This is a genomic window from Citrobacter sp. Cpo074 (genome assembly GCF_030332745.1).
GTDB lineage: Bacteria > Pseudomonadota > Gammaproteobacteria > Enterobacterales > Enterobacteriaceae > Citrobacter > Citrobacter portucalensis.
The window spans coordinates 57672-172527 of sequence record NZ_JAOWHG010000026.1 but is presented as its reverse complement, the minus strand read 5'-3'; the positions used below and the strand labels follow the sequence as shown (position 1 = coordinate 172527).

The window sequence follows — 114856 nt, the reverse complement described above, 5'->3', positions numbered from 1 at the left end:
TGTCATACAGGTTATTAAAACGGTAGTTTTCAGCGATTTGTTGCGGTGGTAAATGGCAGTGGTAATCGAAGATCGGCTGGTCTTTGGCGTAATCATGGTACAGACGGCGGGCAAATTCGGTGTCCAGCAGGAAATCTTCAGTCATAAACGGGGTCATTATCGTCTTCCTCTCAACGAGTGCGTCAGATTGCTTATGTTTTGATGTTGACAAAGTTATCACACCAATTTCCATACACTGAAGATATTTTCGTGAGTTAGATCAACAAATGGTGACAAAAAAATTACTCTCAAAGAGGTAAATCACGCGTCAAGCCGCGCCAGTGCTGGCTTTGCTGAATCGAAATAATGACCACACGAAGATTCACACTTTTGTGATGGCACTCACCTTTTAAAGCTGTATGACAAGTTATCTTTTGGCCGTCGCGATACATAAGCCGACGGAATGCAAATTACCGATGTATAACCATCGGATTGACCGGTACGGAAACCGAATTAGCACAATTATTGACATGGCAAAGTTCGGGGAGTACCGGCTTTTTTTCGGTCCCCCCTCGTAAAAGAACATCCTCCGCCCTGAACTGGAAGATGACCGCTCGTTCGCGGACATAACAAAACGATGAGGTTTTACATGCGTAAAATTAAAGGGTTACGTTGGTACATGATTGCACTGGTGACGCTTGGCACCGTGCTGGGTTACCTGACACGTAACACTGTGGCGGCAGCTGCGCCAACTCTGATGGAAGAGTTACACATCTCCACTCAACAGTATTCCTATATCATCGCAGCGTATTCTGCTGCTTACACCGTAATGCAACCCGTTGCCGGCTACGTGCTTGATGTGCTCGGCACAAAAGTTGGTTACGCGATGTTCGCCGTTCTGTGGGCCGTCTTCTGTGGCGCGACCGCACTGGCTGGCAGTTGGGGTGGACTGGCGCTGGCGCGTGGCGCGGTAGGTGCCGCTGAAGCCGCAATGATCCCTGCGGGTTTGAAAGCCAGTTCTGAGTGGTTCCCGGCAAAAGAACGTTCAATTGCCGTTGGGTACTTTAACGTCGGCTCTTCTATCGGTGCGATGATTGCTCCGCCGCTGGTCGTCTGGGCAATCGTCATGCACAGCTGGCAGATGGCATTCATTATTTCCGGTGCGCTGAGCTTCATCTGGGCGATGTGCTGGCTTGTGTTCTACAGACACCCGCGCGACCAGAAAAAGCTGTCTGATGAAGAACGTGATTACATTCTGAATGGTCAGGAATCACAGCATAAAAACAACACCTCGAAAAAAATGTCGCTCGGTCAGATCCTGCGTAACCGTCAGTTCTGGGGCATCGCATTGCCGCGTTTCCTGGCAGAGCCGGCCTGGGGTACCTTCAACGCCTGGATCCCGCTGTTCATGTTTAAAGTCTACGGCTTTAACCTGAAAGAGATTGCGATGTTTGCCTGGATGCCGATGCTGTTTGCTGACCTGGGCTGTATCGTTGGGGGCTACTTACCGCCGCTGTTCCAGCGCTGGTTCGGCGTTAACCTGATCGTTTCACGTAAAATGGTCGTCACCATGGGCGCATTGCTGATGATTGGCCCAGGGATGATTGGTCTGTTCACCAGCCCGTACATTGCTATCGCCCTGCTGTGCGTCGGCGGCTTTGCTCACCAGGCGCTGTCCGGTGCGCTGATTACGCTTTCTTCTGACGTATTTGGTCGTAATGAAGTGGCAACGGCAAACGGCCTGACCGGTATGTCCGCCTGGCTTGCAAGTACGCTGTTTGCACTGGTTGTTGGCGCACTGGCTGACACTATCGGCTTTAGCCCGCTGTTCGCCGTACTGGCGGTATTCGACCTGCTCGGCGCACTCGTTATCTGGACGGTGTTGCAGAACAAATCGGCCAGCGAGGTCGATTCGGGATCACAGACTGGCGATCCCGCTCCGCAAAATTAACCCGCTGTTTTTCATCAAGGGTATATAATGCGAAGCCGCCAGTTATCTGGCGGCTTTTTTATCGCCGCGAGTGGAGCAGTAATCGCAAAAGTGGTATAACAAATATAGTCTGCCGTATCATGCCTGGAGCGCATATGGAAATCACCGAACCACGACGTTTGTACCAACAACTTGCAGCTGATCTGAAAGAACGCATTGAGCAAGGCGTCTATCTGGTGGGTGACAAACTCCCTGCCGAGCGCTTTATCGCCGATGAAAAAAATGTCAGCCGTACCGTGGTTCGTGAAGCAATTATCATGCTCGAGGTGGAGGGTTACGTTGAGGTGCGCAAAGGATCGGGGATCCACGTCATTTCCAACCAACCCAGACATTATGTTGCGCCAGATGAAAACCTGGAATTTGCCAGCTACGGTCCTTTCGAGCTGCTCCAGGCGCGTCAGCTCATTGAGAGTAACATTGCCGAGTTTGCCGCCACGCAGGTGACCAAACAGGACATCATGAAGCTGATGGAGATTCAGGAGAAATCACGTAACGAAAAAAGCTTTCGTGACTCCGAGTGGGACCTCCAGTTCCATGTGCAGGTTGCCCTGGCAACGCAGAACTCGGCTCTGGCCGCGATTGTTGAAAAAATGTGGACTCAGCGCATTCATAACCCCTACTGGAAGAAACTGCACGACCACATCGACCTGCGCACGGTTGATAACTGGTGTGATGACCATGACCAGATCCTTCGGGCGCTGATTCGCAAAGATCCTCATGCCGCCAAACTGGCGATGTGGCAGCATCTTGAGAACACGAAGCAGATGCTGTTTAACGAAACCAGCGATGATTTTGAGTTCAATGCGGACCGTTATCTATTTACCGAAAATCCAGTCGTTCACCTCGATACAGCGGCTAACAGCGCAAAATAAACAATCTTATCAATGCAGGCGCGACCACGCGCCTGTTTCTGACACTTGGTAAGCATTAGGTATAAAATGTCAGCCTGTGTAAATCCTCTCGCCACCCTCCATTGCGATAAGCAAAATCACAGTTCAACAACCGTAATTTCTATAACGGACTACGTTGACCTTTGTTACAATTAGATGCTGTTTGAATTTTTGTGTTTAAGAGCTTGCTAACTTCACAACTTTACAGGGAATAGTTCAGGCCGTGAATTTGTATCAAACCGCGAGTCATGTAAAAAATATTAATAAAATCGTGGTGTTACAAAAACCAGAAAACCGGCATGACGACAACCGATTCTCCAGGAATATTGAATGGAACTACTGACTCAATTACTAAATGCTTTATGGGCTCAGGATTTTGAAACGCTGGCCAATCCTTCCATGATTGGCATGCTCTATTTTGTACTCTTTACTATTTTGTTTCTGGAAAACGGACTGCTGCCAGCAGCCTTTTTACCTGGCGACAGCTTGCTGGTACTGGTCGGCGTACTTATTGCCAAAGGCGCAATGGGTTTTCCGCAAACGGTACTGCTGCTCACCACCGCAGCCAGCCTTGGTTGCTGGCTCAGCTATATACAAGGTCGATGGTTGGGTAATACCCGCACCGTGCAAAACTGGTTATCTCATCTTCCTGCACATTATCATCAGCGTGCGCATCATCTGTTCCATAAGCATGGCTTGTCTGCGCTGCTGGTCGGCCGCTTTATCGCGTTTGTCAGAACATTACTGCCGACCATCGCAGGATTGTCCGGCCTGAACAATGCGCGCTTTCAGTTCTTCAACTGGATGAGCGGACTGCTTTGGGTCCTTATTCTCACATCGTTGGGCTATCTGCTGGGCAAAACACCGGTGTTTCTCAAATATGAAGATCAGCTGATGTCTTGCCTGATGCTGCTTCCTGTGGTGTTACTGGTGTTTGGTCTGGCAGGTTCACTGGTTGTTCTTTGGAAAAAGAAATACGGGAACCGAGGGTAAATTATGCTGAAATCATGCATAACGCTCCGACGACTTGCCTGGTCCACCACTTTTATGTTGTTCATCGGCGCGTTGCTCCTGACCTGGTCGGTCATTCGCCAGCAGGAGTCAACGCTTGCCATTCGTGCCGTTAACCAGGGAGCCAGCATGCCTGATGGCTTCTCTATCTGGCATCACCTGGATGCCAACGGCATTCGTTTTAAAAGCATCACTCCGCAAAATGACGCCCTGCTGATTACCTTTGATTCCAGTGCACAGAGCGCAGCGGCGAAGGTCGTACTGGATCGAACGTTACCGCACGGTTTCGTTATCGCTCAGCAGGATGATAATAATCAGGCGGTTCAGTGGTTATCCCGCTTACGTGAGACCCCACACCGTTTTGGTTAATTTCCAGGAATCTGAATTAGATCACTCACTTTGGTGATTTCACCGTTTAGCGCCTATGATTAATAAACTGGGTTTATGACCCAACGCTTTATTATTCTGGAGCATCGACCCTAAACGACGAGGTCGAATCACAATGGAAGGTTCAAGAATGAAATACCGCATCGCTTTGGCAATTAGCCTTTTCGCTCTCAGTGCCGGCAGCTACGCCACCACCCTCTGTCAGGAAAAAGAACAAGACATTCAGCGGGAGATTAGCTATGCCGAAAAACACAACAATCAGAGCCGTATCAATGGGCTGAACAAAGCACTGAGCGAAGTCAGAGCAAACTGTACTGACAGCAAACTGCGCGCCAACCATCAGAAAAAAATCGCCGAGCAGAAAAATGAGATTGCCGAGCGTCAACGTGACTTAGCCGAAGCTAAGCAAAAAGGCGATGCGGATAAGGTAGCAAAGCGTGAACACAAGCTTGCTGAAGCCCAGCAAGAGCTAAAAGAACTCGAGACCCGCGATTACTAAGTACGGTAACTAGCCACTCAACTGGAGAAAACTATGTCGAAAGATAATGCTACGGAAAACCTGCGCGCTGAGCTGAAATCTCTTGCGGATACGCTTGAAGAAGTACTTAGCTCCTCTGGCGATAAGTCGAAGGAAGAGATGAGTAAAATTCGCAGCAAAGCCGAACATGCGCTGCGCGAGAGCCGCCATCGTCTGAGTGAAACCAGCGATGTAATTGCCAAACAGACCCGTGAGGCCGCGGCTAAAGCCGATAACTACGTGCGCGAAAACCCATGGACAGGCGTCGGCATTGGCGCTGCAGTCGGTGTGGTGCTTGGTGTACTGCTGTCGCGCCGTTAACAATGGCTGATTCTCAACACGCACAAGGTCCAGGCAAAGGCGTACTGGGTATTGGACAGCGCATCCTGACGATTCTCGTTGAGATCGTAGAAACACGGCTGCGGCTGGCCGTCGTTGAGCTGGAAGAGGAAAAAGCCAATCTCATCCAGATCCTGCTGATGCTTGGGCTGACTATGCTGTTCGCGGCGTTTGGCCTGATGAGCCTGATGGTGCTTATCATCTGGGCCATTGACCCTCAATACCGCCTGAACGCCATGATTGCTACCACCGTTGTGCTGTTGCTGTTAGCGCTGATTGGCGGGATATGGACGCTGCGTAAAGCACGTAAAACAACGCTGCTACGCCATACACGCCAGGAACTCGCTAATGACAGGCAAGCCCTGGAGGATGATGCATAATGAGCAGCAAAGTCGAACGTCAAAAGCGTAAGGCGCAACTGCTTGGACAGATCCAGCAGCAACGGCTGGATCTGTCTGCGACTCGCCGCGACTGGCTGGAAGCCACCGAGGTCTACGATCGTGGCTGGAAGACGCTACTGAACCTGCGTGGCTGGGTGTTGGTCGGGAGCAGTATTATGGCGGTTCGCACCATCCGCAACCCGAATCTGCTGGTACGCTGGGCTAAGCGCGGCTTTAGCGTCTGGAGTATCTGGCGTCTGGTCAAATCGACCATCAGACAGCAGCAACTGCGCGGCTAATCCTTTCCTTACCCCCAACCTCAAAATTTTTGAAAAATACTGACAGTTTTCCTTGCTAACAATTCTCATTAAGCACGTTTATGATTCTCTCCATCGACAGCAACGACGCGCTCTGCAGCGTCGATGCACAAAAAAACACAATAAGCCGCCTGAGTGGTTTCCTGGAGAGTATGATGAAGAAATTAGAAGATGTTGGTGTACTGGTAGCGCGCATTCTGATGCCAATCCTGTTTATTACCGCAGGTTGGGGAAAAATCACCGGATATGCGGGTACCCAACAGTACATGGAAGCCATGGGCGTCCCAGGATTTATGCTGCCGCTGGTGATTCTGCTTGAGTTTGGCGGCGGTCTGGCAATTCTGTTCGGTTTCCTGACCCGTACAACCGCGCTGTTCACCGCAGGCTTCACATTGCTGACGGCGTTCCTCTTCCACAGCAACTTTGCGGAAGGTGTGAACTCTCTGATGTTCATGAAAAACCTGACCATCGCAGGCGGTTTCCTGCTGCTGGCTATCACCGGTCCAGGCGCATTTAGTATTGACCGCGTACTGAATAAAAAGTGGTAAGCAAACTATACTGAACACATCAAAAAGCGAGGAGATATCTCCTCGCTTTTGCTATCTGAGGAGGCGAAAATCATGGGACAACTGATTGACGGCGTCTGGCATGACACCTGGTACGATACCAAATCAACCGGTGGAAAATTTCAACGTTCTGCATCGGCTTTCCGTAACTGGCTCACCGCGGATGGCGCGCCTGGCCCTACCGGTGAAGGTGGCTTTGCTGCCGAAAAAGACCGCTATCATCTGTACGTTTCTCTGGCCTGTCCGTGGGCGCATCGCACGCTGATTTTGCGCAAACTCAAAGGGCTGGAACCGTTTATTTCCGTTTCTGTTGTGCATCCGCTGATGCTGGAAAACGGCTGGACCTTTGACGATAACTTCCCGGCAGCAACCGGCGATACCCTGTATCAACACGAATTTCTTTATCAGCTCTATTTACACGCCGATCCGCACTACAGTGGTCGGGTCACCGTTCCGGTGCTGTGGGATAAAAAGAACCACACCATTGTCAGCAACGAATCTGCAGAAATCATCCGCATGTTTAACACCGCGTTTGATGCGCTGGGCGCGAAAGCCGGAGATTACTATCCCCCTGCCCTGCAAAGCAAAATCGACGAGCTGAACGGCTGGATTTATGACAACGTTAATAACGGCGTGTATAAAGCCGGATTTGCCACCAGTCAGGAAGCCTACGACGACGCCGTGGATAACGTCTTTCAATCTCTGGCACGACTGGAGCAGATCCTTGGGCAACATCGCTACCTGACCGGCGACCAGTTAACCGAGGCCGACATTCGCCTGTGGACCACGCTGGTACGCTTTGATCCCGTGTATGTCACCCACTTCAAGTGCGACAAACACCGGATTAGCGACTATCTGAACCTGTACGGTTTCCTGCGTGATATCTACCAGATGCCGGGTATTGCGGAAACCGTCAATTTCGATCACATCCGCAATCACTACTTCCGTAGCCACAAAACCATTAACCCGACCGGCATTATTTCTGTTGGGCCGTGGCAGGACCTCAACGAACCTCATGGGCGTGACGAGCGTTTCGCATGATATACACGGGTCCACTTTGGGGTTAGGCCGATTAGTTAAGCATGTATGGCGAACATGTGATTTTTGCTCAGGGTTCCGTTCACCTCAGCTGTGTCATTTCTCTGAAACGCCGTTACCCGTGAACGTGTAAAGGGCGTGGCGGAGAACGCCCTTTACACGTTCACATGAACCAATGCTTAAGAGAAGCGATGAACATAAGGTGAACGGAACCCTTTCTCTGAGAGCGCATATTCATTACTCCCGCCAACACAGGTTGATACTTTCTGAAACTGAGGCGTTCACTGATAAGTATTACCCATCAGAGGACCAAATAATTAACACTGCAAATATTTACCATCATTTCATTCACAGCTATTCTTAATTTGATTACTTTAAAAACAAGTAATTGAATGCAGAACGAGGCAAAAATGGATTGGTATTTAAACGTATTAAAGAATTACTTTGGTTTTGGTGGCCGCGCGCGTCGTAAAGAATACTGGATGTTTGTGCTGGTCAACATCATCTTCACATTCGTGCTGGGTATTCTGGACAGAATGTTTGGCTGGGAGCGCGCCGGTGGAGAAGGCATATTAACGACGATTTACGGGGTTCTGGTCTTTATTCCGTGGTGGGCGGTACAGTTCCGGCGTTTACATGACACCGATCGTTCAGCCTGGTGGCTACTGGTGCTGCTGATCCCGATCGTAGGCTGGCTGGTGATCATCATTTTCAACTGTCAAAACGGGACTCAGGGGAGTAACCGCTTCGGGCCCGATCCCAAACAGTTATCCTGACGTAGCATATGTAGATGCCTGATGGCGCTGCGCTTATCAGGCCTACAACATACTCCGTCTTCCAGGCCGGATAAGGTGCTTCGCACCGCATCCGGCGTAACAGTCAGGCTATTTACCCGCAAACAGCTTGGGGATTTCCCGCAGACACCAGGATTTCGCCTCGCCCATGCTGTCACGACGCCAGGCCATAATAATATCTATCTCGCTTGTCGATTCCGGACTAACGACCCGCAGCCGACCAGCCGCAATATCCTCTTCCACCAGCGGGTACGGCATCGTCGCCACGCCAAGTCCTGCCAACAGCGCCTGACGTTTATCTTCTATCGTACTCACCGTCAGACGCGGCTGCTTATCCAGCAGTTGAACCGTCAGCACCGGACGTTCACGGGCGGTATCCGCCACCGCGATCCCACGGTATTTAACGCGGGTGACTTCCGATAACGGTTCCGGCTCCTGATGGATGGGATGATCCGGGGCCGCTACATAGACGTTCATCAGCGAGTACAGCTTGCGCGAGTTGATTTCTGAGGATGAGCGAAAATGCATATCCGGCGCAATCACGATATCCGCCCGCCCCTGCTCAAGACGCTCCCACGCCCCGGCCAGAACTTCGGTAATAACGGAAAGCTGGGTATTGGCCTTCCCGGCAAGCCTGTCGATCAGCGGGAAAAACGCCGCCGTCGGCACCAGCGCTTCGGTAACGATAGTCAGATGCGTTTCCCAACCGCGAGCCAATGCTTCGGCATCGGTAGTCAGTTTATCCGCAGCTTCCAGTAGTACGCGCCCGCGCTCCAGCAACATACGCCCAACGTTAGTGAATTTTGTGCGGTGGCCTGAGCGGTCAAACAGCACCACGTCCAGCTCTTCCTCCAGCTTCTGCATGGTATAGCTAAGTGCGGAAGGAACGCGTCCCAGTTCGTCTGCCGCAGCAGCAAAACTACCGCGTCTGTCTATTGCGTCCATGACGCGTAACGCTTCAAGCGTTAAAGCCCTTTCTTTGGCCATCTCGTTCTCATTCAGGAAATTTGAACATACCGGGCAGAATATCTGGCTAACAATGCAGCGTCTAGCCATTTAACATAAAAGGAAGTAAAGAGAGGTCAAGAACTATGATTACTACCCGTACAGCCAAACAATGCGGGCAAGCAGACTACGGCTGGCTGCAGGCCCGTTATACCTTCTCCTTTGGACACTATTTTGATCCTAAACTGCTGGGTTATGCCTCACTGCGTGTTCTGAACCAGGAAGTTCTGGCACCGGGGGCCTCTTTCCAGCCACGGACCTATCCGAAGGTGGATATCGTCAATCTGATCCTCGAAGGGGAAGCGGAGTACCGAGACAGCGAAGGCAACCATATCAAGGCCAAAGCAGGTGAAGTTTTGCTGCTCGCGACACAGCCCGGGATTAGCTATAGCGAACACAATATCAGCAAAGACAAACCGTTAACCCGGATGCAGCTCTGGCTGGACGCCTGCCCGCAGCGTGAAAACGCCTGTGTACAGAAAGCCATGCTGAGCACCGGTAAGCATCAGTTGCTGGCCTCGCCGGACGGTGAACAAGGCAGCCTGCATCTGCGCCAACAGGTATGGGTGCACCACGTTGAGCTACAGCAAGGTGAATCGTTGAGTTTTCAGTTACATGGGCCACGTGCTTATTTACAGTCGATTCACGGCAGATTCCATGTGGTGACGTCTGGCGCCGAAAAAGAAGCGCTCACCTGTGGCGATGGGGCATTTATTCGTGACGAAACTAACATAACGTTAGTCGCCGATACCCCGCTGCGCGCTTTGCTGATAGATTTGCCCGTATAGTCAGGGAAAACAATGGAGTACGACTATTGAGCAAGAAATCATCAAAAAAACGCCAGCCTCAGGTTGAGCCGAAAAAACAAGAAACAGTTACCTTCGGCTATGAAGAAATGCTGACAGAGCTGGAAGCGATTGTGGCCGATGCCGAACTACGGCTGGAAGACGAAGAAGCCGCCTGAACAGGCGGCTTAGACTTATGCCGGGTGGCGCCAACGGCTTACCCGGCCTACAGATTAATGTGCCTTACTGGCCATGATCTCAATAATCTGCTTGTCGGTTTCCTGCATTGAACGACACGCCAGCGCGCACAGGTTAGCGATAGATTGTTCCACGTTATGCGCCACAATCCCTTCGTTGCCGGTTACAGCAGTATCATCCAGCGCCATCAGTACCGCTTTCCACGCCGCGGAAGCACTGGTTGAGACTTTCATCGCGCAGCTGTTTGAAGCGCCATCGCAAATCATTCCACTCACGTCGCCAATCATGCTGCTGATCGCCATCGCGATGGTGTTGTAGCGACCATCTACGATCCATGCCATCCCCGCTGCAGCCCCCATCGCCGCCGTAGTTGCCGCACACAGTGCAGACAAACGCGGAAGCTGATGATGGATGTAGATAGCGCTCAGATGAGACAACATTAGCGCACGTGCCAGTTTCTCCTCATCCGCGCCAAAGTGCTCGGCCACCACCATCACCGGAACAGTCGCGGTAATGCCCTGATTACCGGAGCCGGAGTTGCTCATGGCCGGCAGCGTCGCCCCGCCCATTCGCGCATCCGATGCCGCACTGGTGCGGATCAGAATAGAGGTGGAAAGATCGTTCGCCAGCAGGCCACGCGCACACTGCTTCTCAAGCGTGGTTCCGATGTGCAATCCCCAGTTACCGCGCAGCCCTTCCTGAGAAAGCGCACCGTTCAGTTTTGCCGCATCGAGAATGAAGCGGATTGACTCAAACTGTACCGCGTTCACGAACGCCAGAATCTCTTCCAGCGAGGTGTGAGACAACACCGCCAGCGGCGACTCCTGTTCCTCTTCCTGAGCATTCTGTTCTGTGGTGAACACTACGCCCTTATTGGTCTCGATGTGCACAATGTTGGTATGACCGCCCACAATCGTCACGCACGCCCATCCTTCAGCGCTGTAAACCTTCGCGCGGGAAAAGAGGATGTCCTCGCAAGGCTCCTGCAGCATCACCGCAACCTTGCCAGCGCTCAGCATCGCTTTCGCATCGGCGATCGCTTGTGGCGACGCATCTTTCAGTACCTCTAAACCGGCACGGGCATTTCCCCCCAGCGCACCCAGCGCCGCCGCGACAGGTAACCCGACCATTCCGGTACCCGGCACGGTAACGCCCATGCCGTTTTTCATCAGGTTCGGTGAGACCCACGCGTCAATGCGTTCAACCGCGCCGTCCAGCTCAGAGGATGCAACCGCCGCCGCCAGAGCCAGAGAGATAGGTTCTGTACAGCCCAACGCAGGCTTAACTTCTTCCTGCACCGCGCGGATAAAACTATCCCATAATGGATTCAATGTAGTCTCAAACATAACAACAACCTTTGCTCAAATATCTCAGGAAAATGCCAGGAACGGAGAAACGCACAACAGCAGGCCCGTGAAAATAATCAGATACAGGGAAGCGCCTTTGTATTTGTGCAGTGCAGGAACTTTGTAGACCAGCCAGGCCGGGATCAGACAACCCACCATGCCGAAGATAGGGCTACAAATAGAGGTGAAGCTCAGCACCGGCGCGTTGAGCACAATTGCGCTCCAGGCCAGCAGGATGGCAAAAATCATAATGCCGCGCTGAACAAAGGTTTCGTTGATTTTCTCAGCCGGCATATAGCGGCGCAGAATGTTCATCACGATCCCTTGAGTCGCTTCACGGAAACCTAAGTAGACACCGAAGAAAGCGGTCATAACGGCGAAAATGTTCAGAATAACGCTGACGATTTTCACCCAGCCAGCACCCGCACCATTGATAAATTGCGCGGCAATCGCCAGAGCGGAAATGTTCTGCTCATAAGCTTTAACCGCTTCGTCGTGGCCCATCGCCAACGTGAAGGAAACGGCGTAGAAAAAGACGGTAACAAACAGAATACCGAACGCGATGTTCATGGCACGCAGGGCTTTATGGCGCGCCACTTCGATGGATTTGTTGCGTGAACGGTATGAGATAACCATCGGGCTTAAGGTCTGAATAAACAGAATCGAGGTCAGCGTAAACGGCAGAGTGATGATCGCATTTTTGATCAGCAGCGCCATCGGCGGCAGTGAACCCGCGTTATGCAGATGCCACATCCCTACCATCGACACGCCAAGCGCTGCCACAACCAGCAGCTTGGTCATTACCATGCCGGTGGAGATTTTAAACAGCATTTGTTCCCCGCGTGACGAGATAGCCACCAGGATGCAAATCAGTACCAGGCCATAGAACGGGCTGTCGGACAGTAAACCTTCCGTCACACCAAACGTGTGCAGATAGGAGGCGCTGTCATTGGTGATGGCGGTGGAATAAACGAACATCCAGATAACCAGCATCACAAAATACAACGCACCTAACAGGATGCCCCAGTTCTTACCCAGATAGCCGCTGATCACGCTCGGGTAGTCTTTACACTCTGGGGACTCAGCCAGCGTGTTGATAAACAGACGCTGGAACAAATACATGGCTGGGTAGCCGATGATAGAGGAGAGCAAGAACACCCACAGCCCCATCAATCCAACCTGGACAGGAAGAAAAACAATCCCCGCGCCAATTGCCATACCGATACTCATAATGACCCAGCCGGTGTCCGTGCTGTCGAACTTAATGGCTTCACGCCATTCGCTTTCGGTCATTCCCGCCCGACGTGCCGGAGCAGATGCGTCGAGTATTACGCTACTATTCGTTGCCGTTTCCATAATTTCCCGCTCAATGTGTAGGTAGAGGTTTTTATATTTTTTTCGTACTGCATCAATGCGATACGCAGTACTTAGCGTGCAGGTGAGCTATTGGAGTAATGAAGAAATCATACGCGCAGGATCAGAGAAAAACTTCACAAACAAACCCCTGTAATTTCTAAAAGTTAAGAAATATTTTCTCTTTTATATGCATATATAGTATTTAAATTCTATTTTTGAAGCAGATCACAACAAAAAATGCGCGCTAAAGTGCTAATGCTGATCAGTTAACACCTCACCTTCTGCGTTTTTTGTTAAAACAGCAAAACAGATTTAACTGGAAGCCAGAGGGTTGAAGCGATGACCCCGGTCCGGCTGAAAATCGATGAGGCGTTGACGGCTGACCGGGACTGCCCGCAGGGATGCGGGCAGAGGGGACGGCCTGCATGGATGCAGGCTCGGCCCCGACCCGACAGGCAGACGGAATAAGACGAATAGCTCGCGCAGCGACGATTTTCCCGCCGGGAGCCTGGGATGCAAGGGAGCGGCGGCGCTTACGCCTTATCCGGCCTACAAACGCACCCTTTCATCTCAGGTACAGACCACTTTAATCGCCAGACCACCGCGTGACGTTTCGCGGTACTTGTCGTTCATATCTTTGCCCGTTTCATACATGGTCTCGATCACTTTATCGAGCGAAACGCGTGGCTCAGATGTGCGACGTAGCGCCATGCGTGCGGCGTTGACGGCTTTTACCGCGTTGATCGCATTACGTTCAATACACGGTATTTGCACCTGTCCAGCAACCGGATCGCAGGTCAGCCCCAGGTTATGCTCCATGGCGATTTCAGCCGCAATACAAACCTGCGACGGGCTACCGCCGAGCAACTCGGTCAGCCCGGCTGCCGCCATTGAACAGGCTACGCCAATTTCACCCTGGCAGCCGACTTCGGCACCAGAAATAGAGGCGTTCATCTTATACAGCGCCCCTATCGCCCCCGCGGCCAGCAAGTAACGGGCAATGGAGTTTGCATTCACCGGACGGCGGAACTTGTCGTAATAGGCCAATACGGCAGGGATAATTCCACATGCGCCGTTGGTCGGTGCCGTCACAACCCGGCATCCGGCGGCGTTTTCTTCGCTCACGGCCAGCGCAAACATGTTGATCCAGTCAATAACGTTCATCGGGTCGCTGGACAGGTTATCGCTGGAAACCAGCAACCGGCGTAATGCCACAGCGCGGCGCGGGACGTTAAGCGGGCCAGGCAGGACGCCTTCGGTGTTCATGCCGCGCTCAATTCCGGCATGCATGACGTCCCAGATGGCGGCAAAACCAGCATCGATTTCTTCTTTGCTACGCATCGCCAGTTCGTTCTGCATCATCAGACCGGAAACGGATAGCCCGTTGCGCTCGCACAGTTTCAGCAGTTCGCTGGCGGAATGAAAATTGTAGGGCACGTGTGCTTCAACATCATGCGCCTGACCAAATTGCTCCTCTTCAACGATAAAACCACCGCCGACGGAGTAATAGGTTTTGCTTAATAGCGTCTCGGTGCCGTTCCATGCGGTGATACGCATGCCATTTTCATGGCGCGGCAGCGTTTCGGCGTGAAAGAGGATATTTTTGTCTGGGGAGAAATCGACAATATGCGTGCCCTCTGCAACCGGTAAACGTCCGGTACGGGCCACTTCCTGAGTAAAACCAGCGATAGAATCTATATTAACGTTTTGCGGACTGTTACCGGCCAGTCCCATCATGATGGCGACATCTGTCGCATGACCTTTTCCGGTCAGGGAAAGTGATCCATAAAGATCGACCACAATATGCGTAGCCTTGGGGAGTTCCCCGCTGCTGACCAACAGATCGATAAAGCTTTTACCTGCGTTCATTGGCCCCACGGTATGGGAGCTGGAAGGTCCAATGCCAATCTTAAAAATATCGAATGCGCTAATCATATCCACACCCTCGGATTGCCGTTCAGTGAAGACCAGGTTTCACACTCATTAAGGATCGGGGCGATCCTGAGATCGCCCCGCAAGGGATTACAGCGTGTCGCCACGTACGGCGATGGCTTCAATCTCCAGTTTCACATCCTTTGGTAAGCGGGCGACCTGCACGCAACTGCGCGTGGGGTAGATTGCCTTATGCTCATCAAAGAACTGCTGGTACACCTGATTAATGGTGGCGAAGTCGTTCAGGTCAGAAACGAAAACGGTCGTCTTCACGATATCGCTCACTTTCAAACCTGCGGACTCGACGATCGCTTTCACGTTTTCCAGGCTTTGACGCGCCTGATCGGCCACGTTTTCAGCCACTTCACCGGTCTGTGGACTCACCGGGATTTGACCTGACGTCAACACCATGCTGCCCAGATCCACACCCTGTACGTAAGGCCCAATCGCCCCTGGCGCACATTCGGTTGCAATTACTTTTCTCATAGTCCCTCCGGCGTCAGAGCGCCTGGGTGAAAGTACGTGAAATAACATCCTGCTGCTGTTCGCGGGTCAGCGCGTTGAAGCGCACCGCATAACCAGACACGCGGATCGTCAGGTTCGGATAGTTTTCCGGGTGCTCAATGGCATCCATCAACATTTCACGGTTCATAACGTTAACGTTTAGATGCTGACCACCTTCCACATGTGCTTCATGGTGGAAGTAACCGTCCAGCAGACCGACCAGGTTGGTTTTACGCACTCCATCCTCTTTGCCCAGCGCTGCTGGCACAATGGAGAAGGTGTACGAGATACCGTCTTTGGCATAGGTGAACGGCAGTTTGGCAACCGAGGTTAACGACGCCACCGCACCTTTACGATCGCGGCCGTGCATCGGGTTCGCCCCTGGCGCAAACGGCGTACCTGCGCGACGTCCGTCCGGCGTGTTACCGGTTTTCTGTCCGTACACCACGTTGGAGGTGATGGTCAGAATGGACTGCGTCGGCACCGCGTTACGGTAAGTTGGCAACACCTTAATTTTCTTCATAAAGCGTTCGACCAGGTCGCAGGCAATGCTGTCTACGCGCTCGTCGTTGTTGCCGTATTGCGGATAGTCGCCTTCGATTTCGAAATCAACTGCCAGACCATTTTCATCACGAATCGGTTTCACGCGAGCGTATTTGATAGCCGACAGAGAATCCGCCGCCACGGACAGACCCGCCATACCACAGGCCATCGTGCGATAGACATCACGATCGTGCAGCGCCATCAGCGAAGCTTCGTAGCTGTACTTGTCGTGCATGTAGTGGATGATGTTCAGCGCACTGATGTACTGCACGGCCAGCCAGTCCATAAAGTGGTCCAGGCTCTCCATCACCGTGTCGTAGTCCAACACGTCATCCATCAGCGGTGCCGTTTTCGGCCCGACCTGGATTTTCAGCTTCTCATCCACGCCGCCGTTGATTGCATACAGCAACGTTTTGGCGAGGTTGGCACGCGCCCCGAAGAACTGCATTTGCTTGCCGATAACCATCGGGCTGACGCAGCAGGCAATGGCATAGTCATCGCTGTCAAAGTCGGCACGCATCAGATCGTCGTTTTCATACTGCAAAGACGAAGTGATGATAGACACCTGGGCGGCGTACTTTTTGAAGGCTATCGGTAGCTGCTCAGACCACAGCACCGTCAGGTTCGGCTCAGGTGCTGGGCCCATGGTGTGCAGCGTATGCAGGTAGCGGAACGAGTTTTTCGTCACCAGCGTGCGGCCATCCAGCCCCATACCGCCGATAACTTCGGTCGCCCAGATAGGGTCGCCTGAGAACAAAGTGTCGAATTCCGGCGTACGCAGGAAGCGCACCATACGGATCTTCATAATGAAGTGGTCGATCAGTTCCTGCGCCTGCTGCTCATTTAACACGCCCGCTTTGAAATCGCGCTCAATGTAGATGTCAAGGAACGATGCGGTACGGCCCAGCGACATAGCGCCACCGTTCTGAGATTTCACCGCAGCCAGGTAAGCAAAGTACACCCACTGCACCGCTTCCTGCGCATTACGCGCCGGACGGGAAATATCGCAGCCATATTTCGCCGCCATTTCCTGCATTTGCAGCAGGGCGCGACGGTGTTCAGACAGCTCTTCGCGCAGACGAATCGTGGCTTCAAGATTCTGGCCCCACTCCAGGTTCGACTGGAGATCGGCAAACTGCAGTTCACGCTCACGCACCAGATAGCGGATACCGTACAGCGCGACGCGGCGATAGTCACCGATGATACGACCACGACCATAGCCGTCCGGCAGACCGGTCAGCACGCCGGATTTACGGCAGCGCAGCATATCCGGAGAGTAGGCGTCGAATACGCCCTGGTTATGGGTTTTACGCAGTTCAGTAAACTGGTATTCAAAATCAGCATCCATCTCACGACCATAAGCATCAAAAGAGCTTTTGATCATGTTGATGCCGCCAAACGGATGCAGAGCACGCTTGAGCGGCTTATCCGTTTGCAGACCGACGATTTTTTCCAGTTCTTGTTCAATATAACCCGCATCATGCGCGGTTATCGTGGTAGCAATATTGGTATCGAAATCAACCGGCGCGTGCGTCGAGTTTTCAATACGGATGCCCGCCATGACTTTTTCCCATAATGCAGTGGTCGCAGGCGTTGCTTCGGCGAGGAAAGATTCATCCCCTTCATAAGGCGTATAGTTGTGCTGAATAAAATCACGGACATTAATTTCTTCTTTCCAGTCCGTACCTTTAAAGCCATTCCAGGCTTCGGCATACAGCATATCGCTGGTATCGATATTTACCTTCATGAAAAATAATCTCTCTGCTGAAATTTAATTATGCAAATTCTACTGGTGTATTAATTTTGCCTAAGGCAATGGCATCACGCGCAATCATTTTCTCTTCATTTGTGGGAATAACCGCACAAATAACATGAGCATCTTTATTAGAGATAATTCTTTCGCCATGGGAATTTGGCAGGCTATTCATTTCGCTGTCGATATTCACCCCTAAAACGGCGAGATGTTCAATAACCAGACGACGAATTAATACCGAGTTCTCACCAATTCCGCCGGTGAAAATAATCCCATCAAGACGATGCAGCGATGCGGCATGTCCGGCGATATGGCGTGCAATACGATGCACAAACGTTTTAATCGCCAGCTGCGCACGCTCATGTCCTTCGTGCCAGGCTTTTTCTAACGTACGTAAGTCAGAGGACAGACCGGAAATACCCAGTAAACCGGACTCTTTATTCACTACGCGCTCAAGGTCGCTCAGCGTCTGGTTGGTTTCGCTGGCAATCCACGCCATGGCGCCGAAATCGACGTCGCCACTGCGTGTGCCCATCATCAGCCCTTCCAGCGGCGTCATGCCCATTGAGGTATCAACGCTCTGTCCATTACGTACCGCACAGATTGACGCGCCGTTGCCCAGGTGCGCTACAACCAGACCGGAGTCATCACTCTGCAGGTCGAGAAGCTCATGCGCTCGCTGAGAAACATAGCGATGCGACGTGCCGTGGAAGCCATAACGACGAACGCCCAACTCCTCATAATATTTCCACGGTAAACCGTACAGATAGGCCTCAGGGGCCATCGTCTGGTGGAAGCTGGTATCAAATACCGCGACCTGCTGCACGCCTGGGAAAAGGTGCTGAGCAGATTCGATCCCACTCAGGTTCGCATAATTATGTAACGGAGCTAGCGGCGATACCCGACGAATATTATCGATAACTTCGTCAGTAATAATTGCTGATTCGGTAAAGATATTTCCGCCGTGGGCAATGCGGTGGCCAATTAAGGCCACACTGTCCATTAAATTACGTTTCTCTAGTTCAACGGCAATTGCTTTTAATGCGTCTTCGTAGCTGTGGTGAGCCAGCTTAGCTGGCTCTCCCCCATTAATTGCTATGAACGCATTTTCAGAGTTAATACCGTCTGCGATCCCCGCCATTAAAACTTCACAGTTTGCTGCATCCAACACTGAGAATTTAATGGAAGACGAACCACAGTTAATAACCAGTACTACCGGAAACTCATTCATTTCACTACTCCGCTCATCCTGAGCTTAAGGATTAAAACAGTTTGTAGACGATGTTCAGGATGGTCAGCAGACCAATCACGGTAACAAACACGTTATCCAGACGGCCACGGTATTTCGCCAGTGATGGCGCTTTACGGATGGCATACATCGGCAGCAGGCAGAGCAGAGAGGCAATAATCGGCGCGCCCATTGCTTCAATCAGGTCCAGGATGTTCGGGTTGGCGTAAGCCACAACCCAGGTGGATCCCATGATGAAGATCATGCTGATGGTATTAAGTTTGCCGGCAGAAACTTTCGTTTTATCGCCTTTGTAACCAAACTTCAGCACCAGACCGTTCAGACCTTCCAGCGTCCCCAGATAGTGGCCGAAGAAAGATTTGAAGATAGCAACCAGGGCGATGATTGAAGCACCGTACTCCAGAACAGTTGCGAAGGTGGACTTCGTACCGGACAGTGAAGCGAAGTGGTTTGCCAGGTAAGACAGCACAGGAATGTTTTGCGCTTTCGCATCCGCCATGTTTGCCGGAGAGAGCGTGAACAGGCAGCTAAAGGCGAAGAACATTACTACCGCAACCATCAGCATACTGGCGCGGGAGATGATTTTAGAACATTTCTGCTCGGTGAATTCGCGACCGTAATCTTTCTCATACTCTTCGCGTTTAGAGACGACGAAGGAAGAAACGATTGGCGAGAAGTTGAAAGAGAACACCATGATGGAAATACCCAGCCATACGGTAACCAGGATGCCGTCATGGCCAGTCAGGGCGATATTGCTGAGATCAACCTGATCGATAACCGCAGAGTTCCAGTAAGGGATCAGGGACAGAGAAATAAGCACCAGGCTGGCAATGAACGGCCATACCAGGTAGCTCATCACTTTAACCATCAGATCTTTACCAAACCAGATGACGAATGCCATCAACAGCAGCAGGAACAGTGCCACGAAGCCACGGTTTAACGCTGGCATCTGCAGCTGGTTTTCCCAGAAGGTCATAAAGGTGTTGGTAATGGTGACGCCATAAATCCACAGCAGCGGACAAATCGCAAAGAAGTAGAGGAACGTGATAACCACGCCGCCCGTTTTACCAAAGTGCTCTTCAACCGTTTCTGTGATGTTACCGGAAGGGTTAGAACCGGAAAGACACAGGCGTGCCAGCGCACGGTGGCAATAGAAAGCGATGGGGTATGCTAACACCAGCATGATCAGAATGGGGATCAGTCCGCCAAAACCTGCGCGGATAGGGAAGAACAGCACCCCAGCGCCGATGGCTGTACCAAATAAACCCAGTGTCCAGGTGGTGTCCGATTTGCGCCAGGACGACTGTTTTGTCTGGCTGGATACAATGCTATCAGTAGTACTCATATCCTATCCTCAACGAAGTATATTAAGCGTCAACTAAACCAGTAATTTGAGATACACGAGAAAGGTCGATATTACCGCCAGAAATAATGCTGACTGTTTTTCTGTTCTGGATATAGCTATCTAATTTCCCGCTTAATAATGCTGCGCATGCCAGCGCGCCGGCACCTTCAGTCACAACTTTATTTCGCTGAATTAATGCCACCATGCTGTTGCGAATTTCATCTTCGCTGACCAGGACAATGTCATCTACCAACTCACGAACGATTTCATACGTTAAAGTACCCGGGCGGGAGACGTCACAACCATCCGCCAGGGTGCCGGTCGTTCGGTGCGTGGTTATTTCTCCAGCGTGGAAAGAAGCCGCCATGCCGTGAACGTTTTCAGACTGTACACCAATAATTTTAATGGTCGGGTTAATAGATTTAATTGCCACCGCAATACCAGCAATCAGTCCACCACCGCCAATTGGCACAATCACGTTATCGACATCGTACAAGTCTTCCAGAATTTCCAGACCAATAGTGCCCTGACCAGCAATAACTTTCGGGTCATCATAAGGTGGAATAAAGATGCGGCCTTCAGTTTCCACAATCTCGCTAACCTTAGCGATGGTGTCGTTGAAGTTGTCGCCGTGCAGTACAACTTCTGCGGAATAATCGCAGGTTGCCGCTACTTTAGACTTCGGTGCGCCTTTCGGCATCACCACTTTGCCGTCGATTCCGAGCATAGCGCAGGAGAGAGAAACACCTTGCGCATGGTTACCTGCAGAGCAAGCCACCACGCCCTTACATCTTTCAGCTTCGGTTAATGAACTGAGCTTGTTAAAAGCACCACGGATTTTAAATGAACCGGTACGCTGCATGTTTTCAAACTTGAGGAAAATTTCCCCTTTGCAACGTTCACTAAAATAGTTAGAGCGAGGCATTCCCGTTTTATAAATTTTCCCCGCAAGTCTTTTTTTCGCTTCGAGGATATCTTCAATTGCAACTGGGAGATCGTATGTAATGTGCATTAGAACCTCTTACCTGGGTATTAAAGTAAATAGATAGCCGTGACCATTGTCAGATATAGACAAATGGCGTTTATTTCGTGTTAAAACAAATTCAATCTTTAATCAATTTCAATTAATTGCCTTCGTCTCCGACAATTATATGATGAATATTCTTTGGCTAATTCCACCAAAATAGATGCTGCTTTTTTAATTCGATAATTTTTCGACCACACGGCGGCATAGCGCGCGACGGGTAAGGTTTCTTCTACCGGGATAGTAATAAACTGGTTTGAGCCAAACGGTGTGGTCATATCGCAGGGAATTACTGTTAAGAAATCAGCATTGAGAACAAGATTATAAATCGTAACGACAGAGTCTGTTTTAACGATGTTTTCACTGCTGATGCCATTATTCTGTAACGTGGTAAGAAGTTCGCTGTAGTACCCCATATTCGTTTGTGGCAACACCCACTGTTCGTTTTTCAACGCGCTCAGCGAGGTGATGCCGGTGCATGTTCGGGACTTGCTGGCAACCAGGATAAAGTCTGACTCAAAGAGCGGCTCAACATGCAGATCGTGCAGTTTCATCTCATCACTCAGCGTACCGATGGCGAAATCCAGACGTCCGTCACGGATTGCCGGTAAGAAGGAGGAGAGCTGAGCTTCATACATAGAAACCTGCGCCTTCGGGAACACTTCTTTGAATTTTTTAATCATGCCGGACATGATGGTGAAGGCAATCAGTGAAGGAAAGCCAAACGACACATCAACGACCGCGTTGCTCGTCATGCTGTTCATCTCATCAACCATGTTTTTCATTTCACGGGTAATAGATTCAGACCATGAGAGCATCACCTGCCCTGCCTGAGTCAATGTCACACCAGTATTTTTACGTACAACTAACTCAATACCGAAATAAGCCTCTACATCATTAATGATTTTGCTGACAGCCGGTTGAGTTAAACCTAATTCTTTTGCAGCTGAGCCGATAGAACCGCTTCTAATGACTTCCTGAAAGACCACTAAGTGCTGTGTTTTAGGGAGTGTAATAGTATTCATATCGACCTGCGTTAATTACTTTGTTGACGGCAGGAAGTGTACCAAATTAAGCGAACAAGGATATGTGCTACCCCTCACAAATCCCCTTGACTTACATTTTGTAAGACTATCGTTAAAATTTAAATCACTTAATAATCATATAGATATGAATTATCGATCTCACTTTATCCTGACTTTAGTCAAAAAAAGATGGGGGGATAACGATTTTTTATGGCTATAACACCCCCATTTTTTCCACTATTTTTTAAAACCATGAAAGGCTATATTTCAATCAATTACAGAACAATTATCAGGCAAGATGGCGCTTAAATTTAATAAACAACTTATCAAATTTAATTATATTTTAATGATTATGGCGATTAAATAACGTTATGCATCACATTTTTTCGCCATATTTGTTTGTAAAGAAACATTGCATTTATTAAAATTCAATCTAAAAAACACAAACAATTATCATATGCAACATTATATTAACACTGATTTTGTGCGATTTATTAGCAAGTAATTTTGTGATGGCGATCGATTGCGTTCGATTATTCTCGAGAAAAACGTATCGCACAGCGTTTTGTGTTGGTCGTCACAAAATTAGAAATATCCACCGACACATTCCCCTCAGATAAAAGAAATTTGGTGCATAAATAATAGGGATATAAAAATTAGATAGGAAGGAAATAAGCGCCTGCATCCTCGAAAACCAATCTCAATGCTCGCTGTAAAACCTCTGCCGGATGGCGGTGTAAACACCTTATCCGGCCTACAAAACCAGTCTCTCCCCCAGTAGGCCTGATAAGCACAGCGCCATCAGGCATGGCAACCGCCCAGAAAGCAAAAACCCCGCCGAAGCGGGGTTTTATAAAGAGTGAAGCTGACCGATAAGCCGCGTTCTTTTGAGCATAGCGTCGTGGACAGTCATTCATCTGGCTTACCCAGAAAGCAAAAACCCCGCCGAAGCGGGGTTTTATAAAGAGTGAAGCTGACCGATAAGCCGGGTTCTGTCGTGGACAGTCATTCATCTAGGCCAGCAATCGCTCACTGGCTCAAGCAGCCTACCCGGGTTCAGTACGGGCCGTACCTTGTGAACCCCTATTTGGCCTTGCTCCGGGTGGAGTTTACCGTGCCACGGACTGTTACCAGCCGCGCGGTGCGCTCTTACCGCACCCTTTCACCCTTACCTGATCCCACTTGCGTGGGCCATCGGCGGTTTGCTCTCTGTTGCACTGGTCGTGGGTTTCCCCCCCAGGCGTTACCTGGCACCCTGCCCTATGGAGCCCGGACTTTCCTCCCCTCCGCCCGTCTCCCCCGAAGAGGACGACGACGAAGCGGCGACTGTCTGGTCAGCTTCGGCGCGCAGTATAGAGGGTTTGCGGGGCAATGTCACCCCGCACTGCGCATTCCTATCGCTAACGTGGCAGCGATGTTTCTTGAGGCGCGATAAATATTATCAAATGCCCCACGGAAGGCCTCTTCCAGCGTGCTGATGCTGGTCAATACGCTAAACACCGCATCGATACCATATTGATGCACTACCTCCACATCGCGCGTCAGGCTGCCGCCAATACCAATAACCGGCTTGTGGTACTTCTTCGCGACATTCGCCACGCCTACCGGCACTTTGCCGTGAATGCTCTGGCTGTCGATCCGCCCTTCGCCGGTCACCACCAGCGTACAGTCGTGAATATGCTCTTCCAGATTGAGCGCCTGGGTCACAATCTCGATACCGCTGCGCAGCTCGGCGCCTAAAAAAGCCATTAATGCCGCGCCCATTCCACCTGCCGCACCGGAGCCTGGCACATCTTTCACATCGACCCGCAGCGATTTTTTAATGATGTCGGCATAATGAGACAGATTACGGTCCAGTTCGAGAATGCGTTCTTCCGTCGCCCCTTTCTGCGGGCCAAAAATGCGCGAAGCGCCAGAATCGCCGATGAGTGGATTAGTCACATCACAGGCCACGCGAATGGAACAGGTTTTTAAGCGCGGATCCAGACCCGAGATATCGATGGAGTTCAGACTCATCAGGCTTCCACCACCATAGCCAATTTCTGTCCCGTTGGCGTCGCAAAGTTTTGCCCCCAGCGCCTGCACCATACCCGCGCCACCGTCGTTGGTGGCACTGCCGCCGATGCCAATAATGATGCTCTGCGCACCGCTATCCAGCGCCTGCAAAATCAGCTCTCCGGTACCGCGTGACGTAGTGACTAAAGGGTTGCGCTTTTCAGGAGGCACCAACGCCAGACCGCTGGCTGCCGCCATTTCGATAAACGCAGTTTTACCATCTCCAGACATGCCCCAGCAGGCATTCACTTTTTCGCCCAGCGGCCCCGTTACTTGCGCTGAATGTTCACTCCCTTGCGTCGCGGCAATCATGGCTTCAACCGTTCCTTCGCCGCCATCGGCAACCGGAACAGAAACATATTGCGCATCGGGGAAAATTTCCCGAAATCCTTTTTCTATTGCCTGAGCTACCTCGGTGGCAGAAAGGCTTTCTTTATAAGAGTCTGGGGCAATTACGATTTTCATAGTTATGTAGCCTGACTGTGCCGCGCAAGGCAAGAAATACAGGGCGCACATCCGCGCCCTTCTTGTTAGCGAGTGACTTCCACTTTCGCCAGTTTTTCGTAGTAGCATGCGAGCGCACTGTGATCGGCAGTACCCAATCCATCTGCGCGTAGCGCCTGCATCATCTCCATGACTGCTGCAGTCAGCGGCAACTGAGCGCCAACGCCATGAGAGGTATCCAGCGCGTTCGCCAGGTCTTTGATATGCAGGTCAATACGGAAACCTGGTTTAAAGTTGCGATCCATCACCATCGGCGCTTTCGCATCCAGCACGGTGCTGCCTGCCAGCCCGCCACGGATCGCCTGATACACCAGATCCGGATTCACACCCGCTTTGGTCGCCAGCGTCAGCGCTTCAGACATCGCGGCAATGTTCAGCGCCACAATCACCTGATTCGCCAGCTTGGTGACGTTACCCGCGCCAATTTCACCGGTATGCACCACGGAGCCTGCCATCGCTTTCAGCAGATCGTAGTACTTGTCGAAAATCGCTTTATCGCCGCCGACCATCACCGACAACGTGCCGTCAATCGCTTTTGGCTCGCCGCCGCTGACCGGCGCATCCAGCATATCCACGCCTTTCGCTTTCAGCGCGTCGCTAATTTCACGGCTGGCCAACGGTGCAATGGAGCTCATGTCGATAAGCACTGTGCCCGGTTTCGCCCCTTCAATAATGCCGCCTTCACCCAGTGCCACTTCCTTAACATGCGGAGAGTTCGGCAGCATGGTGATGATCACATCACACTGCTCAGCGATATCTTTCGCCGTGGCGGCAGTTTCAGCGCCTGCGGCAATTACTTCCGCAATGGATTCCGGGTTACGGTCAGCAACCACCAGCGAGTAACCTGCCTTGAGGAGGTTTTTACTCATTGGTTTACCCATAATACCGAGGCCAATAAAACCAACTTTCATTGTCATGTCTTTATCTCTCTCTACTGTCGATGGTGGTTATTTCTTAAAAGAATCAGCCAGTTTCTGCGTGGCTGAACGGAACACGCCAAGGTCGCTGCCAACGGCAACAAACGTCGCGCCCCACTCCAGATAACGACGCGCATCCGCCTCTACCGGGGCCAGAATGCCGCTTGGTTTGCCGTGTGCTTTCGCGCGGGCAAAAATGTGCTGGATAGCTTTCTGCACATCAGGATGTGACGCATTGCCGAGGTGACCTAGCGCCGCAGCCAGATCGCTTGGTCCGACGAAGACACCGTCAACGCCTTCTGTCGCCGCGATTGCGTCAACGTTATCAACGCCCTGCTGACTTTCGATCTGCACGATGATGGTGATGTTCTTATTCGACTGCGCAAAGTAGTCCGGTACGGTGCCAAACATATTGGCGCGATGGGATACGGACACGCCGCGAATACCTTCCGGCGGATAGCGGGTCGACGCCACAGCGTTAACCGCTTCTTCTTCCGTCTCAACGAACGGGATCAGGAAGTTGTAAAACCCGATATCCAGCAGACGCTTGATAATTACCGGCTCGTTGGTTGGTACACGCACTACCGCCGCGCTGTCGCTGCCTTTCAGCGCCATCAATTGCGGAATAAACGTCGAGATATCATTCGGCGCATGTTCGCCATCCAGTACCAGCCAGTCAAAACCTGCCAGGCCTAAAACTTCGGTACTGATTGGGCTGGCCAATGCAGACCAGCAGCCAATCTGAATTTGTTGCGCCGCGAGGGCCGCTTTAAACTTATTCGGGAAAATCGTGTTATTCATCGCCTATACCTTTGTTTATTTCTGCAATTCCATACGTTTAATGTCACCGACAATAAACAGGTAGCAAACCATTGCCATCAGCGCCGAGCACCCTACAAACATCAGCGCAGCATTAAATGAGTGCAGCTCGCTCACCAGATACCCAATCACCAGCGGGGTGACGATGGAAGCCACGTTGCCAAATACGTTAAATACCCCACCGCACAGACCGACAATCTCTTTCGGCGCGGTATCGGAAATCACCGGCCAACCCAGCGCGCCGAAACCTTTACCGAAGAACGCCAGCGCCATCAGCGCCACCACAAGAGCGGTATTATCGGTGTAGTTACACAGAATAATGGTCGATGCGAGCAACATGCCGAGCACTATCGGCAGCTTACGCGCCAGGGTAATGCTGAAACCACGTTTAATCAGATAATCGGAGAACACGCCGCCGAGCACGCCACCGAAAAACCCGCACAGTGCCGGAATCGAAGCCACCAGGCCCACTTTCAGAATCGACATACCTTTTTCCTGAACCAGGTAAATCGGGAACCAGGTGAGAAAAAACCAGGTAATTGTGTTGATAAAATACTGGCCAAAGAACACACCAAGCATCATACGATTTGTCAGCAACTGCTTGATATAATGCAGTTTAGGACCACCTGACTTCACATCGCCCGGTTTTTTATGGTCCATATCCACGACCGCGCCGTTTTCAGAGATAAACTTCAACTCTTCTTGCGACATGCGCGGGTGATCGGTTGGGTTATGAATAAACTTTACCCACAGTCCGGTAAGCACAAAACCAATCACGCCCATCACGGTAAAGACGTGCTCCCAGCCCCAGGCGAAGGTCAGCCAGCCGAGCAGCGGGGAAAACAGCGCCAGGGAGAAATACTGTGCGGAGTTAAAAATCGCGGATGCCGTGCCACGCTCTTTCGTTGGGAACCAGGCCGCCACGATACGGGCATTAGCCGGGAAGGATGGCGCTTCCGAGAAGCCCAGCATAAAGCGCATGATGAACATTGAAATCCCCGCCCAGGCCAGCGGGAACATGTCCACAAAGCCCTGCAGGAAGGTAAACAGTGACCAGAAGAACAAACTGTAGGTGTAGACTTTCTTCGAGCCGAATTTATCCAGCAGCCAGCCGCCGGGGATTTGCATCAACAGGTAAGCCCAGCCGAAGGCGGAGAAAATGTAACCCATTGAGATGGCGCTGAGATGTAACTCTTTCGCCACTTCAGTTCCGGCAATAGACAGCGTCGCACGGTCCGCATAGTTAACGGCTGTAACAATAAATATTATCAGCAATATTAAATAACGGGTGTGCGTACCTTTCTTTTTCTCGACAACTGTATCCAATATCATTCTATTTACCTCGGGCACATAAAAGGTTTTTATTATTATTTTGTGGGTATTTCTCGTGATAAATTACCGATAATAAAAATAGATAATAATTTATCAGACGTTATGAAACCGTGATTTAGTATAATCATCAGCACAACGTTAATCATTGTGCAAGCGCTCATTAAATACACGTTATTAAATTAATGTTTTGGGCATATGCACACAAGCATGGGCGCTAATGCACACATTTACGTATTGCTACCACTGGTAACGCGGCCTTGCTGAGTTTAAGTGATCATCGTCACATTCTTCACGTTAAACTCCTGACATTCTTATTTCACGATACCGAATCTTTATTACTTACAATTAGATTCAAAATATAAATATCCACTCTATTATCACCACCTTGTTGGAGAATACTGGACAATGGCCGACATCGAAATCAGACAAGAATCGCCAACGGCGTTTTATATTAAAGTTCACGAAACAGATAATGTGGCGATAATTGTCAATGACAATGGTCTGAAAGCCGGAACGCGTTTTCCGGACGGACTGGAACTCATTGAACATATTCCCCAGGGTCATAAAGTGGCGCTATTGGATATTCCTGTTCATGGCGAAATCGTGCGTTATGGCGAAGTGATAGGCTATGCCGTTCGCGATATCCCACGCGGCAGCTGGATTGATGAATCAATGGTTGAGCTGCCCAAAGCCCCGCCGCTGGAGACGCTGCCGCTGGCAACTAAAGTGCCAGAGCCGCTGCCGCCTCTTGAGGGTTATACCTTTGAAGGTTACCGCAATGCTGACGGTAGCGTTGGTACCAAAAATCTACTCGGTATCTCCACCAGCGTGCACTGCGTAGCGGGCGTGGTGGATTATGTGGTGAAAATCATTGAGCGCGATCTGCTGCCTAAATACCCGAACGTCGACGGTGTGGTGGGGCTCAATCACCTGTACGGTTGCGGCGTGGCGATCAATGCTCCAGCCGCCATCGTGCCGATTCGCACCATTCACAATATTGCGCTTAACCCGAATTTTGGCGGTGAAGTGATGGTCATCGGCCTCGGTTGCGAAAAACTGCAGCCAGAGCGGCTGCTGGAAGGCACGCACGATGTGAAAAGTATTCCGGTCGACAGCGCCAGTATCGTCAGCCTGCAGGATGAAAAGCACGTCGGCTTTCAATCGATGGTCACCGATATTCTGCAAGTGGCCGAACGTCATCTGGCAAAACTCAATCAGCGCCAACGTGAAACCTGCCCGGCTTCAGAACTGGTGGTCGGCATGCAGTGCGGCGGTAGCGATGCGTTTTCCGGCGTGACGGCCAACCCAGCGGTGGGTTATGCCTCCGACCTGTTAGTACGCTGCGGCGCGACCGTAATGTTCTCTGAAGTAACCGAAGTGCGCGATGCCATCCACCTTCTGACCCCACGTGCGATTAACGAAGAAGTAGGTAAACGCCTGCTCGAAGAGATGGCCTGGTACGATAACTACCTTGATATGGGCAAAACGGATCGCAGCGCCAACCCTTCTCCTGGCAACAAGAAAGGCGGTCTGGCAAACGTGGTGGAAAAGGCGCTGGGTTCGATTGCCAAGTCTGGCAAGAGCGCGATTGTCGAAGTATTGTCGCCGGGTCAGCGTCCAACCAAACGTGGCCTGATTTACGCTGCAACCCCCGCCAGTGATTTTGTTTGCGGTACACAGCAGGTCGCTTCCGGGATCACCGTGCAGGTGTTCACTACCGGTCGCGGTACGCCATATGGCCTGATGGCCGTGCCGGTGATTAAAATGGCGACACGCACCGAGCTGGCCAACCGTTGGTTTGACCTGATGGACATTAACGCGGGCACCATCGCCACCGGAGAAGAAACCATTGAAGACGTGGGTCTGAAACTGTTCGAATTTATTCTCGACGTTGCCAGCGGGCGTAAGAAAACCTTCTCGGATCAGTGGGGACTGCATAACCAGCTGGCGGTGTTTAACCCGGCGCCAGTGACCTGATTATCGAAACGAAAGCCAACGAAAAAACGGGGATTTATCCCCGTTTTTTATGTCTATGTAACAACAAATAAAGTGATAACGTTCTCATTTTAAGAGGTTTTTTCAAACATCTGTTTTTTTCGATTCAAACCTACAAAATGAACCTAACAATATGAAATTAAACGAAATAATGTCACCATTGTTTTATGTTATATTTTCGTTTTGATAAAAGAGAAACCTACCGAAAGACGACCTTGTTTTAATGCGATAATCCCCTATTTTTTACCGCTTTGACTTTCTCCGATGTAAAACAGATTATTCATAGGCTCCTGTAATTTACCTCATAAGCATTCTGACCTGAATAAAGAGGGAAGTTATGTATACCCTGAATAAAAATAATGTCGCATTGGCCTGTCTTATTTCCTGTTTACTGGCAACTCCTGTCGTCGCGAGTGCTGAAGGCCAATCGGACGCAAAGCCTGTTAAATTACGCTACACGTTATGGGACCGTAATCAACTCCCTGGCGAACAACAGCTCGTTAATGAATTCGAAAAAAACAACCCTGGCATCAAAGTCGAAATTGAATTAACACCTTATGACCAATATTTTATCAAGCTAAGTTCAGCAGTCGGCGGAAATGTAGCACCGGATGTATTCTGGATGAATATGCCTAATTTCCAGCAATATGTTAAAAATGGCATGCTGGAACCACTGAGCAATTATCTGAAAGAGAAATCAGCGCCGAAACTGGATGATTTTGTTAAAAGTTCAGTCGATGCCTATCAATACCAGTCGCAGCAATATGCCATCCCAAGGGATATTGATGCAATTGCCGTCTGGTACAACAAAAAAATGTTCGATCAGGCTGGCGTGAGCTATCCCGATAAAAACTGGACATGGGACGATTTAAAACAAAAATCAGTGCAGTTGCGTAAAGGGCTGGATAAACAGTCTTATCCACTGGCAATGGAATTCAGCAGCGGACAGGACAGTTATTTTAACCTGCTATTACAGGCTGGCGATAAGATTGTCCTGCCTGAGGGCAAAACGGATGTTGCCAATGACAAAGCCATCGCCGTCTATCGCGATGTTCAAGGCATGCTGAACGCGGGACTAATCCAACCGCCAGGCGAGATGGAAGCCTCGGATGTCTTCCAGTCAAACCGGGCTGCCATGGTCTACGCAGGCTCATGGTGGGCATTACCCTTCTCTCAAAATGAGCTGATTAAGGATCACATCGGCGTGGTACCAATGCCTAAAATGGCAGAGCAGGCAGGTGTATCCCATAGCCTGGCATTTGCCATGTCAGCAAAAAGTCAGCATAAAGATGCGGCGTGGAAGTTCATTGAGTTCATGAGTTCTGAGCATGCGCAGCAGACGCTGGCTACGGGAAAAGTCGTGATCCCCGCTAACCAAAAAGTGGCCAAAGAGTGGGCTGAAGGCTTTAAGGGTATTGATGTTTCAGCCTATATCGATTCATTGGCTTTCTCACATAAATATCCAACCGCAGGCTCCAATACCGCCAAGTGGAATAGCATTCTGAATGATGGCTTGAAAAAAGTCTGGACGGGTACTGACCCAGAAAAAGTCATGCCTGGTGTTGCAAAACGCGTTGAACGAGAAATGCAGAAATAATCCTGAGGGAGCCATGCTCCCTCTCGCTTTCGCCCACGCAATATATTTTGGTTGCACAGTGAGCATCCCGGAGTCTGTATGAGCTATTCAGATGAAGCTGCATCCCCACAATTACCAGCCAGGGAAGTGCACAAAAAATCCCTGACCAAGCTGGAAAAAGAAGAACGCTTCTGGGGATGGATAATGATTATGCCGTTACTGGCGGGGTTAATTGTTTTTTACTTTACTCCATTCTTCCAGAACGTTTTTTATAGTTTCACCGACCTGGGCGAGTTTCAGATCTGGACGACGATCAGCTTAGATAACTATATTAATTTATTCAGCGATGATGAGTTTCGTTCAGCAATATATAACACCCTGGCCTATGTTTTTATTTGCGTACCGATAATCACCGTTTTGTCATTACTGCTCGCAATTGGCCTGAATCAGGCGATTCGCGGTCAGTGGTTGTTTCGCACGCTGTTATTTCTACCCGCTGTCACTATGCCTGCGGCCATTGCTATGGTCTGGCAGTGGTTGATGAACCGAAACTTCGGCTTAATTAATCAGATCCTGGCTTTTTTCGATCTTCCGGCCATCGGTTGGTTATCCGATCCCGATGTCGTCCGCCTGAGCGCCTCGTTGGTTATCATCTGGTCGGCTATTGCGCTGAAGATGATCATTCTGCTCGCTGGATTGCAGGGGATCCCCAAACAAATTTATGAAGCGATGTCGCTGGATGGCATCAGCAAATTGCGTGGATTCTGGTCTATTACCTTACCGCTAATGATCCCAACGCTGTTTTTCGTACTGGTGATCTCTTTTATCGAAACGCTGCAAATTTTCGATGTGGTTTATCTGCTGTTTGGCAGTTCATCCATGGTGGACGATCAGACGATGACCATCGCCTATCTCTTCTATAAATACGCCTTTATCTACCATGAAAAAGGGTATGCCTCAGCAATCGCCGTGGTGATTTTCGTTATCACGATGGTCCTGACGCTGCTGCAAATATGGATTGGTAAACGACTTAAAGCACAGTGAGGCACCACGATGTTCATGACAAAACGTGAAAAATGGCTAATTTACGGCCTGATGATCCTCGCGACGCTGGTAACGGTGGTTCCGTTTATCTGGATGATCATCACCTCTTTTAAAACCCAGGCAGAAAGCATCGCCTTTCCGCCGATCCTGCTACCCGCCAACCCAGGGTTTCAGGCTTACGGTAAAATCTTGCATGAAATGCCTTTTGGCAGCTTTTACTTTAACTCGATCGTCTCCACGCTGGTCATCGTCATTTTGCAGACGCTGATTGCGGCAATGGCAGCGTACGGTTTCTCCCGACTGCGTTTCAAAGGACGAGATGTCCTGTTTATGCTGTGTATTTCAATTCTGATGGTGCCCGGTCAGATCTTTTTAATCCCACAGTTTTTAACCGTTGAAAAAATCGGTTTGCTGAACTCAATTCCTGGACTGGTGTTACCGGGTTTATTCAGCATATATAGCGCCTTTTTATTACGTCAGTTTTTTCTGTCAGTACCTAAAGAACTGGAAGAGGCAGCCATTATGGATGGGTATAACCATCTGACTATTTTCTTCAAAATTATGCTGCCATTAATTAAACCGGGACTGATTGCCTGCGTCATTATTAACGGACTGTGGAGCTGGAATAATTTAATGTGGCCACTGATCGTCAACACCTCCATGGATAAAATGACATTACCAGTAGGATTAGCCTCACTTTCTGGCCGTTCAGGCGTGGAATATCCGATGTTAATGGCGGGCGCATTGCTGGCGATTATCCCGATGTTGTTACTTTATATCTTCTTCCAGCGCTATTTTATTCGCGGCATCGCTGGTGCCGGAATTAAAGGATAAGGGGCAGTGTTATGTCAGGTATTCAATTACAGGCAGTAAGCAAAGTCTATCCCAATGGCTTTCAGGCGATCCATGGCGTTGATCTTGAAATCCACGACGGCGAATTCATGGTGTTTGTCGGGCCATCAGGCTGCGCCAAATCAACGCTGCTACGCATGATTGCAGGTCTGGAAGATATCACTCATGGCCATATCGCAATCGGAGAGAAGTGCGTCAACGACCTGCTACCAAAGGAGCGAGGCGTTGCCATGGTCTTCCAGAATTATGCCCTCTATCCCCACATGACGATTTATAAAAATATGGCATTCAGTCTGTTAGGGAAAATGAGCAAAGAAGAGATTGATATCCGCGTCCGGGAAGCTGCACACAAGCTGGAAATCGAAACATTGCTCGACAAAAAGCCCGGTCAGCTTTCAGGCGGTCAATGCCAGCGAGTAGCCGTTGGCAGGGCCATCGTGCGTAAGCCAGACGTTTTTTTGTTTGATGAGCCGCTGTCCAACCTGGATGCAAAACTGCGTGTTTCAATGCGCGTGCGGCTGACAGAACTGCATCGACAACTGCGTTACGAAGGCGTGAGCGCAACCATGGTGTACGTCACGCACGATCAGATTGAAGCGATGACGATGGGAGACAGAATTTGCGTTCTAAATGGCGGTCGTATTATGCAGGTGGATACCCCAGGGAATATTTACCATCACCCCAGGAATAAATTTGTTGCTGGTTTTATTGGTAATCCGGCAATGAATATTATGCTGCTTGATATTGACCCCAGCACTCGTGGCCTGCGCCTGGCTGATAATTTAATCCTGCCATTAAATACGCGCTTGAGTAACCTACTGGAGCAATATCCGCACTCCAGCGTCTGGTTTGGCATCCGCTCAGAGGCCATTCAGTTAGCCTCGCAGCATGATGCCTCTGCGTTCGATGCGCACATTACCAACGTAGAAAGGATGGGCAACGAAGACCTTCTGCATTTTGATATTGGTGAGCAACATATGATCTTACGTATTAACTCCTCACCCGACTGGACCCCACTTCCCGGTGAATCTATCAAAGTGAATTTTAATCTGGAAGCCGCCTTTTTGTTTGATAAAAAACATGAAGAAAATTTGGCCTGACCGTTATTCAGGCTAAGTGAAAAATGAGAGGTTTATATGTGTGCGAATAAAGTGACCGTATTAGTGGTAGGGGCTGGTGCGCGCGGAGAAATATATTCTCGCTATGCGCTTGAACATCCAGACAGAATGCAGGTGGTAGGCGTTGCCGAGCCCAGAGAGGCATACCGCCAGCAGTTTGTCGCACAGCATAAGATTGACCCAAATAACGTGTTTTGCGACTGGCAAGAAGCTGCGGCCCAACCCAAAATGGCCGATGTGGTACTTATTTGCACGCAGGATAATATGCACAAAGATCCTGCCGTGGCGTTTGCTAATCTCGGCTATCACATTCTGCTGGAAAAACCGCTCGCCCCTACGCCAGAAGATTGCCGGATCATTATTGATGCGGTCAAACGCAACAACGTATTACTGGCCGTCGCGCACGTCCTGCGTTACACCCGCTATACGCAAAAGCTGAAATCACTGCTTGATGATGGCGTAATTGGCGATATTGTCAGCATGCAGCATCTCGAACCCGTAGGTTACTGGCATCAGGCGCACTCGTTTGTACGTGGTAACTGGCGCAATGAAGCAGAATCGTCATTTATGTTGTTACAGAAATCCTGTCATGATTTGGACTGGATCCGCTACATCATGAGCGACAACTGCCAGGACGTAGGATCATTTGGTAGCCTGAGTCACTTTGTGAAAGAGAATCAGCCTGCTGGTGCCGCCGACCGCTGCCTTGATTGTCAGGTTGAATCAACCTGTCCCTGGTCTGCCTGCAAAATTTATCTGGGTGAAAACCACAAATGCACTCCACACTTCCGTCGGGTGCTGACTGCAGATCCTAGCGAAGAGAATGTTCGCCAGGCGCTGCGCGATGGGCCTTATGGTCGTTGCGTTTATCGTTGTGATAATGATGTGGTGGATCATCAGGTTGTTAACTTACGTTTTGCCCACCAGCAGACAGTGACCTTTACCATGACCGCGTTTACCAAAATGGAAGATCGAAAAACGCGCCTGTTTGGTACCAGAGGTTATCTGGAAGGCGATGGCGAGCAGATCCGGGTGTTTGATTTCCTGACAGACAAAGAAACAGTGCATCAGATCGAGGAGATCGCCGCTGGCACACAAACCCAGATGGGGGGGCATGGTGGTGGCGATTACTACCTGATGGATCGCTTCATCCACGCAGTGATGGCCAACGATCAAAATATGATCCTTTCTGGCCCGGATGAATCACTGGAAAGTCACTTAATGGTCTTTGCCGCAGAGCGCGCTCGCAAGGAAAACTGTCTGGTTACGCTGTGAAGCCGGAGGAGATGAGGCATGTTTTACGGTGTTGATATTGGTGGAACCAAAACTGAAATTGTCGCTTTTGATAAGGAAATGCAGGTTTGCTGGCGTAAGCGCGTCGCCACGCCAGTGCAGGATTATGAACTCTTTCTTTCGACCTTTACTTCACTTATTGATACCGCCGACTGGGCGACTGGAACGCAAGGAAAAATTGGCATCGGCATGCCCGGTCTTATGGACAGACATACCGGAAAATTACTGTCATCTAACGTGCCTTGCCTCACAGGACGCCAGGTGATGAACGATCTGGCCCACCGCCTCAATCGTTCGGTTGAACTGGACAATGACTGCTGCTGTTTTGCACTCTCGGAAGCCCATACCCAGCAGGCTCGCCAGTTCTCCCGAATTTTTGGTGCCATTATTGGCACCGGCATGGGTGGAGGGTTAGTCATTGACGGTCAGTTGTATCGGGGTCGCAACCGAATGGCCAGTGAGTTCGGCCATTTACCGCTTCCGGCAACGTTTATGCGTCGTTATCACTTGCCGGAGTTGAAGTGCGGCTGTGGCTTACAAGGGTGTCTGGAACGCTATCAATCCGGTCCTGGTTTACTGTGGCTCCACAAACACTTCAGTGGAGAACAACTCAAAATGGAGACCCTGCTGGAGCATTATCGTCATGGCAATGCCAGCGCCGTTACAACCATAGAAGCATGGATTGATATGTTGGGTTGTACGCTGGCGCAATTGCAGTTGATTCTGGATGTCGATGCTTTTGTTCTCGGCGGTGGAGTTTCCAACATCGAGGAAATTTATACGTTGCTGCCGCAGGCCATGTCACGTTACTTGTTCCCGGGATTAGAGCCTGCCCGCGTATTCCCGGCCATCCATGGTGCATCCAGCGGGGTTCGCGGTGCCGCATTGCTGCTGGTTGAACAGGGTACGCTGACCCACTAAAACACTGCTGGCGAGAAAATCTCGCCAGCAGTTTCAGTTATTCATCCGCAATCACCACATCCACCCCAAGCTGGATTAACGTCCGGTGATAATTTTCAGGGATACCGCTGTCGGTAATCACCCGGTCAATCCCGCTGATTTCGCTAATCATACAGAAACTTTTGCGGCCAAACTTGCTGGAGTCAGCGACTACCGTGACCTCCTGTGCAACCTCACACATTACCTGATTCAGATGCGCTTCTCCCGGATGTGGCGTGGTTATCCCTGCTTCCAGGCAGAATCCATCAACGCCCAAAAAAAGCTTATCAAACCGGTATTGTCTGAGCTGGTGTTCTGCTGAAGGGCCATACAATGAATAGACGCTTTGCCTGACGTTCCCTCCCAGGATCATGACGTCTACGCGCTCAAAATTCGCCAGCTCCCACGCAATGTTGAGCGCATTGGTCATCACCACCAGATCGCGGCGATTCTTTAGCATTGGAGGAATGAGCGTGGTGGTCGAACCGGAATCGAGGATTAACGTGTCACCATCTTTCACAAAGCTGGCTGCTTTTTCGGCAATACGCGTTTTCACATCGCGATTCAGCCGGTCCTTATCCTGCAAAGGCCGGTCAAGGGCAAAGTGCTGATTGAGAACCGCCCCGCCGTAGGAGCGCATGACGCATCCTTTCTGCTCCAGATAACGTAAGTCGTTGCGGATCGTGACCGATGACACACCAAAATGGACGCTCAGTGGCTCGACACGAACGCTACCCTGATCGCACAGCAGATCAATTATTTGCTCGCGACGTCTTAAGTTATCCAGCATTTCTATTGCTCCATCAAATATTCATGTTGTTTTGTTTTAGCGCTTTAGCACTTTCGTTTTCTTTTGAATATATTACATCAGAAGCAATAAGGTGAATTTGTGCGCACAGACTCAGCGTTTAATTTAACCAAAACTGACTATTTTCTTTCGTTTTAGCAAACCGAAACGAAGAAAACCGAAAAAATGAAAAGACTCAAAACGAGTAAGATGCGAGAAAGAGACGGGAAGCATGCAAAAAAACGAAAGCGAGCAACTAAAAAAGCTCGCTTATAGTTTGTTTTTGTTTAATTGAATGGGATCACATTTTTGAATTTTAGAGCGGGACTACTCAACAATGATCACTTCAACACCGCTGCGGCGTAGTTCCTGCAAACTTTCCTCTGGGATACCTTCATCAACAATGATGGTATGGATCCTCTGGGTATCAATGATCTTATGCAGGCTGGAGCGGTTAAACTTCGTCGAGTCGGTAACAACAATAATACGTTCAGCCACTTCACACATCCGACGGTTGAGACGCGCTTCATCTTCGTTGTGCGTGCTAACACCACGCTCTAAATCAATAGCATCAACGCCAAGAAACAGCATGTCGAAGTGATAATTTTGTAGCGACTGCTCAGCCTGATCGCCATAAAACGATTGTGACTGACGACGCAAATGACCGCCGGTCATCAGCAGCTCAACCCCTTCGGCTTCCAGTAGCGCATTGGCGACATTCATACCGTTGGTCATAGCAATGACATTAGTATGCTGGCGCATCAGGCGGGCAATTTCATAGGTCGTGGTACCGGAGTCAAGGATCACGCGGTGTCCCGGTTGAATCAACTCTGCGGCAGCTCTGGCAATACTGCGTTTTACTGCCGTATTAAGTGAACTCTTATCTTCAACAGAAGGCTCCACAACAGGTGCATTGCTTTCGCAAATCAGCGCTCCGCCATAGGCACGTACCGCAATCCCCTGCTTTTCCAGAAAAGCGAGGTCGTTGCGAATAGTGACCGTGGAGACGCCAAAAAATAAGGAGAGATCGTTAACCTGAACGCTTCCCTGCTGCCGTAACCGCTGGATGATCTGCTCACGTCTTTCGCTGGTGCCAATAACGCGCTTGTCTGCAGAGGACTCGGTGTTACTCATAAGAAATCCTTTAGTTGAACCTTTCGTTTTATTTCGTTTTGTCTATTAACGCCTTTCTTTTGCGCGAATGCAAGCCCCGCAAGCAGGGAAGAGCCGGACGAACTTACGCTGAAACCTTTCATTGTGTTTCTTTTGTGAAACAGATCGGAAAACTATTATCTTTCGTTTTATTTTTATAACACCATGATGCAGTATTAAATGAAACAAAACGAAAGATTGATGTCGCAGTAATCTGACCTGGAGAGGAAAGTGAAACATCTAACTAAAATGGTCGAGCAGCATAAACGGGGGAAGGCAAACGGGATTTATGCCGTTTGTTCCGCGCATCCAATCGTACTGGAAGCCGCAATACGCTACGCCCATGCAAACCATACACCGCTGTTGATCGAAGCAACCTCTAATCAGGTTGACCAGTTTGGTGGCTATACAGGTATGACACCAGCCGATTTTCGCAGTTTTGTCTGCCGATTAGCCGACTCGCTTGATTTTTCTCAGGATATGCTGATTCTCGGCGGAGACCATCTCGGGCCAAACCGTTGGCAAAATCTGCCTGCGGAACAGGCAATGGCCAATGCTGACGATCTGATCAAGAGCTATGTCGCCGCAGGCTTTAAAAAAATCCACCTCGATTGCAGCATGTCTTGTGCCAACGACCCGGTTCCACTGACGGATGAAATCGTCGCTGAGCGCGCCGCACGCCTGGCCAAAGTCGCCGAAGAAACCTGTATGGCACATTTTGGCGAGTCTGACCTGGTCTATGTGATTGGCACAGAAGTTCCGGTTCCTGGTGGCGCACACGAAGCGTTAACCGAACTGGCGGTAACAACGCCGGATGCCGCACGTGCAACGCTGCAGGCCCACTATCACGCCTTTGAAAAGCGCGGGCTGGAAGGTATATGGGCACGTATTATCGCCCTGGTCGTGCAACCTGGCGTTGAATTCGACCACACGCACATCATTGATTATCAACCGCAGAAAGCCGTGGCACTCAGCAAAATGGTGGAAGACTACGACACGCTGGTTTTTGAAGCGCATTCTACCGATTACCAAACGCCACAGTCCTTGCGCCAACTGGTGATAGACCACTTCGCTATTCTGAAAGTGGGACCCGCGCTTACCTTCGCCCTGCGCGAAGCGCTGTTTTCGTTAGCTGCCATTGAAGAAGAATTGCTGCCTGCAAAAGCCAGCTCAGGCCTGCGACATGTGCTGGAAAGCGTAATGCTTGATAGACCAGAGTACTGGCAGAGCCATTATCACGGTGATGGCAACGCACGCCGTCTGGCCCGTGGATACAGCTACTCTGATCGGGTTCGTTACTACTGGCCGGACAGCCAGATTGATGAAGCATTTGAACGTCTGGTACGTAACCTGGCGGACGACCCCATTCCACTACCGCTGATTAGCCAGTATTTACCCTTGCAGTACGTAAAAGTGCGCGAGGGAGATCTCAGCGCCACGCCGCGAGAACTCATCATTAACCATATTCAGGACATACTGCAGCAATATCACTGCGCCTGCCTGGGTGCTCCAGATCGTAACGCATAACAAAAAAGAGAAAAATACCATGCCAAACATTGTATTAAGTCGCATTGATGAACGTCTGATTCACGGTCAGGTTGGTGTGCAATGGGTCGGGTTTGCGGGGGCAAACCTGGTGCTGGTCGCTAATGATGAGGTGGCTGAAGATCCAGTGCAGCAAAACCTGATGGAAATGGTACTGGCAGAAGGGATCGCCGTACGCTTCTGGTCACTACAAAAAGTGATCGACAATATTCACCGTGCCGCCGATCGCCAGAAAATTCTGCTGGTCTGCAAATCGCCTGCGGATTTCTTCCGTCTGGTCGAAGGCGGTGTTCCTGTTAACCGTATCAACGTTGGCAATATGCACTACGCCAACGGCAAGCAACAAATCGCCAAAACGGTTTCTGTAGACGCTGCCGATATTACGGCGTTCAACGGGCTTAAAGCCGCTGGAGTGGAATGCTTCGTTCAGGGCGTTCCAACAGAACCCGCCCAGGACCTCTATAAACTTCTCTGAGGGATTCACAATGGAAATCAGTCTGTTGCAGGCTTTTGCGTTGGGTATTCTCGCCTTTATTGCAGGCCTGGATATGTTCAACGGGTTAACGCACATGCACCGCCCGGTTGTTCTCGGGCCGCTGGTCGGCCTGATTCTGGGCGACCTGCATACCGGTATTTTAACAGGTGGTACGCTGGAACTGGTGTGGATGGGTCTTGCCCCACTGGCGGGAGCTCAACCGCCAAACGTGATTATCGGCACTATCGTGGGAACCACGTTTGCCATAACGACCGGAGTGAAACCTGAAGTTGCCGTAGGTGTGGCGGTACCGTTCGCTGTAGCAGTACAGATGGGGATTACCTTCCTGTTCTCTGTGATGTCCGGGGTGATGGCTCGCTGCGATCGCATGGCAGCGAATGCCGATACCGCCGGGATTGAGAGGGTCAACTATCTGGCGTTGCTCGCGTTGGGGACCTTCTACTTCTTATGCGCGTTCCTGCCGATTTACTTTGGCGCGGAACATGCCAAAACCGCGATAGATGTTCTGCCGACGCGTCTGATTGACGGCCTGGGTGTGGCAGGCGGCATCATGCCAGCTATCGGCTTCGCCGTACTGCTGAAAATCATGATGAAAAACGTCTATATCCCCTACTTCATCCTGGGTTTTGTAGCCGCAGCCTGGCTCAAACTCCCTGTGCTGGCGATCGCCGCCGCAGCACTGGCAATGGCGCTGATCGATTTTCTGCGTAAATCACCTGAACCTACAGCTCCCGCAGCACAAAAAGAGGAATTCGAAGATGGCATCTAATCAAACTGCTCTGCCGAACGTTTCCGAAACCGAAGAAACGCTGCTGTCCGGCACCAATGAAAACGTCTACGAAGACCAGAATATCGGTGCCGAGCTGACGAAAAAAGATATCAACCGTGTTGCCTGGCGTTCAATGCTGTTGCAGGCCTCTTTTAACTACGAACGTATGCAGGCATCAGGATGGCTGTACGGCCTGTTACCTGCTCTGAAAAAGATCCATACCAATAAGCGCGATCTGGCGCGTTCGATGAAAGGCCATATGGGCTTCTTCAACACGCACCCGTTCCTGGTCACGTTTGTTATCGGGATTATCCTGGCGATGGAACGCTCCAAGCAGGATGTGAACAGTATTCAAAGCACCAAGATTGCCGTGGGTGCGCCGCTTGGCGGTATCGGCGATGCCATGTTCTGGTTAACGTTACTGCCTATTTGCGGCGGTATCGGGGCCAGCCTGGCGCTGCAAGGCTCTATTCTTGGCGCAGTTGTCTTTATTGTTATGTTCAACGTGGTTCATCTTGGTCTGCGCTTTGGGCTGGCACACTATGCTTATCGAATGGGCGTTGCTGCCATTCCGCTGATTAAAGCTAACACCAAAAAGGTTGGACATGCGGCATCCATCGTTGGGATGACGGTGATTGGTGCGCTGGTAGCGACCTATGTTCGCCTGAGCACTACGCTGGAAATCACTGCTGGCGATGCGGTAGTGAAACTGCAAACAGACGTGATAGACAAGCTGATGCCTGCTTTTTTACCGCTGGTCTACACATTAACCATGTTCTGGCTGGTCCGCCGTGGCTGGAGTCCTCTGCGCCTTATCGCCATTACCGTGGTGCTCGGCGTCGTAGGTAAGTTCTGTCATTTCCTGTAAATATAAGGGGTTGTAGATGTTAGGTATTATTTTGACGGGTCATGGCGGGTTTGCCAGCGGAATGGAAAAAGCGATGAAACAGATTCTGGGTGAGCAGACTCAGTTCATTGCCATCGACTTTCCGGAAACCTCAACCACTGCCTTGCTCACCTCACAACTTGAACAGGCGGTGGGTGAACTGGATGCGCAGCAAGACATCGTGTTTCTGACTGATTTGTTGGGCGGAACACCATTTCGCGTCGCTTCCACACTAGCCATGCAAAGGCAAGGTACCGAAGTGATCACCGGTACCAATCTACAACTGCTACTGGAGATGGTGCTGGAGCGCGACGACCTGAGCAGCGAAGCGTTTCGTTTGCAGGCGCTGGAGTGCGGGCACCGGGGTTTAACCAGCCTGGTGGACGAGCTGGGACGCTGCCGTGAGGAAAAGCCCGTTGAGGAAGGGATATGACACTGCTACTGCGCGCCAGACGTCTACTGACCGAACAGGGCTGGCTGGACGATCATCAATTGCATGTTGAAGACGGTATCATTGCGGCAATTGAGCCAATTCCTTCCGGCGTTATGGTCCGGGATGCTGAACTGCTCTGTCCGGCATACATTGATACCCACGTACACGGGGGCGCGGGTGCCGATGTGATGGATGAAGCACCGGATACGCTCGACAAACTGGCGATGCACAAAGCGCGTGAAGGGGTAGCCAACTGGCTACCCACTACCGTCACCGCTCCATTACCGGATATTCACAAGGCGCTTGAGCGTATCGCCCATCGCTACCATTCCGGAGGGCCCGGCGCACAGGTGCTGGGCAGTTATCTTGAAGGCCCATACTTTACGCCGCAGAACAAAGGGGCGCACCCGCCTGAGCTTTTCAGAGAACTGGAACTCAGTGAACTGGATGAACTAATTGCGATTTCCCAGCAAACATTGCGCATCGTTGCGCTGGCACCAGAAAAACCCGGTGCATTGCAGGCCATCGAACATCTGAAGCAGCGCAACGTACGGGTGATGCTGGGACACAGCGCAGCGACCTGGGAACAAACCCGCGCGGCCTTTGACGCCGGCGCTGACGGACTGGTTCACTGCTACAACGGTATGACCGGCTTACATCATCGGGAGCCAGGCATGGTTGGCGCAGGATTAACCGACTCTCGCGCCTGGCTGGAACTTATCGCTGACGGACACCATGTCCACCCGGCGGCCATGAAGCTCTGCTGCTGTTGCGCCAAAGACAGGCTGGTGCTGATCACCGATGCCATGCAGGCTGCAGGAATGCCAGACGGGCGCTATACGCTCTGCGGTGAGGAAGTAGAAATGCACAGTGGTATTGTGCGTACCGCTTCCGGTGGCCTGGCTGGTAGCACGCTCTCGGTTGATGCCGCCGTACGTAATATGGTCAAGCTCACCGGGATAACGGCAGAAGAGGCAATTCATATGGCCTCTCTCCACCCCGCACGTCTGTTGGGTATCGATCGCCAACTGGGATCGCTAGCAGTGGGAAAACGGGCCGACGCGATCGCGCTTAATAGCGGGCTGCATTTACAACAGATCTGGATTCAGGGTCAGGCTCTCCCCCTTTGACCTTTCATTTTGTCTCGTGTTGGCCTGCGGTCTTCGATCGCAAGGCCTTTCTTTTCCTTTCGCTTGAGTAAATACCTAACCATCCTACAACAAGCCTACTTCTTATAGATCAATAAGATAACCACACCTTTCGTTCTCACGATCACAAATTTCGTTTTATTTCCTTTTGGATTATTGCTCTTTCGATTTCTTTCCTATAGATTTTAATCAATCGACAAGATGAACAAGTGAAACGAAACGAAAGATAGCGACATTCTCGCCAGCGTCTTATGTGGAATTTACAAGACTAAGGACTTAAGTTATGCCAGAAACCTATACCCCTGTTACCGCGGTAACGGGCACCTGGACCGAAGAAGAGATCCGTCAACAACCTGCCAGTTGGATCCGTTCCCTTACGAATATCGACAACATTCGATCTGCCATTGACAGCTTTCTCGCACCATTACTGCGCAAAAACGATCTGCGGATCATACTGACCGGGGCTGGAACATCAGCATTCATTGGCGACATCATCGCCCCCTGGCTGGCAAGCTATACCGGTAAAAACATCAGCGCTGTGCCGACCACCGATCTGGTCACCAATCCGATGGATTACCTGAATCCCGCACATCCGCTGCTGCTCATTTCTTTCGCTCGCTCAGGTAACAGCCCTGAAAGCGTTGCGGCAGTGGAACTGGCTAATCAGTTTGTGCCTGAGTGTTATCACCTGCCGATCACCTGCAACGAAGCAGGTAGCCTCTATCAAAACGCAGTTGCAAGCGACAATGCCTTTGCTCTGTTAATGCCCGCAGAGACACATGACCGTGGCTTCGCGATGACCAGCAGCATTACCACCATGATGGCCAGCTGCCTGGCAGTATTTGCCCCAGAGAAAATCAACAGCCAGACCTTCCGTGACGTGGCCGATCGGTGCCAGACGATTCTGACTTCGCTGGGCGATTTCAGCGACGGTGTATTTGGCAATGAACCCTGGAAACGGATCGTTTACCTCGGTAGCGGTGGATTACAGGGAGCAGCGCGGGAATCGGCACTGAAAGTCCTGGAGCTGACTGCAGGCAAACTGGCCGCATTCTATGACTCCCCGACAGGCTTTCGTCACGGTCCAAAGTCGCTGGTTGATAACGAAACGCTGGTAGTGGTCTTTGTTTCCAGCCATCCGTATACACGTCAATACGATCTCGATCTGCTGGCAGAGTTACGCCGCGATCGGCAGGCATTGCGGGTTGTCGCGATTGCCGCACAAACCCATGAGGTGATTGAAGCAGGCCCACATATTCTGCTGCCACCAGCACGCTCTTTCATCGATATGGAATTGGCGTTCTGCTTCCTGATCTACGCCCAGGTTTTTGCTTTGACGCAATCCATCAATATCGGCAATACACCGGATACGCCTTCTGCCAGCGGCACTGTGAACCGCGTTGTACAGGGCGTTGTTATTCATCCCTGGAACGCCTAAAAGGATCGTTTTATGAGCATTATTTCCACGAAATACCTCCTGCTGGATGCCCAAAAAAAGGGTTATGCCGTACCTGCCTTTAACATTCATAACGCCGAGACGATCCAGGCGATCCTTGAAGTGTGCTATGAAATGCAATCGCCGGTGATCCTGGCAGGAACGCCGGGTACCTTTAAGCATATCGCGCTGGAAGAGATCTACGCGCTGTGCAGCGCTTATTCCACCAGCTACGGTATACCGCTGGCGCTGCACCTCGATCACCATGAGTCGCTGGACGACATTCGTCGTAAAGTGAATGCAGGAGTGCGCAGCGCAATGATTGACGGCAGCCACTTTCCGTTTGAAGAAAACGTGAAGCTGGTGAAATCCGTTGTGGATTTTTGCCATGCCAAAGATTGCAGCGTGGAAGCTGAGCTGGGTCGCCTCGGTGGCGTAGAAGATGATATGAGTGTGGATGCAGAAAGCGCCTTCCTCACCGATCCACAAGAAGCTAAACGGTTTGTTGAGCGTACTGGCGTAGATAGCCTTGCTGTTGCCATCGGCACAGCACACGGTTTGTACACCAAGACGCCCAAAATCGATTTCCAGCGGCTGGGTGAAATTCGTGAGGTAGTCGACGTTCCGCTGGTGCTACATGGCGCAAGCGATGTCCCTGACGAATACGTCCGCCGCACGATCGAGCTTGGCGTTTGCAAAGTTAACGTCGCGACCGAACTGAAAATCGCTTTTGCCGATGCGGTCAAAGCGTGGTTTGCGGAGAATCCGCAGGGCAACGATCCTCGCTATTACATGCGGGTCGGTATGGATGCGATGAAAGAAGTGGTGCGTAGCAAAATCACTGTATGCGGGTCAGCAAACCGCTTATTAATCAGTGAAACTGCCGCTCAGTCTTAAGCACTGTGTTAGCTAATGGCCATACCCTTGTCGGTTTGGCCATCAGCAATCGGGCTTACTCTCCCTGCTGTTCCAGCGCGTGCTTATACAACGCATTCTTTTTCACGCCATGGATTTCAGCAGCCAGCGCGGCGGCCTTTTTCAGCGGCAGTTCTGCCTGCAATAAGGCCAGCGTACGCAGCGCATCAGCCGGGAGGTCATCTTCTTGCGCTTTATGCCCTTCGACAATCAGCACCATTTCGCCCTTACGACGGTTTTCATCTTCCTTGACCCACGCCAGCAGTTCGCCAACCGGTGCGCCGTGAATAGTTTCCCAGGTTTTGGTCAGCTCGCGCGCCAGTACCACGTAACGGGATTCGCCCCAGACGGCAACCATGTCTTCCAGGCTATCCAGCAAGCGGTGGGTAGATTCATAAAAAATAAGCGTACGTGGCTCGGCCTCAATGGCTTTCATCGCATCACGACGCCCTTTCGATTTGGCAGGCAGAAATCCTTCATAGCAAAAACGGTCTGAAGGTAGACCTGCAGCGCTCAGGGCAGCAATCGCCGCACAAGGACCTGGCAGGGGAACAACGCGGATCCCCGCTTCACGACAGGTACGCACCAGATGGTAGCCAGGATCGTTAATCAGCGGCGTTCCGGCATCGGAAACCAGCGCAATGTTTTGTCCTTCTTTGAGCTTCGCGACCAGCGTTTCAGCCTTTTGCTGCTCGTTATGGTCATGTAGCGCGAACAGACGCGCGTTAATCGCGAAGTGTTGTAACAATAATCCTGTATGACGAGTGTCTTCAGCGGCAATCAAATCAACGGCTTGTAAAACTTCGAGCGCTCGTTGGGTAATATCAGCCAAATTTCCTATAGGAGTAGGTACAATAAAGAGTTGGCCTTGAGAATTATCCGCCGATTCGTGTTGTTTCATTGTGTCGTCCGTATTGCCGATTTAATATTGAGCATTGAGTAAAAAAATATCACTGGATACAGTATGGTACCCTCAACATTTTCTCGTTTGAAAGCCGCACGCGCGCTACCAGTCATTCTGGCAGCACTGATTTTCGCAGGCTGTGGCACCCAGGCGCCAGACCAGAGTGCAGCCCATATGCAGGGCACTGCGCAGGCTGATTCCGGCTTTTATCTGCAACAAATGCAGCAAAGCTCAGATGATAGCAAGACCAACTGGCAATTACTCGCCATTCGTGCACTGCTGAAAGAAGGCAAGAGCCAGCAGGCTATCGAACTGTTTAACCAGCTACCGCAGAAGCTAAGCGATACCCAGCAGCGTGAGCAGTCACTGTTGGCCGTCGAGATTAAGCTCGCGCAGAAAGATGTCGCTGGCGCACAGGCCCTGCTGGATAAGTTAACTCCCGCCGATTTCGATCAAAACCAACAGGCACGCTACTGGCAGGCGCAAATCGACGTCAACCAGGGTCGCCCATCTCTGACGCTGCTGCGCGCCCTGATCGCGCAGGAACCGCTGCTGGCCGCGAATGCTAAGCAGAAAAATATGGACGCCACCTGGCAGGCGCTGTCGTCCATGACCCAGGAGCAAGCGCAAGCGCTGGTCATCAATGCTGATGAAAACGTGCTGCAAGGCTGGCTGGATCTCCAGCGCGTCTGGTTCGATAACCGTAACGATCCGGACATGATGAAAGCTGGTATTGCGGACTGGCAGAAACGTTATCCGCAAAACCCAGGAGCAAAACTGTTACCAACACAGTTGGTTAACGTGCAGAGCTTTAAGCCCGCCTCCACCAGCAAAATCGCCCTGCTGTTACCACTGAACGGTCAGGCCGCTGTATTTGGCCGTACTATTCAGCAAGGCTTTGAAGCTGCGAAAAACATGGGCACTCAACCTGTCGCAGCCCCTGTTGCTGTCGCACCTGCCGCAGTTCCAGCTGCCGCGACCACCACAGAACAGCCGCAAACGACTGACGGCGTTGCCAGCCCGTCTCAGGCGTCAGTAAGCGATCTGACCAACGAGACGCCGGCTCAGCCAGAAACCCCTGCTGTGCAGCCCGCAGCACCCGCTCAGCCAACAACCGCCAGCGCACCGGCGAATCCATCCGCTGAGCTGAAAATCTACGACACTTCATCACAGCCGCTGAACCAGATCCTGACTCAGGTTCAGCAGGATGGCGCCAGCATCGTGGTTGGCCCACTGTTGAAGAACAATGTTGAAGAGCTGATGAAAAGCAACACGCCATTGAACGTCCTGGCGCTTAACCAGCCGGAGTCGGTGAAAAATCTGCCGAACGTCTGCTACTTCGCCCTGTCGCCAGAAGATGAAGCGCGCGACGCCGCACGCCACATCCGCGATCAGGGAAAACAGACGCCGCTGTTGTTGATTCCACGGAGTTCATTAGGCGATCGCGTTGCCAACGCCTTTGCACAGGAATGGCAAAAACTGGGTGGCGGCGTGGTATTGCAGCAGAAGTTCGGCTCCACCGCTGAACTGAAAATGGGCGTCAACGGCGGCTCAGGGATTTCCCTGACAGGCAGCCCTGTGGCCTCCTCTGTGCCAGCCCAACCCGGCGTGACGATTGGCGGTCTGACCATCCCGGCAGCACCTACCGATGCGCAAATCACCGGCGGCAGCGGTCGTGTTGATGCCGTGTATATTCTGGCGACGCCGGAAGAAATTGCATTTATTAAGCCGATGATCGCCATGCGCAACGGCAGCCAGAGCGGAGCAACGCTGTACGCCAGTTCTCGTAGTGCGCAGGGCACTGCCGGCCCGGATTTCCGTCTGGAGATGGAAGGTTTGCAGTACAGCGAAATTCCGATGCTGGCAGGCGCTAATGCGCCTCTTATGCAGCAGGCGCTTGGCGCGGTTCGTAACGACTACTCGCTAGCGCGTATGTATGCCATGGGTGTCGATGCCTGGTCGCTTGCCAACCACTTCTCGCAAATGCGTCAGGTGCAGGGTTTCGAAATTAACGGCAATACCGGGGCCTTAACCGCAACGCAGGATTGTGTGATTAACAGGAAGTTATCATGGCTCAAATACCAGCAAGGACAAGTCGTCCCCGCCAGTTAACGAGTAAACAGACCGGTGACGCGTGGGAATCCACCGCGCGTGACTGGCTGCTGAGCAAGGGACTGCATTTTATCGCCGCCAACGTGCGTGAACGTGGTGGCGAAATCGACCTGATAATGCGTGAAGGCAACACCACCGTATTTGTTGAGGTTCGCTACCGACGCTCAGCACAGTTCGGCGGTGCGGCGGCGAGTGTGACCCGGAGCAAACAACACAAATTATTACAGACCGCCCGCTTGTGGCTTGCGCGCCACAATGGGAGTTTTGATACTGTGGATTGCCGGTTCGATGTGTTAGCCTTCACCGGAAATGATGTTGAGTGGTTTAAGGACGCGTTCAACGACCGCTCATAGTTGAAGATTCAGAGCCTGGTTCTTAAGGATTAGCGTGTTAGATAGAATTAAAGTCTGCTTTACAGAAAGCATTCAAACTCAGATAGCTGCGGCTGAAGCACTTCCGGATGCAATCTCCCGTGCCGCCATGACGCTGGTTCAGTCCCTGCTCAATGGCAACAAAATTCTCTGTTGTGGTAATGGGACGTCCGCTGCCAACGCACAGCATTTTGCTGCCAGCATGATCAATCGTTTTGAAACAGAACGCCCAAGTTTACCTGCGATTGCACTAAACACTGATAATGTGGTCTTAACTGCGATTGCCAACGATCGCCTGCACGACGAAGTTTATGCAAAACAAGTCCGTGCGCTGGGACATGCAGGTGATGTTCTGCTGGCAATCTCTACGCGTGGTAATAGCCGCGATATCGTAAAAGCCGTTGAAGCCGCCGTGACACGCGACATGACAATCGTCGCGCTGACCGGGTATGACGGAGGGGAACTGGCCGGATTGCTGGGGCCACAGGATGTTGAAATCCGTATTCCCTCACACCACAGCGCCCGCGTTCAGGAAATGCACATGCTGACGGTCAACTGCCTTTGCGATCTTATCGATAACACGCTTTTCCCTCACCAGGATGATTAAGGAGTACACATGAAGGCATTTTCGCCGCTTGCTGTGATTATCGCTGCACTGCTGCTGCAAGGCTGTGTCGCTGCCGCCGTTGTTGGAACTGCAGCTGTCGGGACTAAAGCCGCGACGGATCCTCGTAGTGTCGGCACCCAGGTTGATGACAGTACCCTGGAATTACGCGTCAATACGGCATTGTCGAAAGATGCCCAGATCAAGAAAGAAGCGCGAATCAACGTGAGCGCATATCAGGGTAAAGTGCTGCTGGTCGGCCAGTCGCCGAATAGCGAACTGTCTGCGCGAGCAAAACAGATTGCGATGGGCGTAGAAGGTACGACTGAGGTCTTTAATGAGATCCGTCAGGGCCAGCCAATCGGTCTGGGCGATGCGTCCAACGATACCTGGATAACCACCAAAGTACGTTCCCAGTTACTGACCAGCGATCAGGTGAAATCCTCTAATGTGAAAGTAACGACTGAGAACGGAGAAGTGTTCCTGTTAGGTCTGGTGACCGAGCGTGAAGCGAAGGCGGCGGCGGATATCGCCAGCCGGGTAAGCGGCGTGAAACGCGTCACGACAGCCTTTACGTTTATTAAGTAACACGCCTGTAGATGGCATCTTATCCGTCCTACAGAACGTAATCGTTTGTAGGCCGGATAAGCGTCAGCGCCATTCGGCATTTTTTTATTTAGCCCTTTCGCGTAGCTCGGAAGAGGTCAGGATCGAAACCCCTTCATGCCCAGGCGCCAGCGCTTCTACCAGCATTGCCCGAGCAACATCGCGCGCTTCAATCGACTTCCAGTTACCCGGCAGCAGCCTGAACAACGGCGCTAAAAACATCTCATTCGTCCGCTGTTTGTCCCTATCACCCAGTAGCATTGAAGGCCGGACAATCGTCAGCCGTGGCCAATTCTGCGCGATCAGCGCCTGCTCCATTTCACCTTTCACCCGATTATAAAAAAACGGTGAATTCGCATTGGCGCCCATCGAACTCACCGCCAGCATATGCTGGGCGCCTAACCTACGTCCCGTCAGGGCCGTATCTACCACCAGCGTATAGTCAGCATGGATAAACGCCTCTTTGCTGCCCGCTTCACGCCGGGTAGTCCCCAAACAACAAAAGACAATATCGACCGGATCGGTGACCTGTGCCAGAGCATCGGTTAGCTGCGGATCATGGGGGTTATAGATACCAACCGTATCTGCCAGCGGTCGACGCGTTGGTGCCGTGATGGCATTGACCCGGGGTTCATTGAGCAGCATACGCAGCAAATGTCCGCCCACCAGCCCCGTGGCTCCCGTTATTAACACCTGACTCATCGCTTATCTTCCCCAGGTCTTCAATCACTGTTCTAACTATAGATCACGTAACCAATGCATCTTTTTACCAAAGCCCAGCGTGTTGTCCGTGAATTTGACTTCATCCAGTCGAATCTCCCATACGGGCGCTGGCAGCATTCTGGCAACGGGGAAACGACGGTTGTAGACTTTACGCGCGTCTTCGCTCTCCTGCCCTTCAAGACGCCGGATTTCCCCTTTAAACTGTACGCCCCGAATCAGAGCGACGGTTTTAGGCTGACCGTTTACCGTACCGGCAATCGGCGCGCGGGGTCCGGACATCTGCGCATGGCGCGTTTTCTCTTCGGTCAGCACATAGAACACCATCTTCTGCGCATCAAACAGGTAAAACGCATTGGCGCACCACAATTCACCTTCATGGTGTACGCACCAGGTCACGACATGCTGTTTTGCCAGCCAGCGAGACACCGCAGTCAGTGTTTCCATTTCTGTTCTCTTTTATACTGTAGGCCTGAAAATTATCACGTCGATGGTAACAATGACACCCTGGTATCTGTACCTGATCCGTACCGCTGACAACGCCTTATACACCGGAATAACCACCGATGTGCAGCGTCGCTATAAGCAGCATCAAAGTGGGAAAGGCGCGAAGGCGCTACGCGGAAAGGGGGAACTCACGTTGGCATTTGCGGCGCAGGTCGGCGACCGTTCGCTGGCCCTGCGCATAGAGTATCGCGTTAAACAGCTCACCAAGCGGCAGAAAGAGCGCCTTGTCGAAGGCGAAGGGTTTGAGGCGCTACTAAGCAGCCTGCAAACCCCGGAAGCTTAAAAGCGATTGAAGTGGTCGTGGTATTCCACAAGTCCCGTCACGCCATCCAGCGCATCGTCCGCCAGGCGATGAACCTGGAACGCGCTTTCGGTGCCCGGCCAGCGGCAACGCAGGTCATGATGGGCCGCCAGCTCAAAGCCAAAGCGGCTGTACAGGGCCGGATCCCCCAGCGTAACCACCGCTGCGTAGCCAAACTCGTTCAGTGAATCGAGTCCTTCATAGACCAGCTGACGCGCCAGGCCCTGCCCCCGGTAGTTTTCATCCACCGCGAGCGGCGCCATGCCGACCCATTGCAGATCTTCACCCTGAACATCGACTGGGCTGAACGCGACGTAACCCACTACCTGACCTTCGTCATCGGTAGCAACCAGACCCAGCGTTAAGAAACCATCTTCACGCAGGTCGTGCACTAATTTCGCTTCCGCATCGCTCTCAAATGAACGGCGCAGCAGCGCATCAATACCAGGGGCATCAATGGGAATTTCAACTCGAATCAGCATGGCTCACCTACCGAGGTCTGTTTGGTTTCTGGCGACGTTTTCATCCCCGCCTCAACAAAATCCGCCAACTGCATCAGCATGACGCGCAACGCTTTAGGCATCTGCTCCAGTTCGATGGCATCCATCAGATTTTTTACGTATAGCCCTAATTCTGTATCACCTTCAATCACCAGACGACGCTGGAAGAAAAGCGTATCCGGATCCTGCTTGCGGGCCACGATCATCAGCAGATCGCTGGCATCGGCGCTAAAACTCACATCCGCATCTGCATTCTGGCTGACGATAAGTTTATCGTTCTCAACAGAGGTATACCATTTGAGGTCAATGTCACGCACATGAATGCTCAGCCAGCGACCTTCGAGAAACTCCAGCTCCCCATCGGCCAGCGCCTGACTAAACTGCCAGCTCAGGACCTGCTCCAGAACCTGGCGCTTCAGCGCAAAGGGCGTCAGTTTAACTGGTACACTCATCAGAGAAGGACCAAATTGTACTAAGCGTGAACGCAGTTTATCCAACACGAGCTTTACTCCCTGTTTCAATAGTCCTGCTATTTTGCCATATCAAATAAACGACATAGCGGCATAAATCAACAATTCGATGCGAAATTGTTACCTCTTTATTGGTGTCACCAATACGACTTTAACTGCCTCAAATCAAAAATTGTCTCAGCAAGGTTAACTAAAATCCCCATTCGTTAACATTTCTGCGCCCATCACGGCGCAACGTTCAGGATAAATTATGGAGCTGCTCTGCCCTGCCGGAAACCTACCGGCGCTTAAGGCGGCCATCGAGAACGGCGCTGATGCTGTCTACATCGGGCTGAAAGATGATACCAACGCCCGTCATTTCGCCGGCCTTAATTTTACCGAGAAAAAATTGCAGGAAGCGGTGAGTTTTGTCCATCAGCACCGCCGTAAGCTGCACATTGCGATTAACACCTTTGCGCACCCGGATGGTTACGCGCGCTGGCAACGTGCCGTTGATATGGCAGCGCAACTGGGTGCAGACGCGCTGATCCTTGCCGACCTCGCCATGCTTGAGTATGCCGCAGAGCGCTACCCGCATATTGAGCGCCATGTCTCTGTTCAGGCATCTGCAACCAATGAAGAGGCAATTAATTTCTATCATCGCAACTTTGACGTCGCCCGCGTGGTGCTGCCGCGCGTGCTATCTATTCATCAGGTGAAACAGCTCGCTCGCGTCACGCCAGTTCCCCTGGAAGTGTTCGCCTTCGGTAGCCTGTGCATTATGGCGGAAGGCCGTTGCTATCTTTCGTCCTATCTGACGGGTGAGTCTCCTAACACGGTTGGTGCCTGCTCGCCTGCTCGTTTTGTCCGCTGGCAACAGACCCAACAAGGGCTGGAATCCCGTCTTAATGAAGTGCTGATCGACCGCTATCAGGACGGGGAAAACGCCGGTTATCCGACGCTATGCAAAGGCCGCTATCTGGTTGACGGCGAGCGTTACCATGCGCTGGAAGAACCCACCAGCCTGAACACGCTGGAGCTGCTGCCGGAACTACTGGCAGCCAATATTGCCTCGGTGAAAATCGAAGGTCGTCAGCGCAGCCCGGCCTATGTCAGTCAGGTGGCGAAAGTGTGGCGTCAGGCGATCGACCGCTGTATGGCCGACCCGCAAAACTACGTCCCGCAGGCCGCGTGGATGGAAACGCTCGGTTCAATGTCCGAAGGCACACAGACCACGCTTGGCGCGTATCACCGTAAATGGCAGTGAGAGAAGCAATGAAATATTCCTTAGGGCCGGTGCTGTGGTACTGGCCGAAAGAAACGCTGGAAGATTTTTATCAGCAGGCTGCCGTAAGCCAGGCCGACGTTATCTATCTTGGTGAAGCGGTATGCAGTAAACGCCGCGCCACCAAAGTGGGCGACTGGCTCGATATGGCGAAATCGCTCGCTGGCAGCGGTAAACAGGTTGTGCTGTCAACACTGGCGCTGGTGCAGGCCTCTTCTGAACTGGGAGAGCTGAAGCGCTATGTCGAAAACGGTGACTTCCTGCTGGAAGCCAGCGATCTCGGCGTAGTAAACATGTGCGCCGAGCGTAAGCTGCCGTTTGTCGCCGGGCATGCGCTCAACTGCTACAACGCGGTTACCCTGCGTATCCTGCTCAAACAAGGCATGGTGCGCTGGTGTATGCCGGTAGAGCTTTCCCGCGACTGGCTGGCAAACCTGCTCAACCAGTGTGATGAGCTGGGTATTCGCAATCAGTTTGAAGTTGAGGTGCTGAGCTACGGGCATCTGCCGCTGGCGTACTCTGCCCGCTGCTTTACCGCGCGCTCTGAAGACCGTCCAAAAGACGAGTGTGAAACCTGCTGCATCAAATATCCGAACGGGCGCGATGTGCTGTCGCAGGAGAATCAGCAGGTCTTTGTCCTCAACGGGATCCAGACCATGAGCGGTTATGTTTACAACCTCGGCAACGAACTGACATCGATGCAGGGGCTGGTTGATATTGTGCGTCTGTCCCCTTCAGGCACTGAAACATTCGCCATGCTCGACGCCTTCCGCGCCAATGAAAATGGCAGTGCCCCATTACCGCTTGCCGCCCACAGTGACTGTAACGGCTACTGGAAGCGACTGGCTGGACTGGAGCTGCAGGCCTAGCCGGATACGGCATAAATGCCTTATCGGGCCTACAAATAGCGATCCCGTAGGCCCGATAAGCGCAGCGCCATCGGGCATGTTATATTCGATGCCCGCCGTATAAAGCTCACTTTGTTAACAACATTCGCTAATCTTTAATGCAGAATTAAAAGATTAACCGGTAACAAAGTGAGCCGTTATGACTGACAAAACTATTCCGTTCTCGGTGCTGGATCTGGCGCCGATCCCTGAAGGATCTTCGGCAAAAGAGGCATTCACACACTCGCTTGATCTTGCTCAACTGGCCGAAAAACGCGGTTACCACCGCTATTGGCTGGCGGAACATCACAACATGACCGGCATCGCCAGCGCAGCAACCTCAGTGCTGATTGGTTATCTGGCTGCCAATACCACCACGCTGCATCTCGGGTCTGGCGGCGTGATGCTGCCTAACCATTCGCCGCTGGTGATCGCCGAGCAGTTCGGTACCCTGAACACGCTATATCCGGGACGAATCGATCTCGGGCTTGGTCGCGCACCGGGCAGCGATCAACCAACCATGCGCGCACTGCGCCGCCATATGAGCGGTGATATCGATAACTTCCCACGCGACGTCGCTGAACTGGTGGACTGGTTCGACGCCCGCGATCCTAATCCCCATGTACGCCCGGTTCCCGGCTACGGCGAGCAGATCCCGGTCTGGTTATTAGGCTCCAGCCTGTACAGTGCACAACTGGCGGCCCAGCTTGGTCTGCCGTTTGCCTTCGCCTCGCACTTTGCCCCGGATATGCTGCATCAGGCGCTGCATTTGTATCGTACCCAGTTCAAACCCTCGGCGCGGCTGGCAAAACCGTATGCGATGGTGTGCATCAACATTATTGCCGCCGACAGCAATCGCGACGCCGAGTTTCTTTTCACCTCCATGCAGCAGGCATTTGTGAAGCTGCGTCGTGGCGAAACCGGCCAGCTACCGCCGCCGGTAGAGAATATGCATCAGCTGTGGTCCGCTTCTGAGCAGTACGGCGTACAACAGGCGCTAAGCATGTCGCTGGTCGGTGATAAGGCAAAAGTGCGGCATGGTCTCGACGCCATTTTGCGTGAAACCCAGGCTGATGAGATTATGGTTAACGGCCAGATTTTTGATCATCAGGCACGTCTACATTCGTTTGATTTGGCGATGGATGTGAAGCAGGAATTATTGGGGTAGTACTATTTGTGCCGGATGGCGGCTGCGCCTTATCCGGCCTACTCAATCTCTTTAGGCCCGGTAAGCGTAGCGCCACCGGGCAATTGTTCTACTGGTATACAGGCAACAGATTCACGCTCGAGAGAATATGGATAACCGCGTTGCCGATACCGAATACCAGGATCAGCGCAATCATCGGCTTACCGCCCCAGACACGGAATTTCGGGCTACCGAAACGCTCGCGGGATTTACGTGCCAGCAGCGCCGGAACAATGGCGGCCCAGATGGTTGCCGCGAGTCCTGCATAGCCAATGGCGTACAGAAAACCGTTCGGCCACAGCAAGCCACCGATAATTGGTGGGACAAACGTCAGCAATGCCGTTTTGAAACGTCCCATTGCCGAGTCATCAAAGCCAAACAGATCCGCCAGATAGTCAAACAGACCGAGCGTAACGCCGAGGAATGAACTCGCCACCGCAAAGTTGGAGAACACCACCAGCAGCAGATCCAGACTGCGGCTGTTTAGTACACCGCTCAGCGCCTGTACCAGCACATCAATGTTACCGCCCTGCTGCGCAATACCGATAAACTCCGGACGCGGAATGTTACCCATCGTCCCCAGCAACCACACGGTATACAGCACCAGCGCCAGCAGCGTGCCGTACACCAGACACTTAACGATGGTCTTCGGATCTTTGCCGTAGTACTTCATCAGGCTCGGGACGTTGCCGTGATAGCCGAATGAGGCCAGACAGAACGGCAGCGTCATCAGCAGGTACGGCGTATACGAAGCATTGCTTTCCGCCACGTTAAACAACGTTGTGGGCTGAACGTGTCCCAATAAGCTGCCGAAGGTCAGGAAAAAGGTAATCACCTTCGCGCCCAGCACAATTGCCGTCATGCGGCTAACCGCTTTGGTACTTAACCACACCACAAACGCCACCAGCAACGCAAAGCCAAGACCTGCCGCACGCGCCGGAACGTTCAACGACATCTCGGAGAAGGTGTGATGCAGGATCGAACCGCTCGCCGAGATATACGCGTAGGTCAGAATATAGAGAACGAAAGCAATCGAGATGCCGTTCACCACGTTCCAGCCTTTGCCCAGCAGATCTTTCGTGATGGTGTCAAAGCTGGAACCAATACGGTAATTGAGGTTAGCTTCAAGGATCATCAGCCCGGAGTGCAGCATGCAGAACCAGGTGAAGATCAGCGCTGCCATTGACCAGAAGAACCACGCCCCGGACATGACCACTGGCAGGGAAAACATCCCCGCGCCAATAATGGTGCCGCCGATGATCACCACGCCGCCGAGCAGCGAAGGTGACGTTTGGGTGGTGGTTAGTGTTGCCATTTAGCCATCTCTCCAGTCATTTATATTGTGACTACATCTCAATGCGCTGCACTGTACCAGTACACGAGTACAATTGAAATAAAAAAAGCCCCGATTGTTGAGATCGGGGCCGTATATTTTACTTTACAGCTATAAAGCTAAAAGGCTTATGCATCACCGCCGAAACGACGACGACCAGCAGAGTCATCACGACGCGGAGCAGAAGAATCGTCACGACGCGGACCACGGTTGCCTTCACGACGTTCGCCGCTGAAACGACGACCATCACCACGACCGCCTTCACGACGTTCACCGCTAAAGTTACGACCTTCACCGCGACCGCCTTCACGACGCTCACCGCTGAAACGACCACCGCCACGACGCTCACCACCGGTGTGCGGAACCGCATCGCCAACCAGCTGCATGTTCATCGGCTTGTTCAGGATGCGAGTACGGGTAAAGTGCTGCAGCACGTCGCCCGGCATACCTTTCGGCAGTTCGATGGTGGAGTGGGAAGCAAACAGCTTGATGTTACCGATGTAACGGCTGCTGATATCACCTTCGTTAGCAATCGCACCAACGATATGACGAACTTCAACACCGTCATCACGGCCCACTTCAATGCGGTACAGCTGCATGTCACCAACATCACGACGTTCACGACGCGGACGGTCTTCACCACCACGGTCATTACGGTCACGAGGGCCACGATCGTTGCGGTCGCGCGGACCACGGTCATCACGGTCGCGGAATTCGCGTTTCGGACGCATCGGCGCATCTGGCGGCAGGATCAGAGGACGTTCGCCCTGAGCCATTTTCAGCAGTGCAGCTGCCAGCGTTTCGATATCCAGCTCTTCTTCCGGCTGCATTTTCGCCAGCAGAGCACGGTACTGATCCAGATCGCTGCTTTCCAGCTGCTGCTGAACTTTAGCAGCGAATTTTTCCAGACGGCGTTTGCCCAGCAGATCTGCGTTCGGCAGTTCTACTTCCGGAATAGTCAGCTTCATGGTGCGTTCGATGTTACGCAGCAGACGACGCTCGCGGTTCTCAACGAACAGCAGCGCACGACCCGCACGACCCGCACGACCGGTACGGCCGATACGGTGAACGTAAGACTCGGAATCCATCGGGATGTCGTAGTTAACAACCAGGCTGATACGCTCAACGTCCAGGCCACGGGCCGCAACGTCGGTTGCAATCAGAATATCCAGGCGGCCATCTTTCAGACGCTCGAGAGTCTGCTCACGCAGGGACTGGTTCATGTCACCGTTCAGTGCAGCGCTGCTATAACCGCTACGCTCCAGCGCTTCTGCTACTTCCAGGGTCGCATTTTTGGTACGTACGAAGATAATCGCCGCATCAAAGTCTTCTGCTTCCAGGAAACGCACCAGCGCTTCATTTTTACGCATGCCCCACACAGTCCAGTAGCTCTGGCTGATGTCAGGACGGGTAGTAACGCTGGACTGAATACGTACTTCCTGCGGCTCTTTCATAAAGCGGCGGGTAATACGACGAATCGCTTCCGGCATGGTTGCAGAGAACAGAGCGGTCTGATGACCTTCCGGGATCTGCGCCATGATGGTTTCAACGTCTTCGATGAAGCCCATACGCAGCATTTCGTCAGCTTCGTCCAGTACCAGACCGCTCAGTTTGGAGAGGTCCAGAGTACCGCGCTTCAGGTGATCCAGCAGACGACCCGGCGTACCGACGACGATCTGTGGCCCCTGACGCAGGGCACGTAATTGCACGTCATAACGCTGGCCGCCGTACAGGGCAACCACGTTCACGCCGCGCATGTGTTTAGAGAAATCCGTCATGGCTTCTGCTACCTGAACCGCCAGTTCGCGGGTCGGTGCCAGCACCAGAATCTGAGGTGCCTTCAGCTCAGGATCAAGATTGTTGAGCAGCGGTAAAGAGAACGCTGCAGTTTTGCCGCTACCTGTCTGGGCCATACCCAGAACATCGCGGCCGCCCAGCAGATGCGGAATGCACTCTGCCTGGATTGGAGATGGTTTTTCGTAACCCAGATCGTTAAGGGCTTCAAGGATAGGAGCCTTCAGGCCCAGATCTGCAAAAGTGGTTTCGAATTCAGCCATGTAGTACGTGTGCCTCAAAATTAATGGCGGCCAGTCTACATAACTCATCATGAAATTGATCTGCAATTTTCATTGAAAAGTGTGAACCGGCTCAAAGTAGGTGTATTAACGAACAACAACGCCCTCACCCGTGAAGGTGATGGCAATCAAAAAAGATTACGGGCTGATGTGTACGTCAGCTATTGCTGGTCCGATTCTGCCAGGTCATCTTGGTCCTGGCCCAGGAGCGATAATTCCAACAATGCGTATCGGTGCTCAACAAAGTTATGAACGTTGTTAGCCACCGCCAGTTTGAACAATGCCGTAGCGTTGTCCAAATCCCCCAGACTTAGGTAGTACTTACCTAAATAGAAGTTGGTTTCACTGAGATGCTCAGCGAGCGAGGTGTTATCCGTTGCGTCCGCCTTCAGGCGTTCCATCAGCGTTGCTTCGCTAATGTTGCCCAGGTAGAACTCGACAATGTTCCATCCCCATTGCTCTTTATCCGATTTCTCAAAGCGTTGCTTCAACGCTTCTTTAGCCTGCTTCTCATCGAGCTTCTGCTCGGCAAGATAAAGCCACAGACTACGGAAAGGATCATTGGGATCGTCTTGATAAAACGCTAGCAGATCATCTTGCGCTAACTTGTCGCGACCGCCGTAATACAATGCGATACCGCGATTTAAGTGCGCGTAGTTGTAAGTTGGATCAAGCTCAAGTACAGAATCAAACGCTTCATAGGCAGCATCAAAATTGCCTGCCTGCGTTAAATATATACCTAAGTAATTGAATACTTCAGGCATATCTGGTCGGATTGCCAGCGCTTGTGAAAAATCATTTCGCGCCAATGCCCTCAGACCGAGACTATCATACAACACTCCGCGCTCATATAAAAGCTGTGCGCGTTCGTCATCGGTTAAAGCCCGACTGGCAAGAATTTGTTCCATACGTGCCAGAATCACTTCCTGCTGCAAAGTCGGTTGCAATGGTACTGCGAGGACTTCACTCTTTCGCCAGGCGGAATTACTGCATCCAGCCAGCGTGAGTGCTGTCGCAACGAAACACCAGCGCAAAAAAGGCTTCATTTCCCACTCCCGAAGACAACGATTGAATGAACGTCCAGGTTCCCCGGTTGCTAACAAGGCATCCTGCCGGGTTAAAGGCCCTCCGCTTTCACGGAGGGCAATGGCAACCTTACTCGCCCTGGCTTGCCGGAGCTTCCGGTTCGCCTGCAGGCTGAGACTGCTCAGTTGCTTCTTTAATGCTCAGACGTACACGGCCCTGGCGATCAACTTCCAGAACTTTGACCGGTACTTCCTGGCCCATCTGCAGGTAGTCGGTCACTTTCTCAACGCGCTTGTCAGCGATCTGAGAGATGTGTACCAGACCTTCTTTACCGCCACCGATGGCAACGAATGCGCCAAAGTCAACGATACGGGTCACTTTACCATTGTAGATACGGCCTACTTCGATCTCTGCGGTGATCTCTTCGATACGACGGATAGCATATTTCGCTTTCTCACCGTCGGTCGCAGCAATCTTCACGGTACCATCATCTTCGATTTCAATGGTGGTGCCGGTTTCTTCGGTCAGAGCACGGATAACAGAGCCGCCTTTACCGATAACGTCTTTGATCTTGTCCGGGCTGATCTTGATAGTGTGGATACGCGGAGCGAACTGAGAAATATCGCCACGCGGAGCGTTGATCGCTTGTTCCATCACACCCAGGATGTGCAGACGCGCACCTTTAGCCTGGTTCAGCGCAACCTGCATGATTTCTTTGGTGATACCTTCAATTTTGATATCCATCTGCAGTGCAGAGATACCGTCGCGGGAACCCGCCACTTTGAAGTCCATATCGCCCAGGTGGTCTTCGTCGCCCAGGATGTCAGACAGAACAACAAAGTTGTCGCCTTCTTTCACCAGACCCATCGCGATACCCGCAACGGCTGCTTTGATCGGCACGCCTGCGTCCATCAGCGCCAGGGAAGCACCACATACGGAAGCCATGGAAGAAGAACCGTTAGATTCGGTGATTTCAGAAACCACACGTACGGTGTACGGGAATTTATCCAGTTCCGGCATTACTGCCAGTACGCCACGCTTCGCCAGACGGCCGTGACCAATCTCACGACGCTTCGGAGAACCGACCATACCGGTTTCACCTACGCAGTACGGAGGGAAGTTGTAGTGGAACAGGAAGTTGTCAGTACGCTCGCCCATCAGTTCGTCGAGGTTCTGCGCATCACGAGTGGTGCCCAGGGTCGCAGTAACCAGCGCCTGAGTTTCGCCACGGGTGAACAGTGCGGAACCGTGGGTACGCGGCAGAACGCCAGTACGCACGTCCAGGCCACGGATCATGTCTTTTTCACGGCCATCGATGCGCGGCTCGCCTGCCAGTACGCGGCTACGAACAACGTTTTTCTCGATAGCGTGCAGGATTTCACCCAGTTCGTTAGCGTCCAGGGTTTCGTCTTCAGCCACCAGAGTCGCGATGGTTTCAGATTTGATCACGTCAACCTGAGCATAACGCTCTTGTTTGTCAGTGATACGGTAAGCATCGCTCAGGCGAGCTTCCGCCAGTGCGGCAACGCGTGCGTTCAGCGCTTCGTTGACGGCTTCTGGCTGCCAGTCCCAACGCGGTTTGCCAGCTTCTTTCGCCAGCTCGTTGATCGCCTGAATCACAACCTGCTGCTGTTCGTGACCGAACACAACAGCGCCCAGCATCTGATCTTCGCTCAGCAGTTCAGCTTCGGATTCAACCATCAGTACGGCTGCTTCAGTACCTGCAACAACCAGGTCCAGCTTGCTTTCTTTCAGTTCGTCCTGAGTCGGGTTCAGTACGTACTGGTCATTGATGTAACCAACACGTGCAGCACCGATCGGGCCGTTGAATGGGATACCAGACAGAGTCAGCGCAGCAGATGCACCAATCATTGCCACGATGTCCGGGTTAACCTGCGGGTTAACGGAAACAACGGTCGCGATAACCTGAACTTCGTTAACGAAGCCTTCCGGGAACAGCGGGCGAACCGGGCGGTCAATCAGACGCGCGATCAGGGTTTCGCCTTCGCTCGGACGGCCTTCACGACGGAAGAAGCTACCCGGGATACGGCCAGCAGCGTAGGTACGCTCCTGATAGTTAACGGTCAGCGGGAAAAAGTCCTGGCCTGGTTTCGCTTTTTTCTGACCAACAACGGTAACGAATACCGCGGTGTCATCCATGCTAACCATAACAGCGGCAGTCGCCTGACGCGCCATCATGCCGGTTTCCAGCGTAACGGTATGCTGACCGTACTGGAATTTACGAACGATCGGATTAAGCAAAATAATATCCTTTCTCTATTTTTTGACGGCACATTTTTGCGCCATCGTTAATACCCGATCTTCTGCGCATCCTCGCGACTAATGACAACCCTAACCCATAAGCATGAGTAAAGCCTCTCATTAGCCGCGCGAACCTCTGCAACGGAAGATCATTCATAGCAACAATACATTAGTTTCCAGCGAATTGCTGCCATCTGCTGGAAAAAAGGGGCCATGAAGGCCCCCTCTTTCTGAAACTCGAAAGAATTAGCGACGCAGGCCCAGACGCTCGATCAGCGCGGTGTAACGTGCAACATCTTTACGTTTCAGGTAGTCGAGCAGTTTACGACGCTGAGAAACCATGCGCAGCAGACCACGACGGCTGTGGTGATCTTTTTTGTGCTCTGCAAAGTGGCCCTGCAGGTGGTTAATCTGTGCAGTCAACAGAGCAACCTGAACATCGGTAGAACCGGTGTCGTTTGCATCACGACCAAACTCAGAAACGATTTTAGCGGTAGCTTCAGTACTTAGAGACATTTTAAAACTCCAAAGTGATAAGAATGAAAGGATGCCGATCTCTAATTCAGCTATCCCAGTGTATACACTTTATCCTTCAAACTGACTCTGCGTTGGCTGCGTCCGCTCACCTCAGTCACTTACCTAAGTAAGCTCCTGAGGATCCTCAGACTTGCCGCCTTGATGCAGCTCGAATGATTTTGTGTATACGCCACGCAGATTGTTAAACAATTCACGCGACGTTAAGCGGCAGTATTCTACTCGCAGCGCCCTTTTATCGCAAGACAGAGAGCGCTATGCAGGATACTCAACCACCAGGCGGCGGGGGGCGACACGACCTTCATCGTCCATCTCCCCCATGCCAATAAACTTGCCGTCATCGCCTTCCGTCACGCGTACCAGCCCTTCCAGCGGGGCGCCTGTCGTCCGTACCGGATTACCATTTTTAAAGTAAACCGACGATGTTAAAGGCAAATTAACAACAGGATAGTCCGATGCCGGACTGTCCATTGGCATCAGCAAAGGATCAAGCAGCTGAGCCGCCGGAATGTTCTGCTGTTCTGCCTGTTCGACCAGCTCACGCAGGTGTTCCAGCGTGACCATACGATCCACCGGATACTTGCTGACCGTCAAACGACGCAGATACGTTACGTGCGCGCCGCAGCCCAGCTTCTCACCGAGATCGTCAACGATGGTACGAATATAGGTGCCTTTGGAGCAGTGAACTTCCAGCTCCAGTTCGTTACCTTCATGACGGATAAACAGCAGCTCATAGACGGTAATCGGGCGCGCTTCACGCGGCACTTCAATGCCCTGACGCGCATATTCGTACAGCTTCTTACCCTGATACTTCAGCGCCGAATACATCGACGGAATCTGCTCGATATCGCCGCGGAAAGTCTCCAGCGCGCTCGCCAGTTGTTCTGCGGTGAAGGTTACCGGACGCTCCTGCACGATCTGCCCATCGGCATCGGAAGTGTCAGTACGCTGGCCCAGACGGGCAACCACGCGATAGCGTTTGTCAGAATCCAGCAAATACTGTGAAAACTTTGTCGCTTCACCAAGGCAGATAGGCAGCATGCCTGTCGCCAGCGGATCCAACGCGCCGGTATGTCCCGCGCGGTTGGCATTGTAGATGCGCTTTACTTTTTGCAGCACGTCATTGCTGGACATGCCCTGCGGCTTATCCAGCAGCAGGACACCATGAATATCGCGACCACGACGACGAGGACGACTCATCAGTCCTCCTTGCTGTCGTCCGCTGGGTTCACACGACGCTCATCGTCATGTTTCACCACGCTGGTCACCAGGTTGGACATGCGCATCCCTTCAACCAACGAGTTGTCGTAGAAGAAGGTCAGCTCAGGCACGATACGCAGACGCATTGCTTTACCCAGCAGAGAGCGGATAAAACCAGAGGCTTCCTGCAGTGCCTTAATGCCGTTTTTCACGGCAGCTTCGTCCTGATCGTTGAGGAAAGTCACGAATACTTTGGCATATGCCAGATCACGGGACATCTCAACACCCGATACGGTGGTCATCATGCCAACACGCGGGTCTTTGATTTCGCGTTGCAGGATGAGTGCGATTTCTTTCTGCATCTCCTGCGCGACACGCTGCGGGCGACCAAATTCTTTCGCCATAATAAATTCTCCAGACAAAAAAGGGGCATTCAGCCCCTTTTGAAAATAATTCGGTGATTAGGCTGTAGGCCTGATAAGCGTAGCGCCATCAGGCATTACATTGCCGGATGTCGGCGTAAACGCCTTATCCGGCCTACACCCGAACAACCTTAAGCAATTGTACGTTTGATCTCGATGATCTCGAACACTTCGATCATATCGCCAACGCGAACGTCGTTGTAGTTCTTAACGCCGATACCACATTCCATACCGTTACGGACTTCGTTGACGTCATCTTTGAAGCGGCGCAGGGATTCCAGCTCGCCTTCATAGATAACCACGTTGTCGCGCAGTACGCGGATTGGGTTGTGACGTTTAATCGTGCCTTCGGTAACCATACAGCCTGCGATAGCGCCGAATTTCGGTGATTTGAACACATCACGAACTTCAGCCAGACCAATGATCTGCTGTTTCAGTTCCGGAGACAGCATGCCGCTCATCGCTGCTTTCACTTCGTCGATCAGATGATAGATGACGGAGTAGTAACGCAGATCCAGGCTTTCTGATTCGATAACTTTACGTGCAGAGGCATCAGCACGTACGTTGAAGCCAACCAGAATCGCGTTGGATGCCGCAGCCAGGGTCGCGTCGGTTTCGGTGATACCACCTACGCCAGAACCGATGATCTTCACTTTTACTTCGTCGGTAGACAGTTTCAGTAAAGAGTCGGAAATCGCTTCTACAGAACCCTGTACGTCAGCCTTCAGCACGATGTTCACTTCGTGAACTTCGCCTTCGGTCATGTTGGCGAACATGTTCTCAAGTTTAGATTTCTGCTGACGAGCCAGTTTAACTTCACGGAATTTGCCCTGACGGTACAGTGCAACTTCACGCGCTTTCTTCTCGTCACGAACAACAGTAACTTCGTCACCCGCAGCCGGAACACCGGACAGACCGAGGATTTCCACCGGAATGGACGGACCTGCTTCCAGTACTTCCTGACCCAGTTCGTTACGCATCGCACGAACGCGGCCGTATTCGAAACCACACAGAACGATATCGCCCTTGTTCAGGGTACCTTCGCGAACCAGGACGGTAGCAACCGGGCCACGACCTTTATCCAGGAAGGATTCGATAACCGCACCGCTCGCCATACCTTTACGCACAGCTTTCAGTTCCAGAACTTCGGCCTGCAGCAGGATCGCATCCAGCAGTTCGTCGATACCGGTACCCGCTTTCGCAGAAACGTGAACGAACTGGCTCTCGCCGCCCCACTCTTCCGGCATGATGCCGTACTGGGACAGTTCGTTTTTAACGCGATCTGGATCCGCTTCTGGTTTATCGATTTTGTTGACTGCAACAACTACCGGCACACCTGCCGCTTTCGCGTGCTGGATAGCTTCGATAGTCTGCGGCATCACGCCGTCGTCTGCTGCAACAACCAGAACAACGATATCCGTTGCCTGAGCACCACGAGCACGCATGGAGGTAAACGCGGCGTGACCCGGGGTGTCCAGGAAGGTGATCATACCGTTGTCAGTTTCAACGTGGTACGCACCGATGTGCTGAGTAATGCCGCCCGCTTCGCCAGAGGCCACTTTCGTTGAACGAATGTAGTCCAGCAGAGACGTTTTACCGTGGTCAACGTGACCCATGATGGTCACTACCGGTGCGCGCGGTTCAGCCGCAGCGCCGGTGTCACGGTCGCTCATTACTGCTTCTTCCAGCTCGTTTTCACGACGCAGGATAACTTTGTGGCCCATCTCTTCGGCAACCAGCTGTGCGGTTTCCTGGTCGATGACCTGGTTGATGGTCGCCATTGCGCCCAGTTTCATCATTGCTTTGATGACCTGAGAGCCTTTGACCGCCATCTTGTTCGCCAGATCGCCAACGGTGATGGTTTCGCCGATCACAACGTCACGGTTAACGGCCTGAGCTGGCTTCTGGAAGCCCTGCTGCAGAGCGGAACCTTTACGCTGCTTACCGCCTTTACCGCCGCGAACCGCTGCACGTGCTTCTTCACGGTCAGCTTTAGATTCAGCGTGTTTGTTACCTTTCTTCGCCGGACGCGCTGCTTTAGTGCTGCGAGTACGACCACGACCGCCTTCAACTTCACGATCGTTCTCGTCTTCAGCCTGGCGAGCATGCTGAGAGGTGGTGACGTGATAATCACTGGTGTCTTCGACAGGTTCAGCGTTATTCACACCATTTTTCTCGTTTTCTTCCGCCATACGGCGAGCTTCTTCCGCTACGCGGCGCGCTTCTTCTTCAAGCTTGCGACGTGCTTCTTCTTCCGCTTTACGCTTCAGTTCTGCGGCTTCATTTTCACGGCGGGCTTTTTCGGCCTGGGCGGTTTTAGTCATATCGTCGGTCTGTTGATTGCTCACTTTGTCTTTTTCCGCAGCTTCACGTTTCGCTTTATCAGCGGCTTCACGCTTAGCTTGTTCTGCGGCCTCACGTTCGGCTTTTTGTTGCGCCTCGCGTTTGGCAGCTTCTTCTGCCTCACGACGGGCTTGCTCTTCCGCTTCACGCTGCGCCTGCTCTTCCGCGGCAAGGCGTTCAGCCTCTTGCGGATCGCGTTTCACAAAGGTGCGTGTCTTGCGGACTTCGATTTGTACCGATTTGCTTTTTCCACCGGTACCTGGAATATTGAGAGTACTGCGCGTTTTACGCTGCAATGTCAACTTATCCGGCGCTGAGCCGTTTTCACGGTTCAAATGCGCCAGTAAGGTTTGTTTCTCTTGTGCGGACACAGAGTCGTCAGCAGACTTCGGGATACCGGCATCAGCAAATTGCTGTACCAGGCGATCTACGGAAGTCTGTATCTCTGCAGCCAGCGTTTTTACGGTTACATCTGTCATACTGTTCCTTCCTGCTACAGTTTATTACGCTTCGTCGCCGAACCAGCAAATATTACGGGCAGCCATAATCAGCTCACCGGCTTTTTCGTCGGTCAACCCTTCGATATCAGCCAGATCATCAATGCCCTGTTCAGCGAGATCTTCCAGCGTACAAACACCACGGGCCGCCAGTTTGAAGGCCATCTCACGATCCAATCCTTCCAGATTCAGCAGATCGTCAGCCGGTTTGTTATCACCGAGGCTTTCTTCCTGGGCCAGTGCCAGAGTGGTCAGTGCGTTTTTAGCACGCTCGCGCAGCGCTTCAACGGTCTGTTCATCCAGACCGTCAATTTCCAGCAGTTCTTTCATTGGCACGTAGGCCAGTTCTTCCAGCGTCGCAAAACCTTCTTCCACCAGAACGGTCGCGAAATCTTCATCGATATCGAGATATTTGGTGAAGGTATCGATGGCTGCATGTGCTTCAGCCTGATGCTTCGCTTGCAGGTCATCAACGGTCATCACGTTGAGTTCCCAACCGCTCAGTTGTGAAGCCAGGCGGACGTTCTGACCATTACGTCCAATCGCCTGAGCCAGGTTACCGGCTTCAACCGCGATATCCATGGTGTGTTTGTCTTCATCCACCACGATAGAAGCGACGTCTGCTGGTGCCATTGCGTTAATCACGAACTGCGCCGGGTTATCATCCCACAGGACGATATCGATACGCTCGCCGCCCAGTTCGGTAGAAACCGCCTGAACGCGCGCACCGCGCATACCAACACAGGCGCCGACCGGATCAATACGCTTGTCGTTGGTCTTAACGGCGATTTTCGCGCGCGATCCCGGATCGCGAGCAGCCGCTTTAATTTCGATAACTTCTTCGCCGATTTCCGGCACTTCAATGCGGAACAGCTCAATCAGCATTTCCGGCTTGGAACGGGTTACGAACAGCTGTGCACCGCGCGCTTCCGGGCGAACTGAGTACAGAACACCACGAATACGGTCACCAGGGCGGAAGTTTTCACGCGGCAGCATGTCTTCACGCAGGATCACAGCTTCAGCATTGCTGCCCAGATCCAGAGAAATGTTGTCGCGGTTTACTTTCTTCACCACACCGGTGACGATTTCGCCTTCGTGTTCGCGGAACTGATCAACAACCATTGCGCGTTCAGCTTCACGTACTTTCTGTACGATAACCTGCTTCGCGGTCTGGGTGGTGATACGGTCAAAGGTGACAGATTCAATCTGATCTTCAACATATTCGCCCACGTTCAGACTTTCGTCTTCGAAGCGTGCCGCTTCCAGCGTAATTTCTTTGGTCGGCTGAGTAACTTCTTCTACGATTACCCAACGACGGAAGGTATCGAAATCACCGCTTTTACGATCGATTTCTACGCGAACGTCGATCTCTTGCTCATATTTTTTCTTTGTTGCTGTAGCCAGCGCACTTTCCAGCGCTTCAAAAATTTTCTCGCGTGGCAGCGCTTTTTCGTTGGATACGGCTTCAACAACAGCCAAAATTTCTTTGTTCATCGCGGGCTTTTCACCTCAATCCAGACTGTTAAAAGTGGGGAACCAGGTTCGCCTTCTGGATATTACTCAGCGCGAACACTTCATCTTTGCCTTCGACTGTGACCGTGATCATCTCACCGTCCACCGCTTTGATAACGCCCTGCCATTTACGACGGTTTTGTACCGCCATACGAAGAACCAGCGTGATTTCTTCACCCAGGAAACGCACGTAGTGTTCAGCTGTGAATAGAGGACGGTCGAGACCCGGAGAGGAGACTTCCAGGTTATAGGCAACGGTGATTGGGTCTTCGACATCCATCACGGCGCTTACCTGATGGCTCACATCAGCACAATCATCAACATTGATGCCATCTTCACTATCAATATAGATGCGCAGTGTGGATGTGCGACCACGAATAAATTCGATGCCGACCAGTTCGTAGCCCAGGGCTTCAACTGGCGCTGTAATCATCTCTGTTAATTTTTGCTCTAATGTGGACAAGCCCACCCCCAAGACATAAAAAAAGGGCCTAAAGCCCAGTTATTCTGTAGTCAGATAACAAAAAACCCCGATAAATCGGGGCTTTAGATAACTGAACCCTATAACCGCACCTGCGGTTCGGAGAACCTTCCGAAAGAATTTTTTTCAAATCCAGCTACGAAGGCCTAAGTCTTCACAGTATATTTGAAAAAGAACTCTAAGGGAAAGTGGTTGCGGGGGCCGGATTTGAACCGACGACCTTCGGGTTATGAGCCCGACGAGCTACCAGGCTGCTCCACCCCGCGCCTGAAACGTGGCAAATTTTACTCGTTTTGGGTAAAAAATGCAAATACTGCTGGGATTTGGTACCGAGACGGGACGTAAAATCTGCGCACAGTATATTGATTCACTATGCGTTATGTCAACCTTGTTACGACTATGCAAACCAATGAATGCTGCCCAGCGCTAGCCCAGCAAGATAAATATGCCGCCCACGCCGTTATTTAACGAAATTATCACTAAACTCTTCCTGTCATCCAGAAAAGATGATTAAATGAAAACTCATTTATTTTGCATAAAAATGCAATTAGCATAATAAGCCAACCTCTTCACCAGTCTATCAAGCAGGGTTTTATTTTATGACGACGATTCTCAAGCATCTCCCGGTAGGTCAACGTATTGGTATCGCTTTTTCCGGCGGCCTGGACACCAGTGCAGCACTGCTGTGGATGCGACAAAAAGGGGCTGTCCCATATGCATATACTGCGAATTTGGGCCAGCCGGATGAGGATGACTATGACGCCATTCCTCGCCGTGCAATGGAATATGGTGCTGAGAATGCTCGCCTGGTAGATTGCCGTAAGCAGCTGGTTGCCGAAGGGATCGCTGCCATTCAGTGCGGTGCCTTCCACAACACCACTGGCGGACTGACCTATTTCAATACCACCCCGCTGGGCCGCGCCGTGACCGGCACCATGCTGGTTGCCGCCATGAAAGAAGATGGTGTAAACATCTGGGGCGACGGTAGCACCTATAAAGGTAACGATATTGAACGTTTCTATCGTTACGGTCTGCTGACCAACGCCGAACTGCAGATTTACAAACCATGGCTGGATACCGATTTTATCGATGAACTCGGTGGTCGCCATGAGATGTCCGAATTTATGATTGCCTGTGGTTTCGACTACAAAATGTCCGTTGAGAAAGCGTACTCAACAGACTCCAATATGCTCGGTGCGACTCACGAAGCAAAAGATCTGGAATTCCTGAACTCCAGCGTCAAAATCGTTAACCCGATTATGGGCGTGAAGTTCTGGGATGAGAGCGTGAAGATCCCCGCAGAAGAAGTGACCGTGCGTTTTGAACAGGGTCATCCGGTTGCTCTGAACGGTAAAACCTTCAGCGACGACGTTGAGATGATGCTGGAAGCCAACCGTATCGGCGGCCGTCACGGTCTGGGTATGAGCGATCAGATTGAAAACCGTATCATTGAAGCGAAGAGCCGTGGCATCTACGAAGCCCCGGGGATGGCATTGCTGCATATCGCCTACGAGCGTCTGCTGACCGGTATTCACAACGAGGATACCATCGAGCAGTATCACGCGCACGGTCGCCAGCTAGGTCGTCTGCTGTATCAGGGCCGCTGGTTCGACTCTCAGGCGCTGATGCTGCGTGACGGTCTGCAACGTTGGGTTGCCAGCCAGATTACCGGTGAAGTGACGCTGGAACTGCGTCGCGGTAATGACTACTCAATCCTCAACACCGTGTCTGACAATCTGACGTACAAACCAGAACGTCTGACGATGGAAAAAGGCGACTCCGTATTCTCTCCGGACGACCGTATCGGTCAGTTGACCATGCGTAATCTGGATATCACCGATACCCGCGAGAAGCTGTTCGGCTATGCGCAGTCTGGCCTGCTGACCGCCTCTTCCGCAACCGGCCTGCCGCAGGTTGAGAATCTGGAAAATAAGGCGAAGTAAAGATTCACTATCTTAAGGCCGCGAAAGCGGCCTTTTTTATGCGCGGAATATAGGATGTCTGTAGGCCTGATAAGCGTAGCGCCATCAGGCGTTGTAATAATGTCGGATAAGGCGTTAACGCCTTATCCGACCTACAGGATAGCCACAAATAACAGACGAAAAAAAAGACGCTTTGCAGCGTCTTTTTTTTGGAATTTGGTACCGAGGATGGGACTCGAACCCACAAGCCCGTTAGGGCACTACCACCTCAAGGTAGCGTGTCTACCAATTCCACCACCTCGGTACAGAATACTTAGCGTGGGATATCGCTGGTCGGCTGAGCCGGAGCAGCTGGCTGAGTTTGCTCGGTTTTCGCCGGTGCGCTCAGATTTTCCCACTCACTTCCTTTATTGGTCTTGTTGCTGTTCATGTTACCCAGCACCAGACTGATGATGAAGAACAAGGTTCCCAATACAGCTGTCATACGGGTCATGAAGTTACCAGAACCACTTGAACCAAACAGAGTACCAGAAGCGCCTGCGCCAAAAGAGGCTCCCATATCAGCGCCTTTGCCTTGCTGCAGCATGATCAAGCCTACCAGGCCAATTGCCACAATAAGGAAAACTACTAAAAGAGCTTCGTGCATAATCAACCTGTTCCTTGCGGAGTTGCCGCGTACAATGCTTCGACCATTAAAGCGGGAATATTTACTGTTTCCCACTGAAGCGGGTGTGAATACTAACCAAAGCGAATAACCTTCGCAAGGGCAATTTGTTAGCATTGTATCAACTGCGGAAAAAATCGCCATATCAATCAAAAACGCAGCAACTTCTCCCAGCATCTCTGCATAACGGCACGTTGATCTTCAAGATTCGCCCATACCACAACGGGGATTTCACAAATCAGGTCTGTATTTTCTGGCCAGCAGTGAATAATTTGCTGATTCACCAACTCTTCCGCCACCATCGATTCAGGTAACCAGGCCATTCCCATATGGCGCAGTACCATTTCTCGTATCGTTTCGCTTAAACCACTCTCAAATACTTTTTTTAGCCGTGGGCGGACGCGTTGTTCTGCCGACTCAATAATACGTCTGACAAAGGTGTAGTCGCTGTAGCATAGCCACGGAATCGGAGCATGCGGATCATTAAGCGCATCAGCCAACTGGGCGGAAATAACCGGTATAAATCGCTCATACCGCCATAGGGAACGTTTTAACCCTCCGGCGATCTCCAGCCCCGGCTGGGCAGACGGTAAATCGTAGGTTACCAGTAAATCAATTTGCCGGTTCATCAGGGCATTGAAGTGGTTGTCTATCCCCTGGATACTGGCGTTTACCGTAAAGTTTAACTGCGGCTCACTCTGTCGCAGGTAGTTGATCATATCCGGCAGGATATTCACCGACAGCGTATGCAGGCTAACCATCACCAGCGTGTTATCCGTTGCTGGCGTCATCGCCGACAGCTCATGGCTTGCCTCTCTTAACGTGCTGAGAACGTGCCGGGCATAAGGTTCAAAGCGTTCACCATAGCGCGTCAACGTGACGGGGGTCGTTGTCCGGTCAAACAAAGGTACGCCCAGCACCTCTTCCAGGGCCTTTATACGCCGACTCAGCGCAGGTTGAGTAATATGCCGCTGCGCCGCGGCCTGAGAGTAGTTTCCATGCTGGCTCAAGGCCAGAAAATCTTCCAGCCACTTACAATCCACGTTGTGCTCTCCGCCATGCCATAACCGCATCCTCCAATAACAAATCGGTAATAGTCATAGTTATAGTAATGGCTTTATGGTGGGCATCATAACAACAATATTTCGTTTCACCTGCCGACTCTCACCCTCGACGTTTGACAGGACCGCTATGTTTACTTTATTGACCAATGCCCGTGTTTTTTCTCCTGAGGATTTAGGCCTCTGCTCCCTGCTCATTCATGCCGACCGAATTGTGGCGGTAGAAAAAGATATTTCATTGTTTGATGGCATCAACGAGGTCATCGATTGTCGGGGTAAATGGGTTATCCCTGGTATCATCGATCAGCATGTTCATCTTACCGGTGGCGGTGGTGAAGCCGGATTTGCCAGTCGGACGCCCGCCGTCAAGCTGCGCGACCTGATTCAGGCAGGTATTACCACGGTGGTTGGCGTGTTAGGCACCGATGCCATTTCTCGTTCACCCAAAGACCTCTACGCAAAAATGCAGTCTCTCAACCTTGAGGGATTACGCGCGTTTATGCACACGGGAGCCTACGCCGTTCCCAGCCCAACTATTACGCGATCCATCCGCGATGATATGGCCTTCATTCCGGCAATTCTTGGTGTAAAAATCGCCCTCGCCGATCACCGCGGTTCTTACCCCTCTTTCCAGGAGTTGCTGAGGATAGTGAGCGATATTCGCGTCGCTTCCCTGCTGGCTGGGAAAAAAGGCTTGCTGCATGTGCACCTGGGGAATCTGCCGGAAGGGATGTCGCAACTTATTGAGCTGTGTGATGCGGGTATTCCGATTCACCATATTTCACCGACGCATGTTGCGAGAACTGAGCCCTTGTTCGAACAGGCGATTGCTTTCGCCCATCGCGGCGGCCATATCGATGTTACGTCCGGTGGCAGTCGTTTTATGCCTCAGGAGCAAGCGATTCTCCACGCACTCGAAGCACAGGTTCCGGCGGAGCGCATCACGATCAGTTCTGACGGCAATGGCAGCGTTCCGCGCTTTAACGCTCAGGGTATCGTTGAAGGTTTAAGCGCGGCACCGGTCGCAGGCAATCTTAACCTGCTACCTCGCCTGATTGATGTCGGGATTCCGGTGCCACAGGCCATCGCGATGCTGACGGCAAACGTTGCGCGCTCGCTGGGTATTTCCGGGGGCGTGCTCTGCGCCGGGGAACGTGCCGATATCTGTGTACTCAATGATGACCTCTCGCTGGCCCATCTGTTTGCCGCGGGTAAACCGTTGCTGCGGGATGGCGAGTGCCTGGTTACCGGCAACTTCGAGTAAGGGGGCAAGAATGTCATTGCTACTGGCGCTAATCGCCATCATTTTTGCCGGACGTCTGATCCTCAAAAAATATCACCCCCAGTCGGTACTGTTATTGACCGGGATTGTGCTGTTGCTTATCGCGCATTTTAGCGGAATGACCTCACTCAGTGGCCTGGTGAAAAAGAGCACCGGATTTGGCCCCTTTGACGCCTTTGAGTTTATTCGCGATACCCTGAGCGTGCGTCTCGGCGGCCTCGGACTGCAAATTATGCTGATTGGTGGTTTTGCCACCTACATGTCAGCCATTGGCGCAAGCCAGGTACTGGTTCGGGTGACGTCTCGTCCTTTGCAACGGCTGAACTCGCCATATCTGCTGCTGGGGCTGGCACTGCTATTGGGTCAATTCCTGTCGCTGTTTATCAGCAGCGCCACCGGATTGGGTCTGCTGCTGATGGCGACGCTTTACCCGCTGCTTACCCGTCTTGGCTGTAGCCGCGCCGCGGTTGCCGCCGTTATCGCCAGTACCTGTGCGGTTGAGTTTGGCCCCGGCTCCGGCAACTCTGTTCTCGCCGCCAAAACCGCAGGCATCGAGGTCGTGAACTATTTCGTGCAGGATCAGTTGCCGATCGTTGTGCCCGTCATTCTTTTCATCGCCCTGCTGCATATTGTTGTGCAACGCTTTTTTGACCGTCGGGAAAGTGGCGACAATGCAGCTCAGCAAATGCAGACATTAACGGCGACTGATGAAGCCGACGCACCTATCGCCTGGCTGTTTCTGCCCATGCTGCCGCTGGTATTGATGCTGGTGTGCAGCGATTTAGTATTCAGCTCTCTCAAGATCACGCTGGATACCGCCGTACTGATAAGCCTCGCTATTACGCTGGTTTGTGAGTACTGCCGTCATCGCAAGGCGCGCGAGGTGATGGCTGGCGTACAAAAGGTTTTCGACAGCATGGGCAGCGTTTTTGCCACCGTCGTGACACTGATTATCGCCGGTGAAGTCTTTTCCGCCGGACTGAAAGCCATTGGTGCCGTTGACGCACTGTTGTCACTTTCCGGTGAATTTGGCCTCAGCGCCGCCTCTATTATCCTGCTGATGACCCTGATCACCTTCGCAATTTCAGCGCTGATGGGCTCCGGGAATGCGGCATTTTTCTCCTTCGCACCCATGGTGCCGGACATCAGCCGTCATATCGGTAGCGATATCGCTGTCATGATGTTGCCTATCCAGATCTCGGCGGGTATTGGTCGTACGCTATCGCCCATCGCCGGCGTAATCATTGCTATCGCAGGGATTGCAGGTGTCTCGCCTGTGGATATTGTTAAGCGTACCGCGATTCCGATGCTGGGCGGTTGGCTACTGATGATTGCGTTAACCTTTGCCCGGTCTGGGCATCTGCTGGCGGTTCTGCCGTGGCTGGCAGTCCTTGTGCTACTGATGGTCGGTGGTTACTTCTGGCAGCGCCGACGTAAACAGCCGCTTGCCGTACAGTAAAAAAAAGCCGGAGTCTCAGACTCCGGCTTTCACTTTCTTCGGAATTACGCCGCTTTCACAGCATCGGCAATACGGTGGGCGAATTCAGTCACCTGCGCTTCGTCTTCACCTTCAACCATCACACGAATTAACGGTTCGGTACCAGACTTACGCAGCAGGACGCGTCCACGGTTACCCAGCGCCGCTTCCACTTCCGCCATCACCGCTTTCACATTTTCATGTTCCAGTGGATCGCCGCTACCTGCTGTGTATCGTACGTTAACCAGCAGCTGTGGGAACATTTTCATGCCACTGCACAGGTCGTGCAAGCTCATATGGTTGCGTACCATCGCCGCCAGCACCTGCAGACCCGCCACGATACCGTCACCAGTGGTGGTTTTGTCCAGCAGGATCACATGACCTGAGTTTTCGGCACCGATACGCCAGCCTTTTTCCTGCATTTTTTCCAGCACATAGCGGTCGCCAACTTTTGCACGGGCAAACGGAATGCCCAGCTGTTTCAGCGCCAGCTCGAGGCCCATGTTGCTCATCAGCGTACCTACCGCGCCACCGCGCAGCTGACCCTGACGCAGGGCTTCACGGGCGATGATGTACATGATCTGATCGCCATCGACCTTATTACCTTCGTGGTCAACCATAATGACGCGGTCGCCATCGCCATCCAGCGCAATACCCAGATCGGCTTTTTCCGCAATCACGCGCGCCTGCAGAGCACGGACGTCGGTGGCGCCGACTTCTTCATTGATATTCACACCGTTTGGCTCACAGCCAATGGCAATCACGTTTGCACCCAGTTCACGCAGTACATTTGGCGCAATGTGGTACGTCGCACCGTTAGCGCAATCCACCACAATTTTAAGCTCATTCAGACTCAGTTCGTTCGGGAAGGTGCCTTTGCAAAACTCGATATAGCGACCGGCAGCATCAACGATACGCGTGGCTTTACCCAGTTCAGCGGAATCCACGCAGGTGATCGCTTTTTCCATCTCGGCTTCAATGGCTTCTTCCACTGCATCCGGCAGTTTAGTCCCGTCGGTAGAGAAGAATTTAATCCCGTTGTCATAGTACGGGTTGTGAGAAGCGGAGATAACAATCCCGGCCTCAGCACGGAAGGCGCGCGTCAGATACGCAACGGCGGGTGTTGGCATTGGCCCTGTGAATGAGGCTGAGAGTCCGGCGGCAGCCAGGCCCGCTTCCAGCGCAGACTCCAGCATATAGCCGGAAATACGCGTATCTTTACCGATAATAATTTTACGTGAACCATGACGAGCAAGCACTTTCCCTGCAGCCCAGCCCAGCTTGAGCACAAAGTCAGGAGTAATTGGGGCATCGCCTACGCGACCGCGGATCCCATCAGTGCCAAAATATTTACGATTACTCATAGCGTTTTTTTTCCTTTGCAGACAATGTGGCTTCCACCACACGCATCGCTTCTACGGTTTCTTTGACGTCATGGACACGAACGATCTGCGCCCCCTGCATTGCGGCAATCACCGCGCACGCAAGGCTACCGCTCAGGCGTTCAGATGGCCCCACATTCAGTAACTGGCCAACCATTGATTTTCGTGACATCCCAACCAGCAATGGCAGATTAAAATGATGAAACTCAGACAAACGTGCCAGTAATGTGTAGTTGTGAGTGAGATTTTTACCGAATCCGAATCCGGGGTCGAGCAACAATTTATCTTTTGTGATTCCAGCCCGCTCGCAACGTGCTATTTGCTCAACAAAGTAACGGTTTACCTCAGCAAAAACATCCTCATACTTTGGTGCTTCCTGCATGGTTTTCGGCTGCCCCTGCATATGCATCAGGCAAACCGGCAATCCGGTTTCCGCTGCGGCTTCCAGCGCTCCAGGCTCCGAGAGCGAGCGAATATCATTGATGATATGCGCGCCAACTCTGGCGCATTCGCGAATCACTTCGGGTTTTGAGGTATCGACCGAAATCCACACTTCAAAACGCTGAGCAATCGCCTCGACCACTGGGATCACTCGCTGCAACTCTTCTTCCACACTCACATCTGCTGCGCCCGGGCGCGTGGACTCACCGCCCACATCAATGATAGTCGCCCCGGCGTTAATCATCAGGTTTGCGTGTTTTACCGCCTCAACCAGAGAGTTGTGCGCTCCACCATCGGAAAATGAGTCTGGCGTGACGTTCAAAATCCCCATGACGTGCGGATGGCTGAGATCCAGTGAAGAACCCTGAGCAAAGAGTTTCATAGTTTTATCCCTGGTAAAATCTTGAATATGCAGATAAGAAAAACCCCGGAGCAAGCCCCAGGGTTTTCAATTAAAACACGGTCATCATCAACGATAACTTATTTGTCGCCCAGTTGCTCTGACATAGTGCCAGAGTCCGGCGCACGCGGTTCATCAACCGGACGCGGTGCACTCGGCTTACCGGTGCTACCAGAGTTGTTGTTAGAAGAACCCGGTTCTTCCCAACCCGCTGGCGGACGTACGTCGCGGCGAGCCATTAGATCGTCAATCTGCGGCGCATCGATGGTCTCATATTTCATGAGCGCATCTTTCATTGAGTGCAGAATGTCCATGTTTTCGTTCAGCAAACGACGTGCACGGTCATAGTTACGCTCAATCAGCAGCTTAACTTCCTGATCGATAATGCGAGCGGTTTCATCGGACATGTGTTTCGCTTTCGCCACAGAACGTCCCAGGAACACTTCGCCTTCTTCTTCAGCGTACAGCAACGGACCGAGTTTATCGGAGAAGCCCCACTGAGTAACCATGTTACGCGCCAGATTAGTCGCGACTTTAATGTCGTTCGACGCACCGGTAGAAACATGTTCAGCACCGTAGATGATCTCTTCCGCCAGACGGCCACCGTACAGTGTGGAGATCTGACTTTCCAGTTTCTGACGGCTGGCGCTGATTGCGTCGCCTTCAGGCAGGAAGAAGGTCACACCCAGCGCACGACCGCGCGGGATAATCGTTACTTTGTGCACCGGATCGTGTTCCGGTACCAGGCGACCGATAATCGCGTGGCCAGCTTCGTGATACGCGGTAGATTCTTTCTGCGCTTCCGTCATCACCATGGAGCGACGTTCCGCACCCATCATGATTTTGTCTTTCGCTTTTTCGAACTCAACCATCGACACTACGCGCTTGTTGCCACGAGCAGCAAACAGCGCCGCTTCGTTCACCAGGTTCGCGAGGTCCGCACCGGAGAAGCCAGGCGTGCCACGTGCAATGATTGCCGCATCGATATCCGGAGACAGCGGTACGCGACGCATATGCACTTTCAGGATCTGTTCACGACCGCGAACGTCTGGCAAACCAACCACAACCTGACGGTCGAAACGGCCTGGACGCAGCAGCGCAGGGTCAAGAACGTCCGGACGGTTAGTTGCTGCGATAACGATAATACCTTCGTTACCTTCGAAGCCGTCCATCTCAACCAGCATCTGGTTCAGCGTCTGTTCACGTTCATCGTGACCACCGCCCAGACCTGCGCCACGCTGGCGACCTACGGCGTCGATTTCATCGATGAAGATGATGCACGGTGCCGCTTTCTTGGCTTGTTCGAACATGTCACGCACACGAGATGCACCGACACCCACGAACATTTCCACGAAATCAGAACCGGAAATTGTGAAGAATGGAACCTTCGCTTCACCTGCGATAGCTTTCGCCAGCAGGGTTTTACCCGTACCCGGAGGACCAACCATCAGGACGCCTTTCGGGATTTTACCGCCCAGTTTCTGGAAACGGCTCGGTTCGCGCAGATACTCAACCAGCTCAGCGACTTCTTCTTTTGCTTCGTCACAACCCGCAACGTCAGCAAAAGTCGTTTTGATCTGATCTTCCGTTAGCATGCGCGCTTTGCTCTTGCCGAACGACATGGCACCTTTGCCACCACCGCCCTGCATCTGACGCATGAAGAAGATCCAGACACCAATCAGCAGCAGCATTGGGAACCAGGAAATGAAGATAGAAGCCAGCAGGCTCGGCTCTTCAGGTGGTTCGCCAACAACCTTGACGTTTTTGGTCAGCAGGTTATCAAGCAGCTTCGGATCGTTAACCGGGATGTAGGTCGTGTAACGGTTACTATCTTTCTTGGTAACGTTAATCTCACGTCCGTTGATCTTCGCTTCACGAACCTGGTCCTGATTGACCTCTTGCAGGAAGGTAGAGTAATCAACCTTACGGCCATTAGACTCGCTGGGCCCAAAGCTCTGGAATACTGACATCAGCACAACGGCAATGACCAGCCAGAGAATTAGGTTTTTCGCCATGTCACTCAAGGGATTAACCTCATATTACAACTGTGTTAAAAACAGCGTCAGGATACTCTATATCCAGTTTCTTTCAAACTTTCGTTTGAAATCTGCCGGTTATGGTTTACGCCCGGTCGCTACAATATACACTTCACGCGAACGGGCGCGAGAAGAGTCCGGCTTACGAACTTTGACCTTCGTAAACAGGGAGCGAATTTCTCTTAGATACTCATCGAAGCCTTCGCCCTGGAACACCTTCACTACAAAACTACCACCTGGCGCTAATACATCACGAGCCATTCCAAGCGCCAGCTCTACCAGATACATGGCCCGGGGAATATCCACCGCCGGTGTTCCACACATATTTGGCGCCATATCAGACATGACAACTTGTACTTTACTGTCACCTACGCGTTCAAGTAACGCTTTCAGGACTAATTCATCACGAAAGTCGCCCTGAAGGAAGTCCACACCAACGATTGGATCCATAGGTAAAAGATCGCAAGCGATAATGCGGCCGGTGTTGCCGATCTGCGTAACTGCATATTGCGACCAGCCACCGGGTGCAGCACCGAGATCAACTATTGTCATCCCCGGTTTAAAAATTTTGTCACTTTGCTGTATTTCATCAAGTTTAAACCAGGCACGGGAACGTAACCCCTTTTTCTGCGCCTGTTGAACATATTTATCGCTAAAGTGTTCCTGAAGCCAGCGACTCGAGCTGGCAGAACGCTTTTTACCTGTCATTTCACATTCCCAAAGGGCAGTTCATCGTAACCAATGGTGTAAATTTCTACACAGCTATTTGGTGATATATGGGAGATGGCGGTAGAATGACCCGTTTTCAATCCCAACGTAAGCAAAAATATACGATGAATCTGAGTACTAAACAAAAACAGCACCTGAAAGGTCTGGCACATCCGCTCAAGCCTGTAGTTATGCTTGGCAATAATGGTTTGACCGAAGGGGTACTGGCCGAGATTGAACAAGCGTTAGAGCACCATGAACTTATCAAGGTGAAAATCGCCTCGGAAGATCGCGATACTAAAACCTTGATCGTGGAAGCTATCGTACGCGAAACCGGCGCCTGCAATGTACAGGTCATCGGCAAAACGCTGGTACTGTATCGCCCGACTAAAGAACGTAAAATCTCGCTGCCACGCTAAGAATATCCCAAAGTTGCACACGAAGTTTGTGTAAAACGCGGGGTTTTCCGCTAGCAGGAGAGCAAAATGCCACGCTCTCTTCGTTGATAAAAGGCCGCTATGCGGCCTTTTTCCTTTCTTTACAATGTATCAACATCTTAACCAAGATGCGAATTACAGGTATTCTACCTTCGTCACTTCATATTCCACTTCGCCGCCCGGCGTTTTGATAACTACGACGTCATCCTGCTCTTTACCGATCAGGCCACGAGCGATAGGCGAGTTCACTGAAATCAGGTTCTGTTTAAAATCGGCTTCATCATCGCCGACAATACGCCAGGTCTGCTCTTCATCGTTATCGAGATTCAGAACGGTAACCGTCGCACCGAAAACAACGCGGCCATTGTTCGGCATTTTAGTAACGTCGATTACCTGCGCGTTGGACAGTTTAGCTTCGATATCTTTAATGCGTCCTTCGCAGAAACCCTGCTGTTCGCGCGCCGCGTGATACTCCGCGTTCTCTTTCAGGTCACCGTGCTCACGCGCTTCAGCGATAGCGGCAATAATTTCAGGACGGCGCACAGATTTCAGAAAATCCAGCTCTTCGCGCAGTTTTTCAGCACCACGTAAGGTCATCGGGATAGCTTGCATTTGTTATACCTCTTGAACATTCCTGTAGGGGGTAGTTGCTCTCACCCCGGCTGCTAAGCCCACCCTGGCGTGTGTCATACCAGAGTCAGAAGCAAAAAAATACCGACCCGGGGCTCAAGGTCCCAGGTCAGCTACAATTCTCTATTTGATGATCATTTTACCCTGGAGTTCCTTATGGGTCATCGTTTACTTTTTGGGGCGTTGCGCCGTAGTATGACGGCCTGTTTCCAGGTTGTTAGCGCGAGATTATGCGATTTTCCAGATTTACCATCGGATTGACTGCCAGTATAGCGTTCAGCGTTCAGGCTGCGAACGTCGACGAGTATATCAATCAGCTCCCTGCCGGGGCCAACCTCGCCCTTATGGTACAGAAGGTTGGCGCTCCTGCACCCGCTATTGATTTTCATAGCCAGCAGATGGCGCTGCCCGCCAGTACCCAGAAAGTAATCACCGCGCTGGCGGCATTGATTCAGCTCGGGCCTGACTTTCGTTTTACCACCACGCTTGAGACCAAAGGCAGCGTGGAAGGCGGCGTATTGAAAGGTGACTTAGTGGCACGATTTGGTGCCGATCCGACGCTAAAACGCCAGGATATTCGCAATATGGTGGCAACCCTGAAAAAATCAGGTGTGACGCAAATTGCCGGGAATGTCCTGATCGACACCTCTATTTTTGCCAGTCATGATAAAGCGCCCGGCTGGCCCTGGAACGACATGACGCAGTGTTTTAGTGCACCGCCCGCAGCGGCTATTGTCGATAGAAACTGTTTCTCAGTTTCACTCTACAGCGCGCAAAAACCCAACGATCTCGCCTTTATTCGCGTGGCATCTTATTACCCGGTCACCATGTTCAGTCAGGTGCGTACTCTCGCCCGAGGTTCTGCGGAAGCGCAATATTGTGAACTGGATGTAGTTCCCGGCGATCTCAACCGCTATACGCTGACCGGATGCCTGCCACAACGTGCCGATCCGCTGCCGCTGGCGTTCGCCATTCAGGACGGTGCCAGCTATGCCGGGGCAATTATCAAAGATGAGCTAAAACAAGCAGGTATCACCTACAGCGGTACACTGCTGCGGCAGACGTTGGTCAACGAACCAGGAACGGTGGTCGCCAGTAAGCAGTCTGCGCCGCTACATGACCTGCTTAAGATTATGCTGAAAAAATCGGACAACATGATTGCCGATACCGTTTTCCGTATGATTGGTCATGCCCGATTTAACGTGCCGGGCACCTGGCGGGCGGGTTCTGACGCCGTGCGCCAGATTTTGCGTCAGCAGGCAGGCGTCGATATCGGCAACACTATTATTGCCGACGGCTCTGGCCTCTCCCGCCATAACCTGATTGCCCCAGCGACCATGATGCAGGTGCTGCAATATATCGCTCAACACGATAACGAGCTGAACTTTATCACTATGCTGCCGCTGGCGGGCCACGACGGCTCTCTGCAATACCGTGCGGGTCTGCATCAGGCTGGTGTGGATGGCAAAGTATCGGCGAAGACAGGCTCGCTGCAGGGGGTTTATAACCTCGCAGGTTTCATCACCACGGCAAGCGGCCAACGCATGGCATTCGTGCAGTATTTATCTGGTTATGCGGTAGAGCCAGCTGACCAGCGTAATCGCCGTATTCCGTTGGTGCGCTTCGAGAGCCGGTTGTACAAGGATATTTATCAGAACAACTAAATGGGTAATTTGATTGCCGGATGGCGGCATTAACGTGCCTTATCCGGCCTACAGTGAGACCTGGAAACAAAAACCCCGGCAACATGGCCGGGGTTTTTAATGCGATTAACGCTTGTAGATGAACTCAACGCCTTCTTCGTCGTCTTCGTCCCAATCGTCATCCCAGTCATCTTCCGCTTCGTCTTCGACTTCAGCGAGCTGCTGGCGGTGATAATCATCCCACATGAACTCAACTTTCTCTGGCTGTTTCGCTTCTTCAGCCTGAACAATCGGGTTCTCGATGATAAAGGTCATCACATCCCAGCAGAGATCTTTCACGCCCAGTTGGCTGGCGGCAGAGATCAGGTAATATTTACCTTCCCAACCCAACGCTTCGGCGATCGCTTTCGCTTTCTCTTCCGCTTCAGCCTTGTCCATCAAATCAATTTTGTTGAACACTAACCAGCGCGGTTTAGATGCCAGATCCTGACTGTATTTTTCCAGTTCGCCAATAATGATACGTGCGTTTTCAACTGGATCAGAGCCATCAATCGGATCGATATCGATGAGGTGAAGCAGTACACGGCAACGTTCCAGGTGTTTCAGGAAGCGGATGCCCAGGCCTGCGCCTTCAGCCGCGCCTTCAATCAGTCCCGGAATGTCGGCAACCACGAAGCTCTTTTCGTTGTCCATACGCACCACGCCCAGGCTCGGCACCAGGGTGGTAAACGGATAATCAGCGACTTTCGGCTTCGCCGCGGACACCGCACGGATAAAGGTCGATTTCCCAGCGTTTGGCATGCCCAGCATACCCACGTCCGCCAGCAGCATCAGCTCCAGCATCAGATCGCGCTTATCACCCGGCGTACCCATTGTTTTCTGACGCGGAGTACGGTTAACCGAGGATTTGAAACGGGTGTTGCCCAGACCGTGCCAGCCACCTTTAGCGACCATCAGACGCTGACCGTGTTTGGTCATGTCGCCCATGGTTTCGCCCGTGCCCTGATCGATAACACGCGTACCAACAGGTACTTTAATGGTAACGTCTTTGCCACGCTTACCGGTGCAATCACGGCTCGCGCCATTCTGACCACGTTCCGCACGGAATGATTTTTCAAAACGGTAATCGATCAGCGTGTTCAGGTTTTCGTCGGCTTCCAGCCAAACGTCACCACCGTCACCACCATCACCACCGTCCGGACCGCCTTTTGGGATGTACTTTTCGCGGCGGAAGCTGACGCAACCATTACCGCCATCACCTGCAACGACCAGAATCGATGCTTCATCAACAAACTTCATTTTACTCTCCGTAAATCATTCGCCTGAGCGGGGTTGCGAAACCACCGTTTCATGCTTACGTAAACCGCCCCAAATTCGATGACCAATGGCGGAATACATCGCGCCCGCAACCACGATAAACGCACCGAGATAACCTAATAGGTTTAGCATCGGTCTGGCGAAGAAATCGGGCCAGGCCAGTGATAATAAATCTGAAAATAACAACGTAAACAGCGGTGTGAGCGTGATAAGAGCGCTCACCTGCGCCGCCTGCCAACGCGCCATTGCTTCCGCGAGAGCGCCATATCCTACCAGCGTATTCAGGCCGCAGAATATCAGGCATGCCAGCTGCCAGTCGCTGAGCTGCGTGATGACACCGGGTTTAGCCAGCGGCAACAACGCAATCGTACATAAAGTGTACAGTAAAAACAGGATCTGCGGTGATGCCAGGCGGCGCAATAACACCTTTTGCGCGACCCCATAGCTCACCCAGACCATCGCCGCACCGACACCAAAGATAACGCCCCAGGTGTAATCGGTGAGTCGGGTAAAAATTTCGATCAGACTGGTATTAAAAAACAGGACCAGGCCGCTCAGAAGCATAATGGCGCCAATCACCTGCGTGCCGCGCATCTTTTCTTTCAGGATAAAGACGCTGGCGATCATCATACCAACCGGTGACAGCTGACCGATAACCTGCGAAGCCGTTGGGCTCAAATACTGCAAGGATGAACTAAACAGAATGAAGTTACCGAACAACCCACCGGTTGCGATAGCCAGCAACACCAGCCAACGCGCTTTGCGAAAAATACGCAACGGAGGGAGCTTTTTTTTAACCGCAAGAATAGCGCCAAGGCCAACGCTTGCCATTAAAAAACGGTAGAACACCACGGTAGGAGGCTCCATCACCTCCAGCACTTGCTTCATTGCTATTGGCAAAGCGCCCCAACATACTGCCGTTGTGAGTGCTAACAGAATACCAATGCCTGCCTGCTGCTTCATGCCGTATTCCCTGCAAGGGCTCGTTTCCGGGTTGTCACGGCGCGACGAGCGTATTTACCGGCCGTCGAATGTAAAAAGCCCCGCAACGTGTTGCGGGGCTTTTATCCGTTACCGGGACGCGAAAAACTTATTCAGCAACGATGCTGATGAATTTACGGTTTTTCGGGCCTTTCACTTCAAATTTCACTTTACCGTCTGCTTTAGCAAACAGAGTGTGGTCTTTGCCGCAACCAACGTTGGAGCCAGCGTGGAATTTAGTACCACGTTGACGAACGATGATGCTACCAGCCAGAACTGTTTCACCGCCGAAGCGTTTTACGCCCAGACGTTTAGCTTCTGAATCGCGACCGTTACGAGTCGAGCCGCCAGCCTTTTTATGTGCCATTTAATCTGCTCCCCTTAACTTAAGCGCTGATGCCAGTGATTTTCACATCAGTGAACCACTGACGATGGCCCTGCTGCTTACGGTAGTGTTTACGACGACGAAACTTAACAATTTTAACTTTCTCGCCACGACCGTGAGCAACGACTTCAGCTTTGATAACGCCGCCATCAACGAAAGGAACGCCGATTTTGACTTCTTCACCGTTTGCGATCATCAGAACTTCTGCGAATTCAACAGATTCGCCAGTTGCGATGTCCAGCTTTTCCAGGCGAACGGTCTGACCTTCGCTTACTCGGTGTTGTTTACCACCACTTTGGAAAACCGCGTACATAAAAAACTCCGCTTCCGCGCACACCTTTTTGATGATTCAGAGTGCGCTATAAATATTCACAATAGGGCGCGAATATTACGCAAAACGCGAGCCTTTGACAAGTGCTACCGTCAATACATGAAGAAAAAAAACACAACACGTACGGTAACGTTTATCTACGGCGTTTTTTCAGTACAATCAGCATATATTTATAACCCTAAACCCGACGTTACCTTCCCACACAGTAAGGTAATCGGGGCGAGAAGCCCGGCTTTTGCGATGAATTTAGAAAAAATCAATGAGTTAACCGCGCAAGATATGGCGGGGGTCAATGCGACAATCCTTGAACAGCTCAATTCCGACGTTCAGTTGATCAATCAACTGGGGTACTACATCGTTAGCGGCGGCGGAAAACGCATTCGCCCAATGATCGCCGTCCTCGCCGCGCGAGCCGTTGGTTACCAGGAAAATGCGCACGTTACGATTGCGGCCCTCATCGAGTTTATCCACACAGCGACCCTGCTGCACGACGATGTTGTGGATGAGTCAGACATGCGCCGTGGGAAAGCTACGGCAAATGCGGCGTTTGGTAATGCGGCCAGCGTGCTGGTTGGCGATTTTATCTATACCCGTGCATTTCAGATGATGACCAGCCTTGGCTCGTTGAAAGTGCTGGAAGTCATGTCGAAAGCAGTCAACGTCATTGCCGAAGGTGAAGTCTTGCAGTTGATGAACGTCAACGACCCGGACATCACCGAAGAAAACTATATGCGCGTCATCTACAGTAAGACCGCGCGTTTGTTTGAAGCGGCAGCCCAATGTTCAGGTATTCTGGCTGGCTGTAGCGAAGAACAAGAAAAAGGGTTGCAGGATTATGGCCGTTATCTCGGTACCGCTTTCCAGTTAATTGACGATTTGCTGGATTACAGCGCAGATGGCGAGCAGCTGGGTAAAAACGTCGGTGATGACCTCAACGAGGGTAAACCAACGCTGCCACTGTTGCATGCCATGCGCCACGGCACCCCAGAACAAGCGCTAATGATCCGCCAGGCCATTGAGCAAGGTAATGGTCGTCACCTTCTGGAGCCGGTTCTGGAAGCGATGAACGCCTGTGGTTCTCTGGAATGGACCCGTCAGCGGGCAGAAGAAGAGGCTGATAAAGCCATCGCTGCGCTTCAGGTGCTGCCCGATACGCCGTGGAGAGAAGCGCTGATTGGTCTGGCACATATCGCCGTGCAGCGCGACCGTTAATTCCCTACAGCATCCTCCCTCATCCCGTGCCCTGCACGGGATTTTCTTATAAGTTCCAGTAAGAATTTACCCCCTCCAGATAATCACGCAGAACCTTGGCATATTCTGAATATACACACACTTTACATGAACATTTTAGAACATTCGTTCTTCGGGCGTTATAGTGTCGGCACAACCGATCGTGAAACCGTAAGCCGTTAACCAAAGGAGAGATGAATTGATGGAAAGCAAGCTGATTGACTGGCATCCGGCCGACATCATCGCCGGACTGCGCAAGAAAGGGACCTCAATGGCCGCTGAATCACGTAAAAATGGATTGAGTTCATCAACGCTGGCTAATGCGTTAACGAGACCATGGCCAAAAGGTGAGTTGATTATCGCCCGGGCACTGGGAACTGACCCCTGGGTGATTTGGCCGTCACGCTATCACGATGCCAAAACGCATGAGTTCATCGACAGAACGCGGATGATGAGGAGTCGCAGAGAGAAAAAGAATCCGGAATGAACATTGAGCTGTAACCCCCGGCCAACTGAACTGGGGGTTACAAGAGACGTTGACGATTACTCGCCTTTCACGCGCTCAATGTTTGCGCCCAGCGCACGCAGTTTATCTTCGATGCGCTCATAGCCGCGATCGATGTGATAAATACGGTCGACTACCGTCGTACCTTCAGCAATACACCCTGCCAGCACCAGGCTTGCAGATGCGCGCAGATCGGTCGCCATAACCTGTGCGCCAGAGAGCGTTTCCACGCCGTGGCAAATCACGGTATTGCTTTCGATTTCTGCGTGAGCGCCCATACGGCTCAGCTCAGGCACGTGCATAAAGCGGTTCTCAAACACGGTTTCCGTGATGAAGCCGGTCCCTTCAGCTACCAGGTTCAACAACGTGAACTGGGCCTGCATATCGGTAGGGAACGCCGGATGCGGTGCAGTACGCACATTGACCGCTTTCGGACGTTTACCGTGCATATCAAGGCTGATCCAATCATCACCCACTTCAATATCCGCACCCGCATCACGCAGCTTCGCCAGAACGGCATCCAGCGTGTCCGGCTGTGCATTACGGCAGATAATTTTGCCGCGAGAAATTGCCGCCGCCACCAGGAAGGTACCGGTTTCGATACGATCTGGCAGAACGCGATAAACACCACCGCCAAGACGCTCAACGCCTTCGATGGTAATACGATCGGTGCCCTGACCAGTGATCTTCGCGCCCAGCGCAATCAGGAAGTTCGCGGTATCCACGATCTCCGGCTCGCGCGCGGCGTTTTCGATGATGGTAGTGCCTTCGGCAAGCGTTGCTGCGCACATGATGGTGACCGTCGCGCCGACGCTCACTTTGTCCATGACGATATGCGCGCCTTTCAGACGGCCATCAACGGACGCCTTCACATAGCCTTCTTCCAGCTTAATAGTCGCGCCTAACTGCTCCAGGCCGGTAATGTGCAGGTCAACCGGACGTGCGCCGATTGTGCAGCCGCCCGGCAGTGAAACCTGACCCTGACCAAAGCGGGCAACCAGCGGCCCGAGCGCCCAAATGGATGCACGCATGGTTTTCACCAGATCGTACGGCGCACAGAAGACGTTCACATCACGCGCATCGATGTGCACAGAACCATTACGCTCAACTTTCGCACCCAGCTGGCTCAGCAGCTTCATTGATGTGTCAACGTCCTTCAGTTTCGGGACGTTTTGGATCTCTACAGGTTCTTCAGCCAGCAGCGCCGCAAACAGGATCGGCAGTGCGGCGTTTTTAGCGCCTGAAATTGTGACTTCGCCCTGGAGCTTAGTTGGCCCCTGAACACGAAATTTATCCATTATTCTGTTCTCTGTTAAGAATTTATCTTCGCTACCGGCACATCACCCGTAGCTCAAAAACCGTTAAGTTTGCGATCGCGCGCCCATTCCGCTGGGGTAAACGCCTTAATCGACACGGCATGAATGCGGTTGTCCGCAATGTACTCCATCAACGGGCCATAGACCGATTGCTGCTTCTTGACCCGGCTCATGCCTTCAAACATCTCACCCACGGCAATAACCTGAAAGTGACTGCCGTCGCCAGAAACGTGGACTTCCTGGAGGGAGAGTGCATTCATCAGCACGCTCTGAATTTCATTATTTTCCATGGGCTCTTCATTCGTCAGATAGTGAAAACAGCCCAACATCTTAGAGCAAAGTGGCGCTGTCATAAATAAGCAAAAAGCCTCGCTGATAAATCAGACAAGGCTTTAGTGGCAGATCCCCCTCAGGGGTTTTGCCGGATAGCGGCACAAGACCTTATCCGGCCTGGAAAAATTAACGCGGAAGGACGTCGTCAGGCAGATTGTAAAGCTGCGCCAGCGTGTACACTTTATCGTTAACACCAGTGAGTGAAACGCTGTTTCCCTGCTGCTTGCCCTGATTAATCAGATGCAACAGTAACGCCAGACCGCCGGTATCTACCCGGGATACCTGGTTCAGGTCGATGCAGGATACCCCTTTCATCGCCTCAATTCGCGCATCCCATAATGGGTTTAACACGTCCTGATCCAGCTCCCCCACCAGCACCAGCTTGTCGCCTTCACGCGTCCAGGTGAGTGACTGCGTCATTATTTTTTCTCTTCCAGAGTGATTTTCTGCTGAGCAATAGATTTCAGCTGCGCCGTCAGGCCATCAATACCTTTGGTACGCAGCAGGTCGCTCCACTCATTTTGTTTGGTGGTGATCATACTTACGCCTTCAGCAATCATGTCATAAGCCTGCCAGTTACCGGTCTGGGAGTTTTTACGCCACTGGAAATCCAAACGTACCGGAGGACGACCGTTTGGATCGATGATGGTTACGCGGATAGGCACGATGGTCGCATCACCCAGCGGTTGCTCTGGTGCAATTTCATAAGTCTGGCCATGGTACATCGCCAGAGCCTGGCCGTAGGCCTGCTTCAGATATTCACGGAATGCGGCAAAATAGGCTTCACGCTGAGCAGGGGTCGCATCTTTGTAGTAGCGCCCCAGTACCAGCGCACCCGCATATTTAACCTGCACGTATGGCAATAGTTCCTGATCGACAACCTGGCGCAGGTAATCCGGGTTTGCGCGGATTTTAGGTTGTTCATTCTTCAGACGGTCAAATGTCTTCTGCGCCGCCTCATTCATCTGTTTGTACGGGTTCGTTTGGTCGGCTGCAGTTGCTGCGCTAAGCGGGGCAATCACCAGCATAGCCACCATCATCAATCGTTTAAACATACGTCGATTCTCCTGAGATTATTTCGTTGCGCCCGCAGGCGTAGTGGCTTCATTATTGCCGTCAGTTGCGGCTGGCGCATCGCCAGAATTCTTATTGTCATCACCTTTACTGTTGCTGTTGTAAAGGAACTGACCAATCATATCTTCCAGCACCATCGCGGATTTCGTGTCCTGAATCGTACCGCCATCTTTGAGGATAGACGTTCCCAGCTCAGGATCTTCAAAACCCACATTCAATGCCAGATACTGTTCGCCCAGCAGACCGGAAGTACGGATGCTCAGAGAACTGGTGTCAGGAATATGGTTAAAACGCGATTCGATTTCCAGCGTCACGCGCGGCAGGTACGTTTTCGGATCTAACGAGATGTCCGATACGCGTCCAACTACCACTCCGCCAATCCGCACCGGAGAACGCTCTCTCAGGCCGCCGATATTATCAAAGGTCGCATAAATCGTGTAAGTCGGCTCAGTACGCATTGAGGTAACGTTCGCCGCCTTCAGGCAAACAAACAGCGCTGCCAGCAGCGCAACCAACAGGAATAACCCGACCCAAATTTCATTTTTTTTCGTTTGCATGAACTCAATTCCCAAACATCAGTGCGGTCAGCACAAAATCCAGCCCCAGAACGGCAAGAGAGGCGTGCACAACGGTGCGTGTCGTTGCCCGGCTAATCCCAGCAGAGGTCGGGATCGCATCATAACCATTGAACAATGCAATCCAGGTGACCGTAATGGCGAACACCACGCTCTTAATCAGACAGTTGACCAGGTCCAGACGCCAGTCGACGGCATTTTGCATAGCCGACCAGAAGAAGCCTGCATCAATACCCTTCCAGCTTACGCCAACCAGTGAACCACCCCAGATACCCACTGCGACAAAAATAATCGTCAGCAACGGCAATGAAATGACGCCAGCCCAAAAACGTGGGGAAATCACCCGGCGCAGTGGATCGACGGCCATCATCTCCAGACTGGAAAGCTGTTCGGTCGCCCGCATCAGGCCAATTTCTGCGGTTAAGGCCGACCCGGCCCGCCCGGCAAACAGCAGCGCCGCAACAACCGGTCCCAACTCACGTAACAATGACAGTGCCACCAGCATACCGAGGCTGGTTTCCGCGCTGTAGGTCGTCAGCACCAGGTATCCCTGCAACCCCAGCACCATACCGATGAATACGCCAGAAACAATAATGATCAGCATCGATAAGACACCGACATTATAGAGCTGGCGTATCAGCAGCGGCGCATGTTTGCGAAACTCCGGCTTGCCGACAACCGCATTGAACAACATTAATCCGGCTCGCCCGAACGTCCTGAGGGTTTTTATTCCCCGATGTCCGAGTGATGCCAGCGCATTTAACAACATGGGTGGCTTAACTCCCTGTTTTGAGTAAATCGATGTGGTAGTCGCCCGCCGGGTAACGGAACGGAACCGGTCCATCGGCAATGCCGTCCAGGAACTGGCGTACGCGCGGATCGGCATTTTCTTGTAGTGCCTGAGCACTACCGTAGGCCACTATTTTTTTGTCCGCCATTATATAGGCGTAATCCGCAATACTCAGTACCTCAGGCACATCATGGGATACCACCACACAGGTGACGCCCAGCGCGCTGTTCAGTTCTGAAATCAGCTTCACCAGAACGCCCATGGTGATGGGATCCTGGCCGACGAACGGCTCATCAAACATGATGAGGTCTGGCTCCAGCGCGATAGCACGTGCTAACGCGGCGCGACGCGCCATCCCACCGGATAATTCAGAAGGCATTAATTTGGCCGCACCCCGCAGGCCGACGGCCTCGAGCTTCATCATCACCGTGCTCTTCAGCAACGGCGCTGGCAACGTCGTATGCTCGCGCAGAGGGTACGCGACGTTGTCAAACACATTCATGTCGGTAAATAGCGCACCAGACTGAAACAGCATACTCATGCGCTTACGCACGGTAAATAAACGCGAACGGGACATGGCCGGGACGTTCTCACCGTCAAACAGGATCTCGCCCTTATCCGGGGGGATTTGTCCGCCAATCAGACGCAACAGCGTCGTTTTGCCGATGCCTGATGGCCCCATGATCGCCGTCACCTTACCGCGCGGTACCGTCAGGGAAATATTATCAAAGATGCAGCGGTCACCCCGGGAAAAGCTGACATCGCGCATATCGACTAGATTCGCCACAGACTGCCCCATTGATTCATCCTTTACTATTGCCTCGTTGATCGAAGAGTTTGGCGCTCAATTTAGCCATGAACTCAACATATTTACAGATTATTGCCTGTCCTGGTTAGCGAAAGCTGGCATTTGTTTTACTTTTTAGCCGCATAAAGTCAAAATTAAGACTTCGTTACGGCTTCCAGAAGATCCTTCAAGTGGACCGGCGAGTATACCTGAAGAAAGGACTTTAGATGCTTTTAGCGACGGCGCTGTTAATAATTGGTTTACTTCTGGTGGTCTACGGTGCCGACCGTCTGGTATTTGCTGCATCCATTTTATGTCGAAACTTCGGTATTCCTCCCATTATCATCGGAATGACCGTGGTCAGCATGGGTACGTCGTTACCCGAGATAATTGTCTCCGTTGCCGCATCGATGAATGGGCAACTCGATCTGGCTGTCGGGACCGCTATAGGTTCTAACATCACCAACATTCTGCTTATTTTAGGCCTGTCGGCGCTGATTCATCCTTTTACCGTGCATTCTGATGTTCTGCGTCGTGAATTACCGCTAATGTTGCTGGTAAGTATTTTAGCTGCATCCGTCCTGTATGACGGGCAGTTAAGCCGCAGCGACGGTTTCTTTCTTCTGCTTCTGGCCGTGCTATGGCTGCTATTCATTGTTAAAATCGCCCGTCTGGCCGAGCGACAAGGCAATGACAGCCTGACACGTGAGCAGATAGCTGAGCTGCCGCGCGAAGGCGGATTACCGGTCGCATTTTTGTGGTTGGGCATTGCGCTGATTATCATGCCAATGGCAACACGTATGGTGGTGGACAACGCGACCGTACTGGCGAACTATTTCGCCATGAGCGAACTTACTATCGGGCTGACAGTGGTCGCCATTGGTACCAGCCTGCCGGAGCTGGCAACAGCGATTGCGGGTCTGCGTAAAGGTGAAAATGATATTGCCGTCGGTAACATTATCGGCGCAAACATTTTTAATATCGTTATCGTCCTCGGGCTACCGGCGCTGATTACGCCGGGTGAAGTCAATCCAATGGCCTTCACCCGTGACTATAGCGTCATGCTGCTGGTGAGCGTGATTTTTGCACTACTCTGCTGGCGACGTCCGCGCCAGATTGGTCGCGGCGCAGGTGCGCTGCTGACCGGCGGTTTTATCATATGGCTGGCGATGCTGTATTGGTTATCGCCACTTCTCGTTGGATAACTGGAAACGCATTATGTCGCACTTAGAGTTGCAACCGGGTTTTGACTTTCAGCAAGCAGGCAAGGAAGTCCTGACAATTGAACGTGAAGGCCTGGCGGAGCTTGATCAGTACATCAACCAAAATTTTACCCTCGCATGCGAGAAAATATTCAGCTGCCCGGGCAAAGTGGTGGTGATGGGAATGGGGAAATCCGGCCATATCGGGCGGAAAATGGCAGCCACATTTGCCAGCACCGGCACCCCCTCATTTTTTGTACACCCAGGCGAAGCCGCACATGGCGATCTGGGTATGGTCTCGCCGCAGGATGTGGTCATCGCCATCTCTAACTCCGGTGAATCCAATGAGATAGCGGCGCTGATCCCGGTATTAAAACGTCTTCATGTACCGCTTATCTGCATGACCGGTCGTCCTGAAAGCAGTATGGCGCGTGCGGCAGATGTGCATCTGTGTGTTAAAGTGCCCAAGGAAGCTTGTCCGTTAGGTCTGGCACCGACCAGCAGTACGACAGCAACACTGGTGATGGGCGATGCCCTCGCGGTGGCATTATTAAAAGCGCGCGGCTTTACCGCGGAAGATTTTGCGTTGTCTCATCCCGGTGGCGCACTGGGCCGTAAGCTTTTACTGCGCGTTAACGATATTATGCATACGGGCGACGAGATCCCGCATGTGACCAAAAACGCCAGCCTGCGTGACGCCTTAATTGAGATCACGCGTAAAAATCTCGGCATGACCGTCATTTGCGATGATGCCATGAAGATTGACGGTATTTTCACCGATGGCGATTTACGTCGTGTCTTCGATATGGGCGTTGATGTACGCCAGTTAGGCATTGCCGATGTGATGACCCCTGGAGGCATTCGCGTGCGTCCGGGTATTCTTGCCGTCGATGCCCTGAACTTAATGCAGTCCCGCCATATCACCTCGGTAATGGTTGCTGATGGCGACCAATTACTCGGTGTGTTACATATGCATGATCTGCTGCGTGCAGGTGTAGTGTAAGAAACTCAAGGATAACGAAAATGAGTAAAGCAGGTGCGTCGCTTGCGACCTGTTATGGACCCGTCAGCGCAGACGTTATCACCCGGGCAGAAAACATCCGTTTGCTGATCCTGGATGTGGATGGCGTACTGTCTGATGGTCTGATTTATATGGGCAACAACGGTGAAGAGCTGAAGGCTTTTAACGTCCGTGATGGTTACGGAATTCGCTGTGCGCTCACTTCCGGTATTGAGGTTGCCATTATTACCGGACGAAAGGCTAAACTTGTAGAAGATCGCTGTGCCACTTTGGGGATCACCCACCTGTATCAGGGGCAGTCAGACAAACTGGTTGCCTTTGGCGATCTCCTTAGCAAACTGGCGATCGCGCCGGAGAATGTCGCCTACGTTGGCGATGACCTGATCGACTGGCCGGTGATGGCTAAAGTGGGATTAAGCGTCGCGGTGGCAGATGCCCACCCTTTGCTGATCCCGCGAGCTGATTATGTCACCCACATTGATGGGGGACGTGGCGCTGTGCGTGAAGTCTGCGATTTATTACTCCTGGCGCAGGGCAAACTGGACGAGGCCAAAGGGCAATCGATATGAGCAAAACCAGACGTTGGGTTATCATTCTACTGTCGCTGGCTGTCCTTGTGATGATTGGTATTAATCTGGCAGACAAAGATGACACCACTCAGGTCGTCGTCAATAACAACGAGCCAACCTATAAGAGCGAACATACTGATACCGTCGTGTATAGTCCGGAAGGCGCGCTGAGCTATCACTTGATCGCACAACACGTTGAATATTATTCGGAACAAGCGGTTTCGTGGTTTACTCAACCAGTATTAACCACGTTTGATAAGGATAAAGTACCGACCTGGACGATCAAGGCCGACAAAGCCAAATTGACCAACGATCGGATGCTGTATCTGTACGGCCATGTTGAGGTTAACGCCCTGGTGCCTGACTCTCAACTACGCAGAATTACGACCGATAACGCGCAGATTAACCTGGTGACACAAGACGTCACTTCCGATGATCTGGTGACGTTGTATGGCACAACATTTAACTCCAGCGGACTGAAGATGCGCGGCAACTTACGCAGCAAGAACGCCGAGCTGATTGAAAAGGTTAGAACCTCATATGAAATCCAAAACAAACAAACTCAGCCTTAATCTTGTACTTGCCAGCTCACTTCTGGCCGCCAGCATTCCGGCATTTGCCGTCACCGGCGATACCGAGCAGCCGATTCACATTGAATCGGACCAGCAGTCCCTGGATATGCAGGGCAACGTGGTGACGTTTACTGGCAACGTGATTGTGACTCAGGGCACCATCAAAATTAACGCCGATAAAGTCGTCGTGACCCGTCCTGGCGGTGAAGACGGCAAAGAAGTGATTGATGGCTATGGCAATCCAGCGACGTTTTACCAGATGCAGGACAACGGTAAACCGGTTAAAGGCCACGCCTCTCAGATGCACTATGAACTGGCGAAAGACTTTGTCGTTCTCACCGGCAAGGCGTATCTGGAACAGCTCGATAGCAACATCACGGGCGATAAGATCACTTATCTGGTAAAAGAGCAGAAAATGCAGGCCTTCAGCGATAAAGGCAAACGCGTCACCACCGTTCTGGTTCCGTCGCAGTTGCAGGACAAAAACAAGGCTCCGGCAGAGAAAAAAGGTAACTGATTCGTTATGGCAACATTAACTGCAAAGAACCTTGCAAAAGCCTATAAAGGCCGTCGTGTGGTTGAAGATGTCAGTCTGACCGTCAACTCCGGGGAGATCGTCGGTCTGCTCGGTCCTAACGGTGCAGGCAAGACAACAACCTTTTACATGGTAGTCGGCATTGTCCCGCGCGATGCGGGTAACATTATCATTGATGACGAAGACATCAGTCTGCTGCCTCTGCATGCGCGCGCGCGTCGCGGCATCGGCTACTTACCGCAGGAAGCATCGATTTTCCGTCGCCTGAGCGTGTTTGATAACCTGATGGCGGTACTGCAAATTCGTGACGATCTGACCAGCGAGCAGCGGGAAGATCGGGCCAACGAGCTGATGGAAGAATTCCACATCGAGCACCTGCGCGACAGCTTAGGTCAGTCGCTCTCCGGTGGTGAACGACGCCGCGTGGAGATCGCTCGCGCACTGGCCGCTAATCCGAAATTTATCCTGCTGGATGAACCGTTTGCCGGTGTTGACCCGATTTCTGTTATTGATATTAAACGGATCATCGAACACCTGCGCGACAGCGGCCTTGGCGTGCTGATTACCGACCACAACGTCCGCGAAACGCTGGCAGTGTGTGAGCGTGCCTATATCGTAAGTCAGGGACACCTGATCGCGCACGGCACGCCAACAGAAATACTGCAGGATGAGCACGTTAAGCGCGTATACCTTGGGGAAGACTTCAGACTCTGATAGGGTAGAAGACTTCACGTCACTGCAGGAGAAAACAACTCTGAACATGAAGCAAGGTTTGCAACTCAGGCTTAGCCAACAACTGGCGATGACGCCTCAGCTACAACAGGCTATCCGTCTGTTGCAGCTGTCCACGCTGGAACTTCAGCAAGAACTTCAGCAAGCGCTGGAAAGTAACCCACTGCTCGAGCAAACCGATCTTCACGACGAAATTGATACCCAGGAAAAACAGGACAGCGAAACCCTCGACACCGCAGATGCACTCGAACAAAAAGAGATGCCTGAGGAGTTACCGCTTGATGCCAGTTGGGATGAAATATACACCGCCGGGACGCCTTCGGGCACCAGCGGGGATTACATCGACGACGAACTGCCTGTGTATCAGGGTGAGACCACGCAATCACTACAGGATTACCTGATGTGGCAAGTGGAACTGACCCCGTTCTCGGATACCGATCGCGCCATTGCGACATCCATTGTGGATGCGGTAGACGAAACCGGTTATCTCACCGTGACCCTGGACGATATTCTCGAAAGCATGGGCGATGACGACGTCGGTATGGACGAAATCGAAGCCGTGCTTAAACGCGTTCAGCGCTTTGATCCCGTTGGCGTGGCCGCCAAAGATCTCCGTGACTGCTTACTGATCCAACTTTCGCAGTTTGATAAAGCCACGCCGTGGCTGGAAGAAGCGCGTCTGATCATCAGCGATCACCTCGATCTGTTAGCCAACCATGACTTCCGCACCCTGATGCGCGTGACCCGGCTGAAAGAAGACGTGCTGAAAGAAGCCGTCAACCTCATCCAGTCGCTTGATCCCCGCCCAGGGCAATCGATCCAGACCGGCGAGCCGGAGTACGTTATTCCGGATGTGCTGGTGCGTAAGCATAACGATCGCTGGGTGGTCGAACTCAACGGCGACAGCATTCCGCGCTTACAGATTAACCAGCACTACGCCGCCATGTGCAATAGCGCGCGCAACGATGCCGACAGCCAGTTTATTCGTAGCAATCTGCAAGATGCGAAGTGGCTGATTAAAAGCCTGGAAAGCCGCAATGATACGTTGCTGCGCGTCAGCCGCTGCATCGTTGAGCAGCAGCAAGCTTTCTTTGAGCAAGGCGAAGAGTTTATGAAACCGATGGTACTGGCGGATATCGCCCAGGCCGTCGAGATGCACGAATCGACCATTTCCCGTGTGACCACGCAAAAGTATCTGCACAGTCCGCGCGGCATTTTTGAATTGAAGTATTTCTTTTCCAGTCACGTTAACACTGAAGGCGGAGGTGAAGCCTCATCCACAGCTATCCGTGCGCTGGTGAAGAAATTAATTGCTGCGGAAAACCCCGCGAAACCGCTGAGTGACAGCAAGTTAACCTCTATGCTGTCAGAACAGGGTATCATGGTGGCACGCCGCACCGTTGCGAAGTACCGAGAGTCTTTATCCATTCCGCCGTCTAACCAGCGCAAACAGCTGGTGTGACCCAACCGATAAGGAAGACACTATGCAGCTCAACATCACTGGAAACAACGTCGAAATCACCGAAGCCCTGCGCGATTTTGTGAATACAAAATTTGCCAAGCTCGAACAATATTTCGACCGGATTAATCAGGTCTATATTGTGTTGAAAGTGGAGAAGGTTACACATATCTCGGATGCAACACTGCATGTGAACGGTGGCGAAATTCATGCCAGCGCGGAAGGTCAGGATATGTACGCCGCCATTGACGGTTTAATTGATAAACTGGCTCGGCAGTTAACAAAACATAAAGATAAACTGAAACAGCACTAACTTGTCCGGGCAGTTAGCGGGTGCAGGACGGCCTGTTGTGTAGCACAACGGGCCATTTGTACAGTTAGCGCTTAGGTGAAATTATGACAAATAACGATACGACTCTACAACTGAGCACTGTTCTTAACCAGGAATGTACACGCGCAGGCGTTCACTGCCAAAGCAAGAAACGCGCACTGGAAATCATCAGCGAACTTGCGGCAAAACAGCTTAGCTTGCCTTCTCAGGTGGTATTTGAAGCCATTCTGACGCGTGAAAAAATGGGCAGTACCGGCATCGGTAATGGTATTGCTATCCCGCACGGAAAGCTGGAAGAAGACACGATGCGCGCGGTTGGTGTGTTTGTTCAACTCGAAACACCCATCGCCTTCGACGCCATTGATAATCAACCTGTCGATCTGCTTTTCGCCCTGCTGGTCCCGGCAGACCAAACCAAGACGCATTTGCATACGTTGTCACTGGTCGCAAAACGTCTGGCAGATAAAACCATCTGTCGTCGTCTGCGCGCCGCGCAGAGTGACCAGGAGTTGTATCAAATCATCACGGACACCGAAAGTGGACAGGATGAAGCATAACAACCCAATGGCATCCTTTTTTGTCGTTGTGAGGAGAAACAGTACATGGTACTGATGATCGTCAGCGGCCGTTCAGGGTCAGGTAAATCTGTCGCCCTGCGTGCGCTGGAAGATATGGGTTTTTACTGCGTGGATAACCTTCCCGTAGTGCTGTTGCCCGATCTGGCTCGTACACTGGCCGATCGCCAGATTTCTGCGGCCGTCAGCATTGATGTGCGCAACATGCCTGAGTCCCCGGAAATTTTTGAGCAGGCAATGAATAATCTGCCCGAGGGTTTCTCACCACAGCTGCTGTTCCTTGATGCAGACCGTAACACGCTGATTCGTCGCTACAGCGACACGCGCCGTTTACACCCGCTCTCCAGCAAGAACTTGTCTCTGGAAAGCGCTATCGATAAGGAAAGCGATTTGCTGGAGCCACTGCGCTCTCGCGCTGACCTGATCGTTGATACCTCCGAAATGTCCGTACACGAACTGGCAGAAATGTTACGTACCCGACTGCTGGGTAAACGTGAACGTGAATTGACGATGGTATTCGAATCCTTTGGTTTCAAACACGGTATCCCGATTGATGCGGATTACGTCTTTGACGTGCGCTTTCTGCCTAACCCACACTGGGATCCAAAGCTGCGCCCAATGACCGGTCTTGACCGCCCCGTCGCCGCATTCCTCGACAGGCACACAGAAGTACACAATTTTATTTACCAGACTCGCAGCTATCTTGAGCTATGGTTACCCATGCTGGAGACCAACAACCGTAGCTACCTTACCGTAGCCATCGGCTGTACCGGCGGGAAACACCGTTCGGTGTATATTGCTGAGCAGCTGGCAGACTACTTCCGCTCACGCGGTAAAAACGTGCAGTCACGCCATCGTACGCTGGAAAAACGTAAATCATGACCGTGAAGCAAACCGTTGAAATCACCAATAAGCTGGGCATGCATGCCCGCCCAGCGATGAAACTGTTTGAATTGATGCAGGGTTTCGAAGCAGAAGTTTTGCTGCGTAATGATGAAGGAACGGAAGCCGAGGCCAACAGCGTTATCGCTCTGCTGATGCTGGATTCAGCCAAAGGGCGTCAGATAGAAGTCGAAGCCACGGGACCACAGGAAGTAGAAGCCCTGGCCGCAGTGATTGCCCTGTTTAATTCAGGGTTTGATGAAGATTAATCGAGTACACAGAACGTAGCCAGTAGGCCGGATAAGGCGTTTACGCCGCATCCGGCAATAACTACGCTAATACAGCTTATTTTCCCGCATAAACGACTCACCACCTAACTGGCGCATTTGGCGCATAATCCAGGCCTGGCGGTTACGCACATAACCAGAAGGCGCATTCGCCTTAAAACGCAAAGGATTGGGCAATACTGCCGCCAGCAAGGCCGCTTCAGACAGGCTCAACCGACTGGCCGGTTTATGAAAATACCGTTGCGCCGCCGCCTCCACGCCAAATATCCCATCGCCAAACTCGGCGATATTCAAATAGACGGTCAGAATACGTTTCTTACTCCAGACGGTTTCCATACCCAGCGTTAGCCCGGCTTCGAGACCTTTACGCACCCAGCTACGTCCATCCCACAAAAAGAGGTTTTTCGCCGTCTGTTGCGATAACGTTGACGCCCCGCGAATGCGGTTTTCATTGCGTTCATTGTGCGCCAGCGCTTTCTCTATGGCGGTGACGTCAAACCCCCAGTGGTCTGGAAACTTCTGGTCCTCCGCAGCAATCACCGCCAGTCCCATCCACGGTGAGATCTCATCCATGCTCACCCAGTCCGAGTGCGCCACATAGCCGAAATCACCGGACAGCCATGCGCCCAGCTGTCGCTCGACCATTACCGCTGAGAAAGGCACAGGCATCACGCTGAAAAGTGCGATGCCCCCGCCCCAGAATACGGCGAGGACAACCACCACCCGCAGAAAAATACGTCGCAGAAAGGCGGTTACTCCTTTTCTCATTCAGTCAGCACCAGCACACGCGATACCAGTTTATCGATGCCACTCGCAGCCTGAGCGATGTCCTGCGCCAGCATATAGGCAGGCGTGGTGACGATTTTGTTGTCTTCATCGACGACAATGTCATCAACCGGACAAGGCACATGCTCAGCGCCCATCTCTTCCAGCACCTCTGCCGTGTCGATATCAGTGCCGATGGTCAGACGCAGCGGGAAGTCAAAAATTTTAGGTAACATGGCAGGCGCAATGCACATAAACCCCAACGGCTTACCCGCCTGATGCATGGCCACCGCCAGCGCGGCTAAATCGCTGTCAACCCGGCATTCGCTGCCCTGACTGGCAAAATTGCTCAGATTTTTGGCCGCACCAAACCCACCCGGCACGATCAACGCATCCAGTTCCGATGAGACTGCCTGCGCAAGTGGGCGAATATCGCCACGTGTGATACGCGCGGCTTCAATCAGCACATTGCGAGTTTCCAGCATCGGCTCGCCGGTCAGATGATTAATCACATCCGCTTGTTGTTTATCTGGTGCGAAACAGACAGCCTGAGCGCCGTTGCGGGCAATGGCCAGAAGCGTGAGAACAGTTTCATGGATCTCTGCACCGTCATACACGCCGCATCCGCTGAGCACTACACCCACTTTTTTCATCGTAATACTCCTTTCTCAACTGGCTGAAACATATTAGTTATTATGATTTAAATGCTACGCTTCACACATTTAACTGATTCATGTAACAAATTATTTAAGATTTGCTATCTTAACTGCGTGCGGCCTGAAAATTAGGGCTGCGCCCTTGTAAACAATGATAATAATTTACGGCGCAGCCACGATTTCCCTGGTGTTGGCGCAGTATTCGCGCACCCCGGTCAAGCCGGGGTCATTTTTTTTCCACACTCGCCACCCAGGCTTTTAATACTGCCACGTCGTGCTGCCACTCCTGCTTCATCTCTTCAATCCATTCAGCAACGTTATCTTCCCAGGCAGGAAGATCCGGCGACTGGATTTGCTGACCTAGCTGTTGCAGGTGACGCAGCCCCACTGAACCTGCTGCGCCTTTAATTTTATGGCCTTCCTCAACAACACCTTTTTTATCCCGTGCCGTCAGGTTGGACTCCAGCACGCTCAAATATCCCGGCATCATCTTCTCAAACACCGCCAGCCCGTCGGTAATTAACTTCGGTCCCACCAGCTCGAGGTATTGTTCCAACATAGGAATATCTAACAGCGCTTGCGATTTACTGCTTTCTTCAGATGTCACAGTGCTCTCCTCTTCGTTTCGGGTATCCCAGTATTTTTTGATCATGGCGGTTAGCGCCGGAACCGACAGCGGCTTACTCAGCACGTCGTCCATGCCTGCGTCCAGATACTCTTTTTTATCTTTCAGTACGTTGGCGGTGAGTGCAACCAGCGGTGGCAGATCTTCACGGGCGTATTTTTGCGTGAGCTCCCGCGAGATATCCAGACCGGTCATATCCGGTAGCTGAATATCCAACAGCACCAGGTCATATTCACCCGGCGTAAACATTTCCAGCGCGGCTTTCCCGGTCATCGCGACATCCACGCTGTTGCCTAATTTTTCCAGCACGGAGCGCGCAACAATAACGTTCAGCTCAATGTCTTCTACCAGCAGCACATTCAGGGCTGGCAGCGGCAGTTCATCGTCTTCAAAAGCATCTTCAATCTCTTCCGCTACCGCAGGGGCATGCACGGTTAGCGTAAAGATGGACCCTTTTCCTGCCTGGCTGGAAACCGTAATATCACCGCCCATGTTTTTCGCCAGACGCTTCGACACGGCCAAACCAATCCCTGTCCCCGTAGCCGGTTTACCGCCGTTGCTGTCCTTCACCTGATAATACATAGCGAAGATTTTATCCTGCTCATCCTGCGGAATGCCGATGCCGGAATCTTCAACTTCGAAATGCAGCATATTCCCCTGGTCATAGCGCGCCCGCACGGTCACCTGCCCCTGCTGGGTAAACTTCACGGCGTTGCTGATCAGATTCCACAGGATCTGACGCAGACGCGTTCCGTCGGTAATGACCTTATGCGGCAGCGGTAACGTCGGCTCAAGCACAAAGCGCAGCCCTTTTTGCTGCGCCTGTAGGCCAGAGAGGTTTTCCAGATCCGCCATAAAGCTGGTGAAATCGATTGGCTGGTTATCGAGCTGGACTTTACGTCGTTCCATCTTATCCATGTCGATAATATCGTTGAAAATATTCCCCAGCGTCACAGCAGAGACGTGGATTGTTTTCAGGTATTTTTCCTGCTCCGCGGTCAGATCCGTATCCAGCAGGATCCGGCTTAAGCCGACAATGCCGTTAAGCGGGGTGCGCAACTCGTGGCTGATGGTAGAAATAAAGGTGGTCTTATCGCGGCTGGCGCGCTCAAGCGCATCCTGATAACGCTTACGCTCGGTAATATCGCGCCCAAAGCCCATCAGACCATGTCGTTTACCTACGCGGTCATAGTAAGGCACTTTGCGAATTTCAAAGCAGGCTTTGCGCCCGTCCGGGTAGTCCAGCCACTGTTCGTAGGTGAGCGAAACATTATGACGGAACACCTTCTCGTCGGTCTCAATCACCTTTTCAGCCGCTTCAGGAGAGTAAACGTCAGCCGGTTTTAAGTTCACCAGCTGCTTTTCGCTTTTGCCAGTCAGCAGCTCCATAGCACGGTTACAGCCGGAAAACTCTTTATCTTCATTGCGATAAAAAACCAGATCCGGCGAGGCATCAAGGAAAGAGCGTAAAAAGGAAGACTGTTGCTCAAGCTGGATCTGCGCCTCTTCGCGCTCTTTGATTTCAACCTTCAGTTGCTCGAATGTTTCCTGGCGCTCTGCTTCGGCTTTTTCACGCTCAACAATTTCCTGATTGAGCTGGGCAATATTATCTTTCAGCTGCACATTGAGCTTGAGATCTCGCTCGCGCATCTCTTCCAGCTTTTGTACCAGTCGTGACAGGCGTTGCCGGGACTCCTCAAGTTGCTCCACCACCACAGACAAGAAATAGACGGCCCAGGGGGTAATTAACAGACCAAAAAAGATAGAACGGATGACATCAATGCTTTCTACCTGGCCATGCAGCACCATGGTGACAGCCATCTGCACCACAATTGCCAACACGACCAGAGCCAGCGCCAACAGCAGCGAAAAGCGCACCAGACCTAACTTCATCATCAGGTCGACGTAATATTGCGCCAGCATACGGATTTGCTTCATAGAGGGTTCCTTCACGACAACTTGGCACAATAATACTCAATTCTCAGCGTGACGTTGAAGATTGTGCAAGAAATGCGGAGGTTATCGGTGAAATGACCGCGGAGAGGCCATCAGGCAAGCAGGCGCAGATTGCCGGATGTCGGCTTTGCCTTATCCGGCCTACGGAGAGTTAGTTCTCAGGCTGTACCCATGGCGTACCGAGCGCCGAGCCTTGCACACCGTACTTGTTAAGGTACTTATCCAGTTCGACCATGCCGGTCCAGCGGTTTTCACACCATAGCGGTGCCAACAGCGTTGGGCGGCGCGCGCTGGCGGAAATTCGATGATAAATCACCTCTGGCGGCGTATGACGGATCATCTCCCCGGCGGTAACCGTATAGTCGTCCAGTTCAATTCCGTTCAGCCGCCCGGCTTCCCAGGCTTTCGCCATCGTACTGCCTTTCACAATATGCAGCGGGTGCAGCTTAATACCGTCAACACCCGTCTCCACTACACGTTCCATGGTTTGCAGGCATTCTGCCTGCCCTTCTCCCGGCAGACCGACAATCAGGTGCGAGCACACTTTCAGCCCACGCTCGCGTGCCAGTCGCGTAGTGCGTTGGTAGCAGGCAAAATCATGGCCGCGGTTAATACGATGCAGGGTTTTGTCATGCGCGGTTTGCAAACCGAGCTCCAGCCATACCTCATAGCCGAGGTCTTTATACTCGCAAAGCAGATCGAGTACCGCATCCGGCACGCAGTCGGGGCGCGTCCCAACGCATAACCCGACGATACTGGCCTGGCTAACCGCCTGCTGATACATCGAACGCAGCACCTGCACTTCAGCAAAGGTGCTGGTATAGGCCTGGAAATAGGCCAGATAGCGTTTCGCGCGATTGACCAGATGCGCCTGATGCTCAAGCTGCTCGGCAATAGAATGGTGCTGCTGTGCTTCATCGGCAAACGAGGCAACATTGCAGAAAGTACACCCGCCACGTCCGATGGTGCCATCACGATTTGGACAGCTAAAGCCGCCGTGAAGCGTGAGTTTATGAACCTTTTGCCCGTAACGGCGAGAAAGATCCCCACCAAACATATTGACTAATTTCTGTAACTGCATAATCTGGTAGACCGCGCCTTGAAAAGAGGCCAAAGCCTGCCATTTTTTGCCCCAGTCGGCGATGACCTGGATCAATCGCCCTGGCGTGCCTTTATTCATTGCATAACAAATCAAAATAATCGAAATTTCATTCATTCAAAATGAAATTACTTTTCCTTATATCCGACTGTTTTTTTTATCTTCTTATACTCTCAGCATAAAAACAGTATCTTTAAGACGCCAAAACTCTAAAAACCAGCATAAAATGCCAAGCATAGCGATAAACAAAGGGAGGACGGGGGATATACAGCCTTTCTGACAGTGAGACAGATCACACTTCACTCTCCATTCTCCTTGCGTTAAATCAATGTAAAAAAGCCTTAAATTTCAACGTATTCATAAAGTTAATCGCCCTATAGCACATTTTTGCATAAATAAGATTGCCATTTGACCTGTGTGTGGATTCCCGATAACGTGGAAATCCGCTGGAAGCTTTCTGGATGGGCAGTCTGCTCATCATATTTATGCAGTAATTGAGATTCCCTCTGAAGCAAGTCCTCAAACTTGTTTGACCTATGCGAAAAGGATAAAGAGGGCGAATGCGAGGTAAGCGTATGACACGCAAACCCCGTCGCCATGCTCTTGGTGTGCCCGTGCGCAACGGTCCAGATGGGAATCCCGCAGAGCCTGGGGAGGTTCACTGATATGTTGTACGATAAATCCCTTGAGAGGGATAACTGTGGTTTCGGCCTGATCGCCCACATAGAAGGCGAACCTAGCCACAAGGTAGTGCGTACCGCCATACACGCACTGGCCCGCATGCAGCACCGTGGCGCAATTCTAGCCGATGGTAAAACCGGCGATGGTTGCGGTTTGCTGTTACAAAAACCTGACCGCTTTTTCCGCATCGTGGCGCAAGAGCGCGGCTGGCGTTTAGCTAAAAACTATGCCGTCGGCATGATCTTTTTAAATAAAGACGCTGAACTGGCTGCGGCTTCTCGTCGCATTGTCGAAGAAGAATTACAGCAGGAGACCCTGTCGATTGTCGGCTGGCGCGACGTGCCGACCAACGAAGGTGTTCTCGGTGAAATCGCCCTCTCCTCCCTGCCTCGTATCGAGCAAATTTTTGTCAACGCCCCTGCGGGCTGGCGTCCGCGTGATATGGAGCGCCGCCTGTTCATCGCGCGCCGTCGCATCGAAAAACGCCTCCAGGACGATAAAGACTTCTACGTCTGTAGCTTGTCGAACCTGGTCAATATCTATAAAGGCCTGTGTATGCCGGCGGATCTGCCGCGCTTTTACCTGGACCTGGCGGATCTGCGTCTGGAATCGGCCATCTGCCTGTTCCACCAGCGCTTCTCCACCAATACCGTACCGCGCTGGCCGCTGGCGCAACCGTTCCGCTACCTGGCGCATAACGGTGAAATCAACACCATCACCGGCAACCGCCAGTGGGCACGCGCACGTACCTATAAATTCCAGACGCCACTGATCCCAGACCTGCACGACGCCGCACCGTTCGTTAACGAAACCGGCTCCGACTCCAGCTCAATGGATAACATGCTGGAACTGCTGCTGGCTGGCGGGATGGACATTATCCGTGCCATGCGTTTACTGGTGCCGCCGGCCTGGCAGAACAACCCGGATATGGACCCGGAGCTGCGCGCGTTCTTTGACTTTAACTCTATGCACATGGAGCCGTGGGATGGCCCGGCGGGCATTGTTATGTCCGACGGCCGTTTTGCCGCCTGTAACCTTGACCGTAACGGCCTGCGTCCGGCACGCTACGTCATCACCAAAGACAAGCTGATTACCTGTGCCTCTGAAGTTGGGATCTGGGATTATCAGCCGGATGAAGTCGTCGAGAAAGGTCGCGTCGGCCCTGGCGAGCTGATGGTTATCGATACCCGCAGCGGGCGCATTCTGCACTCCGCCGAAACCGATGACGATCTGAAAAGCCGCCATCCGTACAAAGAGTGGATGGAGAAGAACGTCCGCCGTCTGGTGCCGTTCGAAGACCTCGCTGACGATCAGGTCGGCAGCCGCGAACTGGACGATGACACGCTCGCCAGCTATCAGAAACAGTTTAACTACAGCGCCGAAGAGCTGGATTCCGTGATCCGCGTGCTCGGTGAAAACGGTCAGGAAGCGGTCGGCTCAATGGGTGATGATACCCCGTTTGCGGTGCTCTCAAGCCAGCCACGCATCATTTATGACTACTTCCGCCAGCAGTTCGCGCAGGTGACTAACCCGCCGATCGACCCGCTGCGTGAAGCGCACGTTATGTCGCTGGCCACCAGCATCGGTCGTGAGATGAACGTCTTCTGCGAAGCCGAAGGTCAGGCACACCGCCTGAGCTTTAAATCGCCGATCCTGCTGTACTCCGATTTTACCCAGCTCACCACCATGAAAGAGGAGCATTACCGCGCCGACCGCCTGGATATCACCTTCGACGTGACCGAAACCACGCTCGAAGAGACCGTCAAAGCATTGTGCGATAAGGCGGAACAGATGGTGCGTAACGGTACTGTGCTGCTGGTGCTCTCTGACCGTAACATCGCGAAAAACCGCCTGCCGGTTCCTGCACCGATGGCCGTAGGCGCAGTGCAAACGCGTCTGGTAGAACAAAGTCTGCGTTGCGACGCCAACATCATCGTTGAAACCGCCAGTGCCCGCGACCCGCACCATTTTGCTGTCCTGCTTGGCTTTGGCGCGACGGCCATTTATCCGTATCTCGCGTATGAAACGCTGGGACGACTGATCGACACTCAGGCGATTGCCAAAGATTACCGGACCGTGATGCTGAACTACCGTAACGGCATCAACAAAGGTCTGTACAAAATCATGTCCAAAATGGGCATCTCGACCATTGCCTCTTACCGCTGCTCGAAGCTGTTTGAAGCCGTTGGTCTGCACGATGATGTCGTGGCGCTGTGCTTCCAGGGCGTGGTCAGCCGCATCAGCGGCGCAGGGTTTAGCGACTTCCAGCAGGATCTGCTGAACCTCTCCAAACATGCATGGCTGGCACGTAAACCTATCAGCCAGGGCGGCTTGCTCAAATACGTCCACGGCGGCGAATACCATGCCTACAACCCGGACGTGGTGCGCACGCTGCAACAGGCGGTACAAAGCGGCGAGTACAGCGACTATCAGGAATATGCCAAGCTGGTCAATGAGCGTCCGGCGGCCACGCTGCGCGATCTGCTGGCGATAACGCCTGGCGATGAAGCCGTAAGCATTAGCGAAGTAGAACCCGCGACCGAACTGTTTAAACGCTTTGATACCGCAGCTATGTCCATCGGCGCATTAAGCCCCGAAGCACACGAAGCGCTGGCCGAAGCCATGAACAGCATCGGCGGCAACTCGAACTCCGGTGAAGGCGGTGAAGACCCGGCGCGCTATGGCACCAATAAAGTGTCGCGCATTAAGCAGGTTGCTTCCGGTCGCTTTGGCGTAACCCCGGCGTATCTGGTCAACGCCGATGTCATCCAGATTAAAGTCGCTCAGGGCGCGAAACCTGGCGAAGGCGGTCAGTTACCGGGTGATAAAGTCACCCCGTACATCGCCAAACTGCGCTATTCGGTACCGGGCGTGACGCTGATCTCCCCGCCGCCGCACCACGATATTTACTCTATCGAAGACTTAGCGCAGCTGATTTTCGACCTCAAACAGGTCAACCCGAAAGCGATGATCTCCGTGAAGCTGGTTTCCGAACCAGGCGTTGGCACCATCGCCACAGGCGTGGCGAAAGCCTATGCGGACCTGATCACCATTGCTGGCTACGATGGCGGTACCGGCGCAAGCCCGCTCTCCTCGGTGAAATATGCGGGCTGCCCGTGGGAACTCGGTCTGGTGGAAACCCAGCAGGCGCTGGTCGCTAACGGTCTGCGTCACAAGATTCGCCTGCAGGTTGATGGCGGTCTGAAAACCGGTGTCGATATCATTAAAGCGGCGATTCTGGGTGCGGAAAGCTTCGGCTTCGGTACCGGTCCAATGGTGGCGCTGGGCTGTAAATACCTGCGTATTTGCCACCTGAACAACTGCGCAACCGGCGTGGCGACTCAGGATGACAAACTGCGTAAGAATCACTATCACGGCCTGCCGTTCAAAGTGACTAACTACTTTGAATTTATCGCCCGCGAAGTCCGTGAGCTGATGGCGCAACTGGGTGTGAAGCGTCTGGTGGATCTGATTGGTCGTACCGACCTGCTCAAAGAGCTGGAAGGGTTTACCGCCAAGCAACAGAAACTGGAACTGTCTCGTCTGCTGGAAACCGCCGAACCGCATCCGGGTAAAGCGCTGCATTGCACCGAGAACAACCCGCCGTTTGATAACGGCGTGCTGAACGCTCAGTTGTTACAGCAAGCGAAACCGTTTGTCGACGAGCGCCAGAGCAAAACCTTCTGGTTCGATATCCGCAACACCGACCGTTCTGTTGGCGCGTCGCTGTCGGGCTATATCGCGCAAACGCATGGCGATCAGGGGCTGGCGTCTGACCCAATCAAAGCGCACTTCAGCGGTACCGCAGGCCAGAGCTTCGGCGTGTGGAACGCGGGCGGCGTGGAGTTGTATCTGACCGGTGATGCCAACGACTATGTCGGTAAAGGTATGGCGGGCGGTCTGCTGGCAGTGCGTCCTCCGGTTGGCTCTGCTTTCCGTAGCCATGAGGCGAGCATCATTGGTAACACCTGTCTGTATGGCGCCACCGGTGGCCGCCTGTTTGCCGCGGGTCGTGCGGGTGAGCGCTTTGCAGTACGTAACTCCGGCGCAATCACCGTGGTTGAAGGTATTGGCGACAACGGCTGCGAATATATGACCGGCGGCATCGTCTGTATTCTCGGAAAAACGGGCGTCAACTTCGGAGCGGGTATGACGGGCGGATTCGCCTACGTGCTCGACGAAGATGGTGAGTTCCGCAAACGCGTGAACCCGGAACTGGTAGAAGTGCTGAGCGTGGATTCGCTGGCTATCCACGAGGAACACCTGCGCGGTTTGATTACCGAGCACGTACAGCATACCGGCTCTTCACACGGCGAAGAGATCCTGGCTAACTGGCCAGCATTCTCGGCGAAATTCGCGCTGGTAAAACCAAAATCCAGTGATGTGAAAGCACTGTTGGGTCACCGTAGTCGTAGCGCAGCAGAGCTGCGTGTGCAGGCGCAGTAAGGGGTAGCAGCAATGAGTCAGAACGTATACCAATTTATCGACCTGCAGCGCGTTGATCCGCCTAAGAAGCCGCTGAAGATCCGTAAGATCGAGTTTATCGAGATCTACGAGCCGTTTTCCGAAGGCCAGGCCAAAGCACAGGCAGACCGCTGCCTGTCCTGCGGTAACCCGTACTGCGAGTGGAAGTGCCCGGTGCATAACTACATCCCGAACTGGCTGAAACTGGCGAACGAGGGGCGTATTTTTGAAGCGGCAGAACTGTCGCACCAGACCAACACTCTGCCGGAAGTCTGTGGCCGCGTGTGCCCGCAGGATCGTCTGTGTGAAGGATCCTGTACGCTGAACGATGAGTTCGGCGCGGTGACTATCGGTAACATCGAGCGCTATATCAACGATAAAGCATTCGAAATGGGCTGGCGCCCGGATATGACCGGCGTGCGTCAAACCGACAAGCGCGTGGCGATCATCGGTGCCGGTCCGGCAGGCCTGGCCTGTGCTGATGTGCTGACCCGCAACGGCGTGAAGGCGGTGGTATTTGACCGCCACCCGGAAATCGGCGGTCTGCTGACCTTCGGTATTCCAGCCTTCAAACTGGAAAAAGAGGTGATGACCCGCCGTCGTGAAATCTTCACCGGTATGGGCATTGAGTTCAAATTGAACGTGGAAGTGGGCCGCGATGTACAGCTTGACGATCTGCTGAAAGATTATGACGCCGTGTTCCTTGGCGTAGGTACCTATCAGTCGATGCGCGGTGGGCTGGAAAACGAAGACGCTTCCGGTGTGTTTGATGCCCTGCCGTTCCTGATCGCCAATACCAAACAGTTGATGGGCTTTGGCGAAAGCAGCGACGAGCCGTACATCAGCATGGAAGGCAAACGCGTCGTCGTTCTCGGCGGTGGCGATACCGCGATGGACTGCGTGCGCACCTCGGTTCGCCAGAACGCAGCACATGTCATCTGCGCTTATCGTCGTGACGAAGAGAACATGCCGGGTTCCAAACGCGAAGTGAAAAATGCGCGTGAAGAAGGCGTCGAATTCCAGTTCAACGTCCAGCCTTTAGGCGTGGAAGTGAACGCCAACGGTAAGGTATGCGGTGTGAAAATGGCGCGTACCGAAATGGGTGAACCGGATGCGAAGGGCCGTCGCCGTGCGGAGATCGTCGCCGGTTCCGAACACGTTGTTCCGGCAGATGCGGTGGTACTGGCGTTTGGCTTCCGTCCGCACAGTATGGAGTGGCTGGCAAAACACAGCGTCGAACTGGATTCTCAGGGCCGCATTATTGCTCCAGAGCGCAGCGACAACGCCTTCCAGACCAGCAACCCGAAAATCTTCGCCGGTGGCGACATCGTGCGCGGTTCGGATCTGGTAGTCACCGCGATTGCCGAAGGTCGTAAAGCGGCAGACGGTATCCTGAACTACCTGGAAGTGTAATACAGCCTCTTAAGGCATCTCATCTGCCCTGGTGGGTGAGATGCCAAATTCCTGCCGCAATACCGCCAAACCTGCCGATTAAGCCAGTCTGACAACACGTTTAGTAAACAGGGCAAATAACCTTAACCCCCCAAACAGATCAACATCATGAATAATAACCATGTAAAAATCAGACGAAAACGTTTGCTTTACGTTGAGAACTGTATATTATGCGGCGGATTTTTTGGGCAAAATTCATGGAGGCGTTGTGTCGCAAGACAACAATTATAGCCAGGGCCCCGTCCCTCTGGCGGCGCGAAAAGGCGTAGTTCCACTAACATTTGTCATGTTGGGACTCACATTCTTTTCCGCCAGTATGTGGACCGGTGGCACACTCGGTACCGGTCTTTCTTATAATGATTTCTTCCTGGCAGTTCTCTTCGGTAATCTTCTCCTCGGTATTTACACTGCATTTCTCGGTTTTATCGGCGCAAAAACAGGGCTCTCAACCCACCTTCTGGCGCGTTACTCATTTGGTGTGAAAGGTTCATGGCTTCCCTCTCTGCTTTTAGGCGGCACACAGGTAGGCTGGTTTGGCGTTGGTGTGGCCATGTTTGCTATCCCGGTTGGCAAAGCGACGGGAATTGACGTCAATATCCTGATTGCGGTTTCCGGTCTGTTGATGACCCTGACCATCTTTTTTGGCATCTCAGCGCTGACCGTTTTATCTATCATCGCCGTGCCTGCCATCGTCGTACTTGGCAGCTACTCCGTCTGGCTGGCAGTGAGCGATGTCGGCGGTTTGGAGCATTTAAAAGCGATAGTGCCGCAAACGCCGCTGGATTTCTCCACCGCACTGGCGCTGGTAGTCGGCTCGTTTGTCAGCGCAGGGACGTTAACCGCTGACTTCGTCCGTTTTGGCCGCAACGCCAAAGGCGCGGTGTTG

The 114856-nt window shown here is 52.2% G+C and carries 112 protein-coding genes, 2 tRNA genes and 1 other RNA gene (2 of these 115 only partly in view); 57 read left to right on the top strand and 58 right to left on the bottom strand.

The window, feature by feature from the left end; all coding sequences use genetic code 11:
- Positions 1 to 157, bottom strand: partial view of a glucuronate isomerase gene (gene uxaC, locus OGX83_RS04530; protein ID WP_174771009.1) — the 5' portion only. It extends 1256 nt beyond the left edge of the window; 157 of the gene's 1413 nt are visible here — the first part of the coding sequence; its start codon is at positions 155 to 157; its stop codon lies off the left edge, out of view.
- 471 nt (positions 158 to 628) lie between these two features.
- Here uxaC and OGX83_RS04525 point away from each other — a divergent pair, with 471 nt between their 5' ends.
- The 11 genes from OGX83_RS04525 to OGX83_RS04475 all read left to right on the top strand — a co-directional run bounded on the left by OGX83_RS04525 (position 629) and on the right by OGX83_RS04475 (position 8190).
- Positions 629 to 1930, top strand: a complete 1302-nt coding sequence (locus OGX83_RS04525; RefSeq protein WP_286587421.1) for an MFS transporter — start codon at positions 629 to 631, stop codon at positions 1928 to 1930.
- 134 nt (positions 1931 to 2064) lie between these two features.
- Positions 2065 to 2841 carry a transcriptional regulator ExuR gene (exuR, locus tag OGX83_RS04520; protein WP_003828559.1) on the top strand — a complete coding sequence of 259 codons (777 nt, stop codon included), beginning with the start codon at positions 2065 to 2067 and terminating at the stop codon, positions 2839 to 2841.
- A gap of 348 nt (positions 2842 to 3189) precedes the next feature.
- On the top strand, positions 3190 to 3852 hold the full coding sequence (gene yqjA / locus OGX83_RS04515) for a DedA family general envelope maintenance protein YqjA (protein WP_003828561.1): 663 nt from the start codon (positions 3190 to 3192) through the stop codon (positions 3850 to 3852).
- A gap of 18 nt (positions 3853 to 3870) precedes the next feature.
- The gene (gene mzrA / locus OGX83_RS04510) at positions 3871 to 4239 is read left to right on the top strand and encodes an EnvZ/OmpR regulon moderator MzrA (protein ID WP_162623447.1); all 369 of its coding nucleotides are present in this window, start codon (positions 3871 to 3873) and stop codon (positions 4237 to 4239) included.
- A gap of 148 nt (positions 4240 to 4387) precedes the next feature.
- Positions 4388 to 4756 (top strand): DUF1090 domain-containing protein, encoded by a 369-nt coding sequence (locus tag OGX83_RS04505; RefSeq protein ID WP_032941739.1) that lies wholly within the window; start codon positions 4388 to 4390, stop codon positions 4754 to 4756.
- A gap of 33 nt (positions 4757 to 4789) precedes the next feature.
- The gene (locus tag OGX83_RS04500) at positions 4790 to 5095 is read left to right on the top strand and encodes an ElaB/YgaM/YqjD family protein (RefSeq protein WP_003024832.1); all 306 of its coding nucleotides are present in this window, start codon (positions 4790 to 4792) and stop codon (positions 5093 to 5095) included.
- A gap of 2 nt (positions 5096 to 5097) precedes the next feature.
- Positions 5098 to 5493, top strand: coding sequence for a phage holin family protein (locus OGX83_RS04495; RefSeq protein WP_003828567.1), 396 nt, complete (start codon positions 5098 to 5100; stop codon positions 5491 to 5493).
- Positions 5493 to 5792, top strand: a complete 300-nt coding sequence (locus OGX83_RS04490; protein ID WP_003828569.1) for a YqjK-like family protein — start codon at positions 5493 to 5495, stop codon at positions 5790 to 5792. The genes OGX83_RS04495 and OGX83_RS04490 overlap by 1 nt, the downstream gene beginning before the upstream one ends.
- Before the next feature lie 173 nt (positions 5793 to 5965).
- Complete coding sequence (locus OGX83_RS04485; RefSeq protein WP_003024847.1) at positions 5966 to 6358, top strand: DoxX family protein; 393 nt, start codon at positions 5966 to 5968, stop codon at positions 6356 to 6358.
- A 72-nt stretch (positions 6359 to 6430) separates the two neighbouring features.
- Complete coding sequence (gene yqjG / locus OGX83_RS04480) at positions 6431 to 7417, top strand: glutathionyl-hydroquinone reductase YqjG (protein WP_008785878.1); 987 nt, start codon at positions 6431 to 6433, stop codon at positions 7415 to 7417.
- A gap of 407 nt (positions 7418 to 7824) precedes the next feature.
- Complete coding sequence (locus OGX83_RS04475) at positions 7825 to 8190, top strand: DUF805 domain-containing protein (protein ID WP_008785879.1); 366 nt, start codon at positions 7825 to 7827, stop codon at positions 8188 to 8190.
- A gap of 108 nt (positions 8191 to 8298) precedes the next feature.
- Here OGX83_RS04475 and yhaJ read toward each other — a convergent pair whose 3' ends face one another.
- Positions 8299 to 9195 (bottom strand): DNA-binding transcriptional regulator YhaJ, encoded by an 897-nt coding sequence (gene yhaJ / locus OGX83_RS04470; RefSeq protein ID WP_003024855.1) that lies wholly within the window; start codon positions 9193 to 9195, stop codon positions 8299 to 8301.
- Between the two features lie 104 nt (positions 9196 to 9299).
- Here yhaJ and OGX83_RS04465 point away from each other — a divergent pair, with 104 nt between their 5' ends.
- Entirely contained in the window at positions 9300 to 10001 is a 702-nt protein-coding gene (locus tag OGX83_RS04465) for a pirin family protein (RefSeq protein ID WP_286587419.1), read from the top strand.
- A gap of 26 nt (positions 10002 to 10027) precedes the next feature.
- A complete protein-coding gene (locus tag OGX83_RS04460; RefSeq protein ID WP_003828578.1) occupies positions 10028 to 10177 on the top strand; it encodes a protein YhaL in 150 nt (49 codons plus the stop codon).
- 54 nt (positions 10178 to 10231) lie between these two features.
- Here OGX83_RS04460 and OGX83_RS04455 read toward each other — a convergent pair whose 3' ends face one another.
- The 14 genes from OGX83_RS04455 to garP form a co-directional block, all read right to left on the bottom strand.
- Positions 10232 to 11542, bottom strand: coding sequence for an L-cysteine desulfidase family protein (locus OGX83_RS04455; RefSeq protein WP_286587417.1), 1311 nt, complete (start codon positions 11540 to 11542; stop codon positions 10232 to 10234).
- Positions 11543 to 11566: 24 nt separating this feature from the next.
- On the bottom strand, positions 11567 to 12898 hold the full coding sequence (locus OGX83_RS04450; protein WP_020996346.1) for an SLC5/6 family protein: 1332 nt from the start codon (positions 12896 to 12898) through the stop codon (positions 11567 to 11569).
- Positions 12899 to 13468: 570 nt separating this feature from the next.
- On the bottom strand, positions 13469 to 14833 hold the full coding sequence (gene tdcG, locus OGX83_RS04445; protein ID WP_008785882.1) for an L-serine ammonia-lyase: 1365 nt from the start codon (positions 14831 to 14833) through the stop codon (positions 13469 to 13471).
- Between the two features lie 87 nt (positions 14834 to 14920).
- The gene (locus OGX83_RS04440) at positions 14921 to 15316 is read right to left on the bottom strand and encodes an enamine/imine deaminase (RefSeq protein WP_234692411.1); all 396 of its coding nucleotides are present in this window, start codon (positions 15314 to 15316) and stop codon (positions 14921 to 14923) included.
- A 13-nt stretch (positions 15317 to 15329) separates the two neighbouring features.
- The gene (gene tdcE / locus OGX83_RS04435) at positions 15330 to 17624 is read right to left on the bottom strand and encodes a 2-ketobutyrate formate-lyase/pyruvate formate-lyase (protein ID WP_003828587.1); all 2295 of its coding nucleotides are present in this window, start codon (positions 17622 to 17624) and stop codon (positions 15330 to 15332) included.
- 28 nt (positions 17625 to 17652) lie between these two features.
- Positions 17653 to 18861 (bottom strand): propionate kinase, encoded by a 1209-nt coding sequence (tdcD, locus tag OGX83_RS04430; protein ID WP_234692412.1) that lies wholly within the window; start codon positions 18859 to 18861, stop codon positions 17653 to 17655.
- 31 nt (positions 18862 to 18892) lie between these two features.
- The gene (gene tdcC / locus OGX83_RS04425) at positions 18893 to 20224 is read right to left on the bottom strand and encodes a threonine/serine transporter TdcC (protein ID WP_057067551.1); all 1332 of its coding nucleotides are present in this window, start codon (positions 20222 to 20224) and stop codon (positions 18893 to 18895) included.
- A gap of 22 nt (positions 20225 to 20246) precedes the next feature.
- On the bottom strand, positions 20247 to 21236 hold the full coding sequence (gene tdcB / locus OGX83_RS04420; RefSeq protein ID WP_003828594.1) for a bifunctional threonine ammonia-lyase/L-serine ammonia-lyase TdcB: 990 nt from the start codon (positions 21234 to 21236) through the stop codon (positions 20247 to 20249).
- Positions 21237 to 21334: 98 nt separating this feature from the next.
- Positions 21335 to 22273 (bottom strand): transcriptional regulator TdcA, encoded by a 939-nt coding sequence (gene tdcA, locus OGX83_RS04415; RefSeq protein ID WP_003828596.1) that lies wholly within the window; start codon positions 22271 to 22273, stop codon positions 21335 to 21337.
- Between the two features lie 965 nt (positions 22274 to 23238).
- An RNA gene (rnpB, locus tag OGX83_RS04410) (RNase P RNA component class A) lies at positions 23239 to 23615 on the bottom strand.
- 32 nt (positions 23616 to 23647) lie between these two features.
- Complete coding sequence (garK, locus tag OGX83_RS04405) at positions 23648 to 24793, bottom strand: glycerate 2-kinase (RefSeq protein ID WP_032934186.1); 1146 nt, start codon at positions 24791 to 24793, stop codon at positions 23648 to 23650.
- A 65-nt stretch (positions 24794 to 24858) separates the two neighbouring features.
- Positions 24859 to 25749 carry a 2-hydroxy-3-oxopropionate reductase gene (garR, locus tag OGX83_RS04400; protein ID WP_003828600.1) on the bottom strand — a complete coding sequence of 297 codons (891 nt, stop codon included), beginning with the start codon at positions 25747 to 25749 and terminating at the stop codon, positions 24859 to 24861.
- A 30-nt stretch (positions 25750 to 25779) separates the two neighbouring features.
- The gene (gene garL / locus OGX83_RS04395; protein WP_008785889.1) at positions 25780 to 26550 is read right to left on the bottom strand and encodes a 2-dehydro-3-deoxyglucarate aldolase; all 771 of its coding nucleotides are present in this window, start codon (positions 26548 to 26550) and stop codon (positions 25780 to 25782) included.
- A gap of 15 nt (positions 26551 to 26565) precedes the next feature.
- Positions 26566 to 27900 (bottom strand): galactarate/glucarate/glycerate transporter GarP, encoded by a 1335-nt coding sequence (garP, locus tag OGX83_RS04390; RefSeq protein WP_008785890.1) that lies wholly within the window; start codon positions 27898 to 27900, stop codon positions 26566 to 26568.
- 405 nt (positions 27901 to 28305) lie between these two features.
- On the opposite strand from garP, the gene garD reads away from it, so the two are divergent.
- The 7 genes from garD (at position 28306) to OGX83_RS04355 (ending at position 36699) form a co-directional block, all read left to right on the top strand.
- Positions 28306 to 29877: a galactarate dehydratase gene (gene garD, locus OGX83_RS04385; RefSeq protein ID WP_057067637.1), complete on the top strand. Its 1572-nt coding sequence runs from the start codon at positions 28306 to 28308 to the stop codon at positions 29875 to 29877.
- A gap of 355 nt (positions 29878 to 30232) precedes the next feature.
- Complete coding sequence (locus tag OGX83_RS04380) at positions 30233 to 31492, top strand: ABC transporter substrate-binding protein (RefSeq protein WP_048225679.1); 1260 nt, start codon at positions 30233 to 30235, stop codon at positions 31490 to 31492.
- A gap of 78 nt (positions 31493 to 31570) precedes the next feature.
- Complete coding sequence (locus OGX83_RS04375) at positions 31571 to 32515, top strand: carbohydrate ABC transporter permease (RefSeq protein ID WP_048236826.1); 945 nt, start codon at positions 31571 to 31573, stop codon at positions 32513 to 32515.
- Positions 32516 to 32524: 9 nt separating this feature from the next.
- Positions 32525 to 33349 carry a carbohydrate ABC transporter permease gene (locus tag OGX83_RS04370; RefSeq protein ID WP_003024907.1) on the top strand — a complete coding sequence of 275 codons (825 nt, stop codon included), beginning with the start codon at positions 32525 to 32527 and terminating at the stop codon, positions 33347 to 33349.
- Positions 33350 to 33360: 11 nt separating this feature from the next.
- Positions 33361 to 34467, top strand: a complete 1107-nt coding sequence (locus OGX83_RS04365) for an ABC transporter ATP-binding protein (protein WP_111464749.1) — start codon at positions 33361 to 33363, stop codon at positions 34465 to 34467.
- Between the two features lie 36 nt (positions 34468 to 34503).
- Entirely contained in the window at positions 34504 to 35760 is a 1257-nt protein-coding gene (locus OGX83_RS04360) for a Gfo/Idh/MocA family protein (protein ID WP_048236827.1), read from the top strand.
- Between the two features lie 18 nt (positions 35761 to 35778).
- The gene (locus tag OGX83_RS04355; protein ID WP_008785896.1) at positions 35779 to 36699 is read left to right on the top strand and encodes an ROK family protein; all 921 of its coding nucleotides are present in this window, start codon (positions 35779 to 35781) and stop codon (positions 36697 to 36699) included.
- A gap of 37 nt (positions 36700 to 36736) precedes the next feature.
- Here OGX83_RS04355 and agaR read toward each other — a convergent pair whose 3' ends face one another.
- Together agaR and OGX83_RS04345 are read right to left on the bottom strand one after the other, a co-directional pair.
- A complete protein-coding gene (gene agaR, locus OGX83_RS04350) occupies positions 36737 to 37507 on the bottom strand; it encodes a transcriptional repressor AgaR (protein ID WP_003024920.1) in 771 nt (256 codons plus the stop codon).
- 324 nt (positions 37508 to 37831) lie between these two features.
- Entirely contained in the window at positions 37832 to 38638 is an 807-nt protein-coding gene (locus tag OGX83_RS04345; protein ID WP_003024922.1) for a DeoR family transcriptional regulator, read from the bottom strand.
- 249 nt (positions 38639 to 38887) lie between these two features.
- Between OGX83_RS04345 and kbaZ the strand changes: the two genes are divergently transcribed.
- The 8 genes from kbaZ (at position 38888) to kbaY (ending at position 46265) form a co-directional block, all read left to right on the top strand.
- Positions 38888 to 40183 (top strand): tagatose-bisphosphate aldolase subunit KbaZ, encoded by a 1296-nt coding sequence (gene kbaZ / locus OGX83_RS04340; RefSeq protein ID WP_020996349.1) that lies wholly within the window; start codon positions 38888 to 38890, stop codon positions 40181 to 40183.
- Positions 40184 to 40202: 19 nt separating this feature from the next.
- A complete protein-coding gene (gene agaV / locus OGX83_RS04335) occupies positions 40203 to 40676 on the top strand; it encodes a PTS N-acetylgalactosamine transporter subunit IIB (protein ID WP_003024925.1) in 474 nt (157 codons plus the stop codon).
- 10 nt (positions 40677 to 40686) lie between these two features.
- A complete protein-coding gene (gene agaW, locus OGX83_RS04330) occupies positions 40687 to 41466 on the top strand; it encodes a PTS N-acetylgalactosamine transporter subunit IIC (protein WP_003839998.1) in 780 nt (259 codons plus the stop codon).
- On the top strand, positions 41456 to 42334 hold the full coding sequence (agaE, locus tag OGX83_RS04325) for a PTS N-acetylgalactosamine transporter subunit IID (protein WP_003024929.1): 879 nt from the start codon (positions 41456 to 41458) through the stop codon (positions 42332 to 42334). Before agaW ends, agaE begins: the two co-directional genes overlap by 11 nt.
- A 16-nt stretch (positions 42335 to 42350) precedes the next feature.
- Entirely contained in the window at positions 42351 to 42785 is a 435-nt protein-coding gene (gene agaF, locus OGX83_RS04320; RefSeq protein WP_008785899.1) for a PTS galactosamine/N-acetylgalactosamine transporter subunit IIA, read from the top strand.
- Positions 42782 to 43915 carry an N-acetylglucosamine-6-phosphate deacetylase gene (gene nagA, locus OGX83_RS04315; protein WP_286587414.1) on the top strand — a complete coding sequence of 378 codons (1134 nt, stop codon included), beginning with the start codon at positions 42782 to 42784 and terminating at the stop codon, positions 43913 to 43915. The genes agaF and nagA overlap by 4 nt, the downstream gene beginning before the upstream one ends.
- 301 nt (positions 43916 to 44216) lie before the next feature.
- Complete coding sequence (locus OGX83_RS04310) at positions 44217 to 45371, top strand: AgaS family sugar isomerase (protein WP_008785901.1); 1155 nt, start codon at positions 44217 to 44219, stop codon at positions 45369 to 45371.
- 12 nt (positions 45372 to 45383) lie between these two features.
- Positions 45384 to 46265, top strand: a complete 882-nt coding sequence (kbaY, locus tag OGX83_RS04305; protein ID WP_016151042.1) for a tagatose-bisphosphate aldolase subunit KbaY — start codon at positions 45384 to 45386, stop codon at positions 46263 to 46265.
- 55 nt (positions 46266 to 46320) lie between these two features.
- Here the strand turns inward: kbaY and rsmI are convergent, their stop codons facing one another.
- Positions 46321 to 47184 (bottom strand): 16S rRNA (cytidine(1402)-2'-O)-methyltransferase, encoded by an 864-nt coding sequence (gene rsmI, locus OGX83_RS04300; protein WP_003024942.1) that lies wholly within the window; start codon positions 47182 to 47184, stop codon positions 46321 to 46323.
- 63 nt (positions 47185 to 47247) lie between these two features.
- On the opposite strand from rsmI, the gene OGX83_RS04295 reads away from it, so the two are divergent.
- The 4 genes from OGX83_RS04295 to dolP are packed head-to-tail and all read left to right on the top strand — an operon-like array spanning position 47248 to position 50862.
- On the top strand, positions 47248 to 49299 hold the full coding sequence (locus OGX83_RS04295; protein WP_100271868.1) for a penicillin-binding protein activator: 2052 nt from the start codon (positions 47248 to 47250) through the stop codon (positions 49297 to 49299).
- Positions 49257 to 49652, top strand: a complete 396-nt coding sequence (locus tag OGX83_RS04290) for a YraN family protein (RefSeq protein WP_003828625.1) — start codon at positions 49257 to 49259, stop codon at positions 49650 to 49652. The genes OGX83_RS04295 and OGX83_RS04290 overlap by 43 nt, the downstream gene beginning before the upstream one ends.
- Positions 49653 to 49686: 34 nt before the next feature.
- On the top strand, positions 49687 to 50277 hold the full coding sequence (diaA, locus tag OGX83_RS04285; protein ID WP_003024948.1) for a DnaA initiator-associating protein DiaA: 591 nt from the start codon (positions 49687 to 49689) through the stop codon (positions 50275 to 50277).
- A 9-nt stretch (positions 50278 to 50286) separates the two neighbouring features.
- Entirely contained in the window at positions 50287 to 50862 is a 576-nt protein-coding gene (gene dolP / locus OGX83_RS04280) for a division/outer membrane stress-associated lipid-binding lipoprotein (protein WP_008785904.1), read from the top strand.
- 84 nt (positions 50863 to 50946) lie between these two features.
- On the opposite strand, the gene OGX83_RS04275 is transcribed toward dolP, so the two are convergent.
- Positions 50947 to 51582 (bottom strand): NAD(P)H-binding protein, encoded by a 636-nt coding sequence (locus tag OGX83_RS04275; protein WP_128611757.1) that lies wholly within the window; start codon positions 51580 to 51582, stop codon positions 50947 to 50949.
- A 36-nt stretch (positions 51583 to 51618) separates the two neighbouring features.
- A complete protein-coding gene (locus OGX83_RS04270) occupies positions 51619 to 52047 on the bottom strand; it encodes a YhbP family protein (RefSeq protein ID WP_149607307.1) in 429 nt (142 codons plus the stop codon).
- Between the two features lie 52 nt (positions 52048 to 52099).
- On the opposite strand from OGX83_RS04270, the gene OGX83_RS04265 reads away from it, so the two are divergent.
- Positions 52100 to 52390, top strand: a complete 291-nt coding sequence (locus OGX83_RS04265; protein ID WP_032945094.1) for a GIY-YIG nuclease family protein — start codon at positions 52100 to 52102, stop codon at positions 52388 to 52390.
- Here OGX83_RS04265 and OGX83_RS04260 read toward each other — a convergent pair.
- Positions 52387 to 52890, bottom strand: a complete 504-nt coding sequence (locus OGX83_RS04260) for a GNAT family N-acetyltransferase (RefSeq protein WP_008785907.1) — start codon at positions 52888 to 52890, stop codon at positions 52387 to 52389. The two genes, OGX83_RS04265 and OGX83_RS04260, sit on opposite strands and share 4 nt — an antisense overlap.
- Positions 52884 to 53408, bottom strand: coding sequence for a ubiquinone anaerobic biosynthesis accessory factor UbiT (gene ubiT / locus OGX83_RS04255; RefSeq protein ID WP_003828637.1), 525 nt, complete (start codon positions 53406 to 53408; stop codon positions 52884 to 52886). Before ubiT ends, OGX83_RS04260 begins: the two co-directional genes overlap by 7 nt.
- A 220-nt stretch (positions 53409 to 53628) precedes the next feature.
- Here ubiT and ubiU point away from each other — a divergent pair, with 220 nt between their 5' ends.
- The 3 genes from ubiU (at position 53629) to OGX83_RS04240 (ending at position 56697) form a co-directional block, all read left to right on the top strand.
- Positions 53629 to 54624 carry a ubiquinone anaerobic biosynthesis protein UbiU gene (gene ubiU, locus OGX83_RS04250; RefSeq protein ID WP_003024971.1) on the top strand — a complete coding sequence of 332 codons (996 nt, stop codon included), beginning with the start codon at positions 53629 to 53631 and terminating at the stop codon, positions 54622 to 54624.
- A gap of 8 nt (positions 54625 to 54632) precedes the next feature.
- Positions 54633 to 55511, top strand: coding sequence for a U32 family peptidase (locus OGX83_RS04245; RefSeq protein ID WP_020996351.1), 879 nt, complete (start codon positions 54633 to 54635; stop codon positions 55509 to 55511).
- 178 nt (positions 55512 to 55689) lie between these two features.
- Positions 55690 to 56697: a luciferase-like monooxygenase gene (locus OGX83_RS04240; protein WP_153752157.1), complete on the top strand. Its 1008-nt coding sequence runs from the start codon at positions 55690 to 55692 to the stop codon at positions 56695 to 56697.
- Between the two features lie 88 nt (positions 56698 to 56785).
- Here OGX83_RS04240 and mtr read toward each other — a convergent pair whose 3' ends face one another.
- The 12 genes from mtr to OGX83_RS04180 form a co-directional block, all read right to left on the bottom strand.
- Positions 56786 to 58030: a tryptophan permease gene (gene mtr / locus OGX83_RS04235; protein WP_003828642.1), complete on the bottom strand. Its 1245-nt coding sequence runs from the start codon at positions 58028 to 58030 to the stop codon at positions 56786 to 56788.
- Between the two features lie 146 nt (positions 58031 to 58176).
- Positions 58177 to 60105 (bottom strand): DEAD/DEAH family ATP-dependent RNA helicase, encoded by a 1929-nt coding sequence (locus OGX83_RS04230; protein ID WP_003828643.1) that lies wholly within the window; start codon positions 60103 to 60105, stop codon positions 58177 to 58179.
- Positions 60098 to 60178, bottom strand: coding sequence for a protein YrbN (gene yrbN, locus OGX83_RS04225; protein WP_010723222.1), 81 nt, complete (start codon positions 60176 to 60178; stop codon positions 60098 to 60100). Before yrbN ends, OGX83_RS04230 begins: the two co-directional genes overlap by 8 nt.
- 106 nt (positions 60179 to 60284) lie before the next feature.
- Positions 60285 to 61169 (bottom strand): lipoprotein NlpI, encoded by an 885-nt coding sequence (gene nlpI / locus OGX83_RS04220; RefSeq protein ID WP_003024982.1) that lies wholly within the window; start codon positions 61167 to 61169, stop codon positions 60285 to 60287.
- A gap of 109 nt (positions 61170 to 61278) precedes the next feature.
- On the bottom strand, positions 61279 to 63411 hold the full coding sequence (gene pnp / locus OGX83_RS04215) for a polyribonucleotide nucleotidyltransferase (protein WP_008785911.1): 2133 nt from the start codon (positions 63409 to 63411) through the stop codon (positions 61279 to 61281).
- A gap of 246 nt (positions 63412 to 63657) precedes the next feature.
- Positions 63658 to 63927 carry a 30S ribosomal protein S15 gene (gene rpsO / locus OGX83_RS04210; RefSeq protein WP_000059465.1) on the bottom strand — a complete coding sequence of 90 codons (270 nt, stop codon included), beginning with the start codon at positions 63925 to 63927 and terminating at the stop codon, positions 63658 to 63660.
- A gap of 273 nt (positions 63928 to 64200) precedes the next feature.
- Positions 64201 to 65145, bottom strand: a complete 945-nt coding sequence (truB, locus tag OGX83_RS04205; protein ID WP_003828704.1) for a tRNA pseudouridine(55) synthase TruB — start codon at positions 65143 to 65145, stop codon at positions 64201 to 64203.
- On the bottom strand, positions 65145 to 65549 hold the full coding sequence (gene rbfA / locus OGX83_RS04200; protein WP_003024988.1) for a 30S ribosome-binding factor RbfA: 405 nt from the start codon (positions 65547 to 65549) through the stop codon (positions 65145 to 65147). The genes truB and rbfA overlap by 1 nt, the downstream gene beginning before the upstream one ends.
- 149 nt (positions 65550 to 65698) lie before the next feature.
- Positions 65699 to 68389 carry a translation initiation factor IF-2 gene (gene infB / locus OGX83_RS04195; RefSeq protein ID WP_003828710.1) on the bottom strand — a complete coding sequence of 897 codons (2691 nt, stop codon included), beginning with the start codon at positions 68387 to 68389 and terminating at the stop codon, positions 65699 to 65701.
- 24 nt (positions 68390 to 68413) lie between these two features.
- Entirely contained in the window at positions 68414 to 69901 is a 1488-nt protein-coding gene (gene nusA / locus OGX83_RS04190; protein ID WP_003024992.1) for a transcription termination factor NusA, read from the bottom strand.
- 28 nt (positions 69902 to 69929) lie between these two features.
- Positions 69930 to 70382: a ribosome maturation factor RimP gene (gene rimP, locus OGX83_RS04185; RefSeq protein WP_286576975.1), complete on the bottom strand. Its 453-nt coding sequence runs from the start codon at positions 70380 to 70382 to the stop codon at positions 69930 to 69932.
- 207 nt (positions 70383 to 70589) lie between these two features.
- Positions 70590 to 70666: transfer RNA gene (locus OGX83_RS04180), tRNA-Met, on the bottom strand.
- A 333-nt stretch (positions 70667 to 70999) separates the two neighbouring features.
- On the opposite strand from OGX83_RS04180, the gene argG reads away from it, so the two are divergent.
- Complete coding sequence (gene argG / locus OGX83_RS04175) at positions 71000 to 72343, top strand: argininosuccinate synthase (protein ID WP_005131837.1); 1344 nt, start codon at positions 71000 to 71002, stop codon at positions 72341 to 72343.
- Positions 72344 to 72539: 196 nt separating this feature from the next.
- Here the strand turns inward: argG and OGX83_RS04170 are convergent.
- The 3 genes from OGX83_RS04170 to OGX83_RS04160 all read right to left on the bottom strand — a co-directional run bounded on the left by OGX83_RS04170 (position 72540) and on the right by OGX83_RS04160 (position 74029).
- Positions 72540 to 72626: transfer RNA gene (locus OGX83_RS04170), tRNA-Leu, on the bottom strand.
- A gap of 9 nt (positions 72627 to 72635) precedes the next feature.
- A complete protein-coding gene (secG, locus tag OGX83_RS04165) occupies positions 72636 to 72968 on the bottom strand; it encodes a preprotein translocase subunit SecG (protein ID WP_003025000.1) in 333 nt (110 codons plus the stop codon).
- A 167-nt stretch (positions 72969 to 73135) separates the two neighbouring features.
- Complete coding sequence (locus OGX83_RS04160; protein WP_103014950.1) at positions 73136 to 74029, bottom strand: LysR family transcriptional regulator; 894 nt, start codon at positions 74027 to 74029, stop codon at positions 73136 to 73138.
- 148 nt (positions 74030 to 74177) lie between these two features.
- Here OGX83_RS04160 and iadA point away from each other — a divergent pair, with 148 nt between their 5' ends.
- Both iadA and dcuC read left to right on the top strand, forming a co-directional pair.
- On the top strand, positions 74178 to 75311 hold the full coding sequence (iadA, locus tag OGX83_RS04155) for a beta-aspartyl-peptidase (protein ID WP_063941608.1): 1134 nt from the start codon (positions 74178 to 74180) through the stop codon (positions 75309 to 75311).
- 10 nt (positions 75312 to 75321) lie between these two features.
- Positions 75322 to 76788: a C4-dicarboxylate transporter DcuC gene (dcuC, locus tag OGX83_RS04150; RefSeq protein WP_003025006.1), complete on the top strand. Its 1467-nt coding sequence runs from the start codon at positions 75322 to 75324 to the stop codon at positions 76786 to 76788.
- A gap of 44 nt (positions 76789 to 76832) precedes the next feature.
- Here dcuC and glmM read toward each other — a convergent pair whose 3' ends face one another.
- From glmM to rlmE, 4 genes are all read right to left on the bottom strand, one after another.
- A complete protein-coding gene (gene glmM, locus OGX83_RS04145; RefSeq protein WP_008785919.1) occupies positions 76833 to 78170 on the bottom strand; it encodes a phosphoglucosamine mutase in 1338 nt (445 codons plus the stop codon).
- Positions 78163 to 79011 (bottom strand): dihydropteroate synthase, encoded by an 849-nt coding sequence (gene folP, locus OGX83_RS04140; RefSeq protein WP_048225717.1) that lies wholly within the window; start codon positions 79009 to 79011, stop codon positions 78163 to 78165. Before folP ends, glmM begins: the two co-directional genes overlap by 8 nt.
- A 98-nt stretch (positions 79012 to 79109) precedes the next feature.
- Positions 79110 to 81044 carry an ATP-dependent zinc metalloprotease FtsH gene (gene ftsH / locus OGX83_RS04135; RefSeq protein WP_003025013.1) on the bottom strand — a complete coding sequence of 645 codons (1935 nt, stop codon included), beginning with the start codon at positions 81042 to 81044 and terminating at the stop codon, positions 79110 to 79112.
- Positions 81045 to 81143: 99 nt separating this feature from the next.
- Entirely contained in the window at positions 81144 to 81773 is a 630-nt protein-coding gene (gene rlmE, locus OGX83_RS04130) for a 23S rRNA (uridine(2552)-2'-O)-methyltransferase RlmE (protein ID WP_003025015.1), read from the bottom strand.
- A 125-nt stretch (positions 81774 to 81898) separates the two neighbouring features.
- Here rlmE and yhbY point away from each other — a divergent pair, with 125 nt between their 5' ends.
- Positions 81899 to 82192: a ribosome assembly RNA-binding protein YhbY gene (yhbY, locus tag OGX83_RS04125; RefSeq protein WP_003025016.1), complete on the top strand. Its 294-nt coding sequence runs from the start codon at positions 81899 to 81901 to the stop codon at positions 82190 to 82192.
- 153 nt (positions 82193 to 82345) lie between these two features.
- Here the strand turns inward: yhbY and greA are convergent, their stop codons facing one another.
- Positions 82346 to 82822, bottom strand: coding sequence for a transcription elongation factor GreA (gene greA, locus OGX83_RS04120; RefSeq protein ID WP_003025019.1), 477 nt, complete (start codon positions 82820 to 82822; stop codon positions 82346 to 82348).
- 248 nt (positions 82823 to 83070) lie between these two features.
- Between greA and dacB the strand changes: the two genes are divergently transcribed.
- On the top strand, positions 83071 to 84504 hold the full coding sequence (gene dacB, locus OGX83_RS04115; protein ID WP_032945109.1) for a serine-type D-Ala-D-Ala carboxypeptidase: 1434 nt from the start codon (positions 83071 to 83073) through the stop codon (positions 84502 to 84504).
- Between the two features lie 105 nt (positions 84505 to 84609).
- Here dacB and cgtA read toward each other — a convergent pair whose 3' ends face one another.
- The 4 genes from cgtA to rplU form a co-directional block, all read right to left on the bottom strand.
- Entirely contained in the window at positions 84610 to 85782 is a 1173-nt protein-coding gene (gene cgtA, locus OGX83_RS04110) for an Obg family GTPase CgtA (protein ID WP_003828732.1), read from the bottom strand.
- A gap of 15 nt (positions 85783 to 85797) precedes the next feature.
- Complete coding sequence (locus OGX83_RS04105; RefSeq protein ID WP_008785922.1) at positions 85798 to 86763, bottom strand: DMT family transporter; 966 nt, start codon at positions 86761 to 86763, stop codon at positions 85798 to 85800.
- A 127-nt stretch (positions 86764 to 86890) separates the two neighbouring features.
- Positions 86891 to 87148, bottom strand: coding sequence for a 50S ribosomal protein L27 (gene rpmA / locus OGX83_RS04100; protein ID WP_003025030.1), 258 nt, complete (start codon positions 87146 to 87148; stop codon positions 86891 to 86893).
- A gap of 19 nt (positions 87149 to 87167) precedes the next feature.
- A complete protein-coding gene (gene rplU, locus OGX83_RS04095; RefSeq protein WP_003025032.1) occupies positions 87168 to 87479 on the bottom strand; it encodes a 50S ribosomal protein L21 in 312 nt (103 codons plus the stop codon).
- 258 nt (positions 87480 to 87737) lie between these two features.
- Here rplU and ispB point away from each other — a divergent pair, with 258 nt between their 5' ends.
- A complete protein-coding gene (gene ispB, locus OGX83_RS04090; protein WP_003839953.1) occupies positions 87738 to 88709 on the top strand; it encodes an octaprenyl diphosphate synthase in 972 nt (323 codons plus the stop codon).
- Positions 88710 to 88929: 220 nt separating this feature from the next.
- Positions 88930 to 89214, top strand: coding sequence for a DNA-binding transcriptional regulator SfsB (sfsB, locus tag OGX83_RS04085; RefSeq protein ID WP_003025035.1), 285 nt, complete (start codon positions 88930 to 88932; stop codon positions 89212 to 89214).
- Positions 89215 to 89270: 56 nt separating this feature from the next.
- Here sfsB and murA read toward each other — a convergent pair whose 3' ends face one another.
- The 7 genes from murA to mlaF all read right to left on the bottom strand — a co-directional run bounded on the left by murA (position 89271) and on the right by mlaF (position 94119).
- A complete protein-coding gene (murA, locus tag OGX83_RS04080) occupies positions 89271 to 90530 on the bottom strand; it encodes a UDP-N-acetylglucosamine 1-carboxyvinyltransferase (protein WP_003839949.1) in 1260 nt (419 codons plus the stop codon).
- Positions 90531 to 90583: 53 nt separating this feature from the next.
- Positions 90584 to 90838 (bottom strand): BolA family iron metabolism protein IbaG, encoded by a 255-nt coding sequence (gene ibaG / locus OGX83_RS04075; RefSeq protein ID WP_003025040.1) that lies wholly within the window; start codon positions 90836 to 90838, stop codon positions 90584 to 90586.
- Between the two features lie 169 nt (positions 90839 to 91007).
- Positions 91008 to 91301 (bottom strand): lipid asymmetry maintenance protein MlaB, encoded by a 294-nt coding sequence (gene mlaB / locus OGX83_RS04070; RefSeq protein ID WP_003025045.1) that lies wholly within the window; start codon positions 91299 to 91301, stop codon positions 91008 to 91010.
- On the bottom strand, positions 91301 to 91936 hold the full coding sequence (gene mlaC, locus OGX83_RS04065; RefSeq protein WP_008785928.1) for a phospholipid-binding protein MlaC: 636 nt from the start codon (positions 91934 to 91936) through the stop codon (positions 91301 to 91303). The genes mlaB and mlaC overlap by 1 nt, the downstream gene beginning before the upstream one ends.
- Positions 91937 to 91954: 18 nt before the next feature.
- The gene (gene mlaD, locus OGX83_RS04060; protein ID WP_003828747.1) at positions 91955 to 92512 is read right to left on the bottom strand and encodes an outer membrane lipid asymmetry maintenance protein MlaD; all 558 of its coding nucleotides are present in this window, start codon (positions 92510 to 92512) and stop codon (positions 91955 to 91957) included.
- A 4-nt stretch (positions 92513 to 92516) separates the two neighbouring features.
- Positions 92517 to 93299, bottom strand: a complete 783-nt coding sequence (gene mlaE / locus OGX83_RS04055) for a lipid asymmetry maintenance ABC transporter permease subunit MlaE (protein WP_003025053.1) — start codon at positions 93297 to 93299, stop codon at positions 92517 to 92519.
- 7 nt (positions 93300 to 93306) lie between these two features.
- Complete coding sequence (gene mlaF, locus OGX83_RS04050) at positions 93307 to 94119, bottom strand: phospholipid ABC transporter ATP-binding protein MlaF (protein ID WP_003828749.1); 813 nt, start codon at positions 94117 to 94119, stop codon at positions 93307 to 93309.
- 215 nt (positions 94120 to 94334) lie between these two features.
- On the opposite strand from mlaF, the gene OGX83_RS04045 reads away from it, so the two are divergent.
- The 11 genes from OGX83_RS04045 to npr all read left to right on the top strand — a co-directional run bounded on the left by OGX83_RS04045 (position 94335) and on the right by npr (position 102254).
- Positions 94335 to 95312, top strand: coding sequence for a calcium/sodium antiporter (locus OGX83_RS04045; RefSeq protein WP_003828751.1), 978 nt, complete (start codon positions 94335 to 94337; stop codon positions 95310 to 95312).
- A gap of 13 nt (positions 95313 to 95325) precedes the next feature.
- Positions 95326 to 96312 (top strand): arabinose-5-phosphate isomerase KdsD, encoded by a 987-nt coding sequence (gene kdsD, locus OGX83_RS04040; RefSeq protein WP_174770991.1) that lies wholly within the window; start codon positions 95326 to 95328, stop codon positions 96310 to 96312.
- 20 nt (positions 96313 to 96332) lie between these two features.
- Positions 96333 to 96899 carry a 3-deoxy-manno-octulosonate-8-phosphatase KdsC gene (kdsC, locus tag OGX83_RS04035; RefSeq protein ID WP_032945113.1) on the top strand — a complete coding sequence of 189 codons (567 nt, stop codon included), beginning with the start codon at positions 96333 to 96335 and terminating at the stop codon, positions 96897 to 96899.
- Entirely contained in the window at positions 96896 to 97471 is a 576-nt protein-coding gene (gene lptC, locus OGX83_RS04030) for an LPS export ABC transporter periplasmic protein LptC (protein WP_008785932.1), read from the top strand. The genes kdsC and lptC overlap by 4 nt, the downstream gene beginning before the upstream one ends.
- Positions 97440 to 97988 (top strand): lipopolysaccharide ABC transporter substrate-binding protein LptA, encoded by a 549-nt coding sequence (lptA, locus tag OGX83_RS04025; protein ID WP_003828759.1) that lies wholly within the window; start codon positions 97440 to 97442, stop codon positions 97986 to 97988. Before lptC ends, lptA begins: the two co-directional genes overlap by 32 nt.
- A 6-nt stretch (positions 97989 to 97994) precedes the next feature.
- Positions 97995 to 98720: an LPS export ABC transporter ATP-binding protein gene (lptB, locus tag OGX83_RS04020; RefSeq protein ID WP_003828761.1), complete on the top strand. Its 726-nt coding sequence runs from the start codon at positions 97995 to 97997 to the stop codon at positions 98718 to 98720.
- Positions 98721 to 98766: 46 nt separating this feature from the next.
- Entirely contained in the window at positions 98767 to 100200 is a 1434-nt protein-coding gene (gene rpoN, locus OGX83_RS04015) for an RNA polymerase factor sigma-54 (protein ID WP_032945120.1), read from the top strand.
- A 22-nt stretch (positions 100201 to 100222) separates the two neighbouring features.
- Entirely contained in the window at positions 100223 to 100510 is a 288-nt protein-coding gene (gene hpf, locus OGX83_RS04010; protein ID WP_003025078.1) for a ribosome hibernation promoting factor, read from the top strand.
- Between the two features lie 83 nt (positions 100511 to 100593).
- Positions 100594 to 101085 carry a PTS IIA-like nitrogen regulatory protein PtsN gene (gene ptsN / locus OGX83_RS04005; protein WP_286587410.1) on the top strand — a complete coding sequence of 164 codons (492 nt, stop codon included), beginning with the start codon at positions 100594 to 100596 and terminating at the stop codon, positions 101083 to 101085.
- Positions 101086 to 101130: 45 nt separating this feature from the next.
- The gene (gene rapZ / locus OGX83_RS04000) at positions 101131 to 101985 is read left to right on the top strand and encodes an RNase adapter RapZ (protein ID WP_003025085.1); all 855 of its coding nucleotides are present in this window, start codon (positions 101131 to 101133) and stop codon (positions 101983 to 101985) included.
- Entirely contained in the window at positions 101982 to 102254 is a 273-nt protein-coding gene (gene npr, locus OGX83_RS03995) for a PTS phosphocarrier protein NPr (RefSeq protein ID WP_003828770.1), read from the top strand. Before rapZ ends, npr begins: the two co-directional genes overlap by 4 nt.
- A 66-nt stretch (positions 102255 to 102320) precedes the next feature.
- On the opposite strand, the gene mtgA is transcribed toward npr, so the two are convergent.
- From mtgA to mnmL, 4 genes are all read right to left on the bottom strand, one after another.
- Positions 102321 to 103040: a monofunctional biosynthetic peptidoglycan transglycosylase gene (gene mtgA / locus OGX83_RS03990; RefSeq protein WP_003828772.1), complete on the bottom strand. Its 720-nt coding sequence runs from the start codon at positions 103038 to 103040 to the stop codon at positions 102321 to 102323.
- Positions 103037 to 103690, bottom strand: a complete 654-nt coding sequence (gene elbB / locus OGX83_RS03985; protein ID WP_003828774.1) for an isoprenoid biosynthesis glyoxalase ElbB — start codon at positions 103688 to 103690, stop codon at positions 103037 to 103039. The genes mtgA and elbB overlap by 4 nt, the downstream gene beginning before the upstream one ends.
- A 229-nt stretch (positions 103691 to 103919) precedes the next feature.
- Entirely contained in the window at positions 103920 to 106256 is a 2337-nt protein-coding gene (arcB, locus tag OGX83_RS03980) for an aerobic respiration two-component sensor histidine kinase ArcB (RefSeq protein ID WP_003828775.1), read from the bottom strand.
- A gap of 169 nt (positions 106257 to 106425) precedes the next feature.
- Positions 106426 to 107355, bottom strand: coding sequence for a tRNA modification radical SAM protein MnmL/YtqA (gene mnmL / locus OGX83_RS03975; RefSeq protein ID WP_103014945.1), 930 nt, complete (start codon positions 107353 to 107355; stop codon positions 106426 to 106428).
- Between the two features lie 684 nt (positions 107356 to 108039).
- On the opposite strand from mnmL, the gene gltB reads away from it, so the two are divergent.
- From gltB to codB, 3 genes are all read left to right on the top strand, one after another.
- Positions 108040 to 112500 (top strand): glutamate synthase large subunit, encoded by a 4461-nt coding sequence (gene gltB, locus OGX83_RS03970; protein ID WP_123969743.1) that lies wholly within the window; start codon positions 108040 to 108042, stop codon positions 112498 to 112500.
- 12 nt (positions 112501 to 112512) lie between these two features.
- Positions 112513 to 113931 carry a glutamate synthase small subunit gene (locus tag OGX83_RS03965; protein WP_008785940.1) on the top strand — a complete coding sequence of 473 codons (1419 nt, stop codon included), beginning with the start codon at positions 112513 to 112515 and terminating at the stop codon, positions 113929 to 113931.
- Positions 113932 to 114178: 247 nt separating this feature from the next.
- A protein-coding gene (gene codB / locus OGX83_RS03960; protein ID WP_032945130.1) for a cytosine permease crosses the window boundary here: on the top strand, positions 114179 to 114856 show its 5' portion. It continues 573 nt past the right edge of the window; only the first 678 of its 1251 coding nucleotides appear in the window; it begins with the start codon at positions 114179 to 114181; its stop codon lies beyond the right edge, outside the window.

What these genes read in the sequence shown, in the direction of transcription:
- OGX83_RS04525 (WP_286587421.1), top strand. Translation starts at nt 629, where the DNA reads ATGCGTAAAATTAAAGGGTTACGTTGGTACATGATTGCACTGGTGACG.
- exuR (WP_003828559.1), top strand. Translation starts at nt 2,065, where the DNA reads ATGGAAATCACCGAACCACGACGTTTGTACCAACAACTTGCAGCTGAT.
- yqjA (WP_003828561.1), top strand. Translation starts at nt 3,190, where the DNA reads ATGGAACTACTGACTCAATTACTAAATGCTTTATGGGCTCAGGATTTT.
- OGX83_RS04505 (WP_032941739.1), top strand. Translation starts at nt 4,388, where the DNA reads ATGAAATACCGCATCGCTTTGGCAATTAGCCTTTTCGCTCTCAGTGCC.
- OGX83_RS04500 (WP_003024832.1), top strand. Translation starts at nt 4,790, where the DNA reads ATGTCGAAAGATAATGCTACGGAAAACCTGCGCGCTGAGCTGAAATCT.
- OGX83_RS04495 (WP_003828567.1), top strand. Translation starts at nt 5,098, where the DNA reads ATGGCTGATTCTCAACACGCACAAGGTCCAGGCAAAGGCGTACTGGGT.
- OGX83_RS04490 (WP_003828569.1), top strand. Translation starts at nt 5,493, where the DNA reads ATGAGCAGCAAAGTCGAACGTCAAAAGCGTAAGGCGCAACTGCTTGGA.
- OGX83_RS04485 (WP_003024847.1), top strand. Translation starts at nt 5,966, where the DNA reads ATGAAGAAATTAGAAGATGTTGGTGTACTGGTAGCGCGCATTCTGATG.
- yqjG (WP_008785878.1), top strand. Translation starts at nt 6,431, where the DNA reads ATGGGACAACTGATTGACGGCGTCTGGCATGACACCTGGTACGATACC.
- OGX83_RS04475 (WP_008785879.1), top strand. Translation starts at nt 7,825, where the DNA reads ATGGATTGGTATTTAAACGTATTAAAGAATTACTTTGGTTTTGGTGGC.
- yhaJ (WP_003024855.1), bottom strand. Translation starts at nt 9,195, where the DNA reads ATGGCCAAAGAAAGGGCTTTAACGCTTGAAGCGTTACGCGTCATGGAC.
- OGX83_RS04465 (WP_286587419.1), top strand. Translation starts at nt 9,300, where the DNA reads ATGATTACTACCCGTACAGCCAAACAATGCGGGCAAGCAGACTACGGC.
- OGX83_RS04455 (WP_286587417.1), bottom strand. Translation starts at nt 11,542, where the DNA reads ATGTTTGAGACTACATTGAATCCATTATGGGATAGTTTTATCCGCGCG.
- OGX83_RS04450 (WP_020996346.1), bottom strand. Translation starts at nt 12,898, where the DNA reads ATGGAAACGGCAACGAATAGTAGCGTAATACTCGACGCATCTGCTCCG.
- tdcG (WP_008785882.1), bottom strand. Translation starts at nt 14,833, where the DNA reads ATGATTAGCGCATTCGATATTTTTAAGATTGGCATTGGACCTTCCAGC.
- OGX83_RS04440 (WP_234692411.1), bottom strand. Translation starts at nt 15,316, where the DNA reads ATGAGAAAAGTAATTGCAACCGAATGTGCGCCAGGGGCGATTGGGCCT.
- tdcE (WP_003828587.1), bottom strand. Translation starts at nt 17,624, where the DNA reads ATGAAGGTAAATATCGATACCAGCGATATGCTGTATGCCGAAGCCTGG.
- tdcD (WP_234692412.1), bottom strand. Translation starts at nt 18,861, where the DNA reads ATGAATGAGTTTCCGGTAGTACTGGTTATTAACTGTGGTTCGTCTTCC.
- tdcC (WP_057067551.1), bottom strand. Translation starts at nt 20,224, where the DNA reads ATGAGTACTACTGATAGCATTGTATCCAGCCAGACAAAACAGTCGTCC.
- tdcB (WP_003828594.1), bottom strand. Translation starts at nt 21,236, where the DNA reads ATGCACATTACATACGATCTCCCAGTTGCAATTGAAGATATCCTCGAA.
- tdcA (WP_003828596.1), bottom strand. Translation starts at nt 22,273, where the DNA reads ATGAATACTATTACACTCCCTAAAACACAGCACTTAGTGGTCTTTCAG.
- garK (WP_032934186.1), bottom strand. Translation starts at nt 24,793, where the DNA reads ATGAAAATCGTAATTGCCCCAGACTCTTATAAAGAAAGCCTTTCTGCC.
- garR (WP_003828600.1), bottom strand. Translation starts at nt 25,749, where the DNA reads ATGACAATGAAAGTTGGTTTTATTGGCCTCGGTATTATGGGTAAACCA.
- garL (WP_008785889.1), bottom strand. Translation starts at nt 26,550, where the DNA reads ATGAATAACACGATTTTCCCGAATAAGTTTAAAGCGGCCCTCGCGGCG.
- garP (WP_008785890.1), bottom strand. Translation starts at nt 27,900, where the DNA reads ATGATATTGGATACAGTTGTCGAGAAAAAGAAAGGTACGCACACCCGT.
- garD (WP_057067637.1), top strand. Translation starts at nt 28,306, where the DNA reads ATGGCCGACATCGAAATCAGACAAGAATCGCCAACGGCGTTTTATATT.
- OGX83_RS04380 (WP_048225679.1), top strand. Translation starts at nt 30,233, where the DNA reads ATGTATACCCTGAATAAAAATAATGTCGCATTGGCCTGTCTTATTTCC.
- OGX83_RS04375 (WP_048236826.1), top strand. Translation starts at nt 31,571, where the DNA reads ATGAGCTATTCAGATGAAGCTGCATCCCCACAATTACCAGCCAGGGAA.
- OGX83_RS04370 (WP_003024907.1), top strand. Translation starts at nt 32,525, where the DNA reads ATGTTCATGACAAAACGTGAAAAATGGCTAATTTACGGCCTGATGATC.
- OGX83_RS04365 (WP_111464749.1), top strand. Translation starts at nt 33,361, where the DNA reads ATGTCAGGTATTCAATTACAGGCAGTAAGCAAAGTCTATCCCAATGGC.
- OGX83_RS04360 (WP_048236827.1), top strand. Translation starts at nt 34,504, where the DNA reads ATGTGTGCGAATAAAGTGACCGTATTAGTGGTAGGGGCTGGTGCGCGC.
- OGX83_RS04355 (WP_008785896.1), top strand. Translation starts at nt 35,779, where the DNA reads ATGTTTTACGGTGTTGATATTGGTGGAACCAAAACTGAAATTGTCGCT.
- agaR (WP_003024920.1), bottom strand. Translation starts at nt 37,507, where the DNA reads ATGCTGGATAACTTAAGACGTCGCGAGCAAATAATTGATCTGCTGTGC.
- OGX83_RS04345 (WP_003024922.1), bottom strand. Translation starts at nt 38,638, where the DNA reads ATGAGTAACACCGAGTCCTCTGCAGACAAGCGCGTTATTGGCACCAGC.
- agaV (WP_003024925.1), top strand. Translation starts at nt 40,203, where the DNA reads ATGCCAAACATTGTATTAAGTCGCATTGATGAACGTCTGATTCACGGT.
- agaW (WP_003839998.1), top strand. Translation starts at nt 40,687, where the DNA reads ATGGAAATCAGTCTGTTGCAGGCTTTTGCGTTGGGTATTCTCGCCTTT.
- agaE (WP_003024929.1), top strand. Translation starts at nt 41,456, where the DNA reads ATGGCATCTAATCAAACTGCTCTGCCGAACGTTTCCGAAACCGAAGAA.
- agaF (WP_008785899.1), top strand. Translation starts at nt 42,351, where the DNA reads ATGTTAGGTATTATTTTGACGGGTCATGGCGGGTTTGCCAGCGGAATG.
- nagA (WP_286587414.1), top strand. Translation starts at nt 42,782, where the DNA reads ATGACACTGCTACTGCGCGCCAGACGTCTACTGACCGAACAGGGCTGG.
- OGX83_RS04310 (WP_008785901.1), top strand. Translation starts at nt 44,217, where the DNA reads ATGCCAGAAACCTATACCCCTGTTACCGCGGTAACGGGCACCTGGACC.
- kbaY (WP_016151042.1), top strand. Translation starts at nt 45,384, where the DNA reads ATGAGCATTATTTCCACGAAATACCTCCTGCTGGATGCCCAAAAAAAG.
- rsmI (WP_003024942.1), bottom strand. Translation starts at nt 47,184, where the DNA reads ATGAAACAACACGAATCGGCGGATAATTCTCAAGGCCAACTCTTTATT.
- OGX83_RS04295 (WP_100271868.1), top strand. Translation starts at nt 47,248, where the DNA reads ATGGTACCCTCAACATTTTCTCGTTTGAAAGCCGCACGCGCGCTACCA.
- OGX83_RS04290 (WP_003828625.1), top strand. Translation starts at nt 49,257, where the DNA reads ATGGCTCAAATACCAGCAAGGACAAGTCGTCCCCGCCAGTTAACGAGT.
- dolP (WP_008785904.1), top strand. Translation starts at nt 50,287, where the DNA reads ATGAAGGCATTTTCGCCGCTTGCTGTGATTATCGCTGCACTGCTGCTG.
- OGX83_RS04275 (WP_128611757.1), bottom strand. Translation starts at nt 51,582, where the DNA reads ATGAGTCAGGTGTTAATAACGGGAGCCACGGGGCTGGTGGGCGGACAT.
- OGX83_RS04270 (WP_149607307.1), bottom strand. Translation starts at nt 52,047, where the DNA reads ATGGAAACACTGACTGCGGTGTCTCGCTGGCTGGCAAAACAGCATGTC.
- OGX83_RS04265 (WP_032945094.1), top strand. Translation starts at nt 52,100, where the DNA reads ATGACACCCTGGTATCTGTACCTGATCCGTACCGCTGACAACGCCTTA.
- OGX83_RS04260 (WP_008785907.1), bottom strand. Translation starts at nt 52,890, where the DNA reads ATGCTGATTCGAGTTGAAATTCCCATTGATGCCCCTGGTATTGATGCG.
- ubiU (WP_003024971.1), top strand. Translation starts at nt 53,629, where the DNA reads ATGGAGCTGCTCTGCCCTGCCGGAAACCTACCGGCGCTTAAGGCGGCC.
- OGX83_RS04245 (WP_020996351.1), top strand. Translation starts at nt 54,633, where the DNA reads ATGAAATATTCCTTAGGGCCGGTGCTGTGGTACTGGCCGAAAGAAACG.
- OGX83_RS04240 (WP_153752157.1), top strand. Translation starts at nt 55,690, where the DNA reads ATGACTGACAAAACTATTCCGTTCTCGGTGCTGGATCTGGCGCCGATC.
- mtr (WP_003828642.1), bottom strand. Translation starts at nt 58,030, where the DNA reads ATGGCAACACTAACCACCACCCAAACGTCACCTTCGCTGCTCGGCGGC.
- OGX83_RS04230 (WP_003828643.1), bottom strand. Translation starts at nt 60,105, where the DNA reads ATGGCTGAATTCGAAACCACTTTTGCAGATCTGGGCCTGAAGGCTCCT.
- yrbN (WP_010723222.1), bottom strand. Translation starts at nt 60,178, where the DNA reads ATGAAAATTGCAGATCAATTTCATGATGAGTTATGTAGACTGGCCGCC.
- nlpI (WP_003024982.1), bottom strand. Translation starts at nt 61,169, where the DNA reads ATGAAGCCTTTTTTGCGCTGGTGTTTCGTTGCGACAGCACTCACGCTG.
- rpsO (WP_000059465.1), bottom strand. Translation starts at nt 63,927, where the DNA reads ATGTCTCTAAGTACTGAAGCTACCGCTAAAATCGTTTCTGAGTTTGGT.
- truB (WP_003828704.1), bottom strand. Translation starts at nt 65,145, where the DNA reads ATGAGTCGTCCTCGTCGTCGTGGTCGCGATATTCATGGTGTCCTGCTG.
- rbfA (WP_003024988.1), bottom strand. Translation starts at nt 65,549, where the DNA reads ATGGCGAAAGAATTTGGTCGCCCGCAGCGTGTCGCGCAGGAGATGCAG.
- infB (WP_003828710.1), bottom strand. Translation starts at nt 68,389, where the DNA reads ATGACAGATGTAACCGTAAAAACGCTGGCTGCAGAGATACAGACTTCC.
- nusA (WP_003024992.1), bottom strand. Translation starts at nt 69,901, where the DNA reads ATGAACAAAGAAATTTTGGCTGTTGTTGAAGCCGTATCCAACGAAAAA.
- argG (WP_005131837.1), top strand. Translation starts at nt 71,000, where the DNA reads ATGACGACGATTCTCAAGCATCTCCCGGTAGGTCAACGTATTGGTATC.
- secG (WP_003025000.1), bottom strand. Translation starts at nt 72,968, where the DNA reads ATGCACGAAGCTCTTTTAGTAGTTTTCCTTATTGTGGCAATTGGCCTG.
- iadA (WP_063941608.1), top strand. Translation starts at nt 74,178, where the DNA reads ATGTTTACTTTATTGACCAATGCCCGTGTTTTTTCTCCTGAGGATTTA.
- dcuC (WP_003025006.1), top strand. Translation starts at nt 75,322, where the DNA reads ATGTCATTGCTACTGGCGCTAATCGCCATCATTTTTGCCGGACGTCTG.
- glmM (WP_008785919.1), bottom strand. Translation starts at nt 78,170, where the DNA reads ATGAGTAATCGTAAATATTTTGGCACTGATGGGATCCGCGGTCGCGTA.
- folP (WP_048225717.1), bottom strand. Translation starts at nt 79,011, where the DNA reads ATGAAACTCTTTGCTCAGGGTTCTTCACTGGATCTCAGCCATCCGCAC.
- ftsH (WP_003025013.1), bottom strand. Translation starts at nt 81,044, where the DNA reads ATGGCGAAAAACCTAATTCTCTGGCTGGTCATTGCCGTTGTGCTGATG.
- rlmE (WP_003025015.1), bottom strand. Translation starts at nt 81,773, where the DNA reads ATGACAGGTAAAAAGCGTTCTGCCAGCTCGAGTCGCTGGCTTCAGGAA.
- yhbY (WP_003025016.1), top strand. Translation starts at nt 81,899, where the DNA reads ATGAATCTGAGTACTAAACAAAAACAGCACCTGAAAGGTCTGGCACAT.
- greA (WP_003025019.1), bottom strand. Translation starts at nt 82,822, where the DNA reads ATGCAAGCTATCCCGATGACCTTACGTGGTGCTGAAAAACTGCGCGAA.
- dacB (WP_032945109.1), top strand. Translation starts at nt 83,071, where the DNA reads ATGCGATTTTCCAGATTTACCATCGGATTGACTGCCAGTATAGCGTTC.
- cgtA (WP_003828732.1), bottom strand. Translation starts at nt 85,782, where the DNA reads ATGAAGTTTGTTGATGAAGCATCGATTCTGGTCGTTGCAGGTGATGGC.
- OGX83_RS04105 (WP_008785922.1), bottom strand. Translation starts at nt 86,763, where the DNA reads ATGAAGCAGCAGGCAGGCATTGGTATTCTGTTAGCACTCACAACGGCA.
- rpmA (WP_003025030.1), bottom strand. Translation starts at nt 87,148, where the DNA reads ATGGCACATAAAAAGGCTGGCGGCTCGACTCGTAACGGTCGCGATTCA.
- rplU (WP_003025032.1), bottom strand. Translation starts at nt 87,479, where the DNA reads ATGTACGCGGTTTTCCAAAGTGGTGGTAAACAACACCGAGTAAGCGAA.
- ispB (WP_003839953.1), top strand. Translation starts at nt 87,738, where the DNA reads ATGAATTTAGAAAAAATCAATGAGTTAACCGCGCAAGATATGGCGGGG.
- sfsB (WP_003025035.1), top strand. Translation starts at nt 88,930, where the DNA reads ATGGAAAGCAAGCTGATTGACTGGCATCCGGCCGACATCATCGCCGGA.
- murA (WP_003839949.1), bottom strand. Translation starts at nt 90,530, where the DNA reads ATGGATAAATTTCGTGTTCAGGGGCCAACTAAGCTCCAGGGCGAAGTC.
- ibaG (WP_003025040.1), bottom strand. Translation starts at nt 90,838, where the DNA reads ATGGAAAATAATGAAATTCAGAGCGTGCTGATGAATGCACTCTCCCTC.
- mlaB (WP_003025045.1), bottom strand. Translation starts at nt 91,301, where the DNA reads ATGACGCAGTCACTCACCTGGACGCGTGAAGGCGACAAGCTGGTGCTG.
- mlaC (WP_008785928.1), bottom strand. Translation starts at nt 91,936, where the DNA reads ATGTTTAAACGATTGATGATGGTGGCTATGCTGGTGATTGCCCCGCTT.
- mlaD (WP_003828747.1), bottom strand. Translation starts at nt 92,512, where the DNA reads ATGCAAACGAAAAAAAATGAAATTTGGGTCGGGTTATTCCTGTTGGTT.
- mlaE (WP_003025053.1), bottom strand. Translation starts at nt 93,299, where the DNA reads ATGTTGTTAAATGCGCTGGCATCACTCGGACATCGGGGAATAAAAACC.
- mlaF (WP_003828749.1), bottom strand. Translation starts at nt 94,119, where the DNA reads ATGGGGCAGTCTGTGGCGAATCTAGTCGATATGCGCGATGTCAGCTTT.
- OGX83_RS04045 (WP_003828751.1), top strand. Translation starts at nt 94,335, where the DNA reads ATGCTTTTAGCGACGGCGCTGTTAATAATTGGTTTACTTCTGGTGGTC.
- kdsD (WP_174770991.1), top strand. Translation starts at nt 95,326, where the DNA reads ATGTCGCACTTAGAGTTGCAACCGGGTTTTGACTTTCAGCAAGCAGGC.
- kdsC (WP_032945113.1), top strand. Translation starts at nt 96,333, where the DNA reads ATGAGTAAAGCAGGTGCGTCGCTTGCGACCTGTTATGGACCCGTCAGC.
- lptC (WP_008785932.1), top strand. Translation starts at nt 96,896, where the DNA reads ATGAGCAAAACCAGACGTTGGGTTATCATTCTACTGTCGCTGGCTGTC.
- lptA (WP_003828759.1), top strand. Translation starts at nt 97,440, where the DNA reads ATGAAATCCAAAACAAACAAACTCAGCCTTAATCTTGTACTTGCCAGC.
- lptB (WP_003828761.1), top strand. Translation starts at nt 97,995, where the DNA reads ATGGCAACATTAACTGCAAAGAACCTTGCAAAAGCCTATAAAGGCCGT.
- rpoN (WP_032945120.1), top strand. Translation starts at nt 98,767, where the DNA reads ATGAAGCAAGGTTTGCAACTCAGGCTTAGCCAACAACTGGCGATGACG.
- hpf (WP_003025078.1), top strand. Translation starts at nt 100,223, where the DNA reads ATGCAGCTCAACATCACTGGAAACAACGTCGAAATCACCGAAGCCCTG.
- ptsN (WP_286587410.1), top strand. Translation starts at nt 100,594, where the DNA reads ATGACAAATAACGATACGACTCTACAACTGAGCACTGTTCTTAACCAG.
- rapZ (WP_003025085.1), top strand. Translation starts at nt 101,131, where the DNA reads ATGGTACTGATGATCGTCAGCGGCCGTTCAGGGTCAGGTAAATCTGTC.
- npr (WP_003828770.1), top strand. Translation starts at nt 101,982, where the DNA reads ATGACCGTGAAGCAAACCGTTGAAATCACCAATAAGCTGGGCATGCAT.
- mtgA (WP_003828772.1), bottom strand. Translation starts at nt 103,040, where the DNA reads ATGAGAAAAGGAGTAACCGCCTTTCTGCGACGTATTTTTCTGCGGGTG.
- elbB (WP_003828774.1), bottom strand. Translation starts at nt 103,690, where the DNA reads ATGAAAAAAGTGGGTGTAGTGCTCAGCGGATGCGGCGTGTATGACGGT.
- arcB (WP_003828775.1), bottom strand. Translation starts at nt 106,256, where the DNA reads ATGAAGCAAATCCGTATGCTGGCGCAATATTACGTCGACCTGATGATG.
- mnmL (WP_103014945.1), bottom strand. Translation starts at nt 107,355, where the DNA reads ATGCAGTTACAGAAATTAGTCAATATGTTTGGTGGGGATCTTTCTCGC.
- gltB (WP_123969743.1), top strand. Translation starts at nt 108,040, where the DNA reads ATGTTGTACGATAAATCCCTTGAGAGGGATAACTGTGGTTTCGGCCTG.
- OGX83_RS03965 (WP_008785940.1), top strand. Translation starts at nt 112,513, where the DNA reads ATGAGTCAGAACGTATACCAATTTATCGACCTGCAGCGCGTTGATCCG.